This window comes from Streptomyces achromogenes subsp. achromogenes (assembly GCF_000720835.1).
GTDB classification, from domain to species: domain Bacteria; phylum Actinomycetota; class Actinomycetes; order Streptomycetales; family Streptomycetaceae; genus Streptomyces; species Streptomyces achromogenes.
Genome location: NZ_JODT01000010.1, coordinates 54272 through 169614 on the forward strand (window position 1 = coordinate 54272; position 115343 = coordinate 169614).

The 115343-nt window shown below is 74.5% G+C and carries 97 protein-coding genes and 2 pseudogenes (2 of these 99 running past the window's edge); 47 read left to right on the top strand and 52 right to left on the bottom strand.

Features of this window, described 5'->3' with window-relative positions; genetic code table 11:
* Both IH25_RS0111890 and IH25_RS0111895 read right to left on the bottom strand, forming a co-directional pair.
* Positions 1–378, bottom strand: the 5' portion of a protein-coding gene (locus IH25_RS0111890; protein ID WP_030607265.1) for a VWA domain-containing protein. The gene continues 984 nt to the left of window position 1, outside the view; the window shows 378 of its 1362 coding nt (coding positions 1–378); it begins with the start codon at positions 376–378; its stop codon lies beyond the left edge, outside the window.
* Complete coding sequence (locus IH25_RS0111895; protein WP_030607267.1) at positions 375–1232, bottom strand: AAA family ATPase; 858 nt, start codon at positions 1230–1232, stop codon at positions 375–377. The genes IH25_RS0111890 and IH25_RS0111895 overlap by 4 nt, the downstream gene beginning before the upstream one ends.
* A gap of 243 nt (positions 1233–1475) precedes the next feature.
* Here IH25_RS0111895 and IH25_RS0111900 point away from each other — a divergent pair, with 243 nt between their 5' ends.
* The 4 genes from IH25_RS0111900 (at position 1476) to IH25_RS0111915 (ending at position 6098) form a co-directional block, all read left to right on the top strand.
* Complete coding sequence (locus IH25_RS0111900) at positions 1476–3698, top strand: hypothetical protein (protein WP_051753890.1); 2223 nt, start codon at positions 1476–1478, stop codon at positions 3696–3698.
* A gap of 80 nt (positions 3699–3778) precedes the next feature.
* Positions 3779–4459 (top strand): ABC transporter permease, encoded by a 681-nt coding sequence (locus tag IH25_RS0111905; RefSeq protein WP_030607270.1) that lies wholly within the window; start codon positions 3779–3781, stop codon positions 4457–4459.
* Entirely contained in the window at positions 4456–5130 is a 675-nt protein-coding gene (locus IH25_RS0111910; protein WP_030607273.1) for an ABC transporter permease, read from the top strand. Before IH25_RS0111905 ends, IH25_RS0111910 begins: the two co-directional genes overlap by 4 nt.
* Positions 5127–6098, top strand: a complete 972-nt coding sequence (locus IH25_RS0111915) for an ABC transporter substrate-binding protein (RefSeq protein WP_394298427.1) — start codon at positions 5127–5129, stop codon at positions 6096–6098. Before IH25_RS0111910 ends, IH25_RS0111915 begins: the two co-directional genes overlap by 4 nt.
* Before the next feature lie 6 nt (positions 6099–6104).
* Here the strand turns inward: IH25_RS0111915 and IH25_RS0111920 are convergent, their stop codons facing one another.
* The 7 genes from IH25_RS0111920 to rhaI form a co-directional block, all read right to left on the bottom strand.
* Positions 6105–7259 (bottom strand): betaine/proline/choline family ABC transporter ATP-binding protein, encoded by a 1155-nt coding sequence (locus tag IH25_RS0111920; RefSeq protein ID WP_030607279.1) that lies wholly within the window; start codon positions 7257–7259, stop codon positions 6105–6107.
* A gap of 75 nt (positions 7260–7334) precedes the next feature.
* Complete coding sequence (locus IH25_RS0111925; RefSeq protein WP_030607283.1) at positions 7335–7976, bottom strand: LutC/YkgG family protein; 642 nt, start codon at positions 7974–7976, stop codon at positions 7335–7337.
* The gene (locus tag IH25_RS0111930; protein ID WP_030607285.1) at positions 7973–9451 is read right to left on the bottom strand and encodes a LutB/LldF family L-lactate oxidation iron-sulfur protein; all 1479 of its coding nucleotides are present in this window, start codon (positions 9449–9451) and stop codon (positions 7973–7975) included. Before IH25_RS0111930 ends, IH25_RS0111925 begins: the two co-directional genes overlap by 4 nt.
* Positions 9448–10203 carry a (Fe-S)-binding protein gene (locus tag IH25_RS0111935; RefSeq protein ID WP_030607288.1) on the bottom strand — a complete coding sequence of 252 codons (756 nt, stop codon included), beginning with the start codon at positions 10201–10203 and terminating at the stop codon, positions 9448–9450. Before IH25_RS0111935 ends, IH25_RS0111930 begins: the two co-directional genes overlap by 4 nt.
* A 127-nt stretch (positions 10204–10330) precedes the next feature.
* Positions 10331–11794, bottom strand: coding sequence for a rhamnulokinase (locus IH25_RS0111940; RefSeq protein WP_030607291.1), 1464 nt, complete (start codon positions 11792–11794; stop codon positions 10331–10333).
* Complete coding sequence (locus IH25_RS0111945; protein ID WP_030607294.1) at positions 11791–13830, bottom strand: bifunctional rhamnulose-1-phosphate aldolase/short-chain dehydrogenase; 2040 nt, start codon at positions 13828–13830, stop codon at positions 11791–11793. The genes IH25_RS0111940 and IH25_RS0111945 overlap by 4 nt, the downstream gene beginning before the upstream one ends.
* A gap of 110 nt (positions 13831–13940) precedes the next feature.
* A complete protein-coding gene (gene rhaI, locus IH25_RS0111950; RefSeq protein WP_030607298.1) occupies positions 13941–15101 on the bottom strand; it encodes an L-rhamnose isomerase in 1161 nt (386 codons plus the stop codon).
* A gap of 273 nt (positions 15102–15374) precedes the next feature.
* Here rhaI and IH25_RS0111955 point away from each other — a divergent pair, with 273 nt between their 5' ends.
* The 6 genes from IH25_RS0111955 to IH25_RS0111980 all read left to right on the top strand — a co-directional run bounded on the left by IH25_RS0111955 (position 15375) and on the right by IH25_RS0111980 (position 21241).
* On the top strand, positions 15375–16169 hold the full coding sequence (locus IH25_RS0111955; RefSeq protein ID WP_078844218.1) for a substrate-binding domain-containing protein: 795 nt from the start codon (positions 15375–15377) through the stop codon (positions 16167–16169).
* Between the two features lie 17 nt (positions 16170–16186).
* Positions 16187–16507 (top strand): L-rhamnose mutarotase, encoded by a 321-nt coding sequence (locus IH25_RS0111960; protein ID WP_030607304.1) that lies wholly within the window; start codon positions 16187–16189, stop codon positions 16505–16507.
* A 15-nt stretch (positions 16508–16522) separates the two neighbouring features.
* Positions 16523–17860: a BNR repeat-containing protein gene (locus tag IH25_RS0111965; RefSeq protein ID WP_030607307.1), complete on the top strand. Its 1338-nt coding sequence runs from the start codon at positions 16523–16525 to the stop codon at positions 17858–17860.
* Positions 17861–17914: 54 nt separating this feature from the next.
* On the top strand, positions 17915–18934 hold the full coding sequence (locus IH25_RS0111970) for a LacI family DNA-binding transcriptional regulator (protein WP_030607310.1): 1020 nt from the start codon (positions 17915–17917) through the stop codon (positions 18932–18934).
* Positions 18935–19033: 99 nt separating this feature from the next.
* Positions 19034–20332 carry an alpha/beta fold hydrolase gene (locus tag IH25_RS0111975; RefSeq protein ID WP_030607312.1) on the top strand — a complete coding sequence of 433 codons (1299 nt, stop codon included), beginning with the start codon at positions 19034–19036 and terminating at the stop codon, positions 20330–20332.
* A 42-nt stretch (positions 20333–20374) separates the two neighbouring features.
* Entirely contained in the window at positions 20375–21241 is an 867-nt protein-coding gene (locus IH25_RS0111980; protein ID WP_030607314.1) for a pentapeptide repeat-containing protein, read from the top strand.
* Here IH25_RS0111980 and IH25_RS0111985 read toward each other — a convergent pair.
* Positions 21203–22765 carry a cytochrome P450 gene (locus tag IH25_RS0111985; RefSeq protein ID WP_030607316.1) on the bottom strand — a complete coding sequence of 521 codons (1563 nt, stop codon included), beginning with the start codon at positions 22763–22765 and terminating at the stop codon, positions 21203–21205. The genes IH25_RS0111980 and IH25_RS0111985 overlap by 39 nt on opposite strands.
* 117 nt (positions 22766–22882) lie before the next feature.
* On the opposite strand from IH25_RS0111985, the gene IH25_RS0111990 reads away from it, so the two are divergent.
* Both IH25_RS0111990 and IH25_RS0111995 read left to right on the top strand, forming a co-directional pair.
* Positions 22883–23491, top strand: a complete 609-nt coding sequence (locus tag IH25_RS0111990) for a TetR/AcrR family transcriptional regulator (protein WP_030607319.1) — start codon at positions 22883–22885, stop codon at positions 23489–23491.
* 89 nt (positions 23492–23580) lie between these two features.
* On the top strand, positions 23581–24306 hold the full coding sequence (locus tag IH25_RS0111995; protein WP_030607322.1) for a DUF2470 domain-containing protein: 726 nt from the start codon (positions 23581–23583) through the stop codon (positions 24304–24306).
* Here IH25_RS0111995 and IH25_RS0112000 read toward each other — a convergent pair.
* From IH25_RS0112000 to IH25_RS0112015, 4 genes are all read right to left on the bottom strand, one after another.
* Positions 24274–25491 carry a lactonase family protein gene (locus IH25_RS0112000; protein WP_209445307.1) on the bottom strand — a complete coding sequence of 406 codons (1218 nt, stop codon included), beginning with the start codon at positions 25489–25491 and terminating at the stop codon, positions 24274–24276. The genes IH25_RS0111995 and IH25_RS0112000 overlap by 33 nt on opposite strands.
* Before the next feature lie 329 nt (positions 25492–25820).
* Positions 25821–27071 carry an FUSC family protein gene (locus tag IH25_RS0112005; RefSeq protein ID WP_030607329.1) on the bottom strand — a complete coding sequence of 417 codons (1251 nt, stop codon included), beginning with the start codon at positions 27069–27071 and terminating at the stop codon, positions 25821–25823.
* A gap of 114 nt (positions 27072–27185) precedes the next feature.
* Entirely contained in the window at positions 27186–27680 is a 495-nt protein-coding gene (locus IH25_RS0112010) for an FBP domain-containing protein (RefSeq protein ID WP_030607332.1), read from the bottom strand.
* Positions 27681–27780: 100 nt separating this feature from the next.
* Positions 27781–28422, bottom strand: coding sequence for a PAS domain-containing protein (locus tag IH25_RS0112015; protein WP_030607336.1), 642 nt, complete (start codon positions 28420–28422; stop codon positions 27781–27783).
* Positions 28423–28707: 285 nt separating this feature from the next.
* On the opposite strand from IH25_RS0112015, the gene IH25_RS0112020 reads away from it, so the two are divergent.
* On the top strand, positions 28708–31887 hold the full coding sequence (locus tag IH25_RS0112020) for a bifunctional cytochrome P450/NADPH--P450 reductase (RefSeq protein ID WP_030607339.1): 3180 nt from the start codon (positions 28708–28710) through the stop codon (positions 31885–31887).
* 383 nt (positions 31888–32270) lie between these two features.
* Positions 32271–33560 (top strand): ROK family transcriptional regulator, encoded by a 1290-nt coding sequence (locus IH25_RS0112030; protein WP_030607342.1) that lies wholly within the window; start codon positions 32271–32273, stop codon positions 33558–33560.
* An 83-nt stretch (positions 33561–33643) separates the two neighbouring features.
* On the opposite strand, the gene IH25_RS0112035 is transcribed toward IH25_RS0112030, so the two are convergent.
* Both IH25_RS0112035 and IH25_RS0112040 read right to left on the bottom strand, forming a co-directional pair.
* Positions 33644–33895 carry a hypothetical protein gene (locus IH25_RS0112035; RefSeq protein ID WP_030607345.1) on the bottom strand — a complete coding sequence of 84 codons (252 nt, stop codon included), beginning with the start codon at positions 33893–33895 and terminating at the stop codon, positions 33644–33646.
* A 52-nt stretch (positions 33896–33947) separates the two neighbouring features.
* The gene (locus tag IH25_RS0112040) at positions 33948–34979 is read right to left on the bottom strand and encodes an SDR family oxidoreductase (RefSeq protein WP_030607347.1); all 1032 of its coding nucleotides are present in this window, start codon (positions 34977–34979) and stop codon (positions 33948–33950) included.
* A gap of 195 nt (positions 34980–35174) precedes the next feature.
* Between IH25_RS0112040 and IH25_RS0112045 the strand changes: the two genes are divergently transcribed.
* Positions 35175–35495, top strand: coding sequence for a GatB/YqeY domain-containing protein (locus IH25_RS0112045; RefSeq protein ID WP_030607350.1), 321 nt, complete (start codon positions 35175–35177; stop codon positions 35493–35495).
* Positions 35496–35526: 31 nt separating this feature from the next.
* On the opposite strand, the gene IH25_RS0112050 is transcribed toward IH25_RS0112045, so the two are convergent.
* The 3 genes and pseudogenes from IH25_RS0112050 to IH25_RS37485 form a co-directional block, all read right to left on the bottom strand.
* Positions 35527–35715, bottom strand: a complete 189-nt coding sequence (locus IH25_RS0112050) for a hypothetical protein (RefSeq protein ID WP_030607353.1) — start codon at positions 35713–35715, stop codon at positions 35527–35529.
* A gap of 30 nt (positions 35716–35745) precedes the next feature.
* Entirely contained in the window at positions 35746–36327 is a 582-nt protein-coding gene (gene grpE, locus IH25_RS0112055; RefSeq protein WP_030607356.1) for a nucleotide exchange factor GrpE, read from the bottom strand.
* Positions 36324–37890, bottom strand: a pseudogene (locus tag IH25_RS37485) (Hsp70 family protein). The gene grpE and the pseudogene IH25_RS37485 overlap by 4 nt, the downstream one beginning before the upstream one ends.
* A 170-nt stretch (positions 37891–38060) precedes the next feature.
* Here IH25_RS37485 and IH25_RS0112065 point away from each other — a divergent pair.
* Entirely contained in the window at positions 38061–38453 is a 393-nt protein-coding gene (locus tag IH25_RS0112065; protein WP_030607359.1) for a hypothetical protein, read from the top strand.
* A 58-nt stretch (positions 38454–38511) separates the two neighbouring features.
* Here IH25_RS0112065 and IH25_RS0112070 read toward each other — a convergent pair whose 3' ends face one another.
* From IH25_RS0112070 to IH25_RS0112085, 4 genes are all read right to left on the bottom strand, one after another.
* A complete protein-coding gene (locus IH25_RS0112070; protein WP_030607362.1) occupies positions 38512–39324 on the bottom strand; it encodes a VOC family protein in 813 nt (270 codons plus the stop codon).
* 80 nt (positions 39325–39404) lie between these two features.
* Positions 39405–39590 carry a hypothetical protein gene (locus IH25_RS41910; protein ID WP_209445308.1) on the bottom strand — a complete coding sequence of 62 codons (186 nt, stop codon included), beginning with the start codon at positions 39588–39590 and terminating at the stop codon, positions 39405–39407.
* A gap of 235 nt (positions 39591–39825) precedes the next feature.
* On the bottom strand, positions 39826–42312 hold the full coding sequence (locus tag IH25_RS0112080) for an ABC transporter permease (RefSeq protein ID WP_030607365.1): 2487 nt from the start codon (positions 42310–42312) through the stop codon (positions 39826–39828).
* Complete coding sequence (locus tag IH25_RS0112085) at positions 42309–43124, bottom strand: ABC transporter ATP-binding protein (protein ID WP_030607369.1); 816 nt, start codon at positions 43122–43124, stop codon at positions 42309–42311. The genes IH25_RS0112080 and IH25_RS0112085 overlap by 4 nt, the downstream gene beginning before the upstream one ends.
* A gap of 382 nt (positions 43125–43506) precedes the next feature.
* Between IH25_RS0112085 and IH25_RS42810 the strand changes: the two genes are divergently transcribed.
* Positions 43507–44007 (top strand): hypothetical protein, encoded by a 501-nt coding sequence (locus IH25_RS42810; RefSeq protein ID WP_030607372.1) that lies wholly within the window; start codon positions 43507–43509, stop codon positions 44005–44007.
* A gap of 51 nt (positions 44008–44058) precedes the next feature.
* Here the strand turns inward: IH25_RS42810 and IH25_RS38545 are convergent, their stop codons facing one another.
* Positions 44059–45171, bottom strand: a complete 1113-nt coding sequence (locus tag IH25_RS38545) for a hypothetical protein (protein WP_157846966.1) — start codon at positions 45169–45171, stop codon at positions 44059–44061.
* A 132-nt stretch (positions 45172–45303) separates the two neighbouring features.
* Positions 45304–46944, bottom strand: coding sequence for an alkaline phosphatase D family protein (locus IH25_RS0112100; RefSeq protein WP_030607377.1), 1641 nt, complete (start codon positions 46942–46944; stop codon positions 45304–45306).
* A 377-nt stretch (positions 46945–47321) separates the two neighbouring features.
* On the opposite strand from IH25_RS0112100, the gene IH25_RS0112105 reads away from it, so the two are divergent.
* Entirely contained in the window at positions 47322–48380 is a 1059-nt protein-coding gene (locus IH25_RS0112105) for a helix-turn-helix domain-containing protein (protein ID WP_037654817.1), read from the top strand.
* 287 nt (positions 48381–48667) lie between these two features.
* A complete protein-coding gene (locus tag IH25_RS0112110; RefSeq protein ID WP_245172767.1) occupies positions 48668–49162 on the top strand; it encodes a hypothetical protein in 495 nt (164 codons plus the stop codon).
* Between the two features lie 90 nt (positions 49163–49252).
* On the opposite strand, the gene IH25_RS0112115 is transcribed toward IH25_RS0112110, so the two are convergent.
* Both IH25_RS0112115 and IH25_RS0112120 read right to left on the bottom strand, forming a co-directional pair.
* On the bottom strand, positions 49253–49960 hold the full coding sequence (locus IH25_RS0112115) for a B3/B4 domain-containing protein (protein ID WP_030607387.1): 708 nt from the start codon (positions 49958–49960) through the stop codon (positions 49253–49255).
* A 125-nt stretch (positions 49961–50085) separates the two neighbouring features.
* Positions 50086–50733: an FMN-binding negative transcriptional regulator gene (locus IH25_RS0112120; protein ID WP_030607388.1), complete on the bottom strand. Its 648-nt coding sequence runs from the start codon at positions 50731–50733 to the stop codon at positions 50086–50088.
* 233 nt (positions 50734–50966) lie between these two features.
* On the opposite strand from IH25_RS0112120, the gene IH25_RS0112125 reads away from it, so the two are divergent.
* Positions 50967–51551 (top strand): helix-turn-helix domain-containing protein, encoded by a 585-nt coding sequence (locus IH25_RS0112125; protein WP_030607390.1) that lies wholly within the window; start codon positions 50967–50969, stop codon positions 51549–51551.
* 308 nt (positions 51552–51859) lie between these two features.
* On the opposite strand, the gene IH25_RS0112130 is transcribed toward IH25_RS0112125, so the two are convergent.
* Complete coding sequence (locus IH25_RS0112130; RefSeq protein ID WP_030607392.1) at positions 51860–52516, bottom strand: HAD family hydrolase; 657 nt, start codon at positions 52514–52516, stop codon at positions 51860–51862.
* Between the two features lie 187 nt (positions 52517–52703).
* Positions 52704–53741 carry a PHP domain-containing protein gene (locus tag IH25_RS0112135; RefSeq protein ID WP_030607394.1) on the bottom strand — a complete coding sequence of 346 codons (1038 nt, stop codon included), beginning with the start codon at positions 53739–53741 and terminating at the stop codon, positions 52704–52706.
* Positions 53742–53895: 154 nt separating this feature from the next.
* Between IH25_RS0112135 and IH25_RS0112140 the strand changes: the two genes are divergently transcribed.
* Together IH25_RS0112140 and IH25_RS0112145 are read left to right on the top strand one after the other, a co-directional pair.
* Complete coding sequence (locus IH25_RS0112140) at positions 53896–54684, top strand: SDR family oxidoreductase (RefSeq protein ID WP_051753893.1); 789 nt, start codon at positions 53896–53898, stop codon at positions 54682–54684.
* 99 nt (positions 54685–54783) lie between these two features.
* Positions 54784–55029: a hypothetical protein gene (locus IH25_RS0112145; protein ID WP_030607398.1), complete on the top strand. Its 246-nt coding sequence runs from the start codon at positions 54784–54786 to the stop codon at positions 55027–55029.
* Between the two features lie 9 nt (positions 55030–55038).
* Here IH25_RS0112145 and IH25_RS0112150 read toward each other — a convergent pair whose 3' ends face one another.
* Positions 55039–56271 (bottom strand): glycoside hydrolase family 16 protein, encoded by a 1233-nt coding sequence (locus IH25_RS0112150; protein WP_030607402.1) that lies wholly within the window; start codon positions 56269–56271, stop codon positions 55039–55041.
* A 364-nt stretch (positions 56272–56635) separates the two neighbouring features.
* Here IH25_RS0112150 and IH25_RS0112155 point away from each other — a divergent pair, with 364 nt between their 5' ends.
* From IH25_RS0112155 to IH25_RS0112180, 6 genes are read left to right on the top strand one after another with little or no spacing between them, the layout of a single operon-like run.
* Entirely contained in the window at positions 56636–56830 is a 195-nt protein-coding gene (locus tag IH25_RS0112155) for a hypothetical protein (RefSeq protein WP_030607405.1), read from the top strand.
* The gene (locus IH25_RS0112160) at positions 56827–57279 is read left to right on the top strand and encodes a monovalent cation/H+ antiporter complex subunit F (protein ID WP_030607408.1); all 453 of its coding nucleotides are present in this window, start codon (positions 56827–56829) and stop codon (positions 57277–57279) included. Before IH25_RS0112155 ends, IH25_RS0112160 begins: the two co-directional genes overlap by 4 nt.
* Positions 57272–57532 carry a Na(+)/H(+) antiporter subunit B gene (locus IH25_RS0112165; protein WP_030607414.1) on the top strand — a complete coding sequence of 87 codons (261 nt, stop codon included), beginning with the start codon at positions 57272–57274 and terminating at the stop codon, positions 57530–57532. Before IH25_RS0112160 ends, IH25_RS0112165 begins: the two co-directional genes overlap by 8 nt.
* A gap of 52 nt (positions 57533–57584) precedes the next feature.
* Positions 57585–58322, top strand: coding sequence for an MnhB domain-containing protein (locus IH25_RS0112170; RefSeq protein ID WP_030607415.1), 738 nt, complete (start codon positions 57585–57587; stop codon positions 58320–58322).
* A 34-nt stretch (positions 58323–58356) separates the two neighbouring features.
* Entirely contained in the window at positions 58357–58704 is a 348-nt protein-coding gene (locus IH25_RS0112175) for a sodium:proton antiporter (protein ID WP_030607416.1), read from the top strand.
* Entirely contained in the window at positions 58704–60455 is a 1752-nt protein-coding gene (locus tag IH25_RS0112180) for a complex I subunit 5 family protein (RefSeq protein ID WP_030607417.1), read from the top strand. Before IH25_RS0112175 ends, IH25_RS0112180 begins: the two co-directional genes overlap by 1 nt.
* 45 nt (positions 60456–60500) lie before the next feature.
* Here the strand turns inward: IH25_RS0112180 and IH25_RS0112185 are convergent, their stop codons facing one another.
* The gene (locus IH25_RS0112185; protein WP_030607418.1) at positions 60501–60872 is read right to left on the bottom strand and encodes an anti-sigma factor antagonist; all 372 of its coding nucleotides are present in this window, start codon (positions 60870–60872) and stop codon (positions 60501–60503) included.
* Positions 60873–61075: 203 nt separating this feature from the next.
* Between IH25_RS0112185 and IH25_RS39310 the strand changes: the two are divergent.
* Together IH25_RS39310 and IH25_RS0112195 are read left to right on the top strand one after the other, a co-directional pair.
* Positions 61076–61503, top strand: a pseudogene (locus IH25_RS39310) (helix-turn-helix domain-containing protein); the annotation flags it as partial.
* Between the two features lie 89 nt (positions 61504–61592).
* Positions 61593–62057 carry a pyridoxamine 5'-phosphate oxidase family protein gene (locus IH25_RS0112195; protein WP_030607420.1) on the top strand — a complete coding sequence of 155 codons (465 nt, stop codon included), beginning with the start codon at positions 61593–61595 and terminating at the stop codon, positions 62055–62057.
* A 67-nt stretch (positions 62058–62124) separates the two neighbouring features.
* On the opposite strand, the gene IH25_RS0112200 is transcribed toward IH25_RS0112195, so the two are convergent.
* Complete coding sequence (locus IH25_RS0112200) at positions 62125–62433, bottom strand: DUF4235 domain-containing protein (protein WP_030607422.1); 309 nt, start codon at positions 62431–62433, stop codon at positions 62125–62127.
* Between the two features lie 28 nt (positions 62434–62461).
* Positions 62462–63478 (bottom strand): glutathione S-transferase family protein, encoded by a 1017-nt coding sequence (locus tag IH25_RS0112205; RefSeq protein ID WP_030607424.1) that lies wholly within the window; start codon positions 63476–63478, stop codon positions 62462–62464.
* Positions 63479–63842: 364 nt separating this feature from the next.
* Between IH25_RS0112205 and IH25_RS0112210 the strand changes: the two genes are divergently transcribed.
* Positions 63843–64769: a cation diffusion facilitator family transporter gene (locus IH25_RS0112210; protein WP_030607426.1), complete on the top strand. Its 927-nt coding sequence runs from the start codon at positions 63843–63845 to the stop codon at positions 64767–64769.
* Positions 64770–64849: 80 nt separating this feature from the next.
* On the opposite strand, the gene IH25_RS0112215 is transcribed toward IH25_RS0112210, so the two are convergent.
* Entirely contained in the window at positions 64850–65314 is a 465-nt protein-coding gene (locus tag IH25_RS0112215; RefSeq protein ID WP_030607429.1) for a nitroreductase family deazaflavin-dependent oxidoreductase, read from the bottom strand.
* A 343-nt stretch (positions 65315–65657) separates the two neighbouring features.
* On the opposite strand from IH25_RS0112215, the gene IH25_RS0112220 reads away from it, so the two are divergent.
* Both IH25_RS0112220 and IH25_RS0112225 read left to right on the top strand, forming a co-directional pair.
* Positions 65658–66887, top strand: a complete 1230-nt coding sequence (locus IH25_RS0112220) for a cytochrome P450 (RefSeq protein ID WP_030607433.1) — start codon at positions 65658–65660, stop codon at positions 66885–66887.
* An 18-nt stretch (positions 66888–66905) separates the two neighbouring features.
* Positions 66906–67106, top strand: coding sequence for a ferredoxin (locus IH25_RS0112225; protein ID WP_030607438.1), 201 nt, complete (start codon positions 66906–66908; stop codon positions 67104–67106).
* Between the two features lie 54 nt (positions 67107–67160).
* Here the strand turns inward: IH25_RS0112225 and IH25_RS0112230 are convergent, their stop codons facing one another.
* The gene (locus tag IH25_RS0112230) at positions 67161–68003 is read right to left on the bottom strand and encodes an endo alpha-1,4 polygalactosaminidase (RefSeq protein ID WP_030607441.1); all 843 of its coding nucleotides are present in this window, start codon (positions 68001–68003) and stop codon (positions 67161–67163) included.
* Between the two features lie 148 nt (positions 68004–68151).
* On the opposite strand from IH25_RS0112230, the gene IH25_RS0112235 reads away from it, so the two are divergent.
* Positions 68152–69120: an aldo/keto reductase gene (locus tag IH25_RS0112235; RefSeq protein ID WP_030607443.1), complete on the top strand. Its 969-nt coding sequence runs from the start codon at positions 68152–68154 to the stop codon at positions 69118–69120.
* 171 nt (positions 69121–69291) lie between these two features.
* Here IH25_RS0112235 and IH25_RS0112240 read toward each other — a convergent pair whose 3' ends face one another.
* The 4 genes from IH25_RS0112240 to IH25_RS0112255 all read right to left on the bottom strand — a co-directional run bounded on the left by IH25_RS0112240 (position 69292) and on the right by IH25_RS0112255 (position 73467).
* Positions 69292–69813 carry a universal stress protein gene (locus IH25_RS0112240; RefSeq protein WP_030607446.1) on the bottom strand — a complete coding sequence of 174 codons (522 nt, stop codon included), beginning with the start codon at positions 69811–69813 and terminating at the stop codon, positions 69292–69294.
* Positions 69814–69865: 52 nt separating this feature from the next.
* Positions 69866–71119, bottom strand: coding sequence for an SLC13 family permease (locus tag IH25_RS0112245; RefSeq protein ID WP_030607449.1), 1254 nt, complete (start codon positions 71117–71119; stop codon positions 69866–69868).
* Between the two features lie 92 nt (positions 71120–71211).
* Positions 71212–71922 carry a DUF4232 domain-containing protein gene (locus IH25_RS0112250; RefSeq protein ID WP_030607452.1) on the bottom strand — a complete coding sequence of 237 codons (711 nt, stop codon included), beginning with the start codon at positions 71920–71922 and terminating at the stop codon, positions 71212–71214.
* Positions 71923–72075: 153 nt separating this feature from the next.
* A complete protein-coding gene (locus tag IH25_RS0112255; protein WP_030607453.1) occupies positions 72076–73467 on the bottom strand; it encodes a serine/threonine-protein kinase in 1392 nt (463 codons plus the stop codon).
* A 46-nt stretch (positions 73468–73513) separates the two neighbouring features.
* Here IH25_RS0112255 and IH25_RS0112260 point away from each other — a divergent pair, with 46 nt between their 5' ends.
* A complete protein-coding gene (locus IH25_RS0112260; RefSeq protein WP_030607456.1) occupies positions 73514–74065 on the top strand; it encodes an RNA polymerase sigma factor in 552 nt (183 codons plus the stop codon).
* A gap of 68 nt (positions 74066–74133) precedes the next feature.
* On the opposite strand, the gene IH25_RS0112265 is transcribed toward IH25_RS0112260, so the two are convergent.
* Positions 74134–76533, bottom strand: a complete 2400-nt coding sequence (locus tag IH25_RS0112265) for a SpoIIE family protein phosphatase (RefSeq protein WP_030607459.1) — start codon at positions 76531–76533, stop codon at positions 74134–74136.
* Positions 76534–76868: 335 nt separating this feature from the next.
* Here IH25_RS0112265 and IH25_RS0112270 point away from each other — a divergent pair, with 335 nt between their 5' ends.
* From IH25_RS0112270 to IH25_RS0112285, 4 genes are all read left to right on the top strand, one after another.
* A complete protein-coding gene (locus IH25_RS0112270) occupies positions 76869–79970 on the top strand; it encodes a glycoside hydrolase family 2 TIM barrel-domain containing protein (RefSeq protein WP_030607462.1) in 3102 nt (1033 codons plus the stop codon).
* 91 nt (positions 79971–80061) lie between these two features.
* Entirely contained in the window at positions 80062–80301 is a 240-nt protein-coding gene (locus IH25_RS0112275) for a hypothetical protein (protein ID WP_030607465.1), read from the top strand.
* A 3-nt stretch (positions 80302–80304) separates the two neighbouring features.
* Positions 80305–80682 (top strand): hypothetical protein, encoded by a 378-nt coding sequence (locus tag IH25_RS0112280; RefSeq protein WP_030607468.1) that lies wholly within the window; start codon positions 80305–80307, stop codon positions 80680–80682.
* A 509-nt stretch (positions 80683–81191) separates the two neighbouring features.
* Positions 81192–81626, top strand: coding sequence for a subtilase-type protease inhibitor (locus tag IH25_RS0112285; protein ID WP_030607471.1), 435 nt, complete (start codon positions 81192–81194; stop codon positions 81624–81626).
* 197 nt (positions 81627–81823) lie between these two features.
* On the opposite strand, the gene IH25_RS39315 is transcribed toward IH25_RS0112285, so the two are convergent.
* The 4 genes from IH25_RS39315 to IH25_RS41595 form a co-directional block, all read right to left on the bottom strand.
* On the bottom strand, positions 81824–82078 hold the full coding sequence (locus tag IH25_RS39315) for a CDGSH iron-sulfur domain-containing protein (protein ID WP_078844220.1): 255 nt from the start codon (positions 82076–82078) through the stop codon (positions 81824–81826).
* Positions 82059–82688 (bottom strand): HemK2/MTQ2 family protein methyltransferase, encoded by a 630-nt coding sequence (locus IH25_RS0112290; RefSeq protein WP_030607474.1) that lies wholly within the window; start codon positions 82686–82688, stop codon positions 82059–82061. Before IH25_RS0112290 ends, IH25_RS39315 begins: the two co-directional genes overlap by 20 nt.
* A 45-nt stretch (positions 82689–82733) precedes the next feature.
* A complete protein-coding gene (locus IH25_RS0112295) occupies positions 82734–83771 on the bottom strand; it encodes an iron-containing redox enzyme family protein (protein ID WP_030607477.1) in 1038 nt (345 codons plus the stop codon).
* Between the two features lie 114 nt (positions 83772–83885).
* Positions 83886–84059, bottom strand: a complete 174-nt coding sequence (locus tag IH25_RS41595) for a hypothetical protein (RefSeq protein ID WP_167346020.1) — start codon at positions 84057–84059, stop codon at positions 83886–83888.
* 234 nt (positions 84060–84293) lie between these two features.
* Here IH25_RS41595 and IH25_RS0112305 point away from each other — a divergent pair, with 234 nt between their 5' ends.
* From IH25_RS0112305 to IH25_RS0112315, 3 genes are read left to right on the top strand one after another with little or no spacing between them, the layout of a single operon-like run.
* Complete coding sequence (locus tag IH25_RS0112305; RefSeq protein WP_030607481.1) at positions 84294–85145, top strand: SDR family NAD(P)-dependent oxidoreductase; 852 nt, start codon at positions 84294–84296, stop codon at positions 85143–85145.
* A gap of 6 nt (positions 85146–85151) precedes the next feature.
* Complete coding sequence (locus IH25_RS0112310) at positions 85152–86078, top strand: DMT family transporter (protein ID WP_030607484.1); 927 nt, start codon at positions 85152–85154, stop codon at positions 86076–86078.
* An 8-nt stretch (positions 86079–86086) separates the two neighbouring features.
* Entirely contained in the window at positions 86087–86875 is a 789-nt protein-coding gene (locus IH25_RS0112315; RefSeq protein WP_051753895.1) for a polysaccharide deacetylase family protein, read from the top strand.
* Between the two features lie 58 nt (positions 86876–86933).
* On the opposite strand, the gene IH25_RS0112320 is transcribed toward IH25_RS0112315, so the two are convergent.
* Positions 86934–87980 (bottom strand): MGDG synthase family glycosyltransferase, encoded by a 1047-nt coding sequence (locus tag IH25_RS0112320; protein WP_051753903.1) that lies wholly within the window; start codon positions 87978–87980, stop codon positions 86934–86936.
* A gap of 236 nt (positions 87981–88216) precedes the next feature.
* Here IH25_RS0112320 and IH25_RS0112325 point away from each other — a divergent pair, with 236 nt between their 5' ends.
* Positions 88217–89047, top strand: coding sequence for a ribonuclease BN (locus IH25_RS0112325; RefSeq protein WP_051753896.1), 831 nt, complete (start codon positions 88217–88219; stop codon positions 89045–89047).
* 145 nt (positions 89048–89192) lie between these two features.
* Here IH25_RS0112325 and IH25_RS0112330 read toward each other — a convergent pair whose 3' ends face one another.
* From IH25_RS0112330 to IH25_RS0112355, 6 genes are all read right to left on the bottom strand, one after another.
* The gene (locus tag IH25_RS0112330; protein WP_030607496.1) at positions 89193–89504 is read right to left on the bottom strand and encodes a peptidase inhibitor family I36 protein; all 312 of its coding nucleotides are present in this window, start codon (positions 89502–89504) and stop codon (positions 89193–89195) included.
* Between the two features lie 114 nt (positions 89505–89618).
* The gene (locus tag IH25_RS0112335; protein WP_030607499.1) at positions 89619–92435 is read right to left on the bottom strand and encodes an NHLP bacteriocin export ABC transporter permease/ATPase subunit; all 2817 of its coding nucleotides are present in this window, start codon (positions 92433–92435) and stop codon (positions 89619–89621) included.
* A gap of 1 nt (position 92436) precedes the next feature.
* Positions 92437–94656, bottom strand: coding sequence for an NHLP family bacteriocin export ABC transporter peptidase/permease/ATPase subunit (locus IH25_RS0112340; RefSeq protein ID WP_030607502.1), 2220 nt, complete (start codon positions 94654–94656; stop codon positions 92437–92439).
* Complete coding sequence (locus tag IH25_RS0112345) at positions 94653–95459, bottom strand: HlyD family efflux transporter periplasmic adaptor subunit (protein ID WP_030607505.1); 807 nt, start codon at positions 95457–95459, stop codon at positions 94653–94655. Before IH25_RS0112345 ends, IH25_RS0112340 begins: the two co-directional genes overlap by 4 nt.
* Before the next feature lie 126 nt (positions 95460–95585).
* The gene (locus IH25_RS0112350) at positions 95586–95804 is read right to left on the bottom strand and encodes a hypothetical protein (protein ID WP_030607508.1); all 219 of its coding nucleotides are present in this window, start codon (positions 95802–95804) and stop codon (positions 95586–95588) included.
* Positions 95805–96301: 497 nt separating this feature from the next.
* Positions 96302–96715, bottom strand: coding sequence for a PaaI family thioesterase (locus IH25_RS0112355; RefSeq protein WP_030607511.1), 414 nt, complete (start codon positions 96713–96715; stop codon positions 96302–96304).
* A gap of 196 nt (positions 96716–96911) precedes the next feature.
* Here IH25_RS0112355 and IH25_RS0112360 point away from each other — a divergent pair, with 196 nt between their 5' ends.
* Complete coding sequence (locus tag IH25_RS0112360; RefSeq protein WP_030607512.1) at positions 96912–98258, top strand: S1 family peptidase; 1347 nt, start codon at positions 96912–96914, stop codon at positions 98256–98258.
* A 114-nt stretch (positions 98259–98372) separates the two neighbouring features.
* Here IH25_RS0112360 and IH25_RS0112365 read toward each other — a convergent pair whose 3' ends face one another.
* Entirely contained in the window at positions 98373–100532 is a 2160-nt protein-coding gene (locus tag IH25_RS0112365; RefSeq protein WP_209445309.1) for a SpoIIE family protein phosphatase, read from the bottom strand.
* A 1181-nt stretch (positions 100533–101713) separates the two neighbouring features.
* Between IH25_RS0112365 and IH25_RS0112370 the strand changes: the two genes are divergently transcribed.
* The 3 genes from IH25_RS0112370 to IH25_RS0112380 all read left to right on the top strand — a co-directional run.
* Positions 101714–102922, top strand: a complete 1209-nt coding sequence (locus IH25_RS0112370) for a cytochrome P450 (protein ID WP_030607519.1) — start codon at positions 101714–101716, stop codon at positions 102920–102922.
* 101 nt (positions 102923–103023) lie between these two features.
* Positions 103024–104397, top strand: coding sequence for a serine hydrolase domain-containing protein (locus tag IH25_RS0112375; RefSeq protein ID WP_030607522.1), 1374 nt, complete (start codon positions 103024–103026; stop codon positions 104395–104397).
* Positions 104398–104893: 496 nt separating this feature from the next.
* On the top strand, positions 104894–115343 hold the 5' portion of the coding sequence (locus tag IH25_RS0112380) for a non-ribosomal peptide synthetase (RefSeq protein ID WP_030607525.1). It continues 8303 nt past the right edge of the window; the window shows 10450 of its 18753 coding nt (coding positions 1–10450); the start codon lies at positions 104894–104896; the stop codon falls past the right edge of the window.

The window sequence follows — 115343 nt, forward strand, 5'->3', positions numbered from 1 at the left end:
GCCGTCCGAGCCGGGCGAACTCCCGTACCCGCCCAGCCCGTCGACCGCCTCGGCCGCCAGCCGGGCGAGCAGCGCACGGTCGTCGGCGGCCAGTGCCTCGGCGAGCCGGTCGCGCAGGTCGTCCCGGTTTCCGGAAGCGCTCGGCGGACCGCCGACACCCCGCGGGAAATACAGGTCGAACACCGAGTCGAACACGGCCCGTTGGCCCGGACCGTGCAGCAGTGTCGCGGCCAGGCCCTCGCGCAGCAGCTCCCGGTCCGCCAGGCCCAGCGCCGCCACCGCCCGCGCCGCGTCCACGGTCTCCCCGGTGCCGATCCGCACCCCGTGCGCGCGCAGCGCCCCGACCAGCCCGGTGATCCGGTCGGCGACGGCGGTCACAGCGCGTCCAGGTCCAGCTTGGCCGCCGCCTTCTGGATGTCGTCCTGGTGCTTGAGGATCACCCCGAGGGTGTCCCGTACGACGCTCTCGTCCAGGGTGCCGGCGCCCAGGGCCAGCAGGGTGCGCGCCCAGTCGACGGTCTCCGCGACGGACGGCGCCTTGCGCAGGTCCATCGCGCGCAGTGCCCCGGCGACCCGCACCACCGACTCGGTCAGCGCGGCACCGAGGCCCGGCACCTTCAGCCGTACGATCCGCCGCTCCAGCTCCTCCTCCGGGAACCCGATGTGCAGGAACAGGCAGCGGCGGCGCAGCGCCTCGGACAGTTCCCGGCCGGCGTTGGAGGTGAGGACGACGAACGGGCGGCGGGTGGCGGTGACCGTACCCAGTTCGGGGACCGTGATCTGGAAGTCGCTGAGCACCTCCAGCAGCAGCCCCTCCATCTCGACGTCGGCCTTGTCGGTCTCGTCGATGAGCAGCACCGTCGGCTCGTCACCGCGGATGGCGGTCAGCAACGGGCGGGGGAGCAGGAACTCCTCGCTGAAGATGTCGGTACGGGTCTCGTCCCAGCTCTCGTCGCGGCTCGCGCTGATGCGCAGCAGCTGCTTGGCGTGGTTCCACTCGTACAGGGCCCGGGACTCGTCCACGCCCTCGTAGCACTGGAGCCGCACCAGCCGGGCGCCGGCCACCTGGGCGACGGCCTTGGCCAGTTCCGTCTTGCCGACCCCGGCGGGCCCCTCCACCAGCAGCGGCTTGCCCAGCCGGGCGGCGAGGAACACGGTGGTGGCGACGGCGGGCGAGGCGAGATAACCGGCCTCGGCGAGGCGGACGGAGACGTCGTCGACGGACGTGAACAACGGGCCCTCCGGCGGGTCGGCGGCAGCGGAATCCCTGGAAGCGGGGCCAGGGAAACGTTCCTTGGCCCTATCTAAGCGCTTGTTCAGCCCGCGCGCCACGGTCTGACGGACCACGGCGGTCGCTCACGCCCATGATCGAGGGCCCGCCGCCCCCGCCGTCACCGGCGCCCGCACGCCTCCCCCTCACCGGCCGTACGACCGGCCCGGCCGGGACTGTCAGACCCCTGTGACAAGATCCACCGCATGGATCTCGCCTCCGTGTTCGCCGGTCTCGACGGCATCGCCTGGCCGGAACCGCACCACGCGTACGGACCCGCCGACGACGTCCCCGGGATGCTGCGCGCCCTGGCCGCCGGGGACGAGGAGGCCGCCGCGGAGGCCGAGCAGCAGGTGTGGGACAGCCTCGTCCACCAGGGCACGGTGTACCCGGCCACCGTGCCGGCCGTCTCCTTCCTGGCCCGCCTGGCGGCGGCGGGCGTGCGCACGGCCGACCTGCTCTCCGTGCTGGGCGTCATCGCGGACAGCGCGGACGAGCGCGCCCTGGACCGGCCGGGCGCGGCGCACGCCGCCGTCGTGGCACAGCTGCCCCTGCTGCTGCCCCTGCTCTCGGACGGCACCGCCGAGGTCCGGCAGTGCGCGGCCTGGGCGGTGGCCCAGTGCGGACCGGAGGCGGGCCCGGCCGCCCGGACGGCGTTGCGGCGGCGCTGGGCGGCGGAAAGCGATCCCGTGGTCCGCGCGGACGTGCTGACCGCTTGCGTCCTGGTCGCCCCGGACACGGCCGAGGAGCTGTGCGCGGCGGGCCTGGACCCGGCCGAGCCCGCACCGGTGCGGGTCGCGGCGGTGCTGGCCGGGGTGGAGGCCGGCCGCCCGTGGGACGCGGCCCTTGCCACCACCGTCGCGGCGCTGGCACCGCTGGGGCGGCACACCGAGGGCAGCCAGTGGGAGCGCGAGCCGCTGAGGGACCTCGTCGTCGCCCTGTACGAGCGCGGGGAGGCGGAGGTGGCGACCGAGGTCGCCGTCTCGGCACTGGACCGAGGGGTGGCTGCCGTACGCGCCGGGGCGGACCCCGGCCCGGCGGTCACCGAGGCGACCTGGGCGGCCGAGACGCTCGCCCTGCGCTCACGCCGGGCGCCGGGCCGCCTGCTGCCAGCGATGCTGCCCCTGCTGGACTTCCCGGCCACCGCCGGCACCGTCCTCACCGCGCTGCGCGACTGGTCCGAGCCCGCCCCGGAGGCGGTCCCGGCGCTGGTCCGGCTCGCCGAGGGCACCGGAGGACCGGCCGACGACGCCCTCGCCGCCCTGGTGTCCCTGGGCACGCCCGAGGCCGCGGACCTCCTCGCGCGGTGGCTCGCGGACCGGCCGGACGCCCTGCGCGCGGCCTTCCAGCGGACCCTGCGGCACCCCCCGGCCCCGCTGCCGTGCACGCCGGCGCTGCTCGACGCGGTCCGGGCCCGGCTGGCCGCCGTGACCGCCGGAGGCCCGGCACCGGGCGAGCGCCGGCCGCTGATGGCGGGCGGACTCGTGGCCGTGAACGAACCGGTGTGGCTGGCCGGCCTGCTGGCCGGCTGGGGACCCGCCGCCCGTGCCGCGACACCCGAGCTGGTGGCCGCGCTGCCCCGGCATCCGGTCGCGGTGAGCCGGGCGCTCGCCGCCGTGGCCGACGGCACGGACGCCGCCGCGGTCGCCGCCCTGCGGGCCCGCGCCGGCGCCGGGTCCCCGGCGAACCGCGAGGCGGCCGCGACCGCGCTGCACACCCTCACGGGTGACGCCGGCCCATTGATCGACATCCTGGGAACCGGGCTGGACGCACCGGGCGACGCGCGCGAGCGGTGCGCCCAGGCCGCCGCCGCGCTCGGCGAGCGGGCCCGACCGCTGCTGCCCCGCCTCCTGGCCCTGCTGGCCGAACCGGCCGGCACCCGGACCGGCGCCCCGGCGATCCGGGCGGGGCTGGCGGCGGCCACCGCGGTATGGCAGCTGACCGGCGACGGCGAGCGGGTCCTGCCGATGATCCTGGAGGGACTGGGCCGGGCGACCGAACCGTGGGGAGACCCGATCGCGAACCTCGCGGCCGGGGCGGCCGCGCTCCTCGGGCCCGCCGCCCGCCCCGCCGTCCCCCACCTGTTGCCCCTGCTCGACCGGGCGCGCACGGCCGCGGCCGCCGCGCGTGCGCTGGCGGCCGTGTACCCGGGCAGCGACCGCCCCGCCGGGCTCCCGCTCGCCGAGCTGGCCGACCGCGCTCTCGCGGCCGTGGCGCCGGGCGCGTCCCGGAACCCCGCGTGCGCCGCGGTCGAGGCCCTCGCCGCCCTCGGCCCCGCCGCGTTCACCCCGGCCCTGCGCGAGCGGATACGACTGCTCGCCGAGGGGGACCGCCGCGTCATCGGCTCGGGGCTGCAGACCCAGCTCATCCACGAGGACGAGGAGTTCCGCGCCACCGTGCGGCGCCTGCTCGCCGAGCCGGCCGGCTGACCACCCGGGCGGCGGGCCCACCGCCCCCGTCCGGCCCACCCCAGCGCGCCCCGGCCCTGGCCGCCCGCTGCAATGGACCCGTGACACCGCCGCCCGACGACTGCCTGACGCGCAACGAGTGGATCTGCGGGGTCTATCTGAGCACCCGTCGGCAGATCCTGCTCGACGCGGTCGTCCAGCATCTGCAGCTGACCTCCCTGTCGGTGCTGACCGGCCTCGTCATCGCGGTGCCGCTCGCGGTGCTGGCCCGCCGCCGGCGATGGGCGGCCGGCCCGGTCCTGGCCGTGACGACGATCCTCTACACCATCCCGTCGCTGGCCATGTACTCCCTCCTGCTGCCGCTGTACGGCCTGTCCGCCGCCCTCGTCGTCGCCGGGCTGGCGCTGTACTCGCTCACGGTGCTCGTACGCAACATCCTCGCGGGCCTGCGCGCCGTCCCGGAGGAGACCCGGCAGGCCGCGCGCGGTCTCGGCTACGGCCCCGTCCGCCTGCTCCTCGCCGTGGAGCTGCCGCTCGCCCTGCCCGCCGCGATGGCGGGCCTGCGCATCGCCACCGTCTCGGCGGTCTCCCTGGCCACGGTCGGCGCGATCGTCGGCTACGGCGGCCTCGGCAACCTCATCTACGCGGGCATGAACAGCTACTTCAAGGCCCAGGTGCTCACCGCGTCCGTGCTGTGCGTGCTGATCGCCGTCGCCGCGGACCTGCTCCTGCTGGGCGTGCAGCGGCTGCTCACCCCCTGGACCAGGACGGCCCGGGCGTGAGCACCCTCGCCGCCGCCTGGGACTGGCTCACCGACCCCGCGCACTGGCCGGGCGAGGACGGCATCCGGCACCGGCTGCTGCAGCACCTGGCGCTCACCGCCGTCTGCCTCCTGCTGAGCTGTGCGATCGCCCTGCCCGTCGCGCTGGTCCTCGGCCACCTCGGCAAGGGCGGCGGGCTCGCCGTGAACCTCGCCAACGCCGGCCGGGCCGTGCCCACCTTCGCCGTCCTGGTCCTGCTGCTGCTCACCCCCGTCGGACAATGGGGCGACGGCCCGACCGTGGTCGCCCTGGTGCTGTTCGCCGTGCCGCCGCTGCTCACCAACGCCTACGTCGGCATGCGCGGGGTCGACCGCGGTGTCGTCCAGGCCGCCCGGGGGATGGGGATGACCGGCCGCCAGCTGCTGTTCCACGTGGAACTTCCCCTCGCGCTCCCGCTCCTGCTGAACGGGGTCCGGATCGCCGCGGTCCAGCTCGTCGCCACCGCCACCATCGCCGCGCTCGCGGGCGGCGGCGGCCTCGGCCGGATCATCACGGCCGGTTTCAACCTGGCCAGCACGCCCCAGGTGGTCGCGGGCGCCTTCCTCGTCGCCGCCTTCGCCCTCGCGGTGGAGGCCGTCTTCGAACTCGCCGAGCGCCTGGCGCCGGCCCGGGCCAGGGGCGGCCGGCCATGACAGGCATGGGGACGTCCTTCCCCGCCGCGTTCGCCCGCCTGGCCCTCGTCCTCCTCGCCCTGCTGCCCCTCGGCGCCTGTGCCACAGGCCCCGCCCTGGAGGACCGCGGCCGGGTCACCGCCGCGCCCGGGGACAGCCGCCACCTGACCATCGGCTCGGCCGGCTTCACCGAGAGCGACCTGCTCGCCCAGCTGTACGCCCGGCTGCTCGGCGACGCCGGATACCGGACCTCCATCCTCACGGTCGCCAACCGGGAACTGTACGAACCGGCCCTGGAATCCGGCCGCATCGACGTCGTGCCCGAGTACGCGGCCACCTTCGCCGACTGGCTGAACGCCAAGACGCACGGCGCCGACGCGCGACCCGTCGGCTCACCCGACCTCGGCGCCACGATGAAGGCCCTGCGCGCCCTCGCCACGCCCCGGGGCCTGACCGTCCTCACGCCGGGCCGGGCCGTCGACCAGAACGCCTTCGCGGTGAGCGCCGCCTACGCCCGCCGGCACCGCCTGAAGACCCTCGGCGACCTCGGCGAAAGGAAACTGCCGGTCCGGCTCGCGGCGGGCGACGAATGCGTACGGCGGCCCTACTGCGCCCCGGGCCTGCGGAAGGTGTACGGCATCCACATCACCGGGATCGACCCCAAGGGCGTCGGCACCACCCAGGCCAAACGGGCCGTGCAGCAGGGCCGGGACCAGATGGTGCTGACCACCACCACCGACGCCACCCTCGACTCCTTCGGCCTGGTCCTGCTCGCCGACGACAAGCGGCTGCAGAACGCCGACCACGTCGTCCCGGTCGTCAACCGGGCCCGCGCGGGCGGCGCACGGGTGGCGAAGGCCCTGGACCGGCTGGGCGAGGTGCTCACCACCGCCGACCTCGCCGCGATGAACCGGCAGGTCGACTCCGCGCGCCGGCTGCCCGCCGACGTGGCCCGCGCCTATCTGGAGGACAAGGGCCTGACCGGGTAGGCCGGCTCAGGCGTCCGCCACCGAGTCGAACGGCACCTGCCCCCGTGCCACCCCGCGCGCGTCCGCGTCCACCGAGCGGCGCAGCGCCTCGTGCAGCTTCGCCGGGGTCAGCACGCCGAGGAACCGTGCCCCGTCCAGCACGGCGACCCACCCGGCGTCGTGCTGGAGCATCACCCCGAACGCCTGCTTCAGCGGCGCGCCGACCGGCACCCAGGCGGTCATCCGGTGGGCCCGGTCCCCGACCGTGCCGCCCGCCGCCAGTTCCCCGACGCCGGCCCAGCCGTGCAGCTCACCGTCCGCGTCCAGGACCACCGCCCACCGGGCGCCCTCCCCGAGCAGCCGCTCCCGGGCCCGCGCGGCGGGCTCGTCCGGGCGGGCCACCGGCGGCTGCTCGAGGTCCGCCGGCTCGATCGCGGTGACCGACAGCCGCTTCAGCCCCCGGTCGGCGCCCACGAAGGAGGCGACGTACGGCGTGGCGGGCGCCCCGAGGACCGCGCCGGGAGTGTCGAACTGCTCGATACGGCCCTGCCCGTACACGGCGATGCGGTCACCGAGCCGGACGGCCTCCTCGATGTCGTGCGTGACCAGCAGCACCGTCTTGCGCACCTCGGCCTGCATGCGCAGGAACTCGTCCTGCAACTGCTCGCGCACCACCGGGTCGACCGCGCCGAACGGTTCGTCCATCAGCAGCACCGGCGGATCGGCGGCCAGCGCGCGGGCCACGCCGACCCGCTGCCGCTGCCCGCCGGACAGCTGGTGGGGATAGCGCGGCCCGTACGTCCCCGGGTCCAGGCCCACCAGCTCCAGCAGCTCGGCCGCCCGGGCCCGGGCCCGCGCCCGCTTCCAGCCGAGCAGGGCGGGCACGGTCGCGGTGTTGTCCAGCACCGTGCGGTGCGGGAAGAGGCCCACCTGCTGGATGACGTACCCGATGCGGCGGCGCAGCCGGACCGGGTCGACGCCGGCGATGTCCCGGCCGTCGACGAGGATCCGGCCGCAGGTCGGCTCGATGAGCCGGTTCACCATCATCATGGTCGTCGTCTTGCCGCACCCGGACGGCCCGACGAGCGTCACCAGTTCGCCCTCGGCGACCTCGAAGGAGAGGTCGTCCACGGCCGTCGTACCGTCCGGATACCGCTTGGTGACCTGCTCGAACCGGATCATTCCCCCACGCTACGGCAGCCGGTCCGCCCCCTCATCCCGTCGTGCCCCGACCGGCGGACCCCGCGGGCCGGGGCGTCAGCCGAGCAGGATCACCTCCAGCGTGCGGGGGCCGTGCACGCCCTCCACCCGGTCCAGTTCGATGTCGCTGGTGGCCGACGGGCCCGAGATCCACGTCAAGGGGCGGGCCGCATCGAGGCGTTCGAGGGCCTGCGGGACGGAGGAGACGACCTGGTCCGGGACGCGGACGACACAGATGTGGTGGTCCGGGATCAGCGAGATACGGCGCCGGCCCTGGTCCGGGGAGCCGTCGAGCACGAGGGTGCCGGTCTCCGCGATCGCCACGGCGCAGCCGGTCACCACGCTGTCCACCCGGTCCAGCCGGGCGGCGGTGAGCGCCGCCCGGTCGTGGATCCGCACGGGACCGTCCTCGGCCAGCCACCCGGGCGGCAGGCCCGGTGGGACCAGCACCTCCCGGGAGCCGTGCTCGGCGAGCAGCCGCATGACGAGCGCCGGCAGCTCCCCGGCGCCGGCGCGGTGCACGATCGCCCGGTAGTCCGCCAGGTTCTCCGCCAGCAGGTCCACCGTCTCCCCGGCGGTCCGTTCCCCGTGCGCGCGCAGGTAGTCCCGGGGCACGGCCTCCTCGTACGGCCGCGTCTCGGGGGTCACGTCCGCGAGGGCCCGCCGCACCCGGCCCAGGATCCGCTCCCTGCTGTTCACCTGTCGCCGTCCTTTCCGCCGCGGGTGCGCTGCCACCAGTCCCGGAAGGGCTCCGGGGGCACGGCCGGCAGATCCCGCGCGCCGCTCCACGCCCGGCCCGGACCCGGCAGGGTGCGCGGGTGCAGCCGGCGCGTCCGGGAGGCCAGCCGCTGGCCGACGCGCAGGGCGCCGGGGCGGGCGAACGCCCAGCGTGCCGCCCGCATCGCCGCCCGCTCCGCCGCGTGCCCCTTCGCCGGTTTCAGCAGCACCTTGTTGCCCCGGCGCACGGCCGGACCGCCCTCCACCACCCGCTCCCGCAGGTGCACCAGCACCTCGGGGATGTCGATGGCGACCGGGCACACCTCGTAGCAGGCCCCGCACAGCGACGACGCGTACGGCAGGGAGGCGTCGATCTCGCTTGTCGTGCCCCGCAGCTGGGGGCTGAGGATGGCGCCGATGGGGCCCGGGTAGACCGAGCCGTAGGCGTGCCCGCCCGCCCGCTCGTACACCGGGCACACGTTCAGGCAGGCCGAGCAGCGGATGCAGCGCAGCGCCTGGCGGCCCACGGTGTCGGCGAGGGTGTCGGTGCGGCCGTTGTCGAGCAGCACCAGGTGGAAGGCGCGCGGGCCGTCCTCGTCGGTGGTGCCGGTCCACATGCTGGTGTACGGGTTCATGCGCTCGGCGGTCGAGGAGCGGGGCAGGGTCTGGAGGAACACCTCCAGGTCCCGCCAGGTGGGCACGACCTTCTCGATGCCGACGACCGAGATCAGCGTCTCGGGCAGGGTCAGGCACATCCGGCCGTTGCCCTCGGACTCGACGACCACGAGCGTGCCGGTCTCGGCGACCATGAAGTTGGCGCCGGAGATGCCGACCTTCGCCCGCAGGAACTTCTCCCGCAGGTGCAGCCGGGCCGCCTCGGCCAGGTCGGCGGGCGTGTCCGTCAGGCCCTCGGGCGCCGGCCGGCCCCACTCGCCCATCTCGCGGGCGAAGATGTCCCGGATCTCGCCCCGGTTGCGGTGGATGGCGGGGACCAGGATGTGCGAGGGGCGGTCCTTGCCCAACTGCACGATCAGCTCGGCGAGATCGGTCTCGTAGGCGCGGATGCCCGCCGCCGCGAGGGCCTCGTTCAGCTCGATCTCCTGCGTGGCCATCGACTTGACCTTGACGACCTCCGACTCGCCGGTGGCCCGGACCAGTCCGGTGACGATCCGGTTGGCCTCCTCGGCGTCGGCCGCCCAGTGCACCGTACCGCCGGCCGCGGTGACCGACTCCTCCAACTGCTCCAGGTACCGGTCGAGATGGCGCAGGGTGTGGTCCTTGATCCGGCGGCCCGCCTCGCGCAGCCCGGCCCAGTCGGACAACTCACCGACGGCCCGCTCCCGTTTGGCGCGGATGGTGTGCGTGGCGTGGCGCAGGTTGCCGCGCAGGGTGGGATTGCGGACGGCCTTGCCCGCCGCCTGGGGAAAGGCCGGCATGCCGACGAACGTGCCGCTCATACCGCCGGTTCCTCCTCCGTGCTCGCCAGGATCTCCGCGAGGTGCACCGGCCGCATGCCGCTGCCCAGCCGGCTCATCGTGCCGCCGATGTGCATCAGGCAGGAGTTGTCGGCCGCGCACAGCACCTCGGCGCCCGTCGACTCCGCGTCGCGCACCTTGTCCACGCCCATCGCCGCCGACACCGCGGCGTTCTTCACCGCGAACGTGCCACCGAAGCCGCAGCACTCCGCGGCCCCCGGCAGCTCGGCCAGCTCCAGCCCCTTCACCGCCTCCAGCAGCCGGCGCGGCCGGTCCCCGAGCCCGAGTCCGCGCAGCCCGTGACAGGTCGGGTGGTAGGTGACCTTGTGCGGGTAGTAGGCGCCCACGTCCGTCACCCCGAGCACGTCCACCAGGAACTCGGTCAGCTCGTACGTCTTCGGCACCACCGGCGCCAGCGTCCGGGCGAGGCCGTCGCCGCGCCCCTCGGCCCGGGCCCGTTCGCCCAGCCGCGGATACAGCTCCCGCACCATCGCCCCGCACGAGCCGGACGGGGTCACGATCGCGTCGTAGCCGCGGAAGACCTCGGAGAAGTGCCGGGCCAGCGGCTCGGCCTGATGACGGTAGCCGGTGTTGTAGTGCGCCTGCCCGCAGCAGGTCTGGTCCATCGGGAAGTCGACGTCGACCCCCAGTCTGGTCAGCAGCCTCACCACGGCCCGGCCGGTGTCCGGATACAGCGTGTCGTTGACACAGGTCAGGAACAGGGCGACACGCATCGCGGCTCCTCGGTGTCGGTCGGCGGACGGGGGGAACGGATCATCGGACGATCGCAGGGTAGTCGGCGGGGCACGGCCGCGGGGAGAGCGCGGCTCACCGGGCGACGAGCCGTGGGGAGGGCGCGGCTCACCGGGCGGCGAGCCGCGCCTCGGCCGTCCGCCACCGGCCGGTGTCCCCCCGGGGCGTGTAGCGGGTGAGCGGCTGGGTGCGGGTGAGCAGCCGGCGCAGCGCGGGCAGGTCGCCGGCGAGTCCGTGCGCGCGGGCCTGCACCAGCACATTGCCCAGGGCCGCCGCCTCGGTGGCGCCCGCGACGACCGGCAGCCCGCAGGCGTCGGCCGTCAGCTGGCACAGCAGCGCGTTGCGGGTGCCGCCGCCGACGAGGTACACCACGTCCACCGGGTGGTCGGCCAGCCGGGCCGCGTCCAGCACGGCCCGCCGGTGGGCGAGGGCCAGCGAGTCCAGGATGCACCGGGTCACCTCGGCCGGGGTCGCCGGCACCGGCTGCCCCGACGCCCGGCACGCCTCGGCGATCCGCTCCGGCATCCGGCCCGGCGCGAGGAACGCCGCGTCCCCGGCGTCCACCACCGAACGCAGCGTCGGCACGGCCGCCGCCTGGCGCAGCAGCAGCCCCAGGTCCGGGTCCCCCCAGGCCCGTACGCACTCCTGGAGCAGCCACAGTCCCATGATGTTGCGCAGATAGCGGACCGTGCCGTCCAGCCCCAGCTCGTTGGTGAAGTTCGCCGCCCGGCTCTCCTCGGTCAGCACCGGCGCGGTCAGCTCCAGGCCGGCCAGGGACCAGGTGCCGGTGCAGATGTAGGCGAACCGCCCGCCCGTCGCCGGGACCGCCGCCACCGCCGAGGCGGTGTCGTGCGAGCCGACCGCCGTCACCGGCACCGGGCCGCGCAGCCCGGTCTCCGCCAGCACCTCGGGCCGCAGCGTGCCGGCCGGATCGCCCGGCTGCCGCAGCGGCGCGAACAGGGCGAGGTCGATGCCCAGCCGGCCGGCGACCCCGTGCGCCCAGGTCCGGGTCCGGGGGTCGACGAGCTGGGTGGTGGAGGCGTTGGTCAGCTCGGTGCCCTGCTCGCCGGTGAGCCAGTACGTCAGCAGGTCCGGGACGAGCAGCACCCGTGCCGCGAGCGCGAAGCGGGCGGTCGAGCGGTCCGCCGTGAGCTGGTACAGGGTGTTGAACGGCGCGTACTGGATGCCCGTCGCCGCGTACAGCTCCGCCGCCGGCACGGTCGCCCACACCTTCTCCGCGATCCCCTCGGTGCGGGCGTCGCGGTAGTGGACCGGGTTGCCGAGCAGCGCCCCCTCGCCGTCCAGCAGGCCGTAGTCGACGGCCCAGCTGTCGATGCCGACCGAGGCGAGCCGGCCGCCGCTGCGGGCGCCCGCCGCCCGCAGCCCGTCCAGGACACCGCCGTACAGCGCGAGGATGTCCCAGCGCAGCCCCTCCGGGAGCCGCACCGGCCGGTTCGGGAACCGGTGCGCCTCGGTCAGCTCCACCGAGTCCGGGCCCACCCGGCCCACCATGACCCGCCCGCTGGACGCGCCCAGGTCGACGGCCGCGTACGCCTTCACGCCCGCGCTCATCGCAGGAACGCGGCCGCCACACCCGCGTCGACCGGGATGTGCAGCCCGGTGGTGTGCGTGAGGTCCCCGCCGGTCAGCGCGAACACCGCGTTCGCCACGTGCTCGGGCAGCACCTCGCGCTTGAGCAGGGTCCGCTGCGCGTAGAACTCGCCCAGCCTCTCCTCCGGCACCCCGTACACGGCCGCCCGCTGCGCCCCCCACCCCCCGGCGAAGATGCCGGAGCCGCGCACCACACCGTCCGGGTTGACCCCGTTCACCCGGATCCCGTGCTCGCCCAACTCGGCCGCCAGCAGCCGCACTTGATGGGCCTGGTCGGCCTTGGTGGCGGAGTAGGCGATGTTGTTCGGCCCGGCGAAGACACCGTTCTTGGAGACGATGTACACGAGGTCGCCGCCCAGCCCCTGCGCCGTCATCACCCGGGCCGCCTCCCGGGACACCAGGAACGAGCCGCGGGCCATGATGTCGTGCTGGAGGTCCCAGTCCCGGGCGGTGGTCTCCAGCAGCGGCTTGGACACGGAGATCCCGGCGTTGTTGACGACCAGGTCGACCCCGCCGAACGCGAGCACCGCCGACCGGAACGCGGCGGTGATCTGCTCCTCGGAGGTGACGTCCACGGTGACGGCGACGGCCTTGTCCGGTCCGCCCAGCTCCTCGGCGACCCGGGCCGCGCCCTCGGCGTTCAGGTCGGCCACGACGACACAGGCCCCCTCCGCGACCAGCCGGTGCGCGATGGCCCTCCCGATCCCGCTGCCCGCCCCCGTCACCAGCGCGACCCGGGTGGCGAGCGGCTTGGGCGCGGGCATCCGCCTCAGCTTGGCCTCCTCCAACGCCCAGTACTCGATGCGGAACTTCTCCGCCTCCTCGATCGGCGCGTACGACGAGACGGCTTCGGCGCCCCGCATCACGTTGATCGCGTTGACGTAGAACTCGCCGGCCACCCGGGCGGTCTGCTTGTCCTTGCCGAAGCTGAACATGCCGATACCCGGGATCAGCACGATGGCCGGGTCGGCGCCGCGCATGGCGGGGGAGTCGGGTCGGGCGTGCCGCCGGTAGTAGGCGGCGTACTCCTCCCGGTAGGCGGCGTGCAGTTCCCTCAGCCGGGCGACGGCGTCCTCCAGCGGTGCCGTGGGCGGCAGGTCCAGCACGAGCGGCCGTACCTTGGTGCGCAGGAAGTGGTCCGGGCAGGAGGTGCCGAGGGCGGCCAGCCGGGGGTGCTCGGCGCGGGCCAGGAAGTCCAGGACCACGTCGGAGTCGTCGAAGTGCCCCACCTGCGGCCGGTCCTGTGACGCGAGGCCCCGGACGTACGGCGCGAGCGCGGCGGCCCGCTCCCGCCGCTCCGCCCCGGGCAGCGCCTCGTACCCGGCGACGACCGGACCGAACGGCTCCGCCCTGCCCCTCTCGGCGAGGAACGCCTCGGCGGTCCGGATGATGTACAGCGAGTTGCGCTCGCACTCCTCGGACGTCTCGCCCCAGGCGGTGATGCCGTGCCCGCCGAGGACGCAGCCGACGGCGTGCGGGTTCGCCCGCTTGATCGCCGCGATGTCCAGCCCGAGCTGGAACCCGGGGCGCCGCCACGGCACCCACACCACGCGGTCCCCGAAACACTCGGCGGTCAGCTTCTCCCCGTCGGCCGCGCAGGCGAGCGCGATACCGGAGTCCGGGTGCAGATGGTCCACGTGCGGGGCGTCCACCAGGGCGTGCATGGCGGTGTCGATGGAGGGCGCGGCCCCGCCCCTGCCGTGCAGGCAGTAGTCGAAGGCCCCGACCATCTCGTCCTCGCGCTCCACCCCGGGGTACACCTGTGCCAGGGCCCGCACCCGGTCCAGCCGCAGCACGGCCAGCCCGGCCCCGGTGAGCGTACCGAGGTCGCCCCCGGACCCCTTGACCCACATCAGCTCCACCTCACCCCCGGTCACCGGATCGGTGGCGGTGCCCTTCGCGGAGGCGTTGCCGCCGGCGTAGTTGGTGTTGCGGGGGTCGGCGCCGAGGCGGTGGGAGCGGGAGAGGAGAGCGGCGACCGAGGGGTGGGTGGTCATGAGTCAAGGGTTCCTTTCCAGAAGAGGGGAGGGTCCAAAGGGGCGCGGGGAACTGCGCGGCAGGCCACGACGGGCCCGCACCCCGCGACGGCGCTCCAGAGGCAGACGCTTCACGCCCCCCAGCCGGCCTGCTCCCCGCCGACCCGCTCGGCGACGATCTTCTCGGCCCACCCGGACCGGGCGTACGCGGCCATCGGGTCGGGGTCCAGCCCCAGCTCCTGGCGGACCTCACGGAGCAACGGCCGCACATCCGTGTGGTACGCGTCCATCAGCACGGCGTTGGCCCCGAGCACATCCCCCGAAGCCTGCGCCTCGGCCAGCGCACCCCGGTCGACCAGCAGGGCCTTGGCCGTGGCCTCCTGGACGTTCATCACGGACCGGATGATGGCCGGGATCTTCGGCTCGATGTTGTGGCACTGGTCGAGCATGAACGCGACCTCGGAGATGAACCCCCCGCCGCGCACCACCTCGTACATGATCCGGAACAGCTGGAAGGGGTCCGCCGCCCCCGCCATCAGGTCGTCGTCGGCGTAGAACCGCGAGTTGAAGTCGAACCCGCCGAGCTTGCCCTCCCGCAGCAGCGTGGCGACGATGAACTCGATGTTGGTGCCCGGCGCGTGGTGCCCGGTGTCCACCACCACGCGCGCCTTGTCGCCCAGTTTGAGGCAGTGGGCGTAGGCGGTCCCCCAGTCCGGCACGTCCGTGGTGTAGAACGCCGGCTCGAAGAGCTTGTACTCCAGCAGCATCCGCTGCCCCTCGCCGAGCCGCGCGTACACCTCGGCCAGCCCCTCGGCCAGCCGGTCCTGGCGGGCGCGCACATCGTCCTGGCCGGGGTAGTTGGTGCCGTCCGCGAACCACAGCTTCAGATCGCGGGACCCGGTGGCGTCCATGATGTCGACGCAGCGCAGCAGGTGGTCCACGGCCTTGCGCCGTACCGCCGCGTCCGGATGGCAGACGCTGCCCAGCTTGTAGGCGTCGTCCTGGAAGGTGTTGGAGTTGATCGTGCCCAGCCGCACCCCCTGCTCCTCGGCGTACTTCGCGAGCGCGGCGTAGTCCTCCACGGTGTCCCAGGGGATGTGCAGGGCGACCGACGGCGCGACCCCGGTGAACGCGTGCACCCGCGCCGCGTCCTGGAGCTTCTCCCACGGCGAGCGCGGCACCCCGGCCTGCGTGAACACCTTGAACCGGGTGCCCGAGTTCCCGTACGCCCACGACGGCGTCTCGACGGCCTGGGTCTTGAGCGCGGCCTTCACCGCGGCGAGGTCGGTCACTTCTGGGCTCCTGTGGGTGGCGGGCGGACGACGGACCGAGCGTATGAAACGATTCAGAACGGCAAGCTAGGGGCCGCCACCAGGGGTGTCAAGCGATCCGGCGAACCCTGCCGCCGCAACAGGTCATCGGCGCCCACGACGCGAAAGTTTTTCGATCCGGGCCCATTGACGTGACATGGTCGCGGTGCCTACGGTCCCGGCAATCCACTTGAAACCTTTCACGGCATCGTGGGCGCCCGAGCGGCCCCGCGCCGGTGCCGTCGAGGAGCCCCCATGACCCACCCGCCCGACCCGGGACCGGTCCCGGTGCCGGCGCTGAAGGGCGTCTCCAAGTCCTTCGGCGCCGTACGCACCCTGCGGGACGCCTCCCTGGAGCTGCTGCCCGGCGAGGTGCACGCCCTGGCCGGCGAGAACGGCGCGGGCAGGTCGACGCTGATCAAGACCCTCGCCGGGGTGCACCGCCCGGACGCCGGCGCGGAGGACCTGGGCCGTACCCAAGTGCGGCTGCCCGCCCGGCAGATCGGCTACCAGGGCGAGATCGCGCTCCTGCCCGCCGCGCAGACCGCGACCAACCAGAACACCTGGATCGGCTATATGAAGGACGAGCTGAAGGACCCGAAGTACAAGGACGTCCGGCTCGTCGGCATCGCCTACGGCAACGACGACGCCCAGCAGTCCTTCCAGCAGACCCAGGGCCTGCTCCAGCGGCACCCGGACCTGAAGGGGATCATCTCCCCGACCACCGTCGGCATCAAGGCCGCCGCCCGGTACCTGTCCGGGGCCAAGTACCAGGGCAAGGTCCGGCTGACCGGCCTCGGCACCCCTGACGACCTGCGCCGGTACGTCAAGAACGGCACCGTCGAGGCCTTCGCGCTGGGGGACCCGGCCAGGCTCGGCGCGCTCGCGGCCCGCACCGCCGTCGCGCTGGCCTCGGGGCGGATCAGCGGCAGGCGGGGCGAGACCTTCCGGTCCGGCGGGACGACGTACACCCTGGGCGAGAACGGGGTGATCGACCTCGGCGCGCCGACCGTGTTCGACGCCCGCACCATCGACCGGTACCACTTCTGAGAGAACGGGGACTGTTCATGCAGCGCGTGTGCTTCCTGCTGAAGGTCAGGGCGGACCGGCTCGACGAGTACCGGGCGCGGCACGCGGCCGTCTGGCCGGAGATGCTCGACGCCCTGACGGCGGCCGGCTGGCACAACTACTCGCTGTTCCTGCGCGAGGACGGCCTGCTCGTCGGCTACCTGGAGACCGAGGACTTCGCCGCCGCGCAGGCCCGGATGGCCGCCACCGACGTCAACGCCCGCTGGCAGAAGGAGATGGCGCCCTTCTTCGAGTCCCTGGAGGGCGTCCGGCCCGACGAGGCCATGCGACCGCTCACCGAAGTGTTCCACCTCGCCTGACCGGGAGCCACACGGATGAGACCCTCGCTGACCGGGCCGGCCCGCACCCGACTGGACGCCCGGGCCCTGTACTTCGTCTCCTACGACGGCCTGGTCAACACCAACTCCTTCCAGAAGCACGCCCTGTTGACGTACGGCGGCCACCAGTACGCCGTCTGGTACACGGCGAGCCGCGAGGCGGTCGTGGCCCGCCGCGGGCTCGGCGCCACCACCTGGTCGGCCGTCCCCCTGCCCCACCGGCTGAAGGCCGACGACTCGCACAACGTCATCTGCATGGGCGTCTCCCCGGTGGACGGCCGCCTGCACCTGAACCTCGACTCCCACAGCGACGGCTTCCACTACGTCAAGTCCGTCGCCGGACTCCTGGACGACCCCTCCGGCACCGCCTGGGGCCCGTCCGCCTTCGGAGCCGTACGGACCACCCTGGACGGCCTGCCGCTCACCGACCGGTTCACCTACCCGCAGTTCCTCACCACCCCCGAGGGCCTGCTCCAGCTGAGTTACCGGGCCGGCGTCTCCGGAAACGGCCGCAACGCCCTCGCGGAGTACGACGGTTCGCGGTGGACCGCGCTGGGGGAGTGGTCCGGCGCCACCGGCACGTACACCAGCGCGCACGGCACCAGCACCGCCCGCAGCATGTACCTGCACGGCCTCGACTACGACCGGCGCGGCCGGCTGCACGCCCTGTTCACCTGGCGGGAGCGGGATACGGCCGTCCTCGCCGCCGACGGCGGACTGACCAACCACGACACCGGCTACGTCACCTCCGACGACCGCGGCCGGACCTGGCGCGACGACGCGGGCACCCTGGTGGGCACCACCGGCGGACCGGACCGGGTCCGCGTCACCGACGCCGGCCTGGTCGTCGACCCGCTGGGCCCGGACCACTGCCTGATGAACCAGGAGAGCCAGTGCGTCGACTCGGCCGGCCGGCCGCACGCGGTCGTCAGCCACCTCCCCGTCCGCCTCGGCCCGCCGGCCGGCGGCTACGCCGCCGCCCGCACCGCCCACGCCCGCGCCCACCATCTGCGCAAGACCGCCTCCGGCAGCTGGCTGAAGACCGAGATCCCCGTCCCGCTCCGCTCCAGCCAGCGCACCAGGCTGGTCCTGGACCGCCACGACAACGCCTACGCCGTGCTGCCCCACGGCCGGATCGCCGCCGCCTCGGCGGCCTCCGGCCACACCGACTGGGCGCTGCTGTTCGACGGCGCCGGACTGAACGCGTTCGGCGAGGTGGTGGTGGACGAGACCCGGATCGCGGCGGACCACGTCCTGTCGTTCATGTACCAGGAGAAGTCCGCCGGTACGACGCCCTCGCCGCTGTACGTGGCCGACTTCGCGCTGCCGGCGTGACGGTAATGTGAGGCTCGTCCCGCCGCATCCCGTCCCCTGGAGGTCCGAAGCCCGATGGCCCAGTCGGTGGGTATCAAGGACGTCGCCCGCGCCGCCGGAGTGTCGGTGGGCACGGTGTCCAACGTCATCAACCGCCCGGACACCGTCGCCGGTGAGACCCGGGCCCGGGTGCTGTCCGCGATCGACCGGCTCGGCTACGTCCGCAGCGAGTCGGCGCGCCAGCTGCGGGCGGGCCGCAGCCGGATCATGGGGCTGCTCGTGCTCGACATGGGCAACCCGTTCTTCGTGGACGTGGCCCGCGGCGCCGAACGGGCCGCCCGGGACGCCGGGCTGGGCGTGATGGTGTGCAACAGCGCCCAGGACGCGGCCGAGGAGGCCGAGTACCTCTCGCTCTTCGCCGAACAGCGGGTGCGGGGCGTGCTGCTCACCCCGGCCGACGCCACCGGCCGCAACATCGCCGCCTTCCGCCGGCACGGCATCCCGTTCGTGCTGGTCGACCGGGTCGCCGAGGGCACCACCGAGTGCTCGGTGTCGGTGGACGACGTCGCGGGCGGCGCGCTCGCGGTGCGCCACCTGGTGGACGCCGGGCACCGCTCCCTCGCCTACGTCAGCGGGCCGCCCGGGCTCAACCAGGTCCGCGACCGGCGCACCGGCGCGCTGTCCGCCCTCGCCGAGGCCGGGCTCGGCCCCGAGGCGCTGCGCGAACTGCCCACCGAACGCCTCGACGTGGCCGCGGGCCGGGACGCGGGCGCCCGGCTGCTCGGCCTCGCCGACCGTCCCACCGCCGTCTTCTGCGCCAACGACCTGCTCGCCCTCGGCCTGCTCCAGGCCATGTACGCGGCGGGCGTCACCGTCCCCGACGACCTGGCGATCGTCGGCTACGACGACATCGAGTTCGCCGCCGCTGCGGCCGTCCCGCTCACCTCCGTACGCCAGCCCGCCGTCACCCTGGGCGCCCTCGCCGCCGAACTGCTGCTGGAGGAGACCGAACAGGGCGAGCGGACCCACGAGCACCGCCGGGTGGTGCTCCAGCCGGAGCTGGTGGTGCGCCGCTCCAGCCTGGTCGCGCGCTGACCGCCCGTCCGGCGGCCCCGCGGTGATCCCGGGGTGCGGGAGGCGCGCGCCCCTGTGCTGAACTGGGACACGTCCGTACCGCCCGTCCCGGGAGACCCGTTGAGCCTCAGTTACCGCCAGCCCGGTGTCGTCCTCACCGACCACCACTTCACCGTGCCCCTGGACCACGCCGACCCCGGGGGCGAGACCATCGAGCTGTACGCCCGCGAGGCGGTGGCGAGCGGCAAGGCCGGGCAGGACCTGCCCTGGCTGGTGTATCTCACGGGCGGCCCCGGCTTTGGGGCGAACCGTTTCGTCGGACGTCAGTCCTGGCTCGACCGGGCCCTGAAGGAGTACCGCGTCCTGCTGCTCGACCAGCGCGGCACCGGCCGTTCCACCCCCGCCACCCGGCAGACGCTCCCGCTGCGCGGCGGCCCCGCCGCCCAGGCCGACTACCTCACCCACTTCCGCGCCGACTCCATCGTCCGCGACTGCGAGGCCATCCGCCCCCGCCTCACCGGCGGCGCCCCGTGGACCGTGCTGGGCCAGAGCTACGGCGGCTTCTGCACCGTGACGTACCTCTCCCTCGCCCCCGAGGGCGTGCACACCGCGCTGATCACCGGCGGCCTGCCCGCCCTGCACGCCCACGCCGACGACGTCTACCGGGCCGCCTACCCGCGCATCGAGCGCAAGGTCGCCGCCCACTACGACCGCTACCCGCAGGACGTGCGGCGGGCCCGCCGGATCGCCGAGCACCTCCTCGCCCACGACGTGGTCCTGCCCAACGGCTACCGCTTCACCGTGGAGGCCTTCCAGTCCCTCGGCCATATGCTCGGCACCGGCGAGGGAAGCCACCGGCTGCACCTGCTGCTGGAGGACGCCTTCGTGCGCACGCCGTCCGGCCCGGAGCTTTCCGACGCCTTCCAGGAACAGGCGCAGACCCTGCTGTCGTACGCCGCCCACCCCCTCTACGCGCTCGTCCACGAGTCGATCTACGGCCAGGACGCCCGCCCCACGGCCTGGGCCGCCGAACGCGTCCGCGCCGAGTTCCCGCAGTTCGACGCGGCCAAGGCGCTCGCCGGGGACGGCCCGGTGCTCTTCACCGGCGAGACCGTCCACCCCTGGATGTTCGAGACCGACCCCGCCCTGCGGCCGCTGCGCGAGACCGCCGGCCTGCTCGCCGCCCGCACCGACTGGCGCCCGCTGTACGACCCGGCCCGCCTCGCCGCCAACGAGGTCCCCGTCGCCGCCGCCGTGTACCACGACGACATGTACGTGGACGCCACCCACTCACTCCGGACCGCCGCCGCGGTCCGCGGCCTGCGCCCCTGGGTCACCAACGAGTACGAGCACGACGGCCTGCGCACGGCCCCCCGGGTCCTGGACCGGCTGCTGTCCCTGGTCCGCGACGAGGTGTGACGGGCGGACAGGGAGCTCTCGCAGGTCAGTAGGCTGGTACCCATGCCGGAGAAGACAACCGACCCCGCCGACCTGCGGGGCGACTGCGCACAGTGCTTCGGGCTGTGCTGCGTCGCCCTGCCCTTCGCCCGCTCCGCCGACTTCGCGGTGAACAAGCCCGCGGGCACCCCCTGTTCCAACCTGCGGGACGACCACCGCTGCGGCATCCACGCCCGCCTGCGGCAGCAGGGCTTCACCGGCTGCACGGTCTACGACTGCTTCGGCGCCGGTCAGAAGGTGTCCCAGGTCACCTTCGGCGGACGGGACTGGCGCGGCGGACCGAAGGAACAGGCGCGCCGCATGTTCGACGTGTTCCCGGTCGTCCGGCAGCTCCACGAGCTGCTGTGGTACCTGACGGAGGCGCTGGGGCTGCCCGCCGCCGCGCCCGTCCACCCCGAGCTGCGCAAGGCCCTGGAGCACACCGAGCGGCTCACCCGGCAGGGCCCCGAGGAGCTGGCCGCGCTGGACGTGGCCGCGCACCGGCAGGAGATCAACGTGCTCCTGCTGCGCACCAGCGAGCTGGTCCGGGCCGGCGCCACCGGCCAGGGCAAGGGCAAGGGCAAGGGCAAGGGGAAGGCCAAGGGCAAGGACCGGCGGGGCGCGGACCTGATCGGCGCCCGGCTGAGGGGCGCCGATCTGCGCGGGGCGAGCCTGCGCGGTGCCTACCTGATCGCCGCCGACCTCACCGGAGCCGACCTGCGCGACGCGGACCTGATCGGCGCCGACCTGCGGGACGCCGACCTCACCGACGCCGACCTGACCGGGGCCTTCTTCCTCACCCAGCCGCAGGTGAACGCCGCGCGGGGCGGCTCCGGTACGCGACTGCCGGCGTCAGTCACCCGCCCCGCGCACTGGACAGCGGCTCGCTGAACGGGGCTCCGCCGGGTGCTGCCGCCGGCCTGCGGCGGGTTTCCCCTGCTCCGGGACCGTGTGCCGCGCCCCTTCCGGGCGCCGTCGCTCCAGCCGCAGCCGCAGCCCCTCCGGCATCAGGGTCAGGCGTTCGGTCACGGTCAGCCGGTAGCCGGGATCGGTGTGCAACTCGTAGCGGCGCAGCAGCAGTCCGAGGACCAGGGTGGCCTCGTGCAGGGCGAACTGCCGGCCGATGCAGGCCCGGGCCCCGGTGCCGAACGGCTTGAAGGTGTGCGGCGGACGGGCGCGTACGGCCTCCGGGGTGAAGCGGTCCGGGTCGAACCGCTCGGGGTCCGGGCCCCACACCTCCGGCGCGCGGTGCAGCATCGGCGTCAGCACCAGGGCCCACGCGCCCCGGCGCATCGGGTGCTGCCCGGCCAGGACCGTGTCCTTACGGGCCTCACGGGCGAAGGCGGGCGCTGTCGGCCACAGCCTGAGCGACTCGTCCAGCACCCGGCGGACGTAGCGCAGCCGGGCGACCTGGTCGTAGCGGGGGTGCGGGGCGTCGCCCCACACGCGGTCCACCTCGGCCCGCGCCCGGGCGGCGATCTCCGGATGCCGGGCGAGGTAGTACAGGGCGAAGGAGAGCGCGCCCGAGGTGGTCTCGTGGCCCGCCACCAGGAACGTGATGACCTGCTTGCGGACGTTCTGCGCGGACAGCCGCTCCCCGGTCTCCGGGTGCGCGGTGGCCAGCATGCGGTCCAGCAGGTCCCCCTGGCCGCCCCCGGACCGGCGCCGGGCCGCCACCAGTTCGTCCACCGTGCGGTTCAGGCAGGCCATGTCGGCCGCGTTGCGCCGGGTCGCGCCGCGCAGCAGCAGCGGGGCCAGCGGGACGGGCACGGTGTTGAGGCGCTGGGCGTAGCCGAGGGTGCCGACCATCGCGGTGACGAAGGGGTGCGGGCGGTCGCGTTCGAAGGAGCCGAAGTCGTGCCCGAAGCCGGTCCGCGCGATGGTCTCCAGGGTCAGCCGGGTCATGTCGCCGGGCACGTCCACCGTGTGCCCGGCCGCCAGCCGCCGGTCCCAGTGGTCGGTGAGCCGGTCGGCCACGGACAGCATCATGCCGTGGTAGCCCTCCATGGCCTCCCGGCTGAAGCCGGGCGCCAGGACGTCGTGCGCCAGCTGCCAGTTGGGCTCGTGGTTGTAGGCGGTGAACAGGCCGTCCCCGGCCACCGGGCGCAGATTGGCGACGCCCAGCCCGACGTGCTTGGCGAACCGTGACTCGTCGGCGAGGTCGGCGACCAGCCGTGCCCCCCACACCAGCACGAACTCGTTGCCGAAGACCCGGCGCCGGAAGATCGGGCCCAGCTCGCGGGCGTGGCGCAGGGAGTCCTGGAGCGGGCGGTGCCGGTCGACGCCGAGCACATCGCCGAGCAGCGGCAGCCGGCGCGGCGGGTGCGGTATGCGGTGCAGCTCCGGCCAGCCCCGCTCGGCGCTTTGGAAGCCCTTCGGTGGTCGGTTCCCCATGGTCTTCGTCGTCTCCGCCATGCGTGATCCCCCTTGATCCAGCGGATGGTTGACGCCGCCCCCGCTTGTTGGACGTGGGTTCAATAACGCGTTTCAGTGTGGTGCCGTATTAGAACCGGCGTCAAGTAGAGTGACGCCATGCCCGCGAACGAGGGGGAGCGCGCCCGGCGCCGGCTCAGTACCGAAGAGCGCCGTGAGCAGTTGCTGTCGGTCGGTGCGAAGCTGTTCTCCGAAAGCGCCTACGACGATGTGTGGGTGGAGCGGGTCGCCGAGATCGCCGGGGTGTCGCGGGGGCTGCTGTACCACTACTTCCCCACCAAGCGGGAGTTCTTCGCCGCGGTCGTGGAGCGCGAGAGCGAGCGGATGCTGCGGATGACGGCGGCCGTGCCCGGGGTGCCGGTACGTGAGCAGCTGACCGCCGGCCTCGACGCCTACCTCGGCTATGTCGAGACCCACGCGCACGGCTTCCGCGCCTTCCACCGCGCCGACGCGGCCGGCGACCCCGCCGTGCGCCGTGTCTACCGGCGGGCGCTGGCCGCGCAGGAGCGGCAGATCCTGGCCGCGTTCGCCGCCGACCCCGAGTTCGGGCCGGTGGTCGAGAGCGCCCCCGAGGTGCGCCTGGCGGTGCGCGGCTGGCTCGCCTTCACCACCGCCGTGTGTCTGGAATGGCTCGGCGGGGAGGGGGAGTTGGGGCGCGAGCGGGTGCGCGACCTGTGCGCCCGCGCGCTGCTGGGCGTCCTCGCGTGACCCGGACGACTCCGTCCGCCGGTGCGGCGCGGTTGGCGCACGCCCCGAACTCCGATAGGTTAGGCAAGGCTTACCTAAGGAGGTCTCGGATGGGTGACACGCAGGAGTGGACGGCCGCCCCCGGCGCGGCGCAACGGGCACGCTCGGTGCTGTCCGTCGCGTGGTCGTGCGCGGTGACCGCGGACGGCGTGCGCGAGGAGTACGCCGGAGCGCACACCGTGACCGAGGACGGCCGGGTGCGGCTGACGGTGCCCGACGACAGCGGGCTGTTCGCCGCCGCCCTGTGCGCCCCGCGCCAGGAACCCTCCGCCCTGCTGGAGTTCGCCGACGTCGCCCCCGTACCGGTGCGCAACCGCGTCCGGGCCCGGCTCTGGCTCTCCGGCCGGCTCGCCCCGTCCGAGGGCGCCCTGCTCTTCCAGCCCACCCGCGTGGTGCTCCGGCGGGCCTCCGGGCCCGTCGTCGTCGACCTCGACGAGTTCTGCGCCGCCCGGCCCGACCCCCTCGCCGGGGCCGAGGCCCGACTGCTCACCCACCTCGCCGACGCCCACCCGGACGCCGTCGAGCGGCTCAGCCGCCTGGTGCGGCCGGAGAGCCTGCACGCCGCGACCCGGGTGGTGCCGCTCGCCGTCGACCGGCACGGACTGACCCTGCGCATCGAACGCACCCGCGCCCACGGTGACGTACGGCTGCCCTTCCACACGCCCGCCGACGACGTGTCCCAGCTCAGCGAGCGCGTCCACGCCCTGCTGGCCCAGGCCGCCGCAGCGGGCTGCCCCCGGGCGCTACAGCGGCAGCGCGCAGACGGCGACGGGTGACGCGAACGGCTCGCCGGCCCGGCTCAGTCGCCCGGTGTCCGCGTCGACGTGGAAGACGGTGACCGTGCCGGAGCGCTGGTTCGCCGCGAACAGCAGCCGGCCGTCCGGGGAGAGGGCGATCTGCCGCGGGAAGTCCCCGCCCACCGGCACCGTCCCCAGCAGCCGCAGCCGGGCCCCGGCCGACTCCACGGCGTACCGGGCGAGGCTGTTGTGGCCCCGGTTGGCCAGGAACGCGAACCGGCCGTTCGCCGTCACCACGAGCTGCGCCGGATAGTTCGCGGTGCCGTCCGAGCCCGTCGGCTGCGGCGCGCCGATGTCCAGCCGCCCGGAGCGCGGGTCGTAGGCGCACACGGCGACCGTGTCGTCCACCTCGTTGGCCAGGTAGGCGTACCGGCCGCCGGGGTGGAAGGCGAGATGGCGCGGGCCCGCGCCGGGCCGCGTGTGCGCCTGTGCCACCTCCGTGAGCGTGCCCCGCACCGGATCGAGACGGTAGGTGTAGACGGTGTCGGTGCCCAGGTCGACGGCGAGCACGTGCCGGCCGTCGGGACCGGTGACGAACTGGTGCGCGTGCGGCCCCTGTTGGCCGGGGCCGGGCGGCGGGGAGGTGTGCGTGACCCGGTCGGTGCGCTCGCCCAGGGCCCCCGAGGCGTCGATCGGGTGCACCGAGACGCTGCCCGAGCCGTAGTCGGCGCTCAGCAGCCAGCGACCGGTGGGATGCACCGACAGATGGCAGGGACCGGCGCCGCCGGTGCTCCGGGTGCCGAGGACCCGCCGGTCGGCCAGGCGTACGGCCGTCACCGCGCCGTCCTGCCGCTCCGCCACCGCGTACAGCGTACGACCGTCCGGGTGCACGGCCAGATACGACGGGTCGGAGACCCCGGTCAGCGTGCCCGCCCCGGTGATCCGGCCCGACCGGGGGTCGTACGACGCGATGCCGATGCCGGTGCCGCCGCCCGCCACGGAGGTGTAGGTGCCCAGGTACAGCGGGCGCGGGCCCGGCCCGCCCCGGGACGGCGCGGCGGGTTCCGGCGCACCCCGCGTCGCCCGGGTGTCCGCCGGCGGAGTCACCCGGGCCGTGCACGCGGTGACCGCCGCCGTGCCGGCCACGGCCCCGACGAACCGGCGCCTGGTCCACCCGCCGTCGCGCTCCCGGCTCCGCGCGGAAGCCCCTGACTGCGTCTCCATGCCCCACCTCAGGTCGTCGGCCGGCCCGCTCCTGACAGGACACCTTGACCCGCACCCGTCGGCCGGGGCAACCCGTGTGGCGCCGGGGTGGCTCCGGTAGTCCTGGCCGCGCTTGTCGGGCGGGGCAGCGCGTGTGGCGCTGGGGTGGCTCCGGTGGTCCTGCCTGTGCCTGCCGGGCGGGGCAGCGCGTGTGGCGCTGGGGTGGCTCCGGTAGTCCTGGCCGTGCCTGCCGGGCGGGGCAGCGCGTGTGGCGCCGGGGCGGTCCGGTAGTCCTGCCCGTGCACGTCGGGCGGGGCCACCGTGTGGCGCCCGGGCGGCCCCCGCGTCCCTCAGCGGGAACGGCTGCCGAGGCCCGCGCGATTGCGCCACAGCTCCTCCTGGACGCCGAGCCAGTCGCGCAGCCGGGCCAGCCGGGGCAGCTTGGACCGGTGCTCGCGGGAGACCCGGTCCAGCTCCTCCAGCAGGCGCCGGGTGCGGTGCTCGGTGTTCAGCTCGTCGATGATCCTGGTCGTCTCGGTCAGCACGGCACCCAGCAGCTGCCAGTCCGTCCAGTCCTTGGCGATCTCCTCCCGGAGCAGCTCCGCCAGCCGGTCCCGGGTGCCGGCCGCCGTGTGCAGCTCGGCCGACAGCCGGGCCTCGGCCGACTCGGCGTCCTGGCTCAGATCCGTGGTCACCAGCACCGCGAAGCTGACCACCGCGTCGGCGATCTCCGACAGCAGCTGCTCCACGGTCGCCCCCACCCGGGGCGGGAACAGGTCTTGTGAGCCCCGGGCCTTCGCCAGGTCGGTGAAGGAGCGGGCCAGGACCCGCAGCACCACCGTGCAGATCTCCAGCGTGTCCAGACCGGTGCGCAGCACCACCCGGTGCAGCAGCCCCTCCTTGACCCGCGGATTGAGCCGCAGACTGTCCTCCGCCTGCCGCAGCGCCGCGTCCACCCCCGTGATGTCGTGGTCCAGCCGGCGCGCCTCGTGCAGCCGCTCGGCCGCCCGCTGCCAGGGCACCCGGCCCGCGGCCTCCTCGCCCATCCGCAGCATCAGCTGACGCACCCGCCGGGCCAGACCCTCGATGGACCGGCCCGCCTCGTCCACCCACACGGGCGGTGGCAGCAGCAGATTGCAGGCGGTGCCGACGGCCGCGCCGATCAGGGTCTCCACGATCCGGGCCCACGCGGTGTACCCGACCGTGGCGCCGAGCACCAGCATGGCGCTGATCGCCACCTCGGCCGTGTACTCGTCCACCCGTACCAGCCGGCCCACGCCCAGCGCGGCGACGATGAGCAGCGCCAGGCTCCACCAGGTCAGACCCACCAGCACGCTGAACGCGATGGCGACCAGGACACCGGCGACCACCGAGTTCACCCGGCGGATGCCGTTGGTGAGCGTGGCGTAGAACGTCACCTGCACGACCAGCAGCGCGGTCAGCGGCGCGGTGAGCGGGGCCGGCTCGGGGCTCAGCCGGAGCGCGATGACATAGGCGACCGACGCAGCCCCGGCCGAGCGCAGCGTCTGGACGACCGCCGGTTCCCGCCGGCGCCTCAGCACCCGCTGCGCTTCCGAGGTCCACTTCCGTACGTTGATCATCCTTTGGCCTGTTCCCGTTCCCCGGGCAGGTCGAACGTGGCCGTTCGCGGTCTGTTTCCGGCCACGCCCGTCACGGCGTGGCCGCCGGACCGCTCCCGGCGGACCCGACGGCTCTCAGCCGTACAGCTTGTCCAGGAAGGCGAAGAGGTTGCCCCGGGTCCGGGCGATCTGTTCCTCCAGGGTCAGGCTCTCCTCGAAGCGCACACCGGACTCCGGCACCTTCCTGCCGCGCACATACAGCGAGCACGCCAGGTCGGTGCACATGTACAGCCCGACCGAGTTCCCCTCCCGGCCGGCCGCGCCCGCCTTCCGCGCGGTCATCAGCGACACCCCGCCGCCGGGATGCGTGGTCAGACACACCGAGCACAGGCTGCGGTGCAGGAAACCGCGCTGCGAGGCCGGGTAGCGCAGGGCCACACCGGTGAGGCGGCCGTCGCGCTCGGTGACCAGATAGCTGCGGTCGGGCGCGCCGGGATCGCGCCAGCCGAGGAAGTCCAGATCGTCCCAGGGGCGTTCACCGAGGTCACGCGGCACGGCCAGACGCTTGGCCTCCCCTTTGGAGCAGTTGACGAAGGAGGAGCGGATGTCCTGCTCGGTGAGCGGTCTCATGGGGGTCCTTCCGGATACGACGGCACGCTGCCTAGGGATCCTAGGCAGACAGCTATCGTATTTAGCCGCAACTCAGTGGGCTAATGGTTTTCCGGCGGGGCTACTCGGAGTCCGCGGGCCGCGCCCTCGGGGGCCAGACCCCGGGCAGCAGCACGCCCAAGGCATAGGCGCGGGCGACCAGTTCCGTGCGGTTGGCGGCGCCCCAGCGTGCCGACAGCCGCCGCAGGTGATAGGTGACGCCGTCTCTGCTGAGCCCCAGTTCACGGGCGGCGCGGGCGGTGGTGGCCCCGCCGGCCAGCAGCGCCAGCACCCGCCGCTCCACCTCCGTGGTGGGCACCGGCTCGGGCCCGGGCGCGGTGCGCTCGCCCAGCACCCGCAGCATCACCAGCAGCGCCGGTGTCTCCTGCGCGCTGTCGCTCACCGGATCCGCGGTCAGTTCCCCGAACCGCTCCGCCCCGCCCGGCGCCCGCCAGCACACCGACACCTGGTAGCGGGAACGGCGCCGCAGCCGCAGCGCCTCGGCGATCCGCTCCACCTGACCGGCCTCCTGCGGCCGGAACAGCTCCAGCACCTGCCGGCCGCGCAGCCGGCCCGGGGTCGTACCGCACTCCGTGGCCATCGCCGGGTTCGCCAGCACCACCTGGCCGTACACATCGCACACCGCCACCGGCACCGACACGCGGTCGAACACCAGCAGCGCGCGATTGCGCCAGGTCACCGCGTCGGCCCGTCCCGCCTCCATCGCACCTCCCGGTCCGCCGACCGCCCGCCCATCAAAGAGGAAAAGGCAGGTCAGCGGCAACTCGGGGGCACCGGACACGGCCTCCGGGAGCGGCCGGAACCCACCGCGCCCACCGCGCCCGGCGCCGGCCGGACAGCCGGTGGCGCGGCCCGGTCACGCGCGATGCGCAAGGGCCGCCGCCGACTTTCCCCTACACGATCGTGTAGTGCCGTGGCGCCGGTCCGGCCCGCCCGTCGACCACGCTGGAACGCAGGAGTCCGTTCCCGCGAAAGGCAGTTGTCGCGCATGCCCCCCACCGCACTGCACCCCGAGCCCGCCGCCACCCGGCCCGGCGTCCCCGTCGTCGACATCACCGCCACCGGCCCCGGCCGGACCCCCATCCAGCAGGTGATGGGGTTGATGCGGGAACACGGCCCGGTGCTGGTGCGCCGGCTGCACGGCCGGGACGCGCTGTTCGTCGCCGACACGGACCTGGTCGCCGAACTCGCCGACGAGGAGCGGTTCGCCAAGCACGTCGGACCCGCCCTGGAGAACGTCCGCGAGTTCGCCGCCGACGGCCTGTTCACCGCGTACAACGACGAGCCCAACTGGGCGAAGGCGCACGACATCCTGATGCCCGCCTTCGCGCTCGGCTCGATGCGCACCTACCACCCGGTGATGCTGAAGGTGGCCCGCCGCCTCATCGACTCCTGGGACCGCGCGGCCCGGGACGGCCGGCCCGTCGACGTGCCCGACGACATGACCCGGATGACGCTCGACACCATCGGACTGGCCGGATTCGACTACGACTTCGGCTCCTTCGAACGCGCCGAACCGCACCCCTTCGTGGAGTCGATGGTCCGCTGCCTGGAGTGGAGCATGACCCGCCTGGCCCGCACGCCCGACGGGGACCACACGGCCGCCGACGCCGCCTTCCGGGCCGACGCCGACTACCTCGCCCGGGTCGTGGACGACGTCATCGCCGCCCGCACCGGCACCGACCAGAGCGGCGCGCAGGACCTGCTCGGGCTGATGCTCAGCGCCCCGCACCCCGCCGACGGCACCACCCTGGACCTCGCCAACATCCGCAACCAGGTCATCACCTTCCTGATCGCCGGCCACGAGACCACCTCCGGCGCCATGTCCTTCGCCCTGTACTACCTCGCCAAGCACCCCGCCGTGCTCCGGCTCGTCCAGCGCGAGGCCGACGCGCTGTGGGGCAGCGCCTCCGACCCCGAGCCGACGTACGACGACATCGGCCGGCTCGCCTACACCCGCCAGGTCCTGGGCGAGGCGCTGCGGCTGTGGCCGACGGCCGCCGCGTTCAGCCGGCACGCCCGCGAGGACACCCTGCTCGGCGGCCGGATCCCGCTGCGCGCCGGCCAGGGCGTCACCGTGCTCGCGCCGATGCTGCACCGCCAGGCCGTATGGGGCGACAACCCCGAGCTGTTCGACCCCGAGCGGTTCACCCCCGAGGCCGAGGCGGCCCGCCCGGTGCACGCCTACAAGCCGTTCGGCACCGGTGAACGCGCGTGCATCGGGCGGCAGTTCGCGCTGCACGAGGCGACCATGCTGCTCGCCCTGCTGGTCCACCGCTACCGGCTGCACGACCACACCGGCTACCGGCTCACCGTGAAGGAGACCCTCACCCTCAAGCCCGAGGGCTTCACCCTCACGCTCACCCCGCGCACCGCCGCCGACCGCGCACACGCCCCGCTGCCCGGCACCGCGCCCGCACCCGCTCAGGACACCCCGGCCCCGGACACGCTCCCGGCCCGGGTCCGCCCCGGCACCCGCGCCCTGTTCCTGCACGGCAGCAACTACGGCACCTGCCGCGACTTCGCCGCCCGGCTCGCCGACGAGGCCGCCGCCGTCGGCTGCGCCACCGAGGTCGCCGCGCTGGACGCCTACGCGGACGGCCTGCCCACCGACCGGCCCGTGGTCATCACCGCCGCCTCCTACAACGGCCGCCCCACCGACGACGCCACCGCCTTCACCGCCTGGCTCGACGGCACCCCCGACCTGACCGGCGTGACCTACGCCGTCCTCGGCGTCGGCGACCGCAACTGGGCCGCCACCTACCAGCAGGTCCCCACCCGCGTCGACGCCCGCCTCGCCGAACTCGGCGCCACCCGGCTCACCGAGCGCGCCGCCGCCGACGCCTCCGGCGATCTCACCGGCGCCGTACGGGAGTTCACCGACCGCCTGCGCACCGCGCTGCTCACCCAGTACGGCGACCCGGACGCCGGGCCCGGCACCCCGGAGGAGCCCGCCCACGCCTACACGGTGCGCACCCTGACCGGCGGCCCGCTGGACGCCCTCGCCGAACGGCACGGACTGGTCCCGATGACCGTCACCGAGGCCCACGACCTCACCGCGCCCGGCCACCCCCGCACCAAGCGGTTCCTGCGCATCGCCCTGCCCGAGGGCGTCACCTACCGCACCGCCGACCACCTGACCGTGCTGCCCGCCAACGCCCCGGACCTGGTGGACCGGGCACTCGCCGCGTTCGGTCTCGACGCGGACGCCGTCCTGGACATCCGGGCCACCCGTCCGCGCCGCGACGGCCTCGCTGTCGACCGGCCGCTGACGGTACGCGAACTCCTCACCCACCACGTGGAGTTGCAGGAACGCCCGACCGACCGGCAGCGGGCCCTGCTCGCCGAGGCCAACCCCTGCCCGCCCGAGCGCGCCGCCCTCGCCGCCCTGCCCGGCGACGACCCGCGGACCCTGGTGGAGCTGGCCGAGGACCACCCCGCGCTGCGCGGCGCCCTCGCCTGGCCGGTCCTGCTCGACCTGCTCACCCCGCTGCGCCCCCGCCACTACTCCATCTCCTCCGCGCCCGCGGCCGACGCCCGCCACGCCGACCTCATGGTCTCCGTGCTCGACGCCCCGGCGCGCTCCGGCAAGGGCCGCTACCGGGGCACCGGCTCCGGCCACCTCGCCTCCCTGCGGCCCGGCGACACCGTGTACGCCCGGGTGCAGCCCTGCCGCGAGGCGTTCCGTATCGACGGCTCGGCGCCGGTGGTCATGGTCGCCGCCGGCACCGGTCTCGCGCCGTTCCGGGGCGCCGTCGCCGACCGACTGGCCGCCCTCCGCTCCGGCGCCGCACTCCCGCCCGCCCTGCTGTACTTCGGCTGCGACGCGCCCGACGCCGACTATCTGCACGCCGACGAGCTGCGGGCCGCCGAGCGGGCCGGTGCCATCGCGCTGCGCCCGGCCTTCAGCGCCGCCCCCGTGAACGGCGCCGCCTTCGTCCAGCACCGCATCGCCGCCGAGGCCGACGAGGTGTGGCGACTGCTGGGCGCCGGGGCGCGGGTGTACGTGTGCGGCGACGGCGCCCGCATGGCGCCCGGCGTCCGCGAGGCGTTCCGTACCCTGTACCGGGATCACACCCCGGACGCCGACGCCGCGCAGGCCGAGCGGTGGCTCGACTCGCTGGTGGCGGAGGGACGCTACGTGGAGGACGTGTACGCGGCCGGGTGAGCCGGGGCCGCGGGGGAGGGGCGCGGCGGGAGAGGCGGTGGGGCGGGCGCCGGAGGACGCGCTCCGAGGGCACGCTCCGCCGCGCCGCCGCCGAGGCCCCAGCGCCCCGCACCGTGCACACGGGCCCCGGGCCGGCTGCGCCGGCTCGCCCTCTGCCGGCCCTGTCTCTCCCTGATCATGCTGGTGGAGACGGTGCCCCGGACGTTCGGTCCCGGCCGGTGCCGGTGGGCCCGGCAGACCATCGGGGCGGAACTCGTCGCCGCGCTGGAGGACATCACGCGTTCCGCTTAGCTCATAGCGTGAACTAAGGCGTGGGGTAATGTCGCGCCCCGCTGCCCGAAGGAGTATGTTGCAGGTCGGGCACGGTTCGTGAAGGGAGCCACATGGCGGGGCGCAACGGACGCACGGTACGCGACCTGAGACGAGGCAATCGCACGGCGGTGCTCCAGCGACTGTACTTCGACGGCCCGCTCAGCCGTTTCGAGCTGGGCCCGGCCACCGGACTCAGCTCCGGCTCGGTCAGCAACGTGGTCGCGGACCTGATCGCGGACGGCCTGGTGGAGGAGGCCGGCAGCGTCGACTCCGACGGCGGCCGGCCCCGCACCCTGCTGCGCGTCGCCCCGCACAGCGGACAGATGATCGGCGTCGACGTCGGCGAAACCCGCGTCCGCGTCGAGCTGTTCGACCTGGCCCTGACCGAACTGGCCCGGGTGGAAATGCCGTTGACCCCACAGGGCTACGACGTCGACGTCATCGCCGGCCACATCCGCGACGGCGTCGCCGAGGTCCTCACCGCCGAACAGGCCGCCCCCGACCGGCTGCTGGGCGTCGGCGTCGGCGTCCCCGGCATCGTCGAACACACCCCAGACCAGGGCGCCGTCGTCCACGGGCAGACCATCGGCTGGGACGCCGTCCCGCTGGAGCGGCTGCTGCGCTCCGCCTCCCCGCTGCCCGACGGGGTGCCCTACCTCATCGACAACGGCGCCAAGACCCTCGGCCAGGCCGAGATGTGGTTCGGCGCCGGGCGCGGCGCCCGCAACGCCGTGGTCGTGCTGTTCGGCTCCGGTGTCGGCGCCTGTCTGGTCACGCCCGAGGTGGAGCACGGGCGGGCCGTGGAGTGGGGCCATCTGACGGTACGGGTGCGCGGCCGGCGCTGCCGCTGCGGTGCCCCCGGCTGCCTGGAGGCGTACGCCGGAGCCGAGTCGCTGCTCGCCCGCTGGCGCGAGGAGGGCGGCCGGCCGCCGGAGAACACGGACGAGGAGACCGCGCTCACCGCGATGCTCGCCGCCGCGTACCCGCCCGAGGGCACCGCGCCGGACCCGGTCGCGCTGGCCGTCCTGGAGGAGACCGCCGAGTACCTCGGCGCCGGCCTGTCCGACCTGATCAACCTCTTCCAGCCCGAGCGGATCCTGATCGGCGGCTGGGCGGGCCTCCAGCTGGGCACCCGCTTCCTGCCCGCCGTCCGCCGGCACGCCGCCACGTACGCCCTGCGCCATCCGGGCGACCAGGTGACCATCGACCTCGGCCGGCTCGGCCCGGACGCGGTGACCGTAGGCGCCGCGATCCTCCCCCTGGCCGACTTCTTCGCCGGCGGCGGCCGCCGCCCGGAACCGGCCGGCGAGACCCCGCTGCCCACCTGGCACACGGCCCTGAGGGAAAGGGCGCCGCACTGACCCCGGTGACACCCTCACGGACCGGCGCCCCGCAGCCGGGTCTATGCCGGTGACTCGTCCGGACCGGCGTTCCGCACGCGGGCCTACGCCGGTGACTCGTCCGGACCGGGGTGTTCGGGATGCACCGTGCCCGACCGGGGCGCGCCGCGGGGGCCGGTACCGGCCTCGTCCGTGTCCGGCGCGGTGTCCTCGCCGCCCTCGTCCGGCCCGTCCTCGGCGGGCCGCCCCGGGGTGGTGATGTCCCACCGGTCCTCCCCGGCACCGACCTGCTGGTCGGGCATGTCCCTGGGCACCGGCCGCTCCTCGCCGCCGGACCCGGGTTCGCGCACTGCCATGATGTGTCTCCACTCCTCCGTCGGAACTCCTCCGTCGGACCCGGGGGCCCGCTCAGCCGACCTTCCGTCCCCGCATGGGCTCGGTCTCCATCCCGCCGCCCTGCCGCAGGCCCTCAAGGAACTCCTGGATCACCTCGGTCGCCGTACGCCGCGGGCGCCAGCCCAGTTCGGTGTGCGCCCGCGCGCAGTCCATCAGCGGCAGCCGCAGTACGGCGTCGAACAGGTGCGGGGACGCGGGCAGCAGGTGCAGCCCCCAGGCGGCGGCGATCGCGGAGCGGACCGCCGTACGCGGCAGCCGGACCGGCCGGGAGCCGAGCAGCTCGGCCAGGACGGCGGCGTCCAGCGGGGGATCGGCGGCCAGATTGAAGGCGCCCCGGGCGTTGTCCGAGCGCACCGCGAGCCGGTAGGCCTCGGCCGCGTCGTCGGTGTGCAGCGCCTGTACCCGCAGCCCCGGGATGTCCGGCAGGAACGGCAGCAGCTCCGGCCGGGCCAGCGGACCGGGCAGGAACCGCCCGCCGAAGATCCGCCGCTGCTCGCTCGCCGACTGCCACTTGAACAGGAACGCCGGGCGCATGCGCACCACCCGCACCTCGGGGTGGTCGCGCTCGAACACGTCCAGCGTGCGCTCCAGATAGGCCTTCTCCCGGCAGTACGCCGCGTCCGGCCAGCCGTGGGTCGGCCAGGACTCGTCCACCGCGTGGTCCTTCGGTCCCGGCGAGTACGCGCCGACGGAGGAGGCGTGCACCAGCACCGGCACCCGGGCCGCCGCGACCGCCTCGAACACCCGGATGCCGCCCAGCACATTGGTCCGCCAGGTCCGGGCCGGGTCGTGCGTCGGCTGGAACGCCCACGCGAGGTGGATCACGGCGTCCGCGCCCTCGAACCGCTCGGCGAGGTTCTCTTCGTCCGAGCCCAGGTCCACGGCGGACCACTCGGTCTTCGGCGGCGACCACGCCGGCGTCCGCCGGGCCAGCCCGCGCACCGACTTCACCTCGGGGTCCTCGGAGAGCAGGCGCACCACACTGGTCCCGACATTGCCGGTGGCACCCGTCACGACCACCCTGCTGCCCGCTGAGCTGCTCACCTTCGGCTCCTCTCGTCGGCACGGCCGGGCTGTGACGAGCGCCCGGGTACCCGGGCACCCGGCGCGCACACGCGGCGCGGCGGCGGCTCCGCCTCGCGTCGACGGGGCTTATCGCGTTGAGGGCGGCCGGGACACGGACATAGGGTCACCGGTATGTCTCTACGTCTTCGTATGCGCCAGGCACTGCCGGAAGCGATGCGTGCCCGTGACAAGGCCGCCGTGAGTGCCCTGCGCGCGACCCTGGCCGCGCTCGACAACGCCGAGGCGGTGCCCGTGAGCGAAGCGGCACTGCGCGGCGTCGCCCTGGAACAGTCACCTGTCGGCGCCGGCACCACCGAGGCCGCGCGGCGCGAGCTGAGCGAGCGCGAGGTGATCGACGTCGTACGCGCCGAAGCCGGCGAACGGCTCGATGCCGCCGCGCAGTTGACCGCGTCGGCGCACGCCGACCGGGCCGCGCGGCTCCGCGCGGAGGCCGACGTACTGCTCCGGCTCCTCGACGGCCCGCGACCCGCGTAGGACACACCGCCCCGGAACTCCGGGAGCACGGTCACCGACGGCGCAACCACCTCCGCAAGGACGCGAACCGCGTGCCGTGGACCAGCCGGCCGCGCACGGAGCGCCGTGCCGGGGGCAGCGGCAGCCGCGTCTGGCGGACGTAGGACTTCCATTCCTCGTACACGCCGGGCGCGAGCACGACGGCGAGCAGTATCGCGGGGATCACGACGGCGGACAGCACTGCGGCAACTCCTTCCTCACGGCAGGCGGCTCACATCCCGACGGGTTCCGCCACCTCCACCTGGGCCGGCCGTAGCAGCCGGTCGCCGACCCGGTAGCCGGGGCGGAGGACGACGGCGCAGGTGGGCTGCCGGACGCCGACGGAGCACGCGCAGGAGACGGCCTCGTGCACCGCCGGGTCGAACGGCTCGCCCGCCGTGCCGAACGACCGCAGCCCCAGGGCCGCGAGCTCGCGCTCCAGGACCTCGGTCACCCGCCAAAAGCCGCCCGTGACCTCGCCCTGCCTGCGGGCCTGGTCGATGGCGTCGAGGACGGGAAGGAAGCCGGTGAGCACATTGGCCACCGCTATCTCGCGGACCGCCAGACGGTCGCGGCCGACCCGCCTGCGGTAGGTGTCGTACTCGGCCTTCACACGCCGCAGGTCCGCCGTGCACTCGCGCAGCCGCGCGCGCAGCACGGCGGCCTCGTCGCCGGGCGGGGCCGGCTGCCGGGCGGGCTCGACCTCGCCGCGACGGCGCGGCTCCAGGCTGCTTCCCGGATCCCGCCGCCGGGTGTCCCCGACGACCGACAGCGCGGGCCTGCCACGGCGGCCGGTGCCGCTCGGACCGGTCATCCGGCACCGTCCTGCCGCTTGTCCTCGTCGACGATCTCGGCGTCCACCACGTCCTCGTCCGGCCCGCCCGCACCGGACGCGCCACCGCCCGCGCCGCCACCGCCCGCACCGCCGCCGGCCGCCTGCGCGCCCTGATCCTGCTGCGCCTGGGCGTACATGGCGGTGCCCACCTTCTGGGCGGCGGCGGTGACCTTGTCCGTGGCCTCCCGCAGGGCCGCGGTGTCCGCGGGCTCCGCCTTCAGCGCCTGCTTCAGCTCCGCCAGCGCCGCGTCGACCTCGCCCCTGATGTCGGCGGGGATCTTGTCGGCGTTGTCGCCCAGGAGCTTCTCGGTCTGGTAGGCGACCTGCTCGGCACGGTTGCGGGTCTCGGCGGTCTCGCGCCGGTGCCGGTCCTCCTCGGCGTGCTGCTCCGCCTCCCGCATCATGCGGTCGATGTCGTCCTTCGGGAGCGAGGAGCCGCCGGTGACGGTCATCTTCTGCTCCCGGCCGGTGCCGAGGTCCTTCGCCGCGACGTGCATGATGCCGTTGGCGTCGATGTCGAAGGAGACCTCGATCTGCGGGACGCCGCGCGGCGCCGGCGGCAGACCGGTCAGCTCGAACATGCCGAGAGCCGCCGACCAGGATGACGTGGTCGATGTCGGACACCTTGATCCCGGCGTCCTTGACCGCGTTGTGGAACGGACCCTTGCACCGCTCCAGGAGGTCGCTGGTCAGCTGCTCGAACTGGGCGCGGGTGAGCTTCTCGTCCAGGTGCAGCGGGCCCTCGGCGGACGCCGTGATGTACGGCAGGTTGACCGAGGTCTCCGAGGACGACGACAGCTCGATCTTCGCCCGTTCCGCCGCCTCCCGCAGCCGCTGCACGGCCATCTTGTCCTTGGCCAGGTCGACGCCGTAGTGGTTCTTGAACTGCTGGACCAGGTGGTCCACGACCCTCTGGTCCCAGTCGTCACCGCCCAGACGGGTGTCACCGTTGGTGGCCTTCACCTCGACCACGCCGTCACCGATCTCCAGCAGCGACACGTCGAAGGTGCCGCCGCCGAGATCGAAGACGAGGACCGTCTGGTCGTTCTCCTTGTCCAGTCCGTAGGCCAGGGCGGCGGACGTGGGCTCGTTGATGATCCGCAGCACCTTCAGCCCGGCGATCTCCCCGGCCTCCTTGGTCGCGGTGCGCTGGGAGTCGTTGAAGTACGCCGGTACGGTGATCACCGCGTCCGTGACGTCCTCGCCGAGGTACGCCTCCGCGTCCCGCTTCAGCTTCTGCAGCACCCGCGCGGAGATCTCCTGGGCCGTGTACCGCTTGCCGTCGACGCTCCCGGTGTCGGGAAACCTCCACTGCGTGTCACCCATGTGCCGCTTGACCGAGCGCACGGTGCGCTCCACGTTGGTGACGGCCTGCCGCTTGGCGACCTCGCCGACGAGCACCTCGCCGTTCTTGGCGAACGCCACGACGGACGGGGTGGTGCGGGCGCCCTCCGTGTTGGTGATGACGGTGGGCTCGCCGCCCTCCAGGACCGAGACCACCGAGTTCGTCGTGCCGAGGTCGATTCCTACCGCGCGTGCCATGGCCCTTTCCTCCCTCCGTGTCCCAGACCCCGGAGCGGACACACGTCACCGAGAGTCTGGACAAGGTCCTCAGGCCAGCTTGTCAAGAAATCCGCGTTTCCACCTCTTTACAAGCTTTTGGGGTGGGGGGTAGCTGTGGAGGCGGGCCCGGGTCGGAAGGAGGCAGGCCGATGATCACCGAACTGGCTGTCGAGCGCGTCGAATTCACCTGCGGCCACTGCTGGCACACGTTCGGCGCCGATTACGACGTGCAGTACTACCGCGACGAGAACGGCGACGAATGGGAGTACTTCACCCGCGACGGCGACAGCGTGCCGTCCCCCTACGAGCCCGAAGGCGCCCCGCCCTGCCCGCTCTGCGGTCGCCGCTGGGTGGGCCGTCTCACCGCCCGCCGGCCCGTCCCCGTGCCGCCCGGCCCGGCCGGCACGCCCCGGCTGAGGCTCACCACGACCCGCGAGCAGCACCGCACCGACCGCCGGACGGCGCCGCGCCCGGACGAGGGCGGCCATGAGCGGCCCCAGGACACCACGGCGGGAGCACCGGGAGCACCCGGCGAGCCGTGAGGCTCCCGGACCGCGCCGGGCCCGTGAGGTCCCCGGAGCCGGGCGGACCGCCGCCCGATCAGCCGGCGGGCGGCAGCCCGGCCGCGGTGGCCACGGTGAACCGGGCGCCGTCGGGGTCGCGCAGTACGGCCTCGTGCTCGCCCTCCTCCAGGACCCCGCCGCCGTGCCGCTCCGCGGCCCGTGCGCACCCCGGCACATCGGTCACCAGGAAGGTGACCTGCCAGTGCGGCCGTACCGAGGGGTCGGGGGCCGTGTCCGACTCCCCCGACTCGATGCGCGCGACGACCAGGCCCCGGCTGCGCAGCAGCACCTCGTCGGCCTCGTACTCGACCTCGCAGCTGCCGGGGCGGTCCGAGGCCCAGTCGAGGACGCCGCCGTAGAACATGGCGGCGTCGAAGGCGTCGCGGGTGTGCAGGGTGATGAGGGCCGGTGCCGACTGCCGCCAGGGTTCCCAGCGCCCGAACAGCTCCCCCTCCCAGATGCCGAAGGTGGCTCCGTGCCGGTCGGAGAGGAGCGCCACCCGGCCGGGCGGCAGCCGCAGCGGGCCCACGCCCGCCGTGCCGCCCCGCTCCCGGGCCCGCGCCGCGGCCTGGTCGGCGTCCGGGACGGCGAAGTACGGCGTCCAGGCCACCCCCGTCTGCCGCAGGGCGGGCAGTACGGCGATCCCGGCGACCGGCGCCTCGTCCGCCAGCGCGATACGGAAGTGATCGCCCGACCCGGCCGGACGCCACCGCCAGCCGAGCACGGCCCCGTAGAAGCGCTGTGACGCCTCGAGATCGTGACTGGTCAGGCTGACCCAGCACGGTGCGCCGCACGAGCCCGTGGAGCCGGCGTCCGTGGCCCCGGAGGACTGTGTCTTGCCGTGATTCATGGCCATCGCGCCCGGCCTCCTGTGTCCCAACCGCCAGCGCTGTGAGACCGATGTCCGACGGGAATGCGAAACCTGAACCGTCAGCGTACCCACAGCGCCCGCACGGAAACGGCTCCTGCCGCGTGTCGCCGGTGGCGGGTGAGGCGGGTGAGGGTGACGCCGTCGGGGAAGGCGGTGCGCCCGGCGACAGCGAACGCGGTGGGGTCGAAGCCGCCGCCGAAGACCGGGATGCCGGCGCCGGCCACCCCCGGGTAGTTCCTGATCACCAGTTCGTGGTCTCGGGCAGCAGGGCCCCCGCGAGCCTCCCGCCGCCGCACGGCCGGACGTCCGGTCCGGTGCCCTCCTCCCGCTTGAGCCGGTTGGGCGCGTCGTCCAGGCCGAGGGCGGCGCGGCGGGCCGTCGGGACCGTCTCGGGGTAGACCGCGTCGGCCCAGGCAGAGTAGGCGGCGGCCTGCCGTTCGTCGCCGAGGAGCGGGCGGCCGGGGACCCGGGCGGCCGGCCTCAGCGCCGTAGCACCGCCCGCGCCGGCAGGGTCACCGCCAGCACGCCGAGCCCCACCGCGCCCGCGGCGAAGGCCGCGTACACCAGCGGGGGCACATACGGGTCCTCGCCGGTCAGGCCGCGCGTCATCGGGATCAGGGTGGCCGCGGCGATGGCCGTGCCCAAGGCCACGCCGGCCCCCGCCACCAGCAGGCCCTCCCAGCGCAGCATGTTCCTCACCTGGCGCCGGGTGGCGCCGACGAGCCGGAGCACGCCGAGCTCGCGACGCCGGTCGAGGACGGTCATCACCAGGGTGTTGACGGCGGCCACGGCGGCGAAGCCGCCCAGGACCGCGGCCATCGTGTAGTTCGCCCAGGCGTTCAGCTCGCGGCCGGCGGTCCGCTGAACCGCGTAACCGGACCCGTCGGCGACCTGGCCCAGCGGAGCGAGGTGCCGCGCGTCCCCGCCGCGTACCAGCAGCGTGCCGTCGAAACCCGAGGAGACGTGGGCGGCCAGCGACGCGCGGTCCATGGTCACGGCCGGCAGGCCGAGCCCGCGGCCGTAGACGGCGACGACCTCGGGGCGGGCCCGGGTGCCGTCCGGGAGGTACAGCGGCAGCCTGTCACCGACCGTGACCCCGGCCGACGTGGCGAGCGTGGTGTCGATGGCGATCCGCCCCCGGCCGATCCGGTCCAGGCCGCCGTCGCGCACATCGAGGTCCTGGACCTCGGCGAGCTGTGCGCCGGAGCCGGAGACCCCCTGGGCCGCCGCGTCCTGCAACCAGCGGGCACCGCCCGACCCGACGGGTACCAGCACCTGGGTGTCCAGCAGGCCCACGGCCGCCTGCACACCGGGAGCGCGGGCGGCGCGCTCGACGGATCCGGCGGGCAGGCCGGCGGGGTGGGTGACGACGTGGTCCGCGGTGATGCCGGCGCTCAACTGCCGGGCGGCGACGTGGCTTTCGCTCGTGTGCAGGAAGGTGAGCGTCGAGGCGAAGGCCATGGCCAGCACGATCGGGGTGATGGCGGAGGCCAGCCGGCGGGCGTTGGCACGGGAGTTGGCGGCGGCGAGCGAGGCCGCCGCGCCCAGACCGCCCAGCAACAGCCCGGACACGGCCGCGCACAGCCGCGCCACCAGCGGACCGAGCAACGCGACCGCGAGCATGAACAGCATGACGACGCCCAGGGCGGCGTTGGCCGCGTCCTCCCCGGCCGAACGGGCGGCGACGGCGGTGAGGAACCCGCCGCCGGCCAGCGCGCCCAGACCCAGCGCGGTACGGATCACGCCCGGACGCCGCCGTTCCACCGAGGCCTCGGTGAGCGCCTGGCCCGGCTTGATCCGCGCGGGCCGGCGCCCGGCCGCCCAGCCGGCGGCGAGCGCGGTCAGCAGCCCCGCGCCGACGGCGACGACGAGCGGGATCCAGGAGACATGCAGACGCACGGGCTCGGGAATGGCCCCGCGGTCCCTCAACTGCCCGAACCACCAGTGCGCGAGCCCGATCCCGGGCAGGCAGCCGGCGAGCCCGGCGACGGGCGCGACGAGCAGCCCCTCGGCGGCGACCGCGCGACGGATCTGCCGCGGGGTGGCGCCGATGGCGCGCAGCAGCGCGAACTCCCGGGCGCGCTGGGCGACGGACAGGGCCACCGTGCCGGCGGCGGTGAAGACGGCGACCATGGCGGCGATCCCGCCGAAGGAACCGCCGAGCCCGGTGAGCGTTTCCTTCGCGTACCCGAGCCCGTGGTTCTCGACGGCGCCCCGGTCGTCACCGGTGTGCACCTCGGCGCCGGAGCCGGCGAGCGCCGTGCGCACCCGGGCGGCGAGGGCGTCGGTGTCCGTCCCGCCGTCCGCCAGTACGGCGATGGCGTCGGCCTTGCCGGGATGCCCGGCGAGCGCGGGGGAGCGGGCGTCGGCGAACCAGCCCACGGGGCCCCCGGCCAGGTCGCCGTCTCCGGCCCGCGCCAGTCCGGAGACGCGGAAGGCGGCGCGTCCGGCGGCGGTTTCGAGCACGACGGTGTCGCCCACGCCGGCCCTCGCGGCCTGTGCGGCGACGGCGTCGAGAACGACCTCCCCGGCGCGGGGCGCGGCCCCGGAGCGCAGCGCGGCTCCGGTGAAGGCGTGCGATCCCCAGCCATGGCCCGTGAACGCGCGGTCGCCCTGGCGCACGGGGAACGTGAAGTCGGCTACGGCCGCCCGGACGCCGGGCACGCGGGCCGCCCGGCCGGCCAGCGCGGTGTCCACGCGGGCGGTGTCCGGCAGCGGGGTCGCCTCCTCGGAGCGGCTGTCCCCGCTGCCCGTGACGAGGCGGGCGTACTGGTCCGCCGCCGCGACGACCGGCGCCTTCGCGTACCGCGTGGGCGGGACCGAGGCGCGGACGCCGGTCTCCAGGAGGATGCCGCAGGCGGAGACGATCAGCGAGGCCATCATCAGCGCCACGAAGGTGCCGGCGAACGAGGCGGGTTTGAAGCGTACGGCCGCGCGGGCGAGGCCGTTGGGGGCGAGGCTCCTCACGCGGCGGCCACCGCCACCGTGCCCGTACGGGAGGTGAGGGCGGCCATGCGCGCCGCGATCCGCTCCGCCGTGCCGTGGTCGAGGCCGCCGGCGAAGACGCCGTCGGCGAGGAACAGCACGCGGTCGGCCCACGCGGCGGCGGCCGGATCGTGGGTGACCATGACGACGGTCGCCCCGAGGGTGTCCACCGCGTGCCGGAGCAGGCCGAGGATCTCGGCGGCGGTCCCGGTGTCCAGGGCGCCGGTGGGTTCGTCGGCGAACACCACGTCCGGGTCGGTGATCAGGGCACGGGCCACGGCCACGCGCTGCTGCTGGCCGCCGGACAACTCGCCGGGCCGGCGCCCGGCTTTGTCGGCGAGGCCGACCCGCGCGAGCATCGCCGCCGCCCGCCGGCGGTCCTGGCGCTGCCCGGCCAGGCGCATCGGGAGCAGCACGTTCTGCTCCACGGTGAGGGAGGGCAGCAGGTTGAAGGCCTGGAAGACGAAACCGAGGCGGCTGCGCCGCAACTCGGTGAGCTGGTTCTCGCCCATGCCCGTGATCTCCGTACCGCCCAGCCGCACGGAGCCGGCCGTCGGCCGGTCGAGCCCGGCCGCGCACTGCAGAAAGGTGGACTTGCCCGATCCGGAGGGGCCCATGACGGCGGTGAACGTGCCGCGGGGCAGGGCGAGATCGATGCCGGCGAGAGCGTGCACGGCACGGGAGCCCCGGCCGTACTCCCGCCGTACCCCGCGCAGTTCGACGGCGAGACCGGGTGTGCCCTGGGGCTCCAGCCGGTCGTCCGCCTTCCGCCGCTTGCCGCCGCGCAGCCTCATGGTCCGTCCTCTCGATCTTTCCCAGCCGATGCCTCGACGCTACGGAGCGCGGCCGACGCGGGACATGGAGGCTCCCGGCGGATCGGGGGTGGGGATATCCCGAGGGCGCCGACCAGGACCGTCGGCCCGGGGGACGGGCCCGGCCCGTCGGCGCACGCCCGGCGTGCCCCTCCCGCCTGGGGCGGGACGGCCGCCCACAGTCCACGAGGTTTTGTCCGCATACGCGTCGCGGCTCGTCACGGGCCCCACGCGGTCAGCCTCCGTGGGAGCGCGGCATGCCTACCCTTTTCCGCAAGCGGACCGTCCTTGCGGCCACCGCCCTGGCCGCGGCGGCCGTCGCCCTCTCACCGGCCGGCGCCGGCCGGGCCCTCGCCCACGCCCCGTGCTTCGACCGCGCCACCAGCCCCGACACCTCGGTCGTCGAGGCCACCTCCACTACCGCCCCTTCGGCGGCAAGGCCATCCCCTTCGAAGAGCTCAACGGCTACCTCGCCCACCCGGAGACGATTCCCGAGACCCTCGACCTGTACGACCGACAGTACCCGGATCTCTTCCGCTGGGCCGGGGAACTCAACCTCGTCAAGGGCGCCCTGCTGCCCAACCACCACGAACCCGCGAGCAGCGCCGACATCGCCGGGTGGGCGCCGATGATGAGGGAGTTCGCCGACCTCCTCGACGCCTTCCCCACCCGTGCCATCCCCGGCACCGACTTCGTGGCGTCGAGCGACAAGAGCTACGCCGTCTCCAAGGAAGAACTCGAAGTGACCAGCCGCATCAACAAGGCCCTCGGCGACAGAGCCTTCCGCAGCATCGCGCTCGGCGAGAACTACTTCCGCCTGCTCGGCCTGAACGCCACGGCACCCCGCATCTGCGAACAGAAGTGACCCGCCGGGCCGGCCGGCCGTAGGCCGCCTGGGTCCCGGCCCCGTCCGCGTTCACAGAACCGCCCGGGCGGTGGGGGCCCGGCCCTCGCACGCCTGCCGGGCACGGTCGACGAGCATGCGTGTCAGGTTCTCCAGATGGTCGCCGCCGAACGCCTCCGTCCAGTCCACCGCCTCGATGCGGTAGGTGACGCCGACCACGACGCTGCCGAACCTGACCACGGACATCACCGTCTTGTCGGAGGAGCTCCCCCGGCTGTCGAAGGCGTGACTCTCGTCCCCGAGGGCCGGCAGCGCCATCGAGGGCGGCGTCTCCTTCCTTATCGACTGGTAGGCCGATTTCGCGGCACCGACACCGGAGAACGCGTAGACATCGAACTCGGCGACGTTGTTCGTCGAGGGATCCTTGTACGCGGCCTTGCCGCAGAACAACACGCCGGGCGGATCGCCCTGGCACGGTGATGTGCCGGCTTCGACCACCTTCGCGCCGGATTCCTCGGTCCAGCCGCCGGGCACCGCGTCCAGCCCGGGAAGGACCGACTTCACCACGTCACGGTCCTTGAGCACCGGGCGGAGCCGCCCGCCGGTGAGCGAGTTGTCCGCGCCGTCCGCGGAAGCGCCCCCGGCGCTCCCTTCCCCGCCGGTGCCCTGCCGCGACGCCGTGCCGCTTTCCCGGCCGGGCGAGTCGTCCACTCCGACCGCCCGCACGCCGCCGTACACGGCGAGCGCCACGATCGCCAGCACCAGCGCGGCCAAGGCCACCAGGGCGCCCGGGCCGCCGCGGGTGGTCGAAATCGTCAGCGGACCGAGGGAGATGTGGCTGCCGCGTAACCGGTTGCCGTCCCCGATGACCACGCTCCCGGGAGGCACCGGCGGCTGCGGGGGAGGCGAGGGCGCCTGGAACAGGGAGAGCAGCCGTCGTGCGAACTCCGGGTCCGTGTCGAGGGCGTCCCGCAGTGCGGCGTGGAGCCGGTCGGCCGCTGTCGAGTCGTCGGGGGCCCGGTCCAGCCCCGTCAGGGCCGCCCGGCCCTGCTCGGAGCCTCCCAGACGTTCCCTGACCAGACCGGATACCAGTTGCGCCGTTTCCGTGCCGATCGCGGTCCCCGCACCGGTGACCGCCGCCACGACGAGAGGTACCACCGCCGAAGCCAAGCCCGCTGTGTCCATGCCTGCTCCCCCCGATAAGTAGGGCCAAGTATGGGGAGCTCGCCCAGGGAAAAGAAGGTTCTTGGCTCGACGGCGCGATGGTCCCACGGCGCGATGGCCCGGCGAGTGCTGACGGCCGTGCCCGCCCGGGGGTCAGGCCGGCTCGAGTCCTGGGGCGCCGGCTTCCGTGACGAAGGACGCCGCGGTCGTGAGGGGTGCGCCCGGCCTGGTGACGTACGGGACGGTCTTGAAGTCGGCGCGGGCCGCTTCCTGTCCGAGGGTGACGGTCACATAGCCGCGCCGTCCGTTGTAGAACTTCATGTGCGGGTTGGCCGCGAGATAGGTGGCCCAGTTGCCCGGCCGGTCCGCCCCGTCGCGCCCGCTGGTGATCGACGTGGTGACGATCTCGGTGCCCACGGTCCGGGAACCGGGGTCGTCGAAGTCCCGCTTGATGTCGAACGCGTAGTGCACGTGCACGTCGCCGGTGAGCACCATGAGGTTGTCCACGCCGGCGGCCTCGGCCCCCGCCAGGACCCGCTCACGGGAGGCCGGGTAGCCGTCCCAGGAGTCCATGGACACCTTGGACGGCGTGGCGGTGGTGTTGTACCGCCGGGAGAAGGTGACCTGCTGCGGTACGACGTTCCACAGCGCCCGCGAGGCACGCCAGCCGTCGATCAGCCACCGCTCCTGCGTGGCGCCGGTGAGCGTGCGCGCCGGGTCCTCGGACTCCGGGCCGGGATACTGCCAGCCGTCGCCGTAGGCCTGGTCCGAGCGGTACTGGCGGGTGTCCAGGACGTCGAACTGGGCGAGCCGTCCCCAGTGGAGGCGGCGGTAGAGCCGCATGTCGGATCCGGTGGGCAACTGGGGCCGGCGCAGCGGCTGGTGCTCCCAGTAGGCGCGGTACGCGGAGGCACGGCGCAGCAGGAACTCCTCGGCGGAGCCGCCGTCCTCCGGGGTGTCGTCGGCGTAGTTGTTCTCCGTCTCGTGGTCGTCCCAGGTGACCACGAAGGGGTGCGCGGCGTGCGCGGCCATCAGGTCCGGGTCGGACTTGAACAGGGCGTAGCGCAGCCGGTAGTCCTCCAGCGTCACCGTCTCGTGGTTGTAGTGGGACGGGAGGGTGCGGTCGGTGTAACGGCGGTCGTTGCCGGTGGCGTTGACGGCGTATTCGTAGAGGTAGTCGCCCAGGTGGAAGACGACGTCCACGTCGTCCTCGGCGAGGTGGCGGTAGGCGGTGTAGTAGCCGTCGGCGTAGGCCTGGCAGGAGACGGCGCCCAGGGTGAGCGCGGCGGGCCGGGCGCCGGGCGGCGGGGCGGTGCGGGTGCGGCCGGTGGGGCTCAGCCACGCGCCGGCCCGGAAGCGGTAATAGAACACGCGGTCCGCCGGCAGGTGCGGCACCTCCACGTGGACGGTGTGGCTGAACTCGGGGTGGGCCGGGGCGGTGCCGCGCCGGACGATCCGGCGGAAGCCCGCGTCGTGGGCCAGTTCCCAGTGCACGGTGACGCGCCGCGCGGGCAGTCCGCCGTCGGGCTGGTACGGCTGCGGGGCCAGCCGGGTCCACAGCAGCACCGAGCCCGGCAGCGGGTCGCCGGAGGCCACGCCCAGCGTGAAGGGGTCCTCGGTGATTCTCCGGGCGTCGAACTCGGCGGCGGCGGCCGTGCCGGCGGCGGGCAGGTTCACGGCGAAGGCGAGCGCGGCGGCGGCACCGGTGCCGGTGAGGAAGCGGCGCCGGCCGAAGTGCCGGGCGGCGGCGCGCAGTTCGGGGGCGTGCTGGGACGGGTGTGCTGCGGGTGTCATCCGGTCTCTCCCCTGTCGCGGTCGATGCAGGGGCAGTTGACAGGGCGGTGACTACCGGGACGGGGCAGGAGCCTGGCAGGCGCATGACGCTCACATGACGGGACCGTGCGTGCCTTGACGGTCGGTCGTCACCAGCCACGCCGAACCGTACCCCCGCGGTCCCGTCCGTTCCTGTGCCGTCGGCCGGTGTGCCAGGCCGCGGGGCCGCGGTTCGGCTCCGGCGCATCGGGGGCACGATTCACCACCGCCCGGCCGGCCGGGTGCCCGGGGCGACACCCACCGCGCCGCAGGAATCCTGGCCGGATCGCGCCCCTGACGGCCGGGCATGGCGGAATCCGTCGTTGTCCGTGCGGCAAGGCCGCAGCACCATGACCTCCATGGCGGACTTGGGGGATGTGTCGCCGCGAGAGGCCCGGGACGCTGCCGGTTTCATCGACTTGATGCGGCAGCTCAAGGAGCGGTCCGGGCTGACGTATCGCGATCTGGAGGAGCGCGCCGCCCGCAACGGCGACGTGCTGGCGCGCAGCACGTTGGCCGACATCCTGCGGCGCACGAGCCTGCCGCGCCCCGACGTGCTGGCCGCCTTCGTCCGCGCCTGCGGGGACGGGTCGCGGGCCGGCACCTGGCTGGACGCCAGGGAGCGTATCGCCGCGGGTGACACTGCCGGGGCCCCGGTCCCCGGGCCGGCCGCCGTGACGCCGAATCCCGGGCCGGTGGCCGGGCCCGCGAACTCCGGGCCGGCGGCCCAGTCCGCTCCGTCCGCCCCGTCCGTCCTGCCCGCGAGCCCTGGGCCGATCACCGGGGCTGCCGCTCCGGCCGGGACGGCTGCTCCGGCCGGGACCGGAGCAGCCGTGGCCGCGCGGTCACGACGGTCCCGGTGGCGCGTGGTCACGCTCGCGGCCTTGTTCGTGGTCCCGCCGCTCGCCGTGGGCGCCGGATGGTTCCTCTCCGGCGACTCCGGTGATCCGGACACCGCTTCCCGGCCCCCCGCCGACGGCTGGGTCACCATCCGTCCCGCCCGCACACCCGGCCTCTGCCTCACCGACGGACGCGACCGCGACGGTGCCTATGCCAGCGCCGTCGCCGTCCAACTCCCCTGCGCCCAGGCCCCGGTGCCCCGCACCTACCTCGAACGCGCCGAGGGGGGCCTGTACCGCATCCAGTGGCATCACCCGCGGGAGGGGAGAGGCTGCCTGACGGTGATGAGTACCGGCCGGGTCAAGGGCATGCTCGAACCCCGGAACGACTGCGCCCGGGCCACCTTGTTCCGCCTGGAGCCGACCGCCGCCGACCGCGCCGAGGGGTTCCGGCTCCGCCCGGCCGGCGGCAGCGGGTGCATCGGCATCGCCGACGACGACACCAGCGAGGGAGCCGAGGCGATCGAAGAACGCTGCACCGACGCGGCCGACCAGCGGTTCCTCGTCCGCACCGGCTGACCCGCACCGCTGCCGCCGCTCGTCCGGCGACGGTGCCCTGCACCGAGGGCCCCGCGGCGAACCCCCACGCCTGGCCGACCTGGTCGAGGGCCCGGCTTGAGGCCAACCGCACGGTACGGCGTGAGGCGCGTCATGCTGCTCTACGGAGCGGGCTTTGGTCACCGCTTCCGGTCATTAAATATGACCTAGTTCGGCGGAATCCTTTCTTCTTTGTCGCGACTGTTGGGGGAAATTCGTAAGGGTACATCACGAGGGACCGAATTCGCGTCAGACGCGCAGGGGGAAACGTGACCAGTCTCGAAGAGGACGGTTCGGGTCAGGAACTCGCCGACGCCGTCCAGCCGGTGGCCGCGGCGTGTAACGGCGGTGGCGAGGGGTTCTGCGCGGTGCCGACCTTGAGCCGTGCCGAGCTTTTCACGCTCACCGGTGACGGCGACAACAAGGACCACGACACCGGTATCTACATCACCGTCAAGACGAGTGACGACAGGTCACTGCTGGCCTCGATCAACAACGCGGACAGCTCCGGCAAGGACATGACCACGTACAACGACGACTCCCATCACATCGTCCCGCTCGTGGTGGAGGCGCCGGGCACAGGGAAGTCGGACTGCTCCGGCTTCCGGGTCCGCATGTGGATCAAGACGAACGGCAACGACAACTGGACCATCGACGTCGCCCGCGTCACGCTCTACTTCAGCGACGGCACCACCTTGGTCGCCGAGAAATTCGGATTCAATCTCGACGGAGACGGCGCCACGGCCGAATTCGCCGCGCTCTAGGCGGGCGTTGCCGACGGGCGGGCCGCCTCGCGGAATCGTATTCCCCGGGTCCGACGCTGTCCGCCGGCAGGGCCTTGAGTGGCCTTGGCCTCAGATGTCGATGCGGGGGTGTGCGGGGCTGAGGTAGTGGACTGCCGTCCGGTCACCGTGGGGGGCGAGCAGGTCCTGGAGTTCCTCCGCCGCCGTCTTGAGCAGGTGGCCGTCGCGGGTGGCGTGGAGGGTTTCCAGGACGAAGGCGACACGCGTCGAGTCCTCGGTGACACGGGTGCGGTGGGCGTCGCGGTGGTTCCAGTGGCGGGTCAGCACGCCGGTGGCGTCGGCGTAGATGATCTCACCGGGCTTCGGGGTCTCGACCGTGTCGGGCTCGCCGAGCGGGGTGAACTCCTCGGCCCCTTCGGCGTGGCGGATGTCGACGGCGCCGGTGACGTGGTCGAGGTCGAAGGCGCCCGCGGGCAGGCCGTGGCGGACGGAGACGGCATTGTAGGAGTCGACGGCCGGGTTGATCCGCGGCAGACCGCCCTTCTTGGCCATGCGGCGGCCGAGCGCGTCGACGCTGGGGCGGATGCGACGGGGGTTGGTGCCGAACGAGCGGTAGGCCGCGTGCCAGGCCTCGATACGCGGGTCCGTCTCGTCGGCCGGCTGCCAGGTGCCGGCGGCGAGCTGCCGCTCCAGGTCCTCGACGGCCGTCACGGTGGCGGGCCAGGGTTCGTGGCCGCGCAGGCCGGTGACGGCGACCAGGGCGATGAGCGTGTCGGGGAAGGCGTCCGCGACGGCGGGACTGATGCGGAAGGCGGTCATGGGCGTGATCCTGTTTCGTGCGGGTGCGGGTGCGGGTGCGGGTGCGGGTGCGGGTGTGGGTGCGGGTGAGAGCCGGTGCCAGGTGCCGCGTGCCGGGTGAGGGTGCCGGGTGGCGGGGGCGGAGGTCAGGGGGTCCAGGTGCCCACGCGGTCCAGTCGGTGCAGTTGCCGGCGGGCGGTGGGCAGGTCGAGGCCCTGGCCGCGGCGGGTGAGGCGGTCGGCCACGGCGGTGCGGTGCTCGACGGGCTTGTGGTCGTCGTACTTGAACTTGGCCCGTACGTCGACGATGTCCAGGCGCAGGCCGCGGATGCCGGGCAGCATCCGGCCGTACGGGGGCTCGTCGGGGTCGATGGGGGCGTGGTCGCCGTCGGGCTGGAAGTGTGCCATCTGACGGCGCAGCAGGTCGGCCTTGGCCTCGGGGTCGTCGATGATGTGGGCCCGGCAGGTGAACTGCACGGCGGCGTAGTAGCTGGTGGGGACGCCGTCCGTGGGCGGGATATCCGACTTGGCGCGCCAGGGGCCGGGGATGAAGGCGTAGTCGCCGACGACGGTGAGGACGACGTCCGGGTCGTGCTCGATCGCCTTCCAGACCGGGTTGGGGCGGGCCAGATGGATCAGCAGACGGCCGTCGTCGGGGACGAAGTGGGTGGGGACGACGACGGGCGGCAGGCCCGGCGGGCCGTTGACACAGAGTTGGCCGAAGTCGTGGCCGTCGGCGATCCAGTGCTGCCATTCGGCGTCGTCCAGGGCGGCGTCCCAGGGCTGGATGAACATGCGGTTCTCCCGGCGGGAAAGGGGGATGGGCGGGGGTAGAGGGACACGCCGACGTCCTCGGCGGGCTCCGGCGCCCGCACGGGCCGTCTTCCGTGGCCGGCCGGCGGAAGAACGCTCACGAGCACGATCCCTTACTATCAATGGAACGACTGAACCGTACAACGTACCGACCGGACCGTGTCAACCGAACGACCGAGCGGTGCAGTGCAGTGCCCCATAGAGGAAGTGATCGGATGACGGAGACCGCGGCGGCCCTGCGGACGCTCGCGCGCAACGTCCGGGCGGCCCGTACGCGCGCGGGTCTGTCGCTGGACGAACTCGGCCGGCGGGCCCAGGTCAGCAAGGGCGCCCTGGTCGCGCTGGAGAAGGCCCAGGGGAATCCGAACTTCGCCACCCTGGTGCGGCTGGCCGACACCCTCGGCGTGTCCGTCTCCGCCCTGCTGGAGGGCCGTACCGAAGGGCGCGTACGGGTCGTGGCCGCCGGTGACCTGACCCCGCTGTGGACCGGGCCGCGGGGGAGTGAGGCCCGGCTCATGCTGACCACTGCGGGGCCGGCCCCGGCCGAGGTCTGGCGCTGGACACTGGAGCCGGGCGAGGAGTACCCGAGCCACCCCCACCAGGCGGGTGTGGTGGAGACCGTGAGCGTCACGTCCGGCCGGATGACGCTGATCGTGGACGGTACGGAGCACCCGGTGGAAGCCGGGCAGACCGCCGCCTTCGACGGAGACGTCCCCCACACCTACCGGGGCGCGGGCAACGGGACCTGCCACCTGATCATGACCGTCCACCTTCCGCCCGGCCCCGGCTCCCCGGCCTGACCCGCGCCGGCCGCACACCGCCGGCTCCTTCCGGAACCGCGTCCACGACTCCCGCCGCGAGGACCCGGAGACCGGGCGCGGTCATGGAAACGCCCCGGCCGTGACGGGGGACTCACGGCCGGGGCGGTCGGTGGTGGGCGCGAACGGCGGTCGCCTCGCGGCGAAAGGCTCCACAGGGCTTCAGCCGAACGATCGTCCCTGTGGGCGAATGGTGAGGCCCGGGGACACTGTCCCGTCCACACCCACGGTTTGTTCAACGGGCAACCACACCGGGGTGTTCCGTTCACCCCCGTGACCTGCGTCACGGCTCACGCCAGCGGGCTCCCGGCCAGCCGTGCCAGCAGGTCGGCGGGGTCGGCGTACACCGTCTCCGCCCCGGCCTCCTCCAGATCCGCGCGGGGGATCCCGCCGCACAGCACCCCCACGCAGCGCACCCCGGCCTTGCTGCCCGCCCGCATGTCCCACAGGGTGTCCCCGACGAAGACCGCCCGCGAGGCCGGGACCCCGGCCAGTTCCAGGGCGTGCTCCACCGGCTCGGGGGCCGGCTTGCCCTCCTGGACGTCGTCGGAGCTGGCCGTGGCCGTGATGGCGTCGTCCGCGTCGATCGCCCGGCGCAGCGCGCCCAGTTCGGCGCCGCTCGCCGACGTGGCGAGGACCACCGTCCAGCCGTCCCCGCGCAGCCGCCGCAGCAGCTCCCCGGCGCCCGGCAGGGCGGGCAGCCGGTCGAAGTACTGCCCGTACAGCGCCGTGTGCGCGGCGCTCAGCTCGTCGTCCCGGTCCCGGTCGCGGTCGTCGCCGAGCAGGTGGGCGATCAGGTCCGTGGAGCCCAGGCCGACGGCCCGGTGCACGGCGTGCATGGGCACCTCGTGCCCCGCCTGGCGGAACGCCTCCCACCAGGTGACGACGTGGAGGTGGTTGGTGTCGACGAGGGTTCCGTCCACATCGAAGACGGCGGCTCGGTCCATGCGGGGGTTCCTTTCCTGGCGCTCGCTCCGGGTGCGGGTACCACGCGGAGCGGGTCGGGAATCCCGTCGTGCGGGCCGCGAGGGCACCACGCCGGGCGGGACAGGAACCGGTCGGGCGGCCCGGGGCGGGAGCAGCCCGGAGCGTCGCGAGCCGGCGGGCCCGCCGGAACGGCGGCCACACCCGGGGTCAGGAACCCGTCGCCCGGCTCGGCAGGCGGCCCTCGTGGGTCCAGGCCAGCAGGTCCTCGGCCGGCCAGGTGGTCACCACCCGCCCGGGCGGCACCCCGCACTCCTCGGCCCGGGCGCAGCCGAGGATCTGCCAGTCCAGCTGGCCGGGCGCGTGCGCGTCGGTGTCGACGGCGAACAGCACCCCCGCCTCGACCGCCCGGCGCAGCAGCCGCCGCGGCGGGTCCAGCCGCTCCGGGCGGCTGTTGATCTCCACCGCCGTCCCCGACTCGGCGCACGCCGCGAACACCTCGTCCGCGTCGAACGCCGACTCCGGGCGCCCCCGCCCGGTCACCAGGCGCCCGGTGCAGTGCCCGAGGACGTCGGCGTGCGGATCGCGCACGGCGGTCACCATGCGGCGGGTCATGGACCGGGCGTCCATCCGCAGCTTGGAGTGCACCGAGACCACGACCACGTCGAGCCGCGCCAGCAGCTTTGGCTCCTGGTCCAGCGAGCCGTCCTCCAGGATGTCGCACTCGATGCCGGTGAGCAGCCGGAACGGCGCCCAGCGCGCGTTCAGCTCCGCCACCACGTCCACCTGCTCCCGCAGCCGTTCGGCCGACAGGCCCCGGGCCACGGTCAGCCGGGGCGAGTGGTCGGTGAGCGCCGCCCACTCGTGCCCCAGCGCGGCCGCCGTCCGCCCCATCTCCTCGATCGGGCTGCCCCCGTCGGACCAGTCCGAGTGGGTGTGGCAGTCCCCGCGGATCAGCGCCCGCAGCGCGGCCCCCGGCCCCTCGGGCGGCGCCCCGGCCTCCTCCTGAAGCCGGCGCAGATAACCGGGCACCTCACCGGCCAGCGCCTCCCGCACCACCTGCGCGGTCTTCGGCCCGACCCCCTTCAGCGACTCCAGCGTCCCGGCGGCGGCCCGCTCGGCCACCTCGTCCCCGGGCAGCGCGGCCAGCGCCCGGGCGGCGGTACGGAAGGCCCGTACCCGGTAGGTGGGCGCGAGCGCCCGCTCCAGCAGAAACGCGATCCGGTCGAGCGCGGCGACGGGTTCCATGCACTCAAGGTTCACACCGGCGCCCGGCGGGGGCGCGGGGAACCGCGCGCGCCGCCTCGCACCACCGGGCACCCCGGCCCCCCACGGCGCACTCCGTTTGCGCATCCGAGCGCCGGGTACTGCCATGCCCACACGCACCGAGAGGAGACCGGTCATGTCCCGAGCGGCCATCGTCACCGGCGCGGACTCCGGCATCGGCCGCGCCACCGCCGTCCGTCTGGCCGAGGCGGGCCTGGACGTCGGGATCACCTGGCACACCGACGACAAGGGCGCCGAGGAGACGGCCGAGCAGGTCCGCGCGCACGGCCGCCGCGCCGCCGTGACCCGGCTGGACCTGACCCGGCTGCCCGAGGCCGCCGACACCGTGGACGAGCTGTGCGCGGAGCTGGGCCGGATCGACGTCCTGGTCAACAACGCCGGTACGGGCACCATGACGCCGTACCTCGACCTCGCCCTGGAGGATGTGCGCCGGGTCCTGGACGTCGACCTCGTCGGCCCCTTCCTGCTGGGCCAGCGGGCGGCGCGCCGGATGATCGAGCAGGGTGACGGCGGCCGGATCGTCAACGTCACCTCGGTGCACGAGCACCAGCCCCGGGTCGGCGCGGCCCCGTACTGCGCGGCCAAGGGCGGGCTCGGCCTGCTCACCCAGGTGATGGCCCTGGAGCTGGCCGAGTACGGCATCACGGTGAACGCGGTCGCGCCCGGCGAGATCGCCACCCCGATGACCGGCCAGGAGGACACCGACGTGCACACCGTGCGCCGCCCCGGCGTGCCGCTCGGCCGGCCCGGCGACGCCCGCGAGGTCGCCGCCGTGATCGCGTTCCTGGCGAGCCCCGACGCCTCGTACGTCACCGGCGCCTCCTGGAGCGTCGACGGCGGCATGCTGCGCATGGGCCCGCAGGCCGGATCCCATCTGACCAGCGACGACTGGCGCCGCCCGTGACCGGCCGCCCGCGGCCGTGGCCGGGGCGGCCGGTCACGGGCGGGCGGCCGGCCGCCGTGGACCGCCCGTCGGCCCGCCGAGCGTTCTAGGCTCTATTCCATGACCGAACAAGCAGCTCCCCACATATCCCACCCGCGGATCCTGGTCCTCGGCGTGTGCCCGGGCAAGCCGGGTGAGCCGCCGTTCCGGATCATGGAGATCGACGGTCAGGTGGTCGGTGCGGCCAGGAACGTCACCGACGTCCTGGAGGCGGCGGCCTCCCACGGCATCCCCATTCACGATCTCGACGATCCGGACGTGATCCGGTTCGTGGGCGGGGACAAGTACACCTGGCGGCCGCGCTGAACGGACGGTTCAGCCGACCGTCCACTTCTGGTTGGCCGCGCCCGTGCAGGTCCAGATCTGCAGCCGGGTCCCGTTGGCCGAGTTGTTCCCAGTGACGTCGAGGCACTTGTTCGCCTGCGGGTTGACGATGTCGCGGGCCGCCGGCAGGGCCCACTTCTGGGCGGCGCTGCCGTTGCAGTCCCACAGCTGGACGGGTGTGCCGTCGGCGGTGCCGCCGCTGCTGACGTCCAGGCACTTGCCGAGCGCCCGCAGCGTGCCGTCCGAGCCCACGGTCCACGCCTGCGCGTTCGTGCCGTTGCAGTCGTAGAGCTGGACCGGGGTGCCGTTGGCGGGGTTCGCGCCGGCCACGTCCACGCACTTGCCCGCAAGGCCCCGGATCGGCACCCCGGCGGCGCTGTCGCTCGTCGTCACCGACACCGAGTCCACCACCAGCGTCTGCGGGAACTGCGTGGAGCCGTCCGGGTCGCCGGGCCAGTAGCCGCCGACCGCGAGGTTCAGGATCAGGAAGAACGGCTTGTTGAACACCCAGGTCTTGCCGCCCAGATCGGCGGGCGTGCGGCGCTGGTAGACGTTCCCGTCCACCGACCAGGTGATCGAGTCCGGCGCCCAGTCGACGGCGAAGGTGTGGAAGGCGTCCGCGAAGGCCTGCCCGTTCGGCAGGGTGTAGCCCGCGCCTATGCCGCCCGAGCCGGAGTAGCCGGGGCCGTGGATGGTGCCGTGCACGGTCGACGGTTCGAAGCCGACGTTCTCCATCACGTCGATCTCGCCCGAGTCCGGCCAGTTGACCGGGGTGCCGAGCATCCAGAACGCCGGCCACATGCCCTGTCCGCGCGGGATCTTCATGCGCGCCTCGACATGGCCGTACTGGGCGGTGAACTTGCCGGCGGTGTTCAGCCGGGCCGAGGTGTACTGGCAGCTGCCGTACCAGCACTGGTAGCCGGCCGGGTTCTCCTTGCGGGCCGTGATCACCAGATGGCCCTGGCCGTCCAGGGCCGCGTTCTTCGTGCCCGAGGTGTAGTACTGCCGCTCGTGGTTGTTGACGTTGTCGCCGGTCTCCAGCGTCCACTTGGAGCCGTCGACCGCCGCGCCCGCGGGCCCGTCGAAGGTGTCGGAGAAGGTGGTGACGGCCGCGGCCGCCGGGGCGGCGCTCTCGGCGCGCGCCGGACCGACAGCGGCGGAACCGATCAGCGCCGCGGACAGGGCGGCGAGGAGACATCTGCGGAGCAGGCGTGGGGAGGCCATGGCTCTCCGTTTCTCGTGGGGGTCGTCGTGGGGGATTCCGGTCCCGCGGGGATGCGTGTCTTGATTTAAGGGGTGAGATAAGGGGGCGTCAATACCCTGGTACGGACCAGATCCCGACACTGGTCGGCACGGGCGCCACCGCCGCCCCGGCGGCAACTTCCCGGTCCTGCCCGCCGGTTGCTCCGTCCTGCCCGCCGGTTGCCCGGTCGGACCCGCCCGGGTTTCCGTTCGCGCCTCCGGGGCACTCCGGGCGCGGGCCCGCGTGCCGCCGCTCGCGCGCGGGTCCCGCGATGCTTGGATGCCCCCAGCGGCATTCCGGACACATCGCCGCGAATTCCTGCGCGACGCACCGAGGAGGTGCCGCATGAACCGCCGTACGGCCCCCCGCGCGGTCCTCCTGGCCGCCGGTGAACTCCTGGCCTGGTGGGCGGCGCTGGCGCTGCTGTGGCTGGTGCTGATCACGACCGTCGACACCCTGGAACGGATCGTCGGGGCCGGCTGCGCCGCCGTGGGCGCGCTCCTGGCCCGGGCCGGCCGGCGGGCGGTGACCTGGCGGTGAACGGCTGGAACCTCGCGGCGGCCGTCCTGCTCGGCGCGGGCGGGACCGCCGCGCTGTGGGGCGTGACCACCGGCCCGCCGGCCCGCCGGGTGATCGCCCAGAACATGACCACCTCCGCCGTCTGCCCGGCCCTGCTGCTCCTCTCCCAGGGCTACGGCCGCCCCGCCTACGTCGATCTCGCCCTGCTGCTCGCCCTGCTCGGCCCGGTCGGCACGCTGGTCTTCGCCCGGCTGCTCTCCGACGACCTGTCCGACGGGCCCCCGAGCGCCCGGGTCCTGACCTGGACGGCGGCGGGAGCCGGCGCGGCCGTCGTGCTCGCGGTGTGTGTGGCCGTCGGCCCCGGCCGCGCCCTGGTGAAACTGCTGGTGACCGGCGCCCTGCTGATCGGCGGCAACATCATCGCCTCCCGGGCACTGGCCGACGGGTTCCAGGGGGTGCGGGGTGGCTGACGCGCTGATCGTCGTCGCCCTGCTGCTCGTCGCCGCCTCCGCCACCGCGGCCGTGGCCCAGCGCGACCCCGCCCGCCAGGCGCTGGTGCTGTCCTTCATGGGCGTGCTGCTGGCCGCGCTGTTCACCGTGCTCCAGGCCCCGGACGTGGGCCTGTCCCAGCTCGCCGTCGGCTCGGCCCTCACCCCGCTGCTGATCATGCTGTCGGTGCGCAAGGTCAGACGGCGGGGCCGCGCGAGGAAGGAGCCGGAGTGAACCGGCCGCGGGACCGCGTGACGAAGCGGGGCCGAACGAGGAAGGGGCCGAAGTGAACCGGCTGCGGCTGTGGTTGCTGGCCGTCGGCGGCGCCGGGCTCGCCGCCCTGCTCGTCGCCGCCTGCCTCGACCTGCCCGGCTTCGGCGGCGACCGCCATCCGTACGGCGACCGGGCCGTCCACGCCTCCCTCCTGCGGCACACCGCCAACACCGTCGCCTCCGTCAACTTCGACCAGCGCGCCTACGACACCCTCGGCGAGATGAGCATCCTGTTCGCCGCCGTGCTCGGCTGCGTGGTGCTGCTGCGCCAGGCCCGCGACGAGCACCGCGCCCCGCCCGAACCCGCCGGGGTGGCCCGCCCGGTGCGCCGCTACGCCCTGCTCGTGCTGCCCGTCGCCCTGGTCACCGGCCTCTACGTCATCGCCCACGGCCAGCTCAGCCCCGGCGGCGGCTTCCAGGGCGGGGTCGTCGCCGCGACCGCCCTGCACCTGCTCTACCTCGGCGCCGACTACGGCGCGCTGGAACGCGTCCGCCCGCTCGGTGTCTACGAGACCACCGACGCGCTCGCCACCGGCGCCTACCTCGTCCTGGGCCTCGCCCCGGTCCTGGCCGGCACCGCCTTCCTGGCCAACACGCTGCTGCCCTACGGCACGTTCAACACGCTGTCGTCCGGCGGCACCGTCCCGCTGCTGAACGCGGCCATCGGCATGGAGGTGGCGAGCGCGGCCGTCGTGCTGCTCGCCCACTTCCTGGACCAGGCCGTCGAGATCGAGGAGGAGCACGGCAGTTGAACACCGCGGACGAACCCGGAAGGCGCACACCGTGATGCACGTCCTGCCGTACCTGGTGGCCGTCCACCTCTTCCTGACCGGCTGCTACGGACTCGCCACCAGCCGCAACCTCATCCACGCCGTGGGCTGCCTCGCGGTGTGCCAGTCCGCCACCTACGTCCTGCTGCTCGCGGTCGGGTACCGCGACGGCGGCACCGCGCCCGTCTTCTCCGACATCCGGCCCGGCTCCCGCCCGGTGGTCGACCCGGTGGTGCAGGCCCTCACCCTCACCGACATCGTCGTCGGCGCCACCGTCACCGCGCTGCTGCTCGCCCTCGTACTGCAGATCGCCAAGCGGCACGGCACGGTCGACCCCGACGAACTGCGGGAGCTGCGCGGCTGATGCGCCACCTGCTCCCGCTGCTCGTCGCCCTCCCGCTGCTCGGCGCCGCCCTGCTGGTGGCCACCGGCCGCCGGCTGCCCCGCGTCGCCGTCGAGATCACCGGGTTCACGGTCTGCGGAGGCACCGCCGCCCTCGCCCTCGTCCTGCTGCTGAACTCCGCCCCACCGCTGACCGAATGGGTCGGCGCCTGGCCGCCCGCCGGCCGGGAGAGCGTCGGCATCCTCGTCGTCGGGGACGGCCCGGCCCTCGGCATGGCCACGCTGGCCTCGCTGCTCACCCTCGCCGCCCTCGCCTACTCCTGGCGCTACTTCGACGCGCCCCCGCACGGCCACACCGGCGCGTACACCGCGCTGATGCTGGTCTTCCAGGGCGCCATGTGCGGATTCGCCCTCGCCGGCGACCTGTTCAACGCGTTCGTGTTCTTCGAGCTGATGAGCGTGGTGGCGTACGCCCTGACCGGCTACCGCATCGACGAGGCCAAGGCCGTCCAGGGCGCCCTCACCTTCGGCATCGTCAACTCCCTGGGCGCGTACGCCCTGTTGATGGGCATCGCCCTGCTGTACGCCCGTACCGGCGAACTGGCCATGGCGCGGATCGGCCACGGCCTGGACGCGGCCGGACCCGGCGGACCGGACGCGCTGGTCCTGGCCTCCTTCGTGCTGGTGCTCACCGGACTGCTGGTCAAGGCGGCGGCCGTGCCCTTCCACTTCTGGCTGCCCGACGCGCACGCCGTCGCCCCCACCCCGGTCTGCATGCTGCTGTCCGGCGTCATGGTCGAACTCGGCGCCTACGGCGTGTGGCGGGTGTACGGCACCGTCTTCGCCGGACCCGGCGGCATCCCCGCCGCCGACCTGACCCGGGCGCTGGTCACCCTCGGCGCCCTCACCGCCGTGACCGGCGCCGTCATGTGCTGGTACCAGCGGCACATCAAACGGCTCCTCGCCTACTCCACCGTCGCCCACACCGGACTGTTCCTCGTCGGCCTCGGCGTGCTCACCCCCGAGGCGGACGACGGCGTCGCCCTGTACCTCCTCGGGCACGCCGGGGTGAAGGCCGCGCTGTTCGCCTGCGCGGGCGCCCTGCTGGACCGGTTCGGCAGCGTCGACGAACACTCCCTGCACGGCCGGGGCCGACCGCTGCGCGCGACCGGCGTGATGTGCGCCGTCGGCGCCCTGGGCCTGGCCGGCCTGCCGCCGTTCGGCACGGCCCTCGGCAAGGCGGTCGCCGAGGAGGCGGTCGGCGGCCCGCTCACGGTGGTCTACGTGGCCGCCTCCGCGATCACCGCGGGCGCGGTGCTGCGGGTCACCGCCCGGGTCTTCCTCGGCCTCGGGCCCCGCCCCCGGGACGCGGAGTACGAGACCAGCGGCTCGCACGAGGAGCCCGAGACCACCGGCCTGCTGAGCCGGGTCCCGGACACCATGACCACCGTGCCCGCCGTGCTGCTCGCCGCCGCCCTCGCCATGGGCGTGGTCCCCGGCTTCGGTGCGCTGGTGGCCCGCTCCGTCGGCCCGGCCGGCTCGGGCGGCGCGCACTGGACCGCGCACGGCGTGCTGCTGGGGGTGGCCTCCACCGCGCTGGCCGTGGCGCTGGCCGGTCTCGCCGTCACGCGTCCGGACTGGACCGCCGCGCCCGGCTGGGCCGCGCCCCTCAGGCGACTGCAGTCCGGGCACGTCGGCGACTACGTGGCCTGGCTGCTGGTGGGCACGACCGTGCTGGGGGCGCTGGCCCTGCCGGGAGTGCTGGGTTCCTGAGCCGCCGCGGGCCGCCCGGGGACGCGCCGTGTCCCGCGCCCCTGCTCACGGCAACCCGTCCGCACGGTCCAGCGCGGCGTCCAGGCCGGGCTGCGGGGGCAGCAGCCGGGCGAGGCCGGTGATCCGGATGACCCGCAGCGTCAGCGGGCGCGTGCACACCAGGTGCAGCTGTCCGCCGCGCTCCAGCACGCGGGAGCGCGCCCGGTACAGCAGCCGCAGCCCCGAGCCGTCGAAGAACTCCACCGGCCGCAGATCGAGCACGGCCCGCACACCGGCCCGGCCGGTGACCCGGTCGAGGAACGGACCGATCTCCTCCGCGGCGACGAGGTCGATGTCGCCCCGTAACTCCAGCACCGTGTGCCCGCGGTAGGCGTACACGCCCAGCTGCCGGGTGAGGGATACAGGTTCGTGTCGCACCTCGGCACCACCTCCCACCCGCACACCGACATCGTTTTCCGACCGTCAAGTTACCGTTGTCGGACGGAATTTGAGCATGTTCGATTGACATATGTCTTGGAGTTCGCGGCGTGTCGCGGGGCTGGCTCCGGGGCCCGCTCAGTCCGCCAGCATCCACACCGCCCGCACGCCCCGCCGGCCGGCCTCGGTACGGAAGTCGTCCGCACGGGCAGCCGGCCGACGCCTTCCGCCGCCGCTACCCGAGGGTGGACCTGGACCCCGACGTCCTGTTCGTCGCCGACGGCCGCGTGCTCACCTCCGCCGGCGCGGCCTCCGGCGTCGACATCTGTCTGCACATCGTCCGCACCGACCACGGCAGCGAACTGGCCAACACCGTCGCCCGCCGCTGTGTCGTGCCCCCTTCACCTTCGTCCGCCGCTTCAACGACGAGGTCGGCCTCAGCCCCGGCCGCTGGCTGATCCAGCAGCGGGTGGCCCGCGCCCGGCACCCGCTGGAGGCCGGCGACCCGCCGGTGGACCGGATCGCCGCCGAGGTCGGCCTCGCCACCGGCGCCTCGCTGCGCCAGCCCCTGTACGCGGCGATCGGAGTGTCCCCCCAGGCCCACCGCCGCACCTTCCGGCAGACCCGCTGACCCGCCCGCCCGGACCGACGCCGTGCGGAGGCCGCGGGCCCGTGCCCACACTGAACGGGACGACCAGCGAACAGAGGAGGCTGTACGCCATGACCACGCCCCCCGCCCGTTCCGTCGCCCAGCGCACGAAGGACGCCCTCCACCGGCTGGAGCACGACGTCGACGTGTGGGTCGCCACCGCCGCCCCCGACGGTGCGGCGCCCCATCTCGTGCCGCTGCCGTTCGTGTGGGACGGCACCTCGCTGCTGATCGCCACCGAGGCCGACAGCCCCACCGGCCGCGGCCTCGTGACCACCGGCAGGGCCCGGCTCGGTATCGGCTCCGCCCGGGACGTCGTCCTGATCGAGGGCATCGCCCAGGCGGTGACCCCCGAGGACCTCCCCGAGGAGGACGCCGAGGTCTTCGAGGGCAAGACCGGTTTCGACCCGCGCCGGCTGGCCGACCGTCACCTGTACTTCAGAGTCGTCCCGCAGTGGGTCCAGGACCGGCGGGAGGAGGACGAACCGCACGGCGGCGAGCTGATGCGCGACGGGCGGTGGCTGGCCGCCGGCTGACCCCGGGCGCGGGGGCCGGGCCTCGTGGGTCCCGGCCACCCCATGCCGGCGTCGGTCAGCCCGTCGGTCAGTCCCGGCCGCCCTTGTCCGTCGCCGGCCATACGCCCGTCGAGCGGGCGATGGCCTTCGCGCCGGTGCGGTCCACAGCGCTGCGCACCACCGCGAAGATCGCCCCCTGGACCGCCGCCGCCAGCAGGATCTCGCCCCAGCCGCGGTCCGGGTCCAGCGCGTCGGGCGCGTCGTCCTCGTGCCGGATCACCTTCCACGCCTTGCGGAACGCCAGCCCGGCCAGCGCGCCGCCCGCCCAGCTCAGCGCGAATCCGAACGGCTGGTAGACCAGCGGGAGCTTCTTCTTGTGCTTGTCTTTCTTGGTCATGTGTGACTCCTTCCTCGTCGGGCGGCCCTCATGCGGGCCGGCCTCGGGGGGCCACCCGTTCGCCCGGCGGCACCGGCCCCGGCGGCGTGCCGTCACCGAACGGCCGGCCGCCCAGCTCCGCCCGGTGGTGCTCGGTCAGCCAGCCGCCGAGATCCGGGCCGAGCGGCACGATCCCGGTGGGGTTGATGCCGGTGTGCACCTGGTAGTAGTGCCGCTTGATGTGGTCGAAGTCGACCGTGTCACCGAAACCCGGCGTCTGGAACAGGTCACGGGCATACGCCCACAGCACCGGGTGCTCCGCCAGCTTCCAGCGGTTGCACTTGAAATGGCCGTGGTAGACGGCGTCGAACCGGACGAGGGTGGTGAACAGCCGGATGTCCGCTTCCGTGAGGGTGTCACCGACCAGATAACGCTGCTTGGACAGCCGCTCGCCGATCACTTCCAGCCGCCGGAAGACGGCCGCGCACGCCTCCTCGTACTCCCGCTGCCGCGTGGCGAACCCGGCCCGGTAGACCCCGTTGTTCACGTCCTCGTACACCTCGGCCATCACCTCGTCGATCTCCGCGCGCCGGGCGGCCGGGTACAGGTCCGGCGCGCCGGGGCGGTGCAGGGCGGTCCACTCGGTGGCCAGGTCCAGGGTGATGCGCTGGTAGTCGTTGGTGACCAGCCGCCCGCTGGGGACGTCCACGATCGCGGGCACGCTGACGCCGCCCGGGTAGCCGGTCTCCCGCCGGTCGTACGCCTCGCTCAGGAACCGGATGCCGAGCACCGGGTCCCGGCCGTCCGGGTCCAGGGTGAACCGCCAGCTGCGGTCGTCCTGGACCGGATCGGCGACCGCCAGCGACAGCGCGTCCTCCAGCCCGAGCAGCCGGCGCGAGATCACCGCGCGGCTCGCCCACGGGCAGGCCCGGGAGACCACCAGCCGGTAGCGTCCCGCCCGCACCGGCCAGCCGTCCCGGCCGTCGGCGGTGATCCGGTCGTCGAAGTGGCTCTTGGACCTGCTGAACGTCCGGTGCCCGTAGGCGCTGTTGCCCTCGCCGCCCATGTCTCCTCCTCGCCGGCCGGTGTCCCTGGACCACGCGTTCCCCGTTTGGCGCGGACCGCACGGTGTGAGGCGCGGGGGCGGGGGCAACCGGCGATAGGTGAGCGGAACATCCTCGAACCGGCAGACTGCCGCGCATACGGACGGCGACGACGCCCACCGACCGGCCCGTGGCGCCCCTTCGGGCGCGCCACGGGCTCACCCGGGACGCGGTGGCCCGCCGCACCGCGGCGACGGAACCGGCGGCCCCACCGACACCCCTGGGCACGTCGAGCGCGACACGGACCCCCGCCCCGAACCCGCCGACCGCGACCCGGGCCCGGGCCCGGGCTCCCGGACCGGGGCCAAGGGCGACCGGTCCACCAGGATCACCGTCCTCGTCGCGCTCGCGGCCAACCTGGTCATCGCCGTGGCCAAGGCGGCCGGCGGTGTCCTCGCGGGCTCTCCCGCGCTGCTGTCGGAGGCCGCGCACTCGGTCGCCGACAGCCTCAACGAGGTCTTCCTGCTGGCCGCCCTGCGCCGCAGCCGCCGCCCGGCCGACACCCGGCACCCGTTCGGCTACGGCAAGGAACGCTTCTTCTGGTCCCTGCTCGCCGCCGTGGGCATCTTCGTCATGGGCGGCTGCTTCTCCTTCCTGCAGGGCGTCGAGGCGCTGCGCGGCGGCGCCGAGGAGGAGTTCGGCGGCTATGTGGCGGGCCTGATCGTGCTGGGCGTGGCGCTGGTCGCCGAGGCCGGCTCGCTGCTGCGGGCCCTGCACCAGGTGCGCCGGCAGGGCGGCGGGCTCGGCGGGCTGCGCGATCCCGCGCTGCGCACGGTGGTCGCCGAGGACGGCACGGCGGTCCTCGGCGTGACCCTCGCCCTGGTGGGCATGGCCCTGCACATGGTGACCGGGCAGGCCGTCTGGGAGGCGTCCGCGTCGCTGGCCATCGGGGTGCTGCTGGTCTACGTCGCCTACCGGCTCGGCCGCGACGCCCGGGACCAGCTGATCGGGGAGGCCGCCGACCCGGAGCTGAGCGGCAGGATCGGGGCGCTGCTGCGGGCGCAGCCGGAGATCGACAGCGTGGAGGCGCTGTTCACCATGAAGCTGGGGCTTGACTCCACCCTGGTCGCGGCCCGCATCGACCTGGTACCGGGCCTGGACAGCGAACGCGTCGAGGTGGTCGCCGACCGTATCAAGCGGTCCCTCGCCCGGACGTTCCCGGACGTCGGCCAGATCTTTCTCGACGTCACGGACGGGTCCCCGGGCGGGGCAGCGGAAAGCCCCGCCGCGACGGGGGAACGCGGCGGGGCCTGACGAACGATTGCCCGGCCGGTAGCCGCTTCACACGCGCCCAGAACAGATTTTTCTGAAACGCAGCGGTCGGCGGCCGGAAATCAGCTCTGCCCGGGGGAGTCCTCGTCGAACGGCTCCAGCACGAAGACGGGGATCTCCCGGGAGGTCTTCTTCTGGTAGTCGGCGTACGGCGGGTACGCGGCCACGGCCCGCTCCCACCAGCCGGCCTTCTCCGCCCCGGTGACCTCCCGGGCCCGCATGTCCCGCTTCACCGGGCCGTCCTGCAACTCGACGTGCGGGTCGGCCTTGACGTTGAAATACCAGACCGGGTGCTTGGGCGCACCGCCGACGGAGGCGACCACCGCGTACCGGCCCTCGTGCTCCACCCGCATCAGCGGCGTCTTGCGGAGCTTGCCGCTCTTGGCGCCCCGGGTGGTCAGCACGATCACCGGCAGCCCGGTGTCAAGCAGCGTCGTCCCCTCCGTCCCGCCGGAGCTCTCGTACAACTCGACCTGCTCGCGCACCCACTGTTCCGGGCTTGGCTCGTACTCGCCCTCAAGAGGCATGGGATCCGTTTCCTTTCATCCGTCCGGCGGACATCCGCACGGCCGTCAACAACCGTGGCCGCCGGAAACATCCGTACCGCGCGCGGTCAACGGCCCACCGGTCGTCGCGCCACCCCTACCGCGGCGGCACAGTAGTCCACGACGTGATCATTGCCCAGCGGGGCAGCGGAACATCCCTGTCCGCCGCCCCTGGCGGTGGCCGGTTCCCGCCCCCCGGAGCCGGGGTACTTCGGCCAGAACACGAAGGCCGCCGAAGTGGCCGAACTTCCCGTCGACCCATAGATGCCTGGGGCATCTAATGAAGATCGGCACGACGCACCTCACTCGTCTGCGAGGTCTTTCCATGACGGAACTGACGGACATCACCGGCCCGGCTGCCGAGGCCGAACCCGTCGCCTTCCCCCAGGACCGCACCTGTCCCTACCACCCCCCCACCGGATACGACCCGCTGCGCGACGGGCGACCCCTGTCCCGCGTCACCCTCTACGACGGCCGCGAGGCCTGGCTGGTCACCGGCCAGGCCACCGCCCGCGCCCTGCTCGCCGACCCGCGGCTGTCCACCGACCGCCGCCGCGACGGCTTCCCCGTGCCCACCCCCCGCTTCGAGGCCGGCCGCGACCGCAAGGTGGCCCTGCTCGGGGTGGACGATCCCGAGCACCACCGGCAGCGCCGGATGCTGATCCCGTCGTTCACCCTCAAACGCGCCACCGCGCTGCGCCCCTGGATCCAGCGGATCGTGGACGAACTGCTGGACGCGATGATCGAGCGGGGGCCGGGGGCCGAACTGGTCTCCGCCTTCGCGCTGCCCGTGCCGTCCATGGTCATCTGCGGCCTGCTCGGCGTGCCCTACGCCGACCACGAGTTCTTCGAGGAGCAGTCCCGCCGGCTGCTGCGCGGGCCGACCAGCGCCGACACCCTGGACGCCCGGGACCGGCTGGAGCGGTTCCTCGGCGACCTGATCGACGCCAAGGCCAAGGAGGCCGAGCCCGGCGACGGCATTCTGGACGACCTCGTCCACCACCGGCTCCGCGAGGGCGAACTGGACCGGGGTGACCTGGTGTCGCTCGCCGTGATCCTGTTGGTCGCCGGGCACGAGACGACCGCCAACATGATCTCCCTGGGCACCTACACCCTGCTCCAGCACCCCGACCGGCTGGCCGAGCTGCGGGCCGACCCCGCGCTGCTGCCCGCCGTCGTCGAGGAACTGATGCGGATGCTGTCCATCGCCGAGGGGCTGCAACGGGTGGCGCTGGAGGACGTCGAGATCGCCGGCACCACCATCCGGGCCGGCGACGGCGTCCTGTTCTCCACCTCGGTCATCAACCGGGACACGGCCGTCTACGACGACCCCGACGCGCTGGACTTCCACCGCGCCGACCGGCACCACGTGGCGTTCGGCTTCGGCATCCACCAGTGCCTGGGCCAGAACCTGGCGCGCGCGGAGCTGGAGATCGCCCTCGGCAGCCTGTTCACCCGGTTGCCCGGGCTGCGGCTCGCCGCTCCGGCCGAGGAGATCCCCTTCAAACCGGGCGACACGATCCAGGGGATGCTGGAACTCCCCGTGACCTGGTAAGAGGCTTCGCTCATGCACATGGACATCGACATCGACCAGGACGTCTGTATCGGCGCCGGGCAGTGCGCGCTGGCGGCACCGGGCGTCTTCACCCAGGACGACGACGGCTACAGCACCCTGCTGCCCGGCCGGGAGAACGGCGTCACCGACCCGATGGTCCGGGAGGCCGCCCGCGCCTGCCCGGTCAGCGCCATCACCGTACGAGAGCGCACCGCCTGACGGGTACGGCGGTACGGCGTGACCCCGGTCCCGCCGTACCGCCGTGGCGGTGCCCTACCGCACGGCGCGGACGTAGGCCGCGCTGCCCGGGGTGGACACGTCCCGGTCCCGGCGGACGATGCTGAGCCGGCCGCCCCAGCGGGCGCGGGCCGCGTCCAGGCCGTGGCCGGTGTACTCGATGTCCACCACCCGGTCGTCGAACGCCTTGGCGTACACCCCGCACTCGTCGTACTGGCCGCACTCCTCCGTCACCGCGAAGTCCAGTCCGGCCCGCTCGCGCCGACCGGCCAGTTCCGCGGTGTTCTTCTGCGCGATGGCCAGGTGCCGGGCGTGCGCGTGCCGGGACAGCAGGGCCATGAACGCGGTCGCGTCCGCCGGGGTCAGCAGCCCGTCGGAGCGGGTGTAGCTGTCGTAGTTGTCGGGTTCGACGGCGTCGAAGCCCTTGTCCGCGCAGCCGTCGATCCAGCCGTTGACCCGCTTCGCCACCCGCTCCCGCTTGGCCGGGGTGCGGATGTCCAGCAACGGCTCGTCCCAGTCCTCGTCGATGACGAGCCTGCCGTGCTTGTCGCGCAGCAGCAGATCGGCCGGCCAGGAGGAGCGCTCGGCCGGCTGGGCCTGGAAGGCGTTGACGTAGCAGATGTTGTACAGGCCCGGGGCGGGGGAGTCGGACCGGTCGCGGCTGACCACGCGCACGCCCTTGGGGGGCGGGTAGGCGCCGCCGATCTGGTAGTCGAAGCCGGCGCCCTTCGGGGGCAGCCGCACCGCGGCGGGCCTGCCGGAACCGTCCTCGTCCCGGTCGCCGGAGGCGCAGCCGGCCAGCGCCGACACCGCGACGGCCAGGGCCGCTGCCAAGGCGCCCAGGGCCGTACGCGGCCTGTGGGCGCGGGGATCACCCATGGGGGGCAAGTCCGCTCCATCCTGCCCACGCCGGGCGGCGCGGCACGTCCAGGATCAAATCGTCCGTACGCTCCCGTCGTCAAGTCGCTTCCCGGGCCTCGGCGTAGGCTCGCCAGTGATCATCGTCTCGACGGCGGGAGCGGTAACGATGCAGTACGTGAAGCTCGGTTCCACGGGCCTGGACGTGTCACGGATCTGTCTGGGCTGTATGACGTACGGGGTGCCGGACCGCGGCACGCACGAGTGGACGCTCGACGAGGAGGCGTCCCGGCCGCTGATCCGGCAGGCGCTCGAGGCGGGCGTGAACTTCTTCGACACCGCGAACGTCTACTCCGACGGCACCAGCGAGGAGATCGTCGGCAAGGCCCTGCGCGACTTCGCCCGCCGTGACGAGATCGTGCTGGCCACGAAGGTGCACGGCCGGATGCGGCCCGGCCCCAACGGCGCCGGGCTGTCCCGCAAGGCCATCATGACCGAGATCGACCACAGCCTGCGCCGCCTCGGCACCGACTACGTCGACCTCTACCAGATCCACCGCTACGACCACGCCACACCGATCGAGGAGACGATGGAGGCGCTGCACGACCTGGTCAAGGCGGGCAAGGTCCGCTATCTCGGCGCCAGTTCGATGTACGCGTGGGAGTTCGCCAAGGCGCAGTACACCGCCGAGCGGCACGGCTGGACGACGTTCGTCTCCATGCAGAACCACTACAACCTGCTCTACCGCGAGGAGGAGCGGGAGATGCTGCCGCTGTGCGCGGACCAGGGCGTCGGCGTGCTGCCGTGGAGCCCGCTCGCCCGGGGCCGGCTCACCCGGGACTGGGGCACCGTCACCGGACGCAGCGCCACCGACGACTTCGGCAGCCGGCTGTACCTGGAGAGCGACCGCGCGATCGTCGAGGCGGTCACCCGGATCGCGGCCGGCCGGGGCGTGCCGCGCGCCCAGGTGGCCCTCGCCTGGCTGCTGCACCAGGACACCGTGACGGCGCCGATCGTCGGCGCCTCCAAGCCGCGGCACATCGAGGACGCGGTGGCCGCGGTCCAGCTGGAGCTGACCGGCGAGGAGATCGAGGAGCTCCAGCGGCCGTACACCCCGCGCGCGGTCAGCGGCCACTGACCGCACGGGGCCGGCCCGTCGGGCGGGGCGAGGTCGGCGGGCCGGGCGGGGCGGGCGTGAGCGACGGCGCGGCGGTGGGAAGGCGGCGCGGAGTGGCCGTCACGACCGGTTGGCGGGGCTGCCGGTACGGCCTCGCGCACCGGTGACGGCCGTTCGTATCGGGCCGCCGGGTCACGGCCGGGGGTGCGGTGGCGGTGGCGGCATCGTGGTCAGGCCGGGGGCCGGTTCCGGCCACACCAGCAGGACCGGGCAGGGCGCGTGGTCGACGGCGAACCGGACGGCGGGACCGAGGCTCTTCGGCCCGAGCCGGGACCGGTCCCCGTCCCGCGCCAGTACCAGCAGCCCCGCCCCCTCGGCGGCGGCCACCACCTCCCGCTCGGCCCGGCCCGAGCGCTCCTCGCGCACACAGGGCCGGCCCAGCCGCCGGGCCGCCGCGTCCAGCAGCGCGGACGCCGAGGTGCCGCCGAGCGCCTCCAGCCGGTCCCCCGGATCCCGCTCCCAGCCCTCGGCCGGGTGGTGCCCCGACCGGTGACCGCGTCCCAGCAGCCCGTCGAAGGCGCCGTGCGCCACCGCCGCCACCTCGGGTCCGCTCACATGGAGCAGCACCACCTCGGCGGCCCCCGGCGCGTGTGCGCGCACCGCGTCCACACAGGCCGGCCAGGTGCCCTCCACCAGCCAGGCGATCACCCGCATCCGCCGAACCTCCCGCCGCCGTGTGCGCCAGGGGACGAGACCCGCCCACCGCTTACAGAACCAGCAACGATCCCCACAGTGCCACGACCGCGACCGCGAGGGACGACGGCACGGCGAGCAGACCGAGCCGGGTGAACTCCCCGAGGTTCACGTCGTGCTCGTGCTGGTGCACGATCCGCCGCCACAGCAGCGTGGCCAGCGATCCGGCGTAGGTGAGGTTCGGGCCGATGTTCACCCCGAGCAGCACCGCGAGCACCGCCCCCGGGCCGGCCGCGGCCGCCAGCGGCAGCAGGACCAGCACCGCGGGCAGGTTGTTGATCAGGTTGGCCAGCAGCGCGGCCAGCGCGGCGGTGGCGAGCAGCGCGGCGAGCCCGGAGCCGTCCGGCATGACATGCCCCAGCACGTCCGCGAGCCCGTTGTCGACCACCGCCCGCACCACGACGCCCAGGGCCAGGACGAACGCCAGGAAGGCCGGGGACGCCGCGCGTACGACCGTCAGCGGGGTCGCCCGGCGCCGCGCCAGCGCCCGGCCGGCCAGCACCAGCGCGCCCCCGGCCGCCACCCAGGCCGGCTCGACGCCGAACAGCGACGCCACCACGAACCCGGCCAGCGTGCAGCCCACGGTCACCAGCGCGAACAGCGGCAGCCGCGGCGGGGTGCCGGCGGCCCGGTCCGCCGGGGCCGCAGCGGCGAGATCGCGGGCGAAGAACCGCCGGAACACCAGGTACTCGACGCCGATCGCGGCCAGCCACGGCAGGGCCATCAGCGCCGCGAACCGGGTGAAGCTCAGCCCGCTCGCAGCGAACGCCAGGAGGTTCGTCAGATTGGACACCGGCAGCAGCAGCGAGGCCGTGTTCGACAGATGCGTGCAGGCGTACACATGCGGTTTGGGCCGTACGCCGGTGCGCGCGGCGGTGGCGAACACCACCGGGGTGAGCAGCACGATCGTCGCGTCCAGGCTGAGTACGGCGGTGATCGCCGACGCCAGCGCGAACACGGCGGACAGCAGCCGCACCGGCCGGCCGGCTGCCCACCGGGCCATCCAGGCCCCGCACGCCTGGAACAGCCCTTCCACGTCGCAGAAGTGGGCGATCACCAGCACCGCCGCCAGGAAACCGACCACCGGGCCGAGCCGTTCGGCCTCGGCGCGGGCGTGCTCCACGGAGAGGGCGCCGGTGGCCACCGCGATCCCGGCGGCGGGTACGGCCATGACCGCCTCCGGCCACCCGAAGGGCCGGATCACGGCCCAGACCAATACGGCGACCAGCAGAGCGGCGGACAGGGTCGCGGCGAGCGGGGTGTTCAGGGCGGATCCCTCCGGAAGTGATCACGGACTTGTCCGCCCATGAAAACAGACCGGAGGCCGGGGACCGGCCAGGGGCTCGGCCCGGGGTGCGGTCAGGGGCCCGTGCCGCGGCTCAGCACCGTCAGCCGGGCGGACGAGGCGGTGCCGGAGACCGGGACCGGGCCGCCCGGCCAGGCCACCCGCAGCGGGTCCCGTTCGTCCGGCGGGGTGACCAGCAGCCCGGCCGGCGTGGCCGCCCGCGCCCCGCTGACCTGCGGATTGGAGAAGGTCAGCCCGGCCCAGGCGCTCTGCCCCGGCCGGACCGTGACGGTGACCGGGGTGCCCGGCGTCCGCCTGGGATCGGCACCGAGTCGACCCCCGGACGCGGTCACGAAGGCGGCGCCCGGATAGCCGCGCAGGGTGCAGGTGCGGCCGGAGGTGTTGGTGAGCACCACCGGGAAGTTCTCCTGGCCGGCGCCCGGGTCGTTGCGGCCCACCGAGGCCCGCAACTCGGAGGTGTGGCAGCGGGAGCCGCCCGCGGGCGTCGCGGGCGCGGCCGTCGTGCCGCGCGACGGCGCCGTCGTCCTCGGTGGGTCCGGCGGGGCCGGCGGGGCGGTGCGGGCGGGGGCGGAGGAGGCGGCCGGGGCGGACGCCGAGGGGCTCGGGGTCTCCCGCGCGGGAGCGGCCGTACCGGGGGAGCTGGCCGGCGGATCGCTGCGGACGTCCTCGCCGCTGCCGTTGCCGCAGCCGGCCAGCAGGCCCAGCACGGCGGCCGTGCTCACGAGCAGGGCCCCGCGCCGCGCGGACCGGGGGGTGTGCACCATGTCGCTCAACACTCCTGAAGGGTCGTGGCACGCGACCGGGGTGCGTGCCTGGGGCGCCGGGTGCGCCGTTTCTCCCCGTCCGATGCGCGGACCGCCGGAAAAGTTCGGGGCTCGCGGGTTCTTTTCCCCGATTCGCCCCTCGGCAGGCGCCGTTCAGGCCACCCGCAGCGAACGCAGTACGCCGTCGGTCGCGTCGCCGTCACCCCGTTGGCGTACCTGCACGTACACCTGCGGCCGGGCGGCGCCGCCCGCCGGGGTCAGCGCGGACTCGGTGACCGAGCCGCCGTCCGGGCAGCCGCTCCAGGACCGGACCAGCCCGTGCCAGCGGGCGTCGGTGAAGCCGCGGGCGCCCCGGTAGCGGCAGCGGGGGTGGGTGAGCGCCTCGACCCCGGCGGTGACGTCGCCGCGCGGGCCGACGCCGACGAACACCCCGTCCACGGGCGCCGTCAGGTCGGGCCAGCGGGACAGGTCGTCGGCCACCACCAGGCCCGGCTCGTGCCCCGCCGCCAGCCCGAGCACCCGCGGGTCCCAGCCGGAGCCGCGCAGCTCGCGGCCCCAGCCGGCGGGCACCGTGAGCGCCACCCGCCCGCCGGCGTCCGTGATCCGCACCCGCTCCGGCCCGCCGCCGTCCCGGTGCGTGGCCACGGTCACCGTGACCGCGGCGGCGCCGGCGGCGAGGACCGCGGCGAGGGCCAGGGACACCGGGCCGAGCCGGGCCCGCGGCCGGGCCGGCCCCCGGGCGGACGGCACCGGGGGCCGCGCGGCCAGCCGGTCCAGTTCCCGCGCGAACGCCAGCGCGTCCGGCCAGCGCCGGGCCCGGTCCGGCTCCAGCGCGCGCAGCAGCGCCCGCTCCACGTCCTCGCCCAGCTCCGGCCGCAGCCGCCGGGGCGGCACCACCTTCCCGGGCGGGCCCGGCACGGTCCCGGTGAGCAGCTCGTAGCCGACCGCGCCCAGACTGTAGACGTCCGCCCGCTCGTCGATGCCCGTCCCCGGTTCGGCCTGCTCCGGCGGCCGGTATCCCGCCGAACCCGCCGCCAGGGTCAGCACCGAGGCCTGCGCGAGGCTCTTGGCCAGGCCCAGGTCGGCCAGCAGCACCCGCCGGGAGCCGTCCCGGGCGGTGCCCAGCAGGACATTGGCCGGTTTGATGTCACGGTGCACGATGCCCGCCTCGTGCAGCTCGGCGGCCCCGCGCGCGGCCTCGGCGGTCAGCGTCAGCGCCTCCGGCACCGGCAGCGCACCGCCCGCCGACAGCTCGGCGAGGCTCCCGCCACCGGCGTACTCCATCACGAAGTACGGTCTGCCGTCCGGCAGTTCACCGGTGTCGTAGACCTGCACCACCCGGCTGGAGCCGGCCCGGCGCAGCAACCTCGCCTCGGTCAGGAAGCGTTCGCGGACGTCGAGCCGGTGCGCCCAGTTCTCCGCGAGGACCTTCACCGCCACCGGCGCCTGGAGCTCGGGGTCGTGGGCGAGCCACACCAGCGCGAACGCGCCGCTGCCCAACGGCCGTTCGAGACGGTACCGGCCGATCCGCTCGGGGGGCTGCATACGGCTATCATGCCTGGCCCGGGACCGAGATGGAGGGGGGCCGGCCGTGCCGGAGGGGGCTGTGACCGAGGAACTGGCCCGGCGTGCCGCGGCCGGCGACGGCACGGCCCTGGAACTGCTGCTGGCCGAGATCCGGCCCGAGACCGTGCGGCGCTGCGGGCGCTTCCTGCCCTGCCGGGAGGACGCCGAGGAGGCCGCCCAGGACGTGCTGCTCCAAGTGGCCCGGCACATCACGGGGTTCGAGGGCCGCAGCCGCTTCGGCACCTGGCTGTACACCGTCGTCGCCAACTGCTGCCGGCAGAAGTACCGCGAGCTGAAGCGGCGGGCCGCCGAGCAGCCCGCCGCCATCGAGCCCGCCCACGCCGTCGACCCGCGCACCACCAGCGTCATCGCCGGCTCCCGGGTCGATCTGCTGGAGGCCCTGGACCGGCTGGAGCGGGAGCACCCGCAGCTGGTCGCGCCGCTGGTCTACCGGGACATCTGCCAGCTCGACTACGCCGAGGCGGCCGAACGCGCCGGCATCCCGCTCGGCACGCTCAAGTCCCGCCTGCACGAGGCCCGCAAGCGGGTACGGCCCTGGCTGACGTCCTCGGCGTAACCCGGCGGGTCCGGCACAGCCCGGCGTAACCCGACAGGTCCCGCGTAGCCCGGCAGGTCCGGCGCGCCCTACCGGTCCTGCTCGAACAACGGCAGCTCGGCCCAGATCGTCTTGCCCTCCGCCGTGTGCCGGCTGCCCCAGCGCTGGGTGAGCTGGGCGACCAGCAGCAGGCCCCGGCCGCCCTCGTCGAACACCTTGGCCCGGCGCAGATGCGGGGCGGTGTGGCTGGCGTCGAAGACCTCGCAGGTCAGCGTGTTCGCGTCGTGGATCAGCCGGAGCCGGATGGGGTGGGAGCCGTACCGGATGGCGTTGGTGACCAGCTCGCTGACCACCAGCTCGGTCGTGAACGTCGCCTCGCTCAGCGCCCAGTCGGACAGCTGCTCCACGACCTGCTTGCGGATCGGCGCGACCAGCGCCGGGTCGGCGGGGATGTCCCAGCTCGCCACCTGCGAGGCGGGCAGGCCCCGGGTACGGGCGAGCAGCAGGGCCACGTCGTCGGGTGCGCCGCCGTGGGGGAGCAGGGTGTGCAGGACACGGTCGCAGGTCTCGTCCAGGGAGCCGGCGTACGCCCCGAGCGCCGCGTGCAGCATCTCCCGGCTGGCGTCCGGGTCCCGCTCCCGGGACCACACCAGGCCGTCCGTGTACAGCGCGAGGACCGTGCCCTCGGGCAGCTCGACCTCGGCGGACTCGAACGGCAGCCCGCCCAGGCCCAGCGGGGGACCGGCGGGCAGGTCCAGTGCGCGGGGCGCGCCGCCCGGCTCCAGCACCACGGGCGGCGGGTGCCCGGCGCGGGCCAGCGCGCAGCGCCGGGACACCGGGTCGTAGACGGCGTACAGGCAGGTGGCGCCCAGCTCGCCGGGGCTGCCCGCCTCGCCGGCGCTCGCGGTCCCGGACTCGTCCGAGAGCCGCAGCACCAGGTCGTCCAGGTGGGTCAGCAGCTCGTCCGGGGCCAGGTCGATGTCCGCCAGGGTGCGGACGGCGGTGCGCAGCCGGCCCATGGTGGCCGAGGCCCGGATGCCGTGCCCGACCACGTCCCCGACGACCATCGCGACCCGCATCCCGGACAGCGGGATCACGTCGAACCAGTCCCCGCCCACCCCGGCGCGCGCGGCCGGCAGATACCGGGAGCAGGCCTCCAGCGCGGCCGTGTGCGGCAGCGAGCGGGGCAGCAGGCTGCGCTGGAGCGCGAGCGCCGTCTCCCGCTCGCGCGAGTAACGGCGGGCGTTGTCGATGCAGACCGCGGCCCGCGCGGTGATCTCCTCGGCCAGCAGCACGTCGTCCGGGGTGAACGCGTCCGGGCGCCGGTGCCGGCACAACACCGCGACGCCGAGGGTCAGCCCGCGCGCCTGGATCGGCACCGACAGCGCGCAGTGGACGCCGGACTCCCGCACCGGTGTGCCCCCCTCGCCGTGCCGGGCCGGTACCGGGCCCACGGCGCCGGGGCCCGGCGGGACGGTGACGGTACGGCCCGTGGTCAGCGCCTCCGCCTGCGGGGAGGCCTGCGGGTACTGCTCCGTCTGCCCGGGGGCGATCCGCGTCTCCGGTACGCCGGGCCGCACCGACCGCTGGGCGATCCGGCGCAGCCGCACCGGCGCGGTGATGCGGGCGGGGGCCTCGCCGCCGCCGTCCGGTGGATCGAGCAGGTCGATGGCGACGAAGTCGGCGAGCGCGGGCACGCACACGTCCGCCAGTTCCTGGGCGGTACGGGTGACGTCCAGCGTGGTCCCGATGCGCACGCTCGCCTCGTTGACCAGCTGGAGCCGCTGCCGGGCCCGGTGGTTGTCGGTGATGTCGTGCGCGGCCATGGACACGCCCCGCACCCGGCCCGCCCGGTCCCGCACCGGCGCCATCCGGGCCAGCCAGGCGTGCGCCCGGTCCTCGCCGCCGGTGCGCAGGAAGGTCTGCACGTCCAGCGGCCGGCCCGAGGTCAGCACGCCGAGCAGGTGCCGTTCCAGCTCCTCGCTCTGCGGTTTGCCGCCGATCTCCGCGATCCGCAGCCCCCGTACCCGCTCCTCGGGCAGTCCGACGACGGCGGCCATCGCCTCGTTCATCCGGCGCAGCCGCAGCCGGTCGTCGTACACGGCGATCGCGCAGGGCGACTGGATCAGGCCCGCCTCGGCGAGCGGGTCGTCATCGGGGGGCGGCTCGGTGCCGGCGAGCGGGGTGACCACGAGCCAGTCACCCGGCCGGCCGTCGTGCGGCGGGCGGTGGTGGGCGAGCAGCCACACGCGGACGGTACGGCCGTCGCGGTGGCGCAGGCCGAGTGTGCCCTCCCAGCGCGGGCCGGGGGGCGCGGCCGGTGCGGGGGCGCCGCCGACCAGCAGTGCGGCGGCGGGGCGGCCCACAACGGCGTCCGCCGGGTGGCCGAGCAGGCGGACGGCTCCCTCGCTCCACTCCACCAACGTGCCGTCGTCGTCGATGACAGCCCGTGCCGTGCCCGCGTCGTCGAACGGATAGACCCGGCTCATTCGTCGCCGCTCCCCAGCGCACACACTCTCGGTGAACAGGTGGCACCACTCGTGTTCCAGCGTAGTGCGTGACGTCCACCGGTGAGCGGCGGCGCCGGGGCCGGTCGGTCGACCGGTCGACCAGTCGAACGCAGTCGGGGGCCGGTCAGGGGCGAATCCGGACTGTTCACGGCCGGAGGCAGCCGTGCATGTCCGCACTCTTGACGATCGCGTGGAGCACGCCGTCAGAATCTGTTTGTTCACGATCAATTGTGAGTAGTTCTGAGTCCTGATGAGCCCTGAGTCATGACGGAAGCCCGTCCGCCATGACGAGTCCCGATGAGGGAGAGCCACCCATGACGGTCACGCGCAGGTCGGTCCTGGTCGCAGCCGCGGCAGCACCCGCGGCCGGTACTCTCCCGGCCCTCGCCGCGGCCCCGGCCGCCCTCGCCGCCGAGTCGTCCGGCGCCGGCGGACGCCTCACCGTGCCGCTGCGGGACGGCTGGCGGTTCCACCTGGCCGACCCGGTGGGCGCCGGCGATCCGGACGGCGACCCGGCGCGGACCGCCCGCCCGGACCACGACGACTCGGCCTGGCGCGAGGTCGCCGTCCCCCACGACTGGAGCATCGAGCAGACCCCCACCACCGAGCACAACACCACCAGCGGCACCGGCTTCCTCCCGGGCGGCCTGGGCTGGTACCGGCTCGCCTTCACCCTCCCGCGCTCGTACGCCGGCCGGCGGATCTCGGTGGAGTTCGACGGCGTCTACATGGACGCCCACGTCTACTGCAACGGCACCGAGGCCGGCCGCCACCCCTACGGCTACACCGGCTTCGCCCTCGACCTCACCGATCTCGTGCACACCGACGGCAGCACGCCCAACGTGCTCGCCGTCCGGGTGCGCAACCGGCTGCCCAGCAGCCGCTGGTACTCCGGCAGCGGCATCTACCGCGAGGCCCGCCTGGTGATCACCGAACCGGTGCACGTCGCCCGCTGGGGGACGTACGTCACCACCCCCGAGGTCACGGCCGGCCGGGCGCTGGTCCGGGTGCGCACGACCGCGCGCAACGACTCGGGCACCGCCGCGGACGTGGCAATCAGGTCCCGGATCACCGCCCCCGACGGCCGGACCGTGGCCCGTACGGACACCACGGTCGCCGTCGCCGCCGCGGGGGAGGCCGACGCGATCCACGAACTGACCGTCCCGGACCCCCTGCTGTGGGACTTCACGACCCCGGAACACCGGTACACCCTGCACACCGAGCTGCGCGTGGCCGGCCGCACCACCGACACGTACCGCACCCCCTTCGGTATCCGCACCTTCCGCTTCGACCCCGACGAGGGCTTCTCCCTCAACGGCACGCCCGCCAAGATCAAGGGCGTCGACCTCCACCACGACCAGGGCGCCCTCGGCGCCGCGATCAGCGTCGACGCCGTCCGCAGACAGCTGCGCATCATGAAGTCGATGGGCGTCAACGCCCTGCGCACCTCGCACAACCCGCCCGCGCCGGAGCTGATCCGGGTCTGCGAGGAACTGGGCATCGTGATGCTGGTCGAGGCCTTCGACTGCTGGCGCACCGGCAAGACGCGGTACGACTACGGCCGGTTCTTCGACGAGTGGTGCGAGACGGACGCCACCGAGATGGTCCGGGCCGCCCGCAACTCACCGGCCGTGCTGCTGTGGTCCATCGGCAACGAGATCCCCGACTCCACCTCCACCGCGGGCCTGGCCATGGCGGACCGGATCATCGGCGCGATCAAGGCCGCCGACGACACCCGGCCGCTCGTCATCGGCTCCGACAAATACCGGCGGCCCCCCGCCAAGGGCTCGGCGGCCGACCTGATGCTCGCCAAGCTGGACGGCCTCGGCCTCAACTACAACACCGCCAAGTCGGTGGACGCCCTGCACGCGGCCTACCCGCACCTGTTCCTCTTCGAGTCCGAGTCCTCCTCGGAGACCTCCACCCGGGGCACGTACCAGGAACCGGAGCACCTCAACACCGGCGAGAACCACACCCCCGGCAGGCGGGAGGTCTCCTCCTACGACAACAACCTCGCCTCCTGGACGATGAGCGGCGAGTACGGGCACAAGAAGGACCGGGACCGGAAGTGGTTCGCGGGCCAGTTCCTGTGGTCCGGCATCGACTACATCGGCGAACCGACCCCGTACGACGTGTTCCCGGTGAAGGCGTCCTTCTTCGGCGCCGTCGACACGGCCGGCTTCCCCAAGGACATGTACCACCTGTTCAAAAGCCAGTGGACGACCGAGCCGATGGTCCACCTGCTGCCGATGTCCTGGAACCACGAGGAGGGCGACACCGTCGAGGTGTGGGCCTACGCCAACGTGCCCACGGTCGAGCTCTTCCTCAACGGAAAGTCCCTCGGCGTACGGGAGTTCGACGTCAAGGAGACCACCGACGGCCGCGCCTACCTGGAGACCACCGAGGCCACCGGCGACGACAAGACCTTCACCGACGGCCCCTACCCGGGCAGTTACACCAGCCCGGGCGGCAGCGCCGGCAAACTCCACCTGACCTGGAAGGTGCCCTACCGGCCGGGCGAGCTGCGGGCGGTGGCCCGGCGGGACGGCAAAACCGTCGCCAGTGACGTCCTGCGCACGGCCGGCGCCCCGCACGCCGTACGCCTCACCGCCGACCGCGAGTCCCTCGCCGCCGACGGCCGTTCGCTCGCCTTCGTCACCGCCGAGATCACCGACGCGCACGGGGTCGTCGTGCCCGACGCGGCACACCTCATCGCCTTCGACGTCGCGGGCGGCTCCCTGGCCGGCGTCGACAACGGCCGCCAGGAGAGCGCCGAGCGCTACCAGGCGAGCACCCGTACCGCCTTCCACGGCAAGGCGCTCGCCATCGTCCGGTCCGGCACGCGCCCCGGCACCCTGGAGGTCACCGCCCGGGTGGCCGGTCTGCGCCCGGGCACCTTCCGCCTGCGCACCACCCCGGGCGGCCCGGCCGCGACCACCGCGCCCGCCGTGTTCCGGCCCGATTACCCCGCGCCGCCCGCCTACCCGTACGCGGACGCGAGCTACTCCGGCCGCCCGGACACCCCGCCCGCCGCGATGCTGGACGGCGATCCGGCCACCGGCTGGTCCAACGCCTTCGTCAAGCAGGCCACCGCGCTGCTGCCCGCGTTCGACGGGGCCCGGGAGGAGGACTGGGTCTCGGTCGACTTCGGGCGCGCCCGCACCCTCGACCGGGTGGCCGTCTCCTTCACGGCCGACGCGGGCCACACCCCGCCCGCGCGGGCCGAGGTGGCGGTGTGGAACGGGCACGCCTACGTCCCGGTGACCGGGGCGAGGACGGAGTGGGCCACCGCCTCCGACAGCCCCACGGTCATCACCTTCGACCCGGTCCGCGGCTCCCGGCTGCGCCTGACCCTCACCAGCGCCCGCCCGGGCCGGCCCGAGGGGGCGGTACGCATCAGCGCGCTGGACGTGTGAGGGGACGGTGCGCGCACCTGACGGTACCGCGACACATACCGTCCCACCTGGGCGTATTTACGCGTGAGTACCCGCGCGGTACCGTGAGGGCATGCCAGCTCTCAACGTGGAGTTCAGCGAACGGGAACTAGAGGACCTGCGCCAGATCGCCAAGGAGCGCGGTACGTCGATGAAGGCCTTGGTGCGCGAGGCCGCCGCCGCCGACATCGCCCGGCACCGCGCCCTCCAGGAGGGCGCTGAGGCCTTCCGGCGCTTCTTCGCCGGTCACGCCGAGGAGTTCGCGGCGGCCTTCCCGGACGACGAGCGCCCCGGTCGGGGCGAGGCCGCCTGACCGATGCCCTCCGTCATCCACATCGACGTTCCCTGGCTGCTCCAGCGGCACGAAGAGGTCCTGCCCGACCAGCCCGCCGTGGACGACTTCTCGGCGCTGGTCGCGGCCGTCGCCCGGCACCGGGTGGACCCGCCCCGGCTCGGCGTCGACTCCGACGCGGCCTGGCGCGCCGCCGCCCTGCTGCACACCCTCGCCGTGCTCAAGCCGCTGCCCGCCGCCAACGCCCGCTTCGCCTGCGCCACCGCCGTCGCCTACATGTTCGTCAGCGGCGCCGGCATCGACCCGCCCTACGGCGCGCTCGTCGACCTGGCGCGGGACCTCATCTCCGGCAAGACCGACGTCTACGGCGCCGCCGACCGGCTCCGCTCCTGGCAGATCTGACCCCGCTCCGGCCGGTGGGGGAAGTCGCCTGAGCCGCCGGCCGGAGCGGGGCCTCTCGGGGAGGACCGGACCCCAGTCCACCACCGGACCGCGCCCTTTGGGAGCGTGCGCGCCCGGCCGGTGTGTGCGCCCGTTTCACACGGGGCGCATGGGGCCGTGGCGCTCCGGCGGCACGCCCGGACAGGAACCGTCCAAGCGGTGATCACTTCATGAACACGGGGAGTCATGAAGGGGCTTGGGACGGGCGGAGCCGGAATGTTTCAGGACGATTAACGACGCGCTGATTTTCGGCCATCCGGCCCGTCCCGGAGCGGGGGAACCGCTCTGTTACGGGGTCCCGCCGTTCGATTTCCGTGACTTCACGCCACTGATTCAACACGAAAGGTTACTGAAACCCATGGGTTCGATGTGAGTTTCGGCGGTGGACTCGGCAGAGTGGCGCACGCCGCTCCGGCACCCGACCGGGCTGGAGCCGGCAACCCGTCTGTTCGAGCGGAAGGATGCACACAATGCGAACCACCGCGCGCTGGGCAGCGGCCCTCGGCCTCACGGCCGCCGCCGTTTGCGGACCCCTGACCGGGGCCGCCGTCGCTGCACCGGGCGCCGCCCCGTCGTCGCTCTACGCGCCCTCGGCCCTGGTGCTCACCACCGGCCACGGCAACGACGTGGCCACGGCCACTCCGGAGCGCGCCGTCACCCTGAGCTGCGCGCCCACGGCCACCGGCACCCACCCCGCTCCGGCCGAGGCCTGCGCCGAACTGCGCGGCCTCAACGGCGACCTCGACGCCCTCAAGCCCGCCGACGGCGTGATGTGCACCAAGGTGTACGACCCCGTCGTGGTCACGCTCCAGGGCGTCTGGCAGGGCCAGCGTGTCTCCTACGAGCACACGTTCGGCAACACGTGCATGAGGGATGCCGCGGCCGGCAGCCTATTCGCGTTCTAGGACCGGGATCGCACGGAACCCCGTGAACACCGGATCAGGCCCGCAACTGGGGAGTGCGGCCCCTGGATCGGGGAACCTGCGATCTCGCAACCGGGGCAGGCGGGCGGAGTGGGGCCGCCCGCCGGCTCCGGGCAACACAGCCGCTCCCCGGCCGGTCCGTGGGGGGCCGTCCGGGGAGCGGCGAAAAACGTACGGTTTCAACGCGGTGGGTCCGCCCTGCGCCGGTGACTCGTGTCGCACCAGGGGTAGCGGCGACTGCGCCGGCAGGTACACAGAGCGACACGGAACCGGTCCGAGCGGACCATGGTCCCGTCCTCCAGTTCGACTTCCACGGGCCCTTCCATCAGGAGGGGCCCGCGCCGTTGCACGGTGACCCGCCGGGCGGGCGCGGCGGGGACGCCAGGCTCGCCGGCCGGTTCGCGCGGCGCGCTGTCAGCGGGGTCGTTCGGCACGGATGACCACCAGCTCTTCCTTGTCGTCGGCCGGCCCGAGCAACCCGCGCCGGCGCAGCCAGTCCTCCCGGGAGCGCAGTACCGGGCCGAAGGGCACCCGGCGGCGCCGGACCACCTCGGCCGACAGGCCCGCCGCCCGCAGCATCTCCAGGGTGCGGTCGGGGCCGCTCAGCGCCGAGTGCACCAGCAGCAGCAGCCCGCCGGGGCGCAGCAGCGCCGGGGCGTCCCGGCAGATCTGGTCCAGCAGCAGCCGCCCGTCGCTCCCCGCGTCCCAGGCCCGGGCCCGGCCGCGCGGTCCGCGCCCCTCCTCCGGTGCCGGCACATAGGGCGGGTTCGCCAGGATCAGGTCGAAGGCGCGGCCCCGGACCGGGGCGAAGAGGTTGCCGCGCCGGATGCGCACCGGCAGCCGGCTCAGCCACGCGTTCAGCCGGGCCGTCCACACCGCCTGCCGGGACACGTCCACCGCGGTCACCTCGGCGCCCTGCCGGGCCGCGGCCAGCGCCAGGGCCCCGCTCCCGGTGCCCACGTCCAGCACACGGGAGCCCGGTGGCGGGGCCTCCGCACGCAGGGCCTCCGCCAGCATCTCCGTGTCGTCCTGAGGGGCGTACACGCCCGGAAGCAGCAAAAGGTTCACGTAACCCGAATGCCCCGCCTTTCAGGATGTATGGGAAATCCGTCGCTCCGGCTCCCGCCGTCCCGTCGTTCCCAGGGGCACCCGCAGGCACGACCGGCCCGCCCGCCAGTCGGTCAGCAGCCGCCGGGCCAGCCGGTCCTCCAGGTACTCGGTCGCGTCGATCCCGAAGACGATGTCCGGCGCCAGCTCCGGCTCCTCGGCGAGCAGTCCGCCGATCACCTCGTGCCGGACCACCTGCTCGTGCACCGCGTCGGCCGCCACGTGCTCGTCGTAGAAGAACTCCGCGGCCGGGCCGGCGCCGGTGCGGCGCATCGCCTCGGCGAGCCGGCGGGAGGCGGGCGAAGAGGTGATCTCCACCTCGGCGAAGTGGCCCACCAGCGCCCCGCGCAGCCTCCGGTGCAGGCCGAACAGGGACATCAGGTTGACCAGGGCCAGCATCTCGGCCGGGGCCGCGTCCAGATGGCGGCCGTAGGCGGTGTCCAGGCCCAGGTCCGTCATCAGGTCGGCGAACAGCCGCGCGTGCACCCGGTCGGCCCGGCCGCCGCCGAACTCGTCGAACTCCACCGCGGCCATCGCCGCCTTCGCCCGCCCCCACAGCCGCGGCAGCACCCAGGCGTGCGGGTCGGCCTCCTTCAGGTGGTACAGCGAGCGCAGCGCCGCGTACTCGCGCACCTGCCACAGCTCGCCTTCCTTGTGCAGGAAACCGGCGACCCCCGTGCCCTCGGCCGGCTCGACCAGCAGGGCGCCGAGCGCGTCGTCCAGGCTGTCGTGGACCGGGGCGTCGGCGCGCACCGCGTCCAGGAAGCGGCGCTCCAGCGCGGCCCGCACCCGCAGCAGCTCCGGGTCCCACTCACGCTCCGCGGGCACCCCGGCGAACCCGCGGTAGTGCAGCTCGTAGCACATGTACAGGGCGAGCTGGAGGTCGTCGCCGTACGGGTCCGCGGCCCCGGCGTCGGCGGGGCGGGGCAGCGGACCCGTACCGCGCAGGCTCGCGATCAGCGCGGTGGACAGGGGGCCTCGGGGGTGGGGCAGCCGGGGTTCATGCGGATGGTGATTCATGAAGCCCGGGTACCCGGCCCACCGTCGATCAACGGCACGGCTCGCTACCTGGTCCGCCGGTCGACGGCGTGGCCGGCCGGCCGACGCGTGCGGTCGGTCCCCGGCGCGCCCGGCTCACTCCCCGTCCGCCTGCTCCTGTGCCCCGGTGTTCGGGGTGATGGCGTCCCCGGCCTGGCCCGCGGCCTTGTCCTCGTCGCGCTTCTCGGCCCGCTCGACCTCCCGGAGCACCTCCTCCAGGGCCGACTCCTGCCGCTCCTCGTGGTCGTCGTGGCCGTTCCCGCCCGGCATGACCTCTCCTTTCCGCCGATGGGGTGATCTCCTGTGCGAGTTACCCGGCGGCGCCGTCCCAAGCGTCCGGCAGCCGTGGGCGACGGCCGCCTCCGGGCCCGGAGAGCCTCCTGCCGGGCGGCCGGGACGGCGCTCGCCGTGCGCGGTGTTTCAGGGTGTGGCGCCCTGGATACACCCCGAGGGTTCGGCCCCCACAGTCCGCGAGCCCGTACGCCGTCGCAGTGAGGTCGTCACATGTCCCAAGCCCCGTCTCCCGCAGGAGCGTCGAACGGCACCCGGCCGGCCCCGGCCCCGGCCGACGAGGAGCGTGCGGACCCGCCGCCCGGCGGCCGGCCCGGCCGGGGCGGTGCCGCTCTGGTGACGGGCGCCTCCTCGGGCATCGGCGCGGCCGTGGCCCGCCGGCTGGCCGCCGAGGGCGGCTGGCGGCTCGCGCTGAACGGCCGCGACGTCACCCGACTGGAGCAGGTGGCCGCCCAGTCCGGCGCGGTCGCGCTGCCCGGAGACCTCTCCCGGCCCGGCGCCGACCGCAGACTCGCCGGCCTCGCCCTGGACCACCTCGGACGGCTCGACCTGCTGGTGGCGGGCGCCGGGGTCGGCTGGGCCGGCGACTTCACCGGCATGCCCGACGCGCGCATCGACGAGATCGTGGGCGTCGACCTGCTGGCCACCGTGCGCCTGGTACGCGCCCTGCTGCCCCCCATGGTCGCCGCCGGCTCGGGCCGCGTCGTGCTCATCGGGTCCCTGGCCGGCAGCGTGGGCGTACGCGGCGAGGCCGTCTACTCCGCGGCGAAGGCCGCCCTCGGCACCTTCGCCGACTCCCTGCGCTACGAACTGCGCGGCACCGGCGTCGGCGTCAGCCATGTCATCCCCGGCGTGGTCGACACCCCCTTCTTCGACCGGCGGGGCAACCCCTACACCCGGACCTGGCCCCGGCCGGTGCCCGCCGAGCGGGTCGCGGACGCGGTCCACGCCGCCGTACGGCACGGCAGGGACGAGGTGTACGTCCCCGGGTGGCTACGGCTCCCCGTCCTGGTGCGCGGTGCCGCGCCCGGACTCTACCGGCGGCTCGCCGCCCGCTTCGGGTGAGCGGTCATGATCGCGGTCACGGTGCTGCTCGCCCTGCTCGCGGCCCTGGCCAACGCGTCCGCCTCGGTGCTCCAGCGCCGGGCCGCCGTACAGGAGACGGACCGGGGCGGCGGATCCGGTCCGGGCATCCTGCGCCGGATCCCCCAGTTGCTGCGGCGCCGCAGCTGGCTGGCCGGGACCGCCATGCTGGTGCTGTCCGGACTGCTGCAGGCCGGGGCCCTGGCCACGGGCAGCCTGTCCCTGGTCCAGCCCCTGCTCGCCGCCGAACTGCTGTTCACCCTGGCCGTCGGCAGCGTGGTCTTCCGGCGCCGCCCCGATGCCCGGACCTGGCTGGCGTTCGTCGCCCTGGCCGGCGGGCTGGCCCTGTTCCTGCTGGCCGCCGCGCCGTCGGCCGGACGGGACACCGCGCGGCCCGGGGCCTGGCTGCTGGGCGGCGGCGGAGTGCTCGGCGCGGTCGCGTTGCTGTGGCTGGCCGCCCGTCCGGTCCGGGGCGCCTGCCGGGCCCTGCTGCTCGGCCTGGCCTCGGCGCTGTGCTTCGCCACCACGGCGGCGCTGATGAAGGAGGCCGTGGGCCGGCTGGCGGACGGTCCCGCGGCGATGCTCGGGCACTGGTCGCCGTACGCCACGGGGGCCGCCGGACTGGTCGCCTTCGTGCTCCTTCAGGGCGCGCTCGCCGCCGGACCGCTGACGGCCTCCCAGCCCGCGCTCACCCTCGGCGACGCGCTCGGCAGCGTCATCCTGGGCTGGGTGCTGTTCGCCGAGACGATCCAGCTGGGCCTGCGCATGCTGCCGGAGGCGGCCGGTGTCGCCCTGATCGGCGCGGGCAGCATCGGCCTCGCCCACGCCCCGTCCGTAGGCGGGGAGTGGGACACCGGCGACGCGGCGGCGCGCCCCGGCTCCACCCCCGCTGTTCCCCGCACACCGAGGAGGTAGGTCCACCGATGTTCCCCGTGTCCGGACGCTCCTGGCGGACGGCCGCCGCCCTGCTGCCGGCGGGCGCCGCCGCGGCCCACATCTCCCCGGCGGCGAGCTGGCTGCCGGGACTGCGGCCGCTGCTCTTCCCCGGTCTCGCCGGTACCGGCCACGTCCGGCACATCGCGCTCACCTTCGACGACGGGCCCGATCCCGAGTCGACCCCGCGTTTCCTCGACGTGCTGGACCGGCTGGGGGTGCGGGCCACCTTCTTCGTGGTCGGCGAGCACGCGGTGCGCCATCCCGGACTGGTCCGCGACACCGTGCGGCGCGGACACGAGCTGGGGGTGCACGGATGGCGCCACGACCGGCCCTGGCGGCCCGCGTTCGCCCGCGAGGCCGAGGAGGTCGCCCGGACCGTCCGCGTCGTCCACGACCTCACCGGGCGGCGTCCGCTCTGGTACCGCCCGCCGTACGGCATCCTCACCACCAGCCGCTGGCGGGCCGCCCGGCGGTCCGGGCTGCGCACGGTGCTGTGGTCGGCGTGGGGCAGGGACTGGACGGCCGACGCCACACCGGGGTCGGTGCGGGCCCGGGTCGCCGCGGACCTGCGCGGCGGCGGCACCGTGCTGCTGCACGACGCCGACCGGTACTCGGCCCCCGGCTGCTGGCACGCCGCGCTCGGCGCCCTCCCGGCCATCGTGGCGGACTGCCGGGAGGCGGGCCTGACGGTGGGCCCGCTGGGCGAACACGGCACGGCCCCGGCCCCGGCCGCACCCCGGCCGGCCGTACCGGAGCACGCGGCCGGGGGGTGCTGATGTGCGTGCCTTGTGTGGCGCTGCTGATGTGCGTGACGGCTCTCGCGGCGCCGCCGGCTCACAGCTCCCTCAGGGCCTCCAGCGTGTCCCCCCGGAACAGCGCGTGCCCCCGGGCCACCCGGGCGGCGCGTTCCGGGGTGTCCTCACCGAGGCCGTCCAGGGCCCTCAGGAGCGCGGGGCCGTCGGGGGCGAGGGCGCACAGGCCGAGGTCGGCCATCCGGTGGACGCCCTCCGCGCCGTGGCCGGGCAGCGGACGGTGGGCGACCACCGGCAGGCCCGCGGCGAGCGCCTGTACGGCCGTCTGACCGGCCGCGTTGTCCACCAGGGCGTGCCCCGCGGCCAGCAGTCCGGGCATGTCGTCGACCCAGCCCAGGGCCAGCGCGGCCGGCTCCCGGGACATCCGGGCGTACAGCCGCTCGTTGCGGCCGCACAGCACCACCGGCAGCCAGCCGGCGCCCGCCAGCAGCCGGGCGGTCGCGGCCGGCCGCGCCGCCGCGCCCCACGCGCCGGCGGACAGCAGCACCGGGGGCCGGCCGGGCGCCCGCGCGGCGAACCGCTCCCGCCACCGCGCCGCGCCGGGGGCCGGCCGGCGGAACGCGGGCGCGACCACCGGCCCGGTGGTGACCACGGGCGCGTCGAGCGCCCGGCGCACCCGCGCCGCCGCCGTGTCCGTCAGGCACAGATACCGGTCGTTGCCCGGGTGCAGCCACTGCCGGTGCACCGCGAAGTCCAGCAGGAACACGGCGCTGGGCACCCGCAGCGCCCCCCGGGCCCGCAGATGCCCGGTGAGCTGCGCGGCCAGATGGAAGACGGACACCACCACGTCGGGGCGCAGCCGGTCCACCAGGTCCGTCAGCCGGTCCCCGGCGAGCCGGGCCAGCGGCACCCCGCTGGGCCGCGGGCCGCGGCCCTCGCGCAGGAACGCGCCGTAGATCCCGGCGTACACCCAGGGCAGGTGGCGCACCGACGCCTGGTAGCCGCGGCGCAGTCCGGTGCCCAGGCCGTACGGGAGCAGCCGCAGCACGTCGACCACCTCGGCCCGGCCGCCCCGGGCCGCGGCCCGGCGCGCGAGTTCGGCGGCCACGGTGTCGTGACCGGCTCCCATGCTCGCGCTGAGGATCAGGGTCCGCCGCCCGCCGTCCGGCGTCTCGTGGTCGGTGCTCCGCACGGATTGACGTTTCTCCGCCGTGCCCGTGCCCAAACCGCCCGCCGTCCGGCCGGGTCACCCGTGCGCACCACCCCGCCGTGCCGGTGCCCGCCCTGCGGCTGCGAGCAGGCCGGTACATGCCAGGCTGGGGAGATCGGTACGACGGCGGGTCGGCGGCGAGCACGGGAGGAGCCGTGAGGCGGTTGCGGCGCGGCCTGCACCGCGCGTGGCAGTGGCTGCGGGTCCGGGCCCTGTTCGAGCACGGGCGGGAACTGGAGCTGATGCACCGGGCCATGGGGTTCGCCACCCTGGCCCTGGTGACGCTGGCGCCGCTGCTGATCGTGGTCGCCGCGGCCGACCCCCTGGTGCGCGGCGGCTTCGCCTCCTGGCTCACCGACGGCATGGGCCTGTCCGGCCGGTCCGCGCACGCGGTCACCGACGTCATCAGCCCGCCCCGCAAGGTCATCGGCACCACCAGCGTCCTCAGCGGCGTCCTGCTCGCCGTCTTCGGCGTGGCCTTCGGCGGCAGCGTGCAGAACGCCTACGAAAGGATCTGGGGCCTGGCGTCCGGCCCCTGGCACCGGGTGTGGCGGCAGGCGACCTGGCTGGTGGTGCTGACCGCGTACCTCTACCAGGAGGCGGCGACGAAGACGACGCTGCACGGCGGGCAGCGGATCACCCTGTCCACGGTGAGCGGCGTGCTGTTCTTCTGGTGGGGACAGCGCTTCCTGCTGGGCGGCCAGGTCCGCTGGCGGGCGCTGCTGCCGGGCGCGGTGGCCACGGTCATCGGCCTGATCGGCCTGCGGGCGTTCTCCTACCTGGTGTTCACCCCGCTCATCGTCACCAACGCCCTCAGCTACGGCGCCGTCGGCACCGTCCTCGTCGTGGAGTCCTGGCTGATCGGCGTCGGCTTCGTCATCTACGGCGGCGCCCTGTTCGGCCGCTGGTTCACCGAACACCACTGGATGCCCTCCCACCACGAGCCGCGGTGGACGGACGGAACGGACGAGCGGGACGAGCCTTGACCCTTCCCGTGCCATGCCGGTGACCACGGCTTTTGGCAGGCGTCCCACCGCACGACTGCCTCTCTTCGGCGCGCTGCTCCGCCCGGGAGGGGCGGAGCAGCGGTGGTGTGCCTCGGGACCGGCCTTCTCGGTGAAGGCCGCAGCGCTAGATCTTGTAGACCGCGATCCCGGTGACCGCGCCGGGGTTGTCCGCGTAGGTGCCCGGCTTCAGCGTGGCCAGCTTGGTGCCTTGGTTGCAGCCGGTGGTGATGTGCCAGAGTTCCACGCGGTAGGACGTCTGGTTGGAGACAGAGCGGTTGACCCGCTCCAGGGGATAGCAGCCGGGCGTCAGCGAGTTGACGTGCCTGGTGCCGGTCCTGTTCGCCCCCGTCCATCCACACGCGTAGCCCTTGGGGCAGGTATTGGGATCGGCCGCGGCCGGCGTGACGAACGCGCCGCCCACCAACGCGCCGGTCACGGCTGCCAGCGTCAGGCTTTTCCTGAGGATGCTCATATGAAGTGCCTCTATCTTTGGTCGAACAGGTTTTTGATCTTAACGTGAAGTGCGCGGCCCACGGCCCTTGACATACCGTCAGGCGAGCTGCCTGCGTACCAGTTCGTGCAGTCGGCCCCCGGTGTCCGCGAGGAGTTCGGCCGGGGTGCCCTGCTGGACGATCCTGCCCTCCTCCATCACGATCACCCGGTCGGCGTCCAGGACGGTCGACAGCCGGTGGGCGATCACGATCCGGGTGGCGTTCAGCTTGCGGGTGCTGTCGATGACGACGCGCTGGGTGTCGTTGTCCAGGGCACTGGTCGCCTCGTCGAGGAAGAGGATCCGCGGGCGCCGGATCAGGGCCTGCGCGATCATCAGACGCTGCCGCTGGCCGCCGGAGATCGCGCCGTTGCCGGCCACGATGGTGTGCAGCCCCATCGGCATCCGCTGGATGTCCTCGGCGAGGCCCGCCAGCTCGGCCGCCGCCATCACCTCCTCCGGCGTGTACGGCTCCGCACCGCAGATGACGTCCATGATCGAGCCGGAGAACGGCTGCGCGTGCTGGAGGACGACCCCGCACTGGCGGCGCACCGCGGACTGGTCCAGCGCCGCCAGGTCCTGGCCGTCGTACAGGACGCTGCCGGAGACCGGCCGGTCGAAGCCGATGAGCAGGCGCAGCAGCGTGGACTTGCCGCAGCCGCTCGGGCCGACGACCGCCACGAACTCGCCGGGCCGGACGGCGAAGGACACGTCGTCCAGGACCAGCGGGCCGTCGTCGGCGTACCGGAAGGACAGCCGGCGGGCCTCCAGCGCGCCCGACAGCGGACCCGGACGGGTGCTCGCCGCCCGGACCTCGGGCCTGGCCTCCAGCACCGGCTTGATCTCCTCGAACAGCGGCAGTGCCGCCACCGACGACACGAACGCGCCGGTGAGCTGGGTGACCGAGGTCAGCAGCATGGTCACCGACGTGTTGAAGGTCAGGAAGTCCGCCGCCGACATCGCGCCCTTGGCCGGGCCCGCCAGCAGCATGAACATCAGCAGGGTGCACACGGGGAGGTAGACCGCGCCCAGGACCGTGGTCAGGTTCTTGATCCGGCCGACCTTCTGCTGGAGTTCCCGGCCGCGCGCGAACTCCCGGGCCCAGGCCGCGTAGGCGTAGTTCTCGGCCGCCGCCACCCGCAGCTTGGGCAGCCCGCGCAGGGTCTGGAACGCCTGGTTGTTGAGCTTGTTGCCGAGCACCACCAGCCGTCGCTGCCAGCGCACCTGCCACAGTCCGAGCCCCGCGAACACCGCCGCGACGACGACCAGCATCCCGACCGCCGCGAGCGCCATCGGCACGCTGTACCACAGCAGCAGCCCCAGGTTCATCGCGCCGACCGTCACCGACTGGGCGACGACCGGGCCGACGCCCGCCAGCAGCCGGCGGATCGCGCTGATGCCCATCGCCGCGCTGGCCAGCTCACCGGTCGAACGCCGGGTGAAGAACCGGGTGGGCAGCCGCAGCAGCCTGTCCCACACGGCCGGTTGCAGCGCCGCCTCGATACGGCCCTCCAGACGCAGGATGGACAGGTTCTCCAGCAGCGTGAACGCCGCCGCGACCACCCCGCTCACCATGACCGCCAGGCACACCCGGACGATCAGGCCCTCCTCGGCCCTCGGCACGTACTCGCCGAGCACCTTGCCGGTCGCGATCGGCACCAGCGCGCCGATGGCCACCGTCACCAGGCCCGCGAGCAACAGGTTCAGCAGGTCGCCGCGCGTCCCGCGGAGGCTGAACCGCAGCAGCCCGAGCGGGGAGAGCGGCCTGTCGGGCAGCGGCCGGTAGAACATCACCGCCCGTGGCTCGAACTCCCCGGCGTTGTCCTTCCCGACCGGTGTCTCCCGGCCGGTGCCCGGGTGCACGGCGACATAGCCGCCGCGCCGCCACAGCAGCGCCACCGGCGCCCCGGACAGCGCCCGGTGCCCGACCAGCGGGCCGGCGTTCTCCCGCCACCAGCGCCCCTCCAGGCGCACCGCGCGGGTGCGCACCCGGGAGGCCAGCGCGACCCGTTCCACCGGATCCAGCCGCTCGCTCGCGGTGCCGCTCTGCGCCGGCTCGGCGAGCGCGATCCCGGCCGCCCCGGCGACCAGCTCGCAGGCCGCGTAGGTGGCGTCCGCGTCGGCGGCCGTCGGGTGGCGGGCCGAGCGCTTGCCGATCGCGGCCAGCAGCGTCCGGTCGGCCTGTGCGCGCACCGCCTCACCGGCCCTGATCCCGGCGGCCGTACGCGTCTCGTGCGCCTGCTCCAGCTGCTCGATCCACCGGTCCAGCGCGGTCAGCAGCCGGTACTGCTGGTCCACCATGCTCTGCCACAGCGCCGGGTCCATCAGCAGATCGGCCGCGGCCTCGGCGCCGTACAGCGAGCCGTACTGCACACTGCCCGGCGGCACCTGCATCCAGAACACGTCGTCGTCGGCGGGCGCGGCGGCGCGTTCGTCCGCCAGCGGCGCCTGGAAGAGGACGGACAGGCCGCGGCCGACGCCGAGCGCGACCGCGTACTCCAGCGGGCTGGAGGCCGGCGGCACGTACTGCGGGGTGCCGTACTCGTCGTAGGACCAGGTCTGGGTGGCGGCCGGCTGGTACAGCTCGCGCAAGGCCACCCGGTGCACCACACAGTCCCGGACCGGGCGGGCCACCAGGGTGTGCCGGGGCCCGGTGACCGGGCCGAGCAGCAGCGTGCCCGTCTCCAGCCGGCCCAGGTGGTGCCAGTGGCCCTGCTGGGCGGCGTCCACCGCGAACAGGTCCAGCGCGCCGGCCGCGACCAGCCACAGCACCTGCGGACCCTCCAGGTCCAGGCGGCCGAGCCCGGCGCAGTCCAGCCGGGTGCCCAGCGAGCCCAGCGCCCCGAGGACGAGGTCGCCTTCCTGCACGGATGTCATCTCACCGCTCCCTGACCAGCGCCGCGTACGCGCCGCCGCGCGCCACCAGCTCCTCGTGCCGCCCGCGTTCCACGACCGTGCCGTGCTCCAGGACGACGATCTCGTCGCTGTCGCGGACCGTGCTCAGCCGGTGCGCGATCACCACGCAGGCGCAGCCGCGCCGGCGCAGGTTGTCCATCACCACCAGCTCGGTCTCCGCGTCCAGCGCGCTGGTCACCTCGTCCAGCACCAGGATGCTCGGCCGGCGCACCAGCGCCCGCGCGATCTCCAGGCGCTGACGCTGCCCGCCGGAGAAGTTCCGGCCGTCCTGCTCGACCCGGCTGTGGATGCCGCCGGGCCGGCGCATCACCACGTCGTACAGCGCCGCGTCCTTCAGTGCCTCCACCACCGCCTCGTCGGGGATCGACGGGTCCCACAGGGCCACGTTGTCGCGGACCGAGCCCTCGAAGAGGAAGACGTCCTGGTCCACGAAGGAGACGGAGGCGGCGAGCGCGCCGCGCGGGATGTCCTCCAGCCGGCGGCCGTCGATGCGGATCACCCCGTCCCACGGCGTGTACAGGCCGGAGATCAGCCGGGAGACCGTGGACTTGCCGCTGCCCGAGCCGCCGACCAGCGCCACCTGCTGCCCGGGGCCCACGGTCAGGTCGAAACCGGTCAGCAGCGGCTGGTCCAGCGGGCTGTAGCCGAAGGTGATGTTCTCCAGCTCGACATGGCCGTGCAGCCGCCGGGCCGAGTCCCCGCCGGGGCGGGCGTAGAGCGGGTCGGTTCGGAAGTTCTCCACGTCCTTCAGCCGGGCCACGTCGGCCGCGAAGTCCTGGATGCGGCCCGCCACGCCGTTGAGCCGGGTCAGCGGCGCGGTGAAGCGGGCGACCAGCGCCTGGAAGGCGACCAGCAGCCCGACCGAGATGTGCCCCTCCACCGCGCGCAGCCCGCCGATCCACAGGATGAGCGCGCTGTTGAAGGTGGCGAGCGTCGGCGCGACCACGCCCAGCCAGGCGCTCGGCACGCCGAGCCGCTGCTGCTCCTCCAGCGTGGTGGCGTGCTGCCCGGCCCACTTGCGGAAGTAGCCGTCCTCGCCGCCGGTCGCCTTCAGCGTCTCGATCAGCTGAAGGCCGGAGTACGAGGTGTTGGTGAGCCGCGCGGTGTCCGCGCGCAGCTTCGCCGTACGGGTCGCGCGCAGCCGTACGACGAGTCGCATGGCCACCACGTTCAGCAGCGCCACGGCGATGCCGACGAAGGTCAGCTGCGGGTCGTAGGTGTACAGCAGGACCGCGTACAGCACGACCACGATCGCGTCCACGCCGGCCGCCGCGAGATCGCGGGCCAGGGTCTCGGCGACCTGGTCGTTGGACTGCAGGCGCTGCACCAGGTCGGCGGGGGAGCGCTGGGCGAAGAACGTCACCGGCAGCCGCAGCAGATGGCGCAGGAAGCGGGCGCTGGACAGGGTGGAGGAGATGATCCGGCCGTGCAGCAGGTTGGCCTGCTGGAGCCAGGTCAGCACCACGGTGAGCAGCACACACACGGCCATCGAGGCGAACAGCACGCCCAGCAGCGAGGTCTGCCCGCCGATGAGGAACGTGTCGATGTACGTGCGGCTGAGCGCGGGCACGGCCGCGCCGACCGCGACCAGCAGCAGGCTGGCCAGCACCGCCGCCGGGAGGGTGCCGGCGGTGCCGCGCAGCCGGGCCGGCATCGCGCCGAGCACCCCGGAGCGGCGTCCGCCCCGGGTGAAGCCCTCGCCGGGCTCCAGCACCAGCACGACCCCGGTGAAGCTGCCGTCGAACTCCTCCAAGGGCACGAAACGGCGGCCCTTCGCGGGGTCGTTGACGTACACCCCGCGCCGGCCGAGGCGGCGGCCCATGCCGTCGTAGACGACGTAGTGGTTGAACTCCCAGAAGAGGATGGCCGGGGCCCGCACCTCGGCGAGGGCGGCCAGGTCCATCTGCATGCCCTTGGCGGTCAGTCCGTAACTGCGGGCCGCCTTCAGCAGGTTGGAGGCGCGGGAGCCGTCGCGGGAGACTCCGCAGGCGATGCGCAGCTCCTCCAGCGGGACGTGCCGGCCGTAGTGGGCGAGGACCATCGCGAGGGAGGCGGCGCCGCACTCGACGGCCTCCATCTGCAAAACGGTGGGCGTACGGGCCCTGCCGGTACGGGACTTGGGGGCCGGCCGCTTGGCGGGGGCCGCCCGTCTGCGGCCACGGGTTTCCTGGGCGGTGGTCACGGGAGCAGCCAATCGACGGGATGCTGGTCGGCGAGGTGGACGGAGCCGGTGGCGAGGGTCATGGACTCCAGCCGGAACGGCGGTCCGCCGGCGCTGGACCAGCGGTAACCGCTCTGGGTGGAGGGCGACTTCGCGAGCTCCACCAGGACGGCGACCGGGCGGCCCTTGCGGGTGAACTGCTCGCCGAGCTGGCTGTCACCGAGGTACGCGGCGATCGACTGCGCGGACTGCGCGCCGCGGTCCACCGACTTCACCGTGCCGCGCAGCACGCCGTAGCGCTGTGCCGGGACCGAGGAGACGGTCAGGTCGACGGAGGCGTGCGCCGGGATGGCGGCGGCGTTCTCGGCGGGCACGTACACGGTCGCGTACAGCGGGTCGGAGGCGTGGGCGACCTTCTCGACGGCGGCGACGTCGGCGCCGGTCCGGATGATCTGCCCGATGGACGCGGCGAGCGTGGTGACACGGCCGGCGGCGACCGTCCGCACCACCGTTTCGCCTTGTTCCGTACGGACCTTGAGGACGGGCGCGTTCGCGGGGAGCCGTTCGCCCTGCCGGGCGAGGACGGCCGTCACCTGCCCGGCCACCGGGCTCTGGAGGACGTAACTGCCCTGTCCGTGGGTGAGGATGGCGGGGGCGCTCACCGTGGAGGCGACCGAGCCGGTCACCGCCCACACGGAGGCGGCGGCCATGACGACGACGGTGACGCCGAGCGCGAGCCAGCCCTGCGGACGGGCCAGCCGCACCGGAAGGTCCAGCTCCTCCGGTGACTGGAGCTTGGCGAGGGCCTGTTGGCGGAACTGCACGGAACTTCCCTCACCTGTGGGTCAGACGCATGAGGTGACGCGGTGGTGTGACGTGTCCGGTGCACAACGTCCGAGAGTCCCGGAGCCGAGGGACGGCTCCGGGACTTCGGTGGCACCGGGGTGCGATCAGAGGCCGGCGACCAGGCCGTTGATCGGGGCGGTGTTCAGGCCGGTGACACCCTCGACGGTGCCGACGACCGTGTTGACCAGACCGGTCACGCCGGGGGCGATCTCGTTCACGGTGCCCAGGGTGCTGTTGAGGGTGTTCACGGACAGACCGCCGGAGACGTTGTCCAGCTCGGCGTCCGAGATCTCGACGGTCTCGACCTGCGGGGTGGAGTTCATGATGGAACTTCCCTTCGTATGGATGACTTCACAAGGGGGGAGCGGCCCCCTCTGGGGACAGACGGACGGCCGCGACCGCGGGCGCCGGGCACCCGGTTCAGGGGGGCCCGCCGGACCTCTGCGGTGCGATGGATCAAAGCACGCACGCGGGGCGCGCTTCCAATCAACCAGGGCTCTCACCTGGGAACTTGCCGCCTGACGGGGGTTCATCCGTGCAGGCGTGCGCACGTCATGTCGGCGACTCCTTCACATGCCACACGGCATCGTCGCGGCGGGTGTCTTGCGGGCCGGAGCGCGAATCCGGCACTTCTCGCCAAAGGCGTGCCGCGGGGTGCGCGGTTGTGCAGAACCCCGGGGGCCGGTGAGGTGCCTGGGTAATCGATGTGCAGATTCCCTGAAGGGGGAATTCCGGTTCATGTTGACAGCTGATCGTTACCGATCGGTAGCTGAGGGTAGTTGGCCGCGGTCTGTCGGTGGGTGGCCGAGGGCCGGGGCCGTCAGCCCAGAAGGGCGCAGACCGTGGTCGCGTGGGCCGCGAGGGCGCCCGAGGCGGCGTCGGTCAGGGTCACGTCCGCGAAGGCCATCCGGCGGCCGAGCTTGGTCAGGGCCGCCTCGATCAGGACGTCCGCGCCGGTCACCGCCCGCTGGAACGACGTCGACTGCCGCACGGTCGTCATCGGCACGAACCTGCCCCGGGCGGCCGAGACCGCGATGACGGTCGCCGTGTCGGCCCCGGCCGTCAGGGCCTGCCCCGACAGCCCGCCGCCCTCCCGGGCCAGCCGGTCCGACCAGGGCAGCCGCAGCACGGCCCGGCGCTCGCCCACCGCCTCGACGGCCGGCCCGAGTTCGCGGACCCACGGGGCGAAACGGGTGGAGGGGATCTCGTCGGCCTCGGCGGTGGTCAGCGTCATGGGGGCGATTGTTCCCGCCCGCGCGCCGCGACACGCGCAGCATGGCCGGTTCCCCTCCCCACCGCGCCCGTACGGAACCGGAATTGAACACACCGCGCCACCGGTGCGTACCTACGGCCATCCAGGCGCCGCGATACCCATCCCGGTCCGCACGGCCCGCGAGCGGCGGGCTCCCCCTCCCAGGAGGTCGAGAAGGTTGAGTCACAAGCGAATGCCCCGGCGCAAGGCCGCGATGGCGGTGGGCGGTGTCGCGGCCCTCGGTGCGGCGGCGTTCCTGCTGCCCCACGCGAGCGCCTCGCAGGACGCGGGACAGGACGGCCGGACGCCGGGCGGCGCCGGCGCCGGCACCGCGAGGACCCTGCGGGCCACGGACGCGCCGGGCCTCGACGCCCGGTTGCGCAAGCTCCTCGGCGGCGCCTTCGCCGGCTCCTACTACGACAGCGGCCGGCAGCAGCTCGTCGTCAACGTGGTCAGCGGCGACGACAACGTCATCGTCCAGGCGAAGAAGGCCGGCGCGGTCGTCCGGCGGGTGGCCAACAGCGCCGCCGAACTCAGGGCCGCCACCCGGACGCTGAGGACCCGGGCGGCCATCCCGGGCACCTCCTGGGCCGTCGACCCGCGCACCGACAAGATCCTCGTCACCGCCGACTCCACGGTGACGGGCGCCGCGTGGGACAGGCTCCGGTCGGCCGTGCGCGGGCTCGGTCCCGGCATGGCGACCCTGAAGAAGTCCGCCGGCACCTTCAAGACGTTCGCCTCGGGCGGCGACGCCATCTTCTCCCAGGCCCAGGGCGGCAGCGTGCGCTGCTCCCTCGGCTTCAACGTCACCGCCGCCGACGGCAGCCCCGCCTTCCTGACGGCCGGTCACTGCGGCGTCGCCGCCGAGAAGTGGTCCGACACGCAGACCGGCGAGCCGATAGCCACCGTCGACCGGGCGACCTTCCCCGGCGAGGGCGACTTCTCCCTCGTCAAGTACGACGACCCGGGCACCCCGGCGCCCAGCGAGGTCGACGCCGGCGACGGCCGGACCGTGCCCATCAACGGGGCCGCCGAGGCCACCGTCGGCCAGGCCGTGTTCCGGATGGGCTCCACCACCGGGCTGCACGACGGCCGGGTGACCGGGCTGGACGCCACCGTCAACTTCCAGAGCGAGACCGACCCCGGCGGGGTGGACACCGTCACCGGTCTGATCCAGACGGACGTGTGCGCCGAGCCCGGCGACAGCGGCGGTCCCCTGTTCACCCAGGACGGCGGTGCCCTCGGCCTCACCTCCGGTGGCAGCGGCGACTGCACCGGCGGCGGCGAGACCTTCTTCCAGCCGGTCACCACCGCCCTCCGGGCCACCGGGGCGACCCTCGGCGGCGGAGCGGGCGGCGCGGGCGGAGGGGAGGACGACCAGGCGGGGGCGGGCGATCAGCCCGGTTCCGGTCCTGATTCCGGTTCTGATTCCGGTTCTGGTTCCGGTTCCGGTTCCGGTTCTGGTTCCGGTGACGAGGCCGGCGCGGTGGACGACGGCTCGTCGGCCCTCACCGGTACGCGCTGAGCGGACCGGCACCCCTTGAGACTCCCCGGCCGGCCCCCCTCGGTTCCAGCCGGCGGGGAGCGGTCCGGCCCTCCGGCGGGAGGGCCGGACCCGGACCGCCGGGGCCGGGTCCGGTCAGCCGTCGTCGCGGGCCCGGAGCAGCAGGACCGCCACGTCGTCCGTCCGTTCCCGTGCCGCCACGCTGTGCCGGATCACCTCGTCCGCCAGGCTCTCCAGCGGCTGGTCGCCGACGTCCGCGAGCAGTCCGCCGAGGTCCGCCAGCGCGTCCTCGATGTCGACATCGCGGGATTCCACCAGCCCGTCGGTGTAGAGCACGAGGACCGAGCCGGGGGCCAGGGACACCTCGGTCGTGGGATACACGGCCGAGGCGTCGATGCCGAGCAGCGGGCCCCCGGCCAGGTCCAGCACCCGCACCTTCCCGTCCGGCCGGCGCAGCAGCGGCGGCGGATGGCCCGCCCGCGCCATCACGGCCCGCCCGTGCGCCGGGTCCAGCCGCAGATACAGACAGCTGGCGAACAGCTCGGCGCCGAGATCGATCAGCAGCCGGTTGGTGCTGCTGATCACCTCGTGCGGCGCCTGCCCCACGGTGGTGTACGCCCGCACACCGGTGCGGATCTGCCCCATCAGACCGGCCGCGGTCACGTTGTGCCCCTGGACGTCCCCGATCACCGCGGCCGCCAGCGGCCGGGCCGGTACCAGGTCGTAGAAGTCGCCGCCGATCTCCATGCCGTGGGTGGCCGGCAGATAGCGGGCCGCCGCCTCGATGCCGGGCAGCCGCGCCAGCGAGTGCGGCAGCAGCGCCTGCTGGAGGCCGTGCGCCAGGCTGTGTTTCGCGTCGTAGAGCCGGGCCCGCTCCAGGGCCTGCGCGATCAGCCCGCCGAGCGAGGTCAGCACCGCCCGCTCGTCGGCGGGGAACACATGCGGCTCGGCGTACGCCAGCACACAGGTGCCCACCGGCCGGCCGGACGCGATCAGCGGCAGATACGCCCAGGCCGCGAAGCCGTCCGGGGTCTCGTGCCGGCTCGGATACAGCCGCTCCAGATGCGCCCGGGAGTCGAAGAACGCCGGTACGCCCGTGCCGAGCACCTGCGTGCCCGGGGTCCGCTCGGCCAGCGGCAGCCCCTCGAACCGCTCCACGATGTGCGGGTCCCGGTAGCCGCGGTGCCCGAGCACCCGCAGCCGCCCGCCCTCCGAGCCGAGTATCGCCATCGCCTGGCTGCCGACGGCGGGGGCCACCTCGTCCCAGACCAGCTGCACCACGTCCCGCACCCCCACCGCCTCGGTCAGCGCGCCCGCCAGGCTCAGCACCTGGGAGATCGCCATCAGCCGGGACGGGCCCGGGCCGGCCTGCCGGACCCCGTGCGGCGTGTCCGTCACCGAGCGGGCCCGGCTGACGCGCACGCTCAGCCCGGTCGTGCTCGGGTACAGCCGGAACCACAGCCAGTCCCCGGGCGGGCGCAGCGCCACGAACGACGCCTTCTGCTGGCTGATCAGCGCCGCCCGGTAGCGGTCCTCGTACATCGGGTCGTTCAGCCAGGGCACCGACGCCCACAGCGGTGTGCCCAGCAGCTCCCGGGCAGGCCGGCCGAGCAGTTCGGCGGCGGCCGGGTTCACGAAGCCGATCCGGCCGTGCAGATCCAGTGACATCAGGCCGTACGGCAGCCGGGACACCAGCCGGGCCGCCTCGACCGAGCCCAGCGTCTCCGCCACCGTCGCCGCCCCGGCCACCGAGGACGCCAGCGCGTCCTCCTCCGGGCCGGACGGGCGGGGCCGTGACGCCGACCGTTCCAGCCGCAGCGCCAGCCGCTCGCAGGCCGCCCACAGATGGTCGCGTTCGGCGTCGGTCAGCTCCGGCGCGTGCCCGCCGGGCCAGGTCACGAACACCGCCCCGTACACCCGCCGCTCCGTCGCCACGGGCAGCGCGGCCAGCGCGAACGGATACGGCAGCACCACCGCGATGCGCGGGTAGCAGCGGGCCATCTCGTCCTCGCCGCCCACCCACACCAGGCGCCGTTCGCGGACCGCGTCCGCCACCGGGAGCGGGGCGCTCAGCCCCAGCCGCTCCCACGGCGCCGCGAACGCCCGGGGCATGCCCGCGTGCACCGCCATCTGCAGGACCGGTTCGTCGGTGCGGAGCAGATACACCGCGCCGGAGTGCGCGTGGACCTCGTGCATCATCGACACCAGGGCGAGCGACAGCAGCGGCTGGGCGGCCGTCTCCCCGTCGGCCGCCGGCGCCGGCTCCGGCCCCGGCCCGTCGGACACGCCGACCACCTCCTCCGGCCGCGTGCCGTGTCCAGGGCACAAGACTCCCTCGGGGCGGCGCCCGGCGCACGGCGAGCGGTCTCGACGTCCTGCCGTCGGCTCTGCCGGGGGGCGCGCGGTTGGTGTATCGGGCGGATAGGGCGCATGGGTGAGCGCGCGGTGCGCGTGGGGTGTGGGAATGGCTTCTGTGCGCCCCCTTGTCGCGCCAGGATGACCGAAACCGCAAGCGTGCGAGAGAAGCGGCGGATTCCGGATCCCGCAGCGGTCCGGCGCCGGTGTGACGAGGCGCGGGACGGGCCGGGCGTGCCGGTGAGGGGGCCAAGCCGCCCACGGCGTGTCGCGTCGTCGTCCGGGAGCGGGTCCAGCGCGTCCGGTGGCCGGATCGTCACCACAGATCAGGCGAGGTTCGGCCAACCCGTCGTACCGGCCGGTAACGCACCGGTCCGGGCGGCCGGGGAACGGACAGCGGGTTCACAGGGGCCCCTCCGGCATCTTTTTTCCCGCGCCCGGTTTGCCGATGAGGCGCCGGGGCACACGCGGGGCCGACGATCAGGCCGCCACCTCCGCGGGCGCCGGGTGGCCGGGGAAGTCGCCCGACGATGACGCAAAAGCATCTGCACAGTACTCTCCGTTCAACTTCAGGGGGTTGCTTGCGCGTGACACACCGTGAAGACTGTGGCCGAGTTCCCTCGAAACGAAGGTGTCCCGGGGTGTGCACCACGCCCATCACGGGGTGGCGTCCGCTCCACACGGGAGAGCGGGCGCCGAGAACGCGTCATCTCACACCTCGTTTCGAACGGCCGGGGCTGGGGGCCCCGCTGTCGTACAGGAGCCGGGAGGGTCCCGCGTGATCGCTGCGCGGGAGGTATCGCCGAGGGGATGGGTTATGTCGGGTTGGCGCGCCACACCGGGCTCGCCGCGGGGCCGTGGCCGGCCGCGCGGTCGCCGCGTCCTGTATCGCACGTGTTGAGGGCCAAGGGCCCACCCCGGCGTCGGACGGACGGCGACTGACCGTCCCGGCGCGCACCACGAAGGCCGCGCGGGCCACACGCTGCCCCCGGCCGGATGTCCGGAAAGCGTCGGCACAGCCGTGTCCGGAACCGCTCGCGTCCCGGACGGCCGGGGTTCCGACGGATTCGGTGTGCGACTCCCGCGTGCCCGCACGCGCCACCCGCTAGCGAGGAGACAAGGTGATCAGCAAGCAATCGACGGGCGAGCGCCTCCTGTTGGAGGAGTTACCCGACCGCTGGCGGGGCTTACGCGAGGCCGGTCCGGTGCGGTACGACGAGACACAGGGCGTCTGGCAGGTGCTGGACCACGAGTCGGTCGCCGCCGTGCTCGCCGACCCGGCGACGTACTCCTCGGACCTGTCCGCCCTCACCCCCACCCAGCCCGACTTCGAGACCTTCCGGCAGGGCAACTTCGTCGGCATGGACCCGCCGGCACACCGCCGGCTCCGTGCCCTGGTGAGCCAGGCGTTCACCCCCCGGGTCGTCCAGGGGCTCGAACCCCGTATCGAGGCGGTCTGCGCCCGGCTGCTGGACGCCGTGGCCGACCGCGACCGGTTCGACCTGGTCGACGCGCTGGCCTACCCGCTGCCGATCATCGTCATCGCCGAACTGCTCGGCATCCCGGCCGGGGAGCACCGGCTCTTCCAGGAGTGGGCGGGCGTGCTGTTCGGCGGCGACCAGCTCGGCGAGGCGCCCGACATGGCCGACCTGGAGCGGGCGCTGGAGGCCATCGCCCCCACGGTGCGCGAGATGAACGGCTACATGCTGGAGTACATCCGCGCCCGCCGCGCCGATCCCGGTGACGACCTCACCAGCAGGCTCATCGCCGCCGAGGTGGACGGCGTGCGGCTGCGGGACGAGGAGATGGTCGGCTTCGTGGCGCTGCTGCTGGTCGCCGGGCACATCACCACCACCGCGCTGCTCGGCAACGCCGTCGTCGCCTTCGACCGCCACCCCGGCACGGACGCCGCGCTGCGCGCCGACCCCGCGCGCGTCCCGGCCGCGGTCGAGGAGGTGCTGCGCTGGCTGCCGCCCTTCCCCGAGCTGGGCCGCCGGGTCACCCGGCCCGTGGTCCTCGGCGGCCACGAGATCCCGGCGGACGGCCTGCTGATGGCCCATCTGGGCGCCGCCAACCGGGACCCCGCCCGGTTCGCCGCGCCCGACGTCTTCGACGTGACCCGGAGCCCGAATCCCCATCTCACCTTCGGGCACGGCATCCACTTCTGTTTCGGCGCACCCCTGGCCCGGCTGGAGGCGCGGATCGCCCTGCGTATGTTGCATGAACGATTCCGCATGCTGGCGATCCCCTCCTACGAGGACATCGCCTACCAGAACCCGGCCGTCATCGTCGGTGTACGACAGCTGCCCGTCGAGGTCGGCAGACCCTAGTCCCGGCGCGTGCAGCGCCCTCCGGCCGGCCCCCGCACCGCTCGTCACGGGCCGGACCGGCACGCCCGCACCACAGACCCATCCAACGGAGTCCCCTTCTCATGCCGTACACCATCCCCGCCGCTCCGGCCGCCTCCCGGACACCGTCCCCCTCGCCCCGGGAGTCGCGGGAACCGCACCGGGAGTTGCAGGACCGTCTCGACGCCCTCGCCCGGGCCCACCGGGTGCCCGGAGCCCAACTGGCCCTGGACACCGGCACGGACGTGATCGCCGTACATACCGGCACGGCCGACGTCACGACCGGCAGCCCCTTCACCGCGGACACCGCCGTCCCGCTGGGCTCGCTCACCAAGCCCTTCACCGCCGCGCTCGTCCTGCTCCTGGCCGACGACGGCGACCTCGACCTGGACGAACCCGTCGCCGGCCAGCTCCCCGAACTGGCCCGGATACCCGAGGTGACGATACGTCACCTTCTCGCCCACACCGGTGGGTTACCCACCGGGCCCGATTCTGACACCGCCGCCGCGACCACCGCCGCCCGCTATCTCGCGGCCGTCTGCACCGACCGCGACCTGCTGTTCCCGCCCGGCACCGACTTCTCCTACTCCAACGCCGGCTACGTCGCCGCCGGACGGCTGGTGGAGACGGTCACCGGCATGCCGTGGCCCGAGGCGGTCCGGGCGCTGCTCCTCGAACCCCTCGGCATCCGGCCCGCGTTCACCGGCGACGCCGCGCCCACCCGGCCCGTGGCCGCCGGACACGCCGTCAACACCGCGACCGGGCAGGCCCGTCCGGCCCGGCAGAACCTGGCACCGCTGGAGGCCCCGGCCGGTGCGCTGCTCGCGAGCGCCCTGGACCTGGTCGCGTTCGGCAACGCGCTCACCGGCCGCTCGGACCTGCTGCCGCCCGCCGTCGCCAAGGAGATGCGCCGGCCCGAGAGCGCCGCCCGCCCCGGCACGCTGGCCGACGGCTGGGGCCCCGGACTCGCCCTGTACCGGCGGGACGACCGGATCTGGTGCGGCCACGACGGCAACGCCCAGGGCACGTCCTGCCATCTGCGGGTGGACCCGGAGAGCGGGGTCGTGGTCGCCTTCACCGGCAACTCCGCGTCCGCGACCGCGCTGTGGCGCGACCTCGCCGCGGAGGTGACCCGGCTCACCGGCATCCCGGTGCCGGCCGGCCCGCGCACCGTGGACCGGGGGCGGCCGGTCGACCTGCCCGGCTGCGCGGGCACGTACCGCAACGGCACCACGACCTACCGCGTCGCGCCCGGCCCCGACGGCGCGCCGGCCCTCTCCGTGGACGGGGACCTGCCCCTCCCGCTGGTCTGCTACGCCGACCTGTCCTGCGATCTGCGCGATCCGGCCACCGGGCGGCTCGAACCCGGCGGACGATTCCACCGCGATCCGGCCACCGGGCGGGTCGACCGGGTACAGATCTCCGGACGCACCGCGCGCCGGACCGACGACGGCTGAGGCGGGCGCCGCCGGCATTAGCACCGGTGCCGGTATCGGGGCCCTGCCGGTTCGGGGCCGGCTCCGGCTCCGACTCCGGGGCCGACGCCGCGCCGGTCGCGGTTCCGAGTCCTGATCCGGTTCCGGTTCCGGTGCGAGTGCCGTGCCGGTTCCGGATTCGGATGCGGGTCTCGCTTCGGTTTCGGCGGCTTGGCCGTTGCGCGGGCACGGGCGGCTGGGGCCGGTGACTGACGTGAGCCCGAACTCCGGTTACCTGGCGTGGTCTTGGTCTGTCCGCGCCCGGCGGCTCCGTGACCGGCCGGGCTCCACGGCCGGTCCGCGCCGGCACCGGTCACCGCTCCCGGACACCGGGTACCGCCGCCCCTCCCCGCATCGCCGTCCCGCTCCACACCGCCGCCCCGTCACGCACCGCCGGTGACCCGCGCCCGTTCCCCCGCCCCGGGGTCACCGGGGTCGCCCCGCGCCGTATCGTCCCGCTCTCCAAAGGACTTCACCCATGACGGACCTGCACGACAAGCCCGCTCCGGCGTCCTCCCTGCCGCAGGCCGGTCCCGCCGCCGGCCTGCCGGAGAGCGGCGCGGCACCGGCGCATCCGACGCTCGGCGAGCTGTTCACCGCCTGGGTGGCCCGCACCCCGGACGCACCGGCCCTCACCGACGGGCGGCGGACCTGGACCTACCGCGAACTCGACGCCCGGGCCGAGCGGCTGGCCGCCCATCTGGTACGGCGGGGAGCCGGGCCGGACCGGGTGGTGGCCCTGGTCCTGCCGCGCTCCATGGAGCTGATCGCGGCCGAGCTGGCCGTCGCGCGGGCGGGCGCCGCCTTCCTGCCCGTGGACCCCGCCTACCCCGCCGAGCGCCGGGCGCTGATGCTCGCCGACGCCGGGCCCGCCGTCACCCTCGACGATCCGCGCCGGGTCGGTGAACTATTGGAGGAACTGGAGACGGGCGAGCCGCCGGCCGCCGAGCACGGCACCGACCGCTGGGCCGGCGCCGACGCCGGCCACGCGGCGTACGTCATCTACACCTCCGGCTCCACCGGCACCCCCAAGGGCGTCACGGTCACCCATCGCGGCCTGGGCGGATTCACCTCGGCCGCCGCCGAACGGTACGCGGTGGGCCCCGGTGACCGGGTGCTCCAGTTCTCCTCGCCGAGCTTCGACGCCTCCGTGCTGGAGCTGTGCGTGTCCCTCCTGTGCGGCGCCACGCTGGTCGTACCGCCGCACGGGCCGTGGCTCGGCGACGAACTCGCGGCGGTCCTGGACGAGTACCGCATCACCCACGCCCTGATCCCGCCCGCCGCGCTGGCCACCCTGCCCGACCCCGCGCAGGGCACCGCGCGCCACCTGCGCACGCTGATCGTGGGCGCCGAGGCCTGCCCGGCGGGGCTCGTGGACCGCTGGGCACCTGGCCGCCGCATGATCAACTCCTATGGTCCGACCGAGGCCACCATCGTCGCCACCTGGACCGGGCCGCTCACCGCCGGCCGGGGCACCCCGACGATCGGCGGTGCCCTGCCGCACACGCGGGTGTACGTCCTGGACGCCGCCATGCGGCCCGTGCCGCCCGGCGCCGACGGGGAGTTGTTCGTCGGCGGCGACGCGGTGGCCCGGGGGTACCTGGGCCGGCCGGGCCTGACCGCGGCCCGGTTCGTCGCCGACCCCTTCGGCGCGCCCGGCGCCCGGCTGTACCGCACGGGGGACCGGGCGCGCTGGACCGCCGACGGGGAACTGGAGTTCCTGGGCCGGCTGGACCGGCAGGTGAAGATCCGCGGCTTCCGCGTCGAGCCCGGCGAGATCGAGGCGGCCCTGCGGCGCGCCGGCGGCGGGGCGGTCGGCGAGGCGGTGGTCGTGGTCCGCGAGGACGATCCGGGCCACCGGCGCCTCGTCGCCTACGTCACCCCGGCGGGACGACCGGCGGCACCCTCCGCCGCCTCGACCGACGCCGGGGAGCCCCGTAATGGCGCCGCCCCAGCCACCCCCGCCGAGCCGCTCGATCCCGCAGCCCTCCGTGCCGCCGTAGCCGGTCTGTTGCCCGCGCACATGGTGCCCGCCGTCGTCGTGGTGCTGGAGCGCATGCCGCTCACCCCGCAGCACAAGATCGACCGGAGGGCGTTGCCCGCGCCGGAGCGTACGGCCGCGGCCGGGCGGGTGGCGCCCCGGTCGGAGCGGGAGCGGGTGCTCGCCGGGATCTGGGCCGAGGTGCTGGGCGTCGACGCGGTCGGGGTGACCGACGACTTCTTCGACCTCGGGGGCGAGTCCCTGCTCGCGGCCCGGGTGCTCGCCCGGGTCCGGGACGAACTGGGCGTCCGGCTGACCCTGCGGGACGTGTTCACCGCGCGCACCGTCGCCGCCCTGGCCCCGCTGCTCGCCGACCCGTCGGCCGCCACGGCCCCGGAGCCGATCCCGCCGGCCCCGGCCGGGGACGCCCTGCCGCTGTCCAGCGCGCAGCGGCGGCTGTGGTACCTGGACGACCTCTCCGGCGGCGGCACCGAGTACAACACCGGTGTGGCCCTGCGGCTGCGCGGCGCCCTGGACCCGGACGCGCTGCGCCGCTCCCTGCACCGGCTCGCGGCCCGCCACGCCTCCCTGCGCACCACCTTCGCCACCGCCGACGGCCAGGGCGTCCAGCGGGTCGCCCCGGAACCGGAGCTGCCGCTGCGGACGGCCGACCTCTCCGGCGCGCCGGACGCCGAGGAGGCCGTCGAGGCGCTGCTCACCGAGGAGTTGGAGCGGCCCTTCGACCTGGCGGCCGGTCCGCTCACCCGGGCCCTGCTCGTCCGGCTGGGTGCCGAGGAGCATGTACTGCTCCTGGCCCAGCACCACATCGTCACCGACGGCTGGTCGGTGGGCGTCCTCATCCGCGAACTCGCCGCCCTCTACCACGCCGAGACCACCGGCGAGCCCGCCGGGCTGCCCGAACCCGCCGTGCAGTACCCGGACTTCGCGCTGTGGGAGCGACGGCAGCGGACCGACGGCGCGGACACCGCCGATCTCGTCTACTGGAAGCGGCACTTGGCGGGACTCCAGCAGCTGGAGCTGCCCACGGACCGGCCGCGGCCCGCCGTGCGCACCACGGCGGGCGCGGCGCACCGGCACGCCCTGCCCGCCGAGTTGACGAACCGGCTGCGCCACCTGGCCGCCGGGCGCGGCACCACGCTGTTCACCCTGTTCGCGGGCGCCGCCGCACTGCTGTTCTCCCGCTACTCCGGACAGCGGGACATCGCCTTCGGCACCGTCACCACCGGGCGCGGCCGGCGGGACCTGGAGGACGTGCCCGGGTTCTTCGCCAACACGGTGGTACTGCGCGGCGAGGTGGACGAGCGGGTCACCGTGGACCGGTTCGTGGAGAGCATGCGGACGACCGTGCTGGACGCCTTCGCCCACGACGGCGTGCCCTTCGACCGGGTGGTGGAGGAACTCGCCCCGCCCCGCGACCCCAGCCGCACCCCGCTGGTCCAGGCGCTCGTCGTCCAGCAGAGCCCGCTGCCCGTGCCGCCGCTCGCCGGGGGCCTCGGCCTGGCCGAGCACCCGCTGCCCCGCCCGGCCGCCCGCTTCGACCTGGTCCTGGAGTTCACCCCGGACCCGGACGGCGGCTCGGCCTTGACCGTCGAGTTCAACACGGACCTGTTCGACGCGGCGACCGTGGCCCGGATGACCGGCCATCTGCACCGCCTGCTGGAGGGCATGGCGGACGGCCCGGGCCGCACCCTGGCCGAACTGCCCATGCTCTCCGCCGCTGAGCGGCGCACGCTGGTGGACAGCTGGAACCCGCCCGCCCGCCGGCTCCGGGAGACCGGGCACGCCACGCTGCCCGAGCTGCTGCACGCCCAGGCGGCCCGCACCCCCGGCCGTACGGCGGTGGTCTGCGGACCGGACCGGCTGGCCTACGCCGAGGTGGCCCGGCGTGCCAACCGGCTGGCCCGGCGGCTCATAGCGCGCGGCGCGGGTCCGGAGACCCTGGTCGCGCTGTGCCTGCCGCGCACCGCCGACCTCGTGCCCGTGCTGTGGGCGGTGCTCACCGCGGGCGCCGCCTACCTCCCCGTCGACCCCGGCTACCCGGCCGAGCGGGTCCGGCTCATGCTCGACGACGCCCGGCCCGCCCTCGTCATCGCCACCCGGGAGACCGCCGCCGCGCTGCCCCCGGACTGCGACCCGCTGTTCCTGGAGGACACCACCGGCCCGGCGGTGCCCGACACGGACCTCACCGACGCCGACCGGCTGCGCCCGCTGCTGCCGGACCACCCCGCGTACGTCATCTACACCTCCGGCTCCACCGGCCGCCCCAAGGGAGTGGTGGTCACCCACCGCACGGTCGCCGCGCTGGCCCGGTGGGCGGGGGAGCGGTTCGGCGCCGACGGGCTGGACCACGTGATCGCCGCGACCTCCCTCAACTTCGACGTCTCCGTCTTCGAACTGCTCTGCCCGCTCACGGCCGGCGGCACCGTCGAGGTGGTCGCCGACCTGCCGGCCCTCGCCGACGGCACCGGACCACGGCGGGCCGGGCTGCTCAGCGGGGTGCCGTCCGTCGTCTCCCGGCTGTTCGCGGCCGGCCCCGCACCCGTGACCGCCGGCACCGTCGTCCTCGCCGGCGAGGCCCTGCCCGCGCAGACGCTGCACGAGCTGCGCGCCGCCCTGCCCGGCTGCCGCATCGCCAACATCTACGGCCCCACCGAGGCCACCGTGTACGCCACCGCCTGGTTCGCCGGGGACCGGCTGCCCGGGCAGGCCCCGCCCATCGGCACCCCGGTGGCGCTCACCCGGGCCTACGTCCTGGACGGCGCCCTGCGGCCCCAACCCGTCGGCGTCACCGGCGAGTTGTACCTCGGGGGCGGTGGACTGGCCCGCGGCTACCTGAACCGTCCCGGACTGACCGCCGCCCGGTTCGTCGCCGATCCGTTCGGCGCGCCGGGGGAGCGCATGTACCGCACCGGCGACCTGGTGCGCCGCCGCGCCGACGGCACGCTGGAGTACGTCGGCCGGACCGACCAGCAGGTCAAGGTCCGCGGCTTCCGCATCGAGCTGGGCGAGGTGGAGGAGGCGCTGCGCGGCTGCGCCGGCGTGGCCGAGGCCGCCGCCGTCGCCGCCACCGACCGCGACGGCCACCGGCGCCTGATCGGCTACGTCGTCCCGGCCGCCGGACAGCGCACCGAACCCGAGGCCGTACGCCGGGAACTGGGCCGTACGCTGCCCGACTACATGGTCCCGACGGCCGTCGTCGTGCTGGACGCCCTGCCGCTCAACCCGAACGGCAAGCTCGACCGCGGCCGGCTCCCCGACCCCGGGCCCGCCGCGCGCGCCGTACGGCACGTCGCGCCCCGCACGCCCACCGAGCGCGCGCTCGCCGCGATCTGGGCCGAGGTGCTGCGGGTGGAGCGGATCGGCGTCGACGACAACTTCTTCGAACTCGGCGGCGACTCGATCCTCAGCATCCAGGTGGTGGCCCGCGCCCGGCAGGAGGGCCTGCCACTGACCTCCCGGGACGTATACCAGCACCAGACGGTGGCCGCCCTGGCCCGCCGCGCGGACGCCGCCGGCGGCGGCCCGCGCGAGGCCGCCCCCGCACCGCGGGCGGCCACCGGCACCGCCCCGCTGACCCCCATCCAGCACTGGCTGTTCGACACCGCCGCCGAACACGCCGGCCACTTCGCCCAAGCGCTGTCCGTCCGGCTGCCCGACGACCTGGACCCGGCCGCGCTCGAGGACGCGCTGAACGACCTGGCCGCCCACCACGACGCCCTGCGCTCCCGCTTCACCGCCGACGGCACGGCCGGCCGGCCCGCCTGGACGGTCGAGGAACGGGCGCCCCGCCTCCGCCTGGCCCGCCACACCGGACCGGAGACCGACACCCCCCACTTCGGCCCCTTCGACCTCGCCCGGGGACCGCTGATCCGGGCCGTGCTGCACGACACCGGCACCGGCCGGCCCCCGGTGCTGCACCTCGCCGTCCACCACCTGGTGGTCGACGGCGTCACCTGGCGGCTGCTGCTGGAGGACCTGGACCGCGCCTACCGGGCCCGCCGCGCCGGCCGGGACGGCGCCGCCGCGCTGCCCGCCAAGTCCTCGCCGCTGCGCCAGTGGGCCCACCGGCTCGCCGCCCACGCGGCCGACGGCGGCTTCGACGACGAACGCGCGTACTGGGCCGGGGCCCTTCCCGAGCCCGCCCCCGCGCTGCCGACGGGCCCGGCCGGCACCTACGCCCAACAGCGCGCGCACACCGTACGGTTGACCCCCGAGGACACCGCGGCGCTGCTGCGCACCCTGCCCGACACCTACCGCACCCGGGCCAACGACGTCCTGCTCGCCGCCCTCGGTCGGGCCCTGTGCGGCTGGAGCGGCCAGGACCGGGTACTGGTCGACGTCGAGGGACACGGCCGCGAGGACCTCTTCCCCGAGCTGGACATCAGCCGCACGGCCGGCTGGTTCACCACCCGGTACCCCGTCGCGCTCGCCGTCCCCGAGGACGCCGGCTGGGACACCGTACTGAAGCGGGTCAAGGAGCAGCTGCGCGCCGTACCCCGGCACGGCCTCGGGTACGACGCCCTGCGCCGGCTCGCCGGTCCCGGGGCGGCACCGCGTACCGCCGACGCGCGGATCAGCTTCAACTACCTGGGCCGGATGGAGCTGCCGCAGGACCCCGACGGCCTCTACCGGGGCACCGTACGCCCGCTGGAACTGGACGCCGACCCGGCCGCCCCACGCCCGCACGCCCTGGAGGTCGTCGGGCACCTCACGGACGGCGCGCTGGAGTTCACCTGGTTCTACGCCGACGGGCCGCAGCGCGAGGAGGAGGTCGCCGGACTCGCCGGGCGGTTCGCCGCCGCGCTCGCCGACCTGGCCCGGTACGCCGCCCGCCCGGGTGCCGCGGGCCGCACCCCGTCCGACTTCCCGCTGGCCCGGCTCGACCAGGCCGCCGTCGACCGGATCACCGGCCCGGACCCGGCGGCGGTGGCGGACGTGTACCCGCTCACCCCCACCCAGGCCGGCATGCTCTTCCACGGCCTGTCCCAGGACGACCGCGGCGTCTACCTCCAGCAGCTGACGTTCGTCCTCGACGGCGTGCCCGACCCGGGCGCCCTCGCCGCCGCCTGGCAGCACGTGACCGACCGCACCGAGACGCTGCGCTCCCGGGTCGTCTGGCAGGACGTGCCCGAGCCGCTGCTGGTGGTGGCGCGCCACGCCGACCTGCCGGTCACCCACCTGGACTGGCGCGACCTGACCGAGGACGAGCGCCGCGCCCGCCTGGCCGACCTGCTCGCCCGGGACCGCGCCGAGGGCATCGACCTCGGCCGGGCCCCGCTCCAGCGCCTGCTCCTGGCCCGCCTCTCCGGGACCGCGGTGCGCGTGGTGTGGACCTTCCACCATCTGCTGCTGGACGGCTGGAGCATGTTCCAGGTCCTCTCGGACGTCTTCGCCCACCACGCCGGGGCCGACCCCGACACCCTCCCGCACCGCCCGCCGCACCGGGACTACGTGGCCTGGCTGCGCAGACGCGACCCCGCCCCGGCCGAACGGCACTGGCGCCGCCGCCTGTCCGGGCTGACCGAGGCCACCCCGCTGCCGTACGACCGCGAGCCGCGCGAGGCCCACCGCGCCGAGTCCACCCACGCCGTGCGCCGCGCGCTGCCCCCGGCCGCCACCCGGGCGCTCCAGGAGCTGGCCCGCACCTGCGGCCTCACCCTCAACACCCTGGTACAGGGCGCCTGGGCGCTGCTGCTGGCCCGGCAGGCGGGCCGGGACGAGGCGGTGTTCGGCACCACCGTCGCCGGACGGCCGCCCGAGCTGCCCGGCGCCGACACCATGACCGGCCTGTTCATCACCACCCTGCCCACCCGGGTCACCGTCCCCGGCCACGGCACCCTGCTGGACTGGCTGCGCGCCCTCCAGCACGACCAGAGCGAGGACCGCCGCTTCGACCACCTGCCGCTCACCCGGCTGCGGACGTTCACCGAACTCCCCGAGCGCGCCGGACTCTTCGACAGCATCGTGGTCTTCGAGAACTACCCGGTCGACGACGGCCTCGCCGCCGCCCACGGGCTGCGCCTCAGCGGTCTGGAAGGCGTCGAGACCACCAACTACCCGCTGAGCCTGACCGCCTACCCGGGCCCGGAGCTCACCCTGCGGCTCGGCTACGACCCCGCCCTGTTCGACACCGCGACGGCCGAGCGCCTGGCCGAGTACCTGACCGTCCTGCTCACCCACCTGCCCGCCGGCGCCCACCGCCCGCCCGCCCGGCTGCCCCTGCTCGCCCCGGACCGCCGCGCGCAGGTGCTGGACGCCTGGAACGACACCGCCACCGACCTGCCCGACACCACCGTCGCCGCCCTCTTCGCCGCGCAGGTGCGCCGCACCCCCGACGCCGTGGCCCTGGACACCGGGGACACCCGTCTCACCTACCGTGAACTCGATGCCCGCGCAGGCGAGTTGGCGGCCCGCCTGGCCGGACTCGGAGTACGGCCGGAACGCCCGGTCGGCGTGCTCATGGACCGGTCGGCGGAGCTGATCACCGCCCAGCTGGCCCTCGTGCGCACCGGCGGCGTGTACGTGCCGCTGGACGGCAGGGCCCCGGCCGACCGGCTGCGCCGGATGCTCACGGAGGCGGGCGCGGACCTGCTGCTCACCGACGCCGGCCGGGAGCGGACGGCCCGCGACCTGCTGCCCGGCGGCGGCATCCTGCGGGTGGACGACACCTCCGGCGCACCCGGCCCCGGGCCCGCGCACACCGTCCACCCCGACAACGTCCAGTACCTGATGTTCACTTCGGGCTCCACCGGCACCCCCAAGGGGGTCGCGGTGCGGCAGCGGGACGTCGTCGCGCTCGCCCTGGACCGGGCCTTCGCCGGGCACGACCGGGTCCTCGTGCACTCGCCGCACGCCTTCGACGCCGCCACCTACGAGGTGTGGGTGCCGCTGCTGCGCGGCGGCACCGCCGTCCTCGCCCCGCCCGCCGGCCTCGACGCCGCCCAGGTCCGCCGCGCCGTCACCGAGCGGGGCGTGACCTGCCTGTGGCTGACCGCCGGCCTGTTCCGGCTGCTCGCCCAGGAGGACCCCGGCTGCCTGCGCGGCGCCCGCGAGGTGTGGACCGGCGGCGAGGCCGTGCCCGGCGCGGTGGTCCGCCGGGTCCTGGACGCCTGCCCCGGACTGACCGTCGTGGACGGCTACGGCCCCACCGAGACCACCACCTTCGCCACCCGCCGCGTCTTCCGCTCCGGCGACCCGCTGCCCGCCGTCCTGCCCATCGGCCGCCCCCTGGACAACACCCGCGTCTACGTCCTGGACGCCTCGCTCCAGCCCCAGCCGCCCGGTGTCCCCGGTGAGCTGTACATCGCGGGTGCGGGCCTGGCCCGGGGCTACGCCGGCCGGCCGGGCGCGACCGCCGCCCGCTACGTCGCCGACCCCTACGGCCCGCCCGGCACCCGGATGTACCGCACCGGCGACCTCGTACGCTGGAGCGCCGACGGCGAACTGCACTTCGTCGGCCGCGCGGACGACCAGATCAAGATCCGCGGCTTCCGGGTCGAACCCGCCGAGATCGAGGCCCGCCTCACCGCCCACCCCGCCGTCGCCGAGGCCGTCGTCTCCCTGTACGAGGACGCCGGACGCAAACGGCTCGCCGCCCACCTCGTACCGGCCGAAGGCGCCGACGTGCCCACCGCCGCCGGGCTGCGCGCCCACCTGGCGGCCGGACTGCCCGACTACATGCTGCCCGCCGCGTTCGTCACCGTGCCCGAACTGCCGCTGACGGCCAACGGCAAGGTCGACCGGCGGCGGCTGCCCGCCCCCGACTGGGCGGCCGGCGCCGAACGGACCCACCGCGAACCGCGCACCGACACCGAACGCACCCTCGCCGCGATCTGGGCCGAACTGCTCGGCGTCGAACGCGTCGGCGTGGACGACAACTTCTTCATGCTGGGCGGCGACTCCATCCTCAGCATCCAGGTGGTCTCCCGGGCCCGCGCCGCCGGCCTCACCCTCACCCCCCGCGACCTGTTCCGGCACCCCACGGTGGCCGAACTGGCCGCCGCGGGCGGCGCTTCCGCACCGGCCGTCGCCGGCACCGCGCCGGTCGCCGGACCGGCCGGCCTCACCCCGATCCAGCACTGGTTCCTGGACGCCCGGCCCGCGCAGCCCGCCTTCTTCAACCAGTCCGTCGTGGTCGAAGCGCCCGGCCCGGTGGACGAGGACGCCCTGCGCCGCGCCCTCGCCGCGCTGTGGAGCCACCACGACGCCCTGCGCGCCCGGTTCCGCTGCGACCGCGACGGCGCCTGGCACCAGGACATCACCGCCCACGACAGCCCCGCCCCCGAACTGCTCCAGGTCCACGACCGGCGGGACGAGGTAGCCGTCACGGCGGCGGCCCACGGCCGACTCGACCTGGAGACGGGCCCGTTGTTCGTCGCCCGGCTGTTCACCGCCGACGGCACCGGGCCCGCCCGGCTGCTGCTCGTCGCCCACCACCTGGTGGTCGACGGCGTCTCCTGGCGGATCCTGCTGGAGGACCTGGAGACCGCCTACCGGCAGGCCGCCGCCGGCGAGCCCGTACGGCTGCCCGCCCGCACCACGTCCGCGGCCGAGTGGGTCCGCCGGCTGCGCGAGAGAGACCTCACCGGGCAACTGCCCCACTGGGAGCGGACCGTCCGCGCGTGCGCCGAGCCGCTGCCCGTGGACCTCGCCGGCGGCAACACCACGGCCGACGTCCGCGAGGTGACCGTACGGCTCGACCGCGAGCACACCGACGCCCTGCTGCGCCGGGTGCCCGGCGTCTACCGCACCCGCGTGGACGACGTGCTGCTCACCGCGCTGGGCCGGACCCTCGCCGACTGGACCGGGCGCGCCACCGTCGCCGTCGGCCTGGAGGGACACGGCCGCGAGGACCAGTGGGCCGACGACGTCGACCTGTCCCGCACGGTCGGCTGGTTCACCGCGCTCCACCCGGTCGCCCTGACCG

Coding starts and splice junctions, on each gene's coding strand:
- IH25_RS0112240 (WP_030607446.1), bottom strand. CDS start 69,813: ATGCGGGTGATCGCCTGGCTGGTGGAGGGCACCTGGCCGGCCTGTGTG.
- IH25_RS0112115 (WP_030607387.1), bottom strand. CDS start 49,960: ATGACCGCCTTCCGCATCAGTCCCGCCGTCGCGGACGCCTTCCCCGAC.
- IH25_RS0112020 (WP_030607339.1), top strand. CDS start 28,708: ATGCCCCCCACCGCACTGCACCCCGAGCCCGCCGCCACCCGGCCCGGC.
- IH25_RS0112310 (WP_030607484.1), top strand. CDS start 85,152: ATGATCGCGGTCACGGTGCTGCTCGCCCTGCTCGCGGCCCTGGCCAAC.
- IH25_RS0112010 (WP_030607332.1), bottom strand. CDS start 27,680: ATGAGACCGCTCACCGAGCAGGACATCCGCTCCTCCTTCGTCAACTGC.
- IH25_RS0112005 (WP_030607329.1), bottom strand. CDS start 27,071: ATGATCAACGTACGGAAGTGGACCTCGGAAGCGCAGCGGGTGCTGAGG.
- IH25_RS0112085 (WP_030607369.1), bottom strand. CDS start 43,124: ATGAGGCTGCGCGGCGGCAAGCGGCGGAAGGCGGACGACCGGCTGGAG.
- IH25_RS0112105 (WP_037654817.1), top strand. CDS start 47,322: ATGGCGGACTTGGGGGATGTGTCGCCGCGAGAGGCCCGGGACGCTGCC.
- IH25_RS0112230 (WP_030607441.1), bottom strand. CDS start 68,003: ATGGGTGATCCCCGCGCCCACAGGCCGCGTACGGCCCTGGGCGCCTTG.
- IH25_RS0111995 (WP_030607322.1), top strand. CDS start 23,581: ATGGGTGACACGCAGGAGTGGACGGCCGCCCCCGGCGCGGCGCAACGG.
- IH25_RS0112065 (WP_030607359.1), top strand. CDS start 38,061: ATGATCACCGAACTGGCTGTCGAGCGCGTCGAATTCACCTGCGGCCAC.
- IH25_RS0112270 (WP_030607462.1), top strand. CDS start 76,869: ATGACGGTCACGCGCAGGTCGGTCCTGGTCGCAGCCGCGGCAGCACCC.
- IH25_RS0111965 (WP_030607307.1), top strand. CDS start 16,523: ATGAGACCCTCGCTGACCGGGCCGGCCCGCACCCGACTGGACGCCCGG.
- IH25_RS0112120 (WP_030607388.1), bottom strand. CDS start 50,733: ATGTTCATCCAGCCCTGGGACGCCGCCCTGGACGACGCCGAATGGCAG.
- IH25_RS0112335 (WP_030607499.1), bottom strand. CDS start 92,435: ATGACATCCGTGCAGGAAGGCGACCTCGTCCTCGGGGCGCTGGGCTCG.
- IH25_RS0112070 (WP_030607362.1), bottom strand. CDS start 39,324: ATGAATCACGGCAAGACACAGTCCTCCGGGGCCACGGACGCCGGCTCC.
- IH25_RS0111930 (WP_030607285.1), bottom strand. CDS start 9,451: ATGAGCGGCACGTTCGTCGGCATGCCGGCCTTTCCCCAGGCGGCGGGC.
- IH25_RS0112250 (WP_030607452.1), bottom strand. CDS start 71,922: ATGGTGCACACCCCCCGGTCCGCGCGGCGCGGGGCCCTGCTCGTGAGC.
- IH25_RS0112225 (WP_030607438.1), top strand. CDS start 66,906: ATGGACATCGACATCGACCAGGACGTCTGTATCGGCGCCGGGCAGTGC.
- IH25_RS0112275 (WP_030607465.1), top strand. CDS start 80,062: ATGCCAGCTCTCAACGTGGAGTTCAGCGAACGGGAACTAGAGGACCTG.
- IH25_RS0112285 (WP_030607471.1), top strand. CDS start 81,192: ATGCGAACCACCGCGCGCTGGGCAGCGGCCCTCGGCCTCACGGCCGCC.
- IH25_RS0112200 (WP_030607422.1), bottom strand. CDS start 62,433: ATGACCAAGAAAGACAAGCACAAGAAGAAGCTCCCGCTGGTCTACCAG.
- IH25_RS0112375 (WP_030607522.1), top strand. CDS start 103,024: ATGCCGTACACCATCCCCGCCGCTCCGGCCGCCTCCCGGACACCGTCC.
- IH25_RS0112235 (WP_030607443.1), top strand. CDS start 68,152: ATGCAGTACGTGAAGCTCGGTTCCACGGGCCTGGACGTGTCACGGATC.
- IH25_RS0111970 (WP_030607310.1), top strand. CDS start 17,915: ATGGCCCAGTCGGTGGGTATCAAGGACGTCGCCCGCGCCGCCGGAGTG.
- IH25_RS0112100 (WP_030607377.1), bottom strand. CDS start 46,944: ATGACACCCGCAGCACACCCGTCCCAGCACGCCCCCGAACTGCGCGCC.
- IH25_RS0112130 (WP_030607392.1), bottom strand. CDS start 52,516: ATGGACCGAGCCGCCGTCTTCGATGTGGACGGAACCCTCGTCGACACC.
- IH25_RS0112320 (WP_051753903.1), bottom strand. CDS start 87,980: ATGGGAGCCGGTCACGACACCGTGGCCGCCGAACTCGCGCGCCGGGCC.
- IH25_RS0111900 (WP_051753890.1), top strand. CDS start 1,476: ATGGATCTCGCCTCCGTGTTCGCCGGTCTCGACGGCATCGCCTGGCCG.
- IH25_RS0112150 (WP_030607402.1), bottom strand. CDS start 56,271: ATGGCCTCCCCACGCCTGCTCCGCAGATGTCTCCTCGCCGCCCTGTCC.
- IH25_RS0112355 (WP_030607511.1), bottom strand. CDS start 96,715: ATGACGCTGACCACCGCCGAGGCCGACGAGATCCCCTCCACCCGTTTC.
- IH25_RS0112205 (WP_030607424.1), bottom strand. CDS start 63,478: ATGGGCGGCGAGGGCAACAGCGCCTACGGGCACCGGACGTTCAGCAGG.
- IH25_RS0111955 (WP_078844218.1), top strand. CDS start 15,375: ATGACCCACCCGCCCGACCCGGGACCGGTCCCGGTGCCGGCGCTGAAG.
- IH25_RS0111990 (WP_030607319.1), top strand. CDS start 22,883: ATGCCCGCGAACGAGGGGGAGCGCGCCCGGCGCCGGCTCAGTACCGAA.
- IH25_RS41595 (WP_167346020.1), bottom strand. CDS start 84,059: ATGCCGGGCGGGAACGGCCACGACGACCACGAGGAGCGGCAGGAGTCG.
- IH25_RS0112125 (WP_030607390.1), top strand. CDS start 50,967: ATGACGGAGACCGCGGCGGCCCTGCGGACGCTCGCGCGCAACGTCCGG.
- IH25_RS38545 (WP_157846966.1), bottom strand. CDS start 45,171: ATGGACACAGCGGGCTTGGCTTCGGCGGTGGTACCTCTCGTCGTGGCG.
- IH25_RS0111920 (WP_030607279.1), bottom strand. CDS start 7,259: ATGATCCGGTTCGAGCAGGTCACCAAGCGGTATCCGGACGGTACGACG.
- IH25_RS0112145 (WP_030607398.1), top strand. CDS start 54,784: ATGACCGAACAAGCAGCTCCCCACATATCCCACCCGCGGATCCTGGTC.
- IH25_RS0112045 (WP_030607350.1), top strand. CDS start 35,175: ATGCGTGCCCGTGACAAGGCCGCCGTGAGTGCCCTGCGCGCGACCCTG.
- IH25_RS0112280 (WP_030607468.1), top strand. CDS start 80,305: ATGCCCTCCGTCATCCACATCGACGTTCCCTGGCTGCTCCAGCGGCAC.
- IH25_RS0111940 (WP_030607291.1), bottom strand. CDS start 11,794: ATGAGCGCGGGCGTGAAGGCGTACGCGGCCGTCGACCTGGGCGCGTCC.
- IH25_RS0112350 (WP_030607508.1), bottom strand. CDS start 95,804: ATGAACTCCACCCCGCAGGTCGAGACCGTCGAGATCTCGGACGCCGAG.
- IH25_RS0112140 (WP_051753893.1), top strand. CDS start 53,896: ATGTCCCGAGCGGCCATCGTCACCGGCGCGGACTCCGGCATCGGCCGC.
- IH25_RS0112175 (WP_030607416.1), top strand. CDS start 58,357: ATGCACGTCCTGCCGTACCTGGTGGCCGTCCACCTCTTCCTGACCGGC.
- IH25_RS0111945 (WP_030607294.1), bottom strand. CDS start 13,830: ATGACCACCCACCCCTCGGTCGCCGCTCTCCTCTCCCGCTCCCACCGC.
- grpE (WP_030607356.1), bottom strand. CDS start 36,327: ATGACCGGTCCGAGCGGCACCGGCCGCCGTGGCAGGCCCGCGCTGTCG.
- IH25_RS0111960 (WP_030607304.1), top strand. CDS start 16,187: ATGCAGCGCGTGTGCTTCCTGCTGAAGGTCAGGGCGGACCGGCTCGAC.
- IH25_RS0112035 (WP_030607345.1), bottom strand. CDS start 33,895: ATGGCAGTGCGCGAACCCGGGTCCGGCGGCGAGGAGCGGCCGGTGCCC.
- IH25_RS0112295 (WP_030607477.1), bottom strand. CDS start 83,771: ATGAATCACCATCCGCATGAACCCCGGCTGCCCCACCCCCGAGGCCCC.
- IH25_RS0111935 (WP_030607288.1), bottom strand. CDS start 10,203: ATGCGTGTCGCCCTGTTCCTGACCTGTGTCAACGACACGCTGTATCCG.
- IH25_RS0112015 (WP_030607336.1), bottom strand. CDS start 28,422: ATGGAGGCGGGACGGGCCGACGCGGTGACCTGGCGCAATCGCGCGCTG.
- IH25_RS0112135 (WP_030607394.1), bottom strand. CDS start 53,741: ATGGAACCCGTCGCCGCGCTCGACCGGATCGCGTTTCTGCTGGAGCGG.
- IH25_RS0112255 (WP_030607453.1), bottom strand. CDS start 73,467: ATGCAGCCCCCCGAGCGGATCGGCCGGTACCGTCTCGAACGGCCGTTG.
- IH25_RS0112315 (WP_051753895.1), top strand. CDS start 86,087: ATGTTCCCCGTGTCCGGACGCTCCTGGCGGACGGCCGCCGCCCTGCTG.
- IH25_RS0111985 (WP_030607316.1), bottom strand. CDS start 22,765: ATGGCGGAGACGACGAAGACCATGGGGAACCGACCACCGAAGGGCTTC.
- IH25_RS0111915 (WP_394298427.1), top strand. CDS start 5,127: ATGACAGGCATGGGGACGTCCTTCCCCGCCGCGTTCGCCCGCCTGGCC.
- IH25_RS0112180 (WP_030607417.1), top strand. CDS start 58,704: ATGCGCCACCTGCTCCCGCTGCTCGTCGCCCTCCCGCTGCTCGGCGCC.
- IH25_RS0111980 (WP_030607314.1), top strand. CDS start 20,375: ATGCCGGAGAAGACAACCGACCCCGCCGACCTGCGGGGCGACTGCGCA.
- IH25_RS0112265 (WP_030607459.1), bottom strand. CDS start 76,533: ATGAGCCGGGTCTATCCGTTCGACGACGCGGGCACGGCACGGGCTGTC.
- IH25_RS0112305 (WP_030607481.1), top strand. CDS start 84,294: ATGTCCCAAGCCCCGTCTCCCGCAGGAGCGTCGAACGGCACCCGGCCG.
- IH25_RS0112155 (WP_030607405.1), top strand. CDS start 56,636: ATGAACCGCCGTACGGCCCCCCGCGCGGTCCTCCTGGCCGCCGGTGAA.
- IH25_RS0112215 (WP_030607429.1), bottom strand. CDS start 65,314: ATGCCTCTTGAGGGCGAGTACGAGCCAAGCCCGGAACAGTGGGTGCGC.
- IH25_RS0112195 (WP_030607420.1), top strand. CDS start 61,593: ATGACCACGCCCCCCGCCCGTTCCGTCGCCCAGCGCACGAAGGACGCC.
- IH25_RS0112030 (WP_030607342.1), top strand. CDS start 32,271: ATGGCGGGGCGCAACGGACGCACGGTACGCGACCTGAGACGAGGCAAT.
- IH25_RS0112220 (WP_030607433.1), top strand. CDS start 65,658: ATGACGGAACTGACGGACATCACCGGCCCGGCTGCCGAGGCCGAACCC.
- IH25_RS0112000 (WP_209445307.1), bottom strand. CDS start 25,491: ATGGAGACGCAGTCAGGGGCTTCCGCGCGGAGCCGGGAGCGCGACGGC.